Annotated in this window: 94 protein-coding genes, 10 tRNA genes and 3 rRNA genes (2 of these 107 cut by a window edge); 28 read left to right on the forward strand and 79 right to left on the reverse strand. The window is 45.0% G+C overall.

Features of this window, described 5'->3' with window-relative positions:
- The 12 genes from rlmB to tsaE form a co-directional block, all read right to left on the reverse strand.
- A protein-coding gene (rlmB, locus tag WDV74_RS15160) for a 23S rRNA (guanosine(2251)-2'-O)-methyltransferase RlmB (RefSeq protein WP_338883631.1) crosses the window boundary here: on the reverse strand, positions 1-413 show its 5' portion. It extends 325 nt beyond the left edge of the window; the window shows 413 of its 738 coding nt (coding positions 1-413); its start codon is at positions 411-413; the stop codon falls past the left edge of the window.
- A gap of 102 nt (positions 414-515) precedes the next feature.
- Positions 516-2,954 carry a ribonuclease R gene (rnr, locus tag WDV74_RS15165; protein ID WP_338883633.1) on the reverse strand — a complete coding sequence of 813 codons (2,439 nt, stop codon included), beginning with the start codon at positions 2,952-2,954 and terminating at the stop codon, positions 516-518.
- Positions 2,955-2,998: 44 nt separating this feature from the next.
- Entirely contained in the window at positions 2,999-3,418 is a 420-nt protein-coding gene (nsrR, locus tag WDV74_RS15170) for a nitric oxide-sensing transcriptional repressor NsrR (protein ID WP_273559269.1), read from the reverse strand.
- 177 nt (positions 3,419-3,595) lie between these two features.
- Positions 3,596-4,894, reverse strand: a complete 1,299-nt coding sequence (locus WDV74_RS15175) for an adenylosuccinate synthase (RefSeq protein ID WP_273559271.1) — start codon at positions 4,892-4,894, stop codon at positions 3,596-3,598.
- A 193-nt stretch (positions 4,895-5,087) separates the two neighbouring features.
- The gene (gene hflC, locus WDV74_RS15180; RefSeq protein ID WP_338883635.1) at positions 5,088-6,077 is read right to left on the reverse strand and encodes a protease modulator HflC; all 990 of its coding nucleotides are present in this window, start codon (positions 6,075-6,077) and stop codon (positions 5,088-5,090) included.
- 2 nt (positions 6,078-6,079) lie between these two features.
- The gene (gene hflK / locus WDV74_RS15185) at positions 6,080-7,291 is read right to left on the reverse strand and encodes an FtsH protease activity modulator HflK (RefSeq protein ID WP_338883636.1); all 1,212 of its coding nucleotides are present in this window, start codon (positions 7,289-7,291) and stop codon (positions 6,080-6,082) included.
- Positions 7,292-7,612: 321 nt separating this feature from the next.
- Positions 7,613-8,893, reverse strand: a complete 1,281-nt coding sequence (hflX, locus tag WDV74_RS15190) for a ribosome rescue GTPase HflX (protein WP_338883637.1) — start codon at positions 8,891-8,893, stop codon at positions 7,613-7,615.
- A gap of 95 nt (positions 8,894-8,988) precedes the next feature.
- A complete protein-coding gene (hfq, locus tag WDV74_RS15195; protein WP_193850755.1) occupies positions 8,989-9,291 on the reverse strand; it encodes an RNA chaperone Hfq in 303 nt (100 codons plus the stop codon).
- A 119-nt stretch (positions 9,292-9,410) separates the two neighbouring features.
- Entirely contained in the window at positions 9,411-10,352 is a 942-nt protein-coding gene (gene miaA / locus WDV74_RS15200; protein WP_338883638.1) for a tRNA (adenosine(37)-N6)-dimethylallyltransferase MiaA, read from the reverse strand.
- Positions 10,345-12,201: a DNA mismatch repair endonuclease MutL gene (mutL, locus tag WDV74_RS15205; RefSeq protein WP_338883639.1), complete on the reverse strand. Its 1,857-nt coding sequence runs from the start codon at positions 12,199-12,201 to the stop codon at positions 10,345-10,347. Before mutL ends, miaA begins: the two co-directional genes overlap by 8 nt.
- Positions 12,202-12,247: 46 nt before the next feature.
- Positions 12,248-13,561 carry an N-acetylmuramoyl-L-alanine amidase AmiB gene (amiB, locus tag WDV74_RS15210; RefSeq protein ID WP_338885628.1) on the reverse strand — a complete coding sequence of 438 codons (1,314 nt, stop codon included), beginning with the start codon at positions 13,559-13,561 and terminating at the stop codon, positions 12,248-12,250.
- Positions 13,562-13,578: 17 nt separating this feature from the next.
- Positions 13,579-14,043, reverse strand: a complete 465-nt coding sequence (gene tsaE / locus WDV74_RS15215) for a tRNA (adenosine(37)-N6)-threonylcarbamoyltransferase complex ATPase subunit type 1 TsaE (RefSeq protein ID WP_189758639.1) — start codon at positions 14,041-14,043, stop codon at positions 13,579-13,581.
- 206 nt (positions 14,044-14,249) lie between these two features.
- Here tsaE and queG point away from each other — a divergent pair, with 206 nt between their 5' ends.
- On the forward strand, positions 14,250-15,407 hold the full coding sequence (queG, locus tag WDV74_RS15220; protein ID WP_338883640.1) for a tRNA epoxyqueuosine(34) reductase QueG: 1,158 nt from the start codon (positions 14,250-14,252) through the stop codon (positions 15,405-15,407).
- Between the two features lie 773 nt (positions 15,408-16,180).
- Here the strand turns inward: queG and WDV74_RS15225 are convergent.
- From WDV74_RS15225 to WDV74_RS15245, 5 genes are all read right to left on the reverse strand, one after another.
- Complete coding sequence (locus tag WDV74_RS15225; RefSeq protein ID WP_338883641.1) at positions 16,181-16,585, reverse strand: nuclear transport factor 2 family protein; 405 nt, start codon at positions 16,583-16,585, stop codon at positions 16,181-16,183.
- Positions 16,586-16,621: 36 nt separating this feature from the next.
- A complete protein-coding gene (locus WDV74_RS15230; protein WP_338883642.1) occupies positions 16,622-17,635 on the reverse strand; it encodes a zinc-binding alcohol dehydrogenase family protein in 1,014 nt (337 codons plus the stop codon).
- A 95-nt stretch (positions 17,636-17,730) separates the two neighbouring features.
- On the reverse strand, positions 17,731-19,362 hold the full coding sequence (locus WDV74_RS15235) for an MFS transporter (RefSeq protein ID WP_338883643.1): 1,632 nt from the start codon (positions 19,360-19,362) through the stop codon (positions 17,731-17,733).
- Positions 19,359-20,477, reverse strand: coding sequence for an HlyD family secretion protein (locus tag WDV74_RS15240; protein ID WP_338883645.1), 1,119 nt, complete (start codon positions 20,475-20,477; stop codon positions 19,359-19,361). Before WDV74_RS15240 ends, WDV74_RS15235 begins: the two co-directional genes overlap by 4 nt.
- A 45-nt stretch (positions 20,478-20,522) precedes the next feature.
- Positions 20,523-21,233 carry an SDR family NAD(P)-dependent oxidoreductase gene (locus tag WDV74_RS15245; RefSeq protein WP_338883646.1) on the reverse strand — a complete coding sequence of 237 codons (711 nt, stop codon included), beginning with the start codon at positions 21,231-21,233 and terminating at the stop codon, positions 20,523-20,525.
- A 493-nt stretch (positions 21,234-21,726) separates the two neighbouring features.
- Here WDV74_RS15245 and WDV74_RS15250 point away from each other — a divergent pair, with 493 nt between their 5' ends.
- The 4 genes from WDV74_RS15250 to WDV74_RS15265 all read left to right on the forward strand — a co-directional run bounded on the left by WDV74_RS15250 (position 21,727) and on the right by WDV74_RS15265 (position 25,566).
- A complete protein-coding gene (locus WDV74_RS15250; RefSeq protein ID WP_338883647.1) occupies positions 21,727-22,359 on the forward strand; it encodes an NAD(P)H-dependent oxidoreductase in 633 nt (210 codons plus the stop codon).
- Positions 22,360-22,615: 256 nt separating this feature from the next.
- Positions 22,616-23,293: an AAA family ATPase gene (locus WDV74_RS15255; protein ID WP_338883648.1), complete on the forward strand. Its 678-nt coding sequence runs from the start codon at positions 22,616-22,618 to the stop codon at positions 23,291-23,293.
- Between the two features lie 36 nt (positions 23,294-23,329).
- Positions 23,330-24,232, forward strand: coding sequence for an AvrD family protein (locus WDV74_RS15260; protein WP_338883649.1), 903 nt, complete (start codon positions 23,330-23,332; stop codon positions 24,230-24,232).
- Between the two features lie 143 nt (positions 24,233-24,375).
- On the forward strand, positions 24,376-25,566 hold the full coding sequence (locus WDV74_RS15265) for an acetyl-CoA C-acetyltransferase (protein ID WP_338883650.1): 1,191 nt from the start codon (positions 24,376-24,378) through the stop codon (positions 25,564-25,566).
- Between the two features lie 379 nt (positions 25,567-25,945).
- On the opposite strand, the gene WDV74_RS15270 is transcribed toward WDV74_RS15265, so the two are convergent.
- Positions 25,946-26,021 (reverse strand) — tRNA-Gly (locus WDV74_RS15270).
- Positions 26,022-26,403: 382 nt separating this feature from the next.
- Here WDV74_RS15270 and WDV74_RS15275 point away from each other — a divergent pair.
- The gene (locus WDV74_RS15275; protein WP_338883652.1) at positions 26,404-29,766 is read left to right on the forward strand and encodes an indolepyruvate ferredoxin oxidoreductase family protein; all 3,363 of its coding nucleotides are present in this window, start codon (positions 26,404-26,406) and stop codon (positions 29,764-29,766) included.
- A 97-nt stretch (positions 29,767-29,863) separates the two neighbouring features.
- Here WDV74_RS15275 and WDV74_RS15280 read toward each other — a convergent pair.
- From WDV74_RS15280 to orn, 3 genes are all read right to left on the reverse strand, one after another.
- Positions 29,864-29,939: transfer RNA gene (locus WDV74_RS15280), tRNA-Gly, on the reverse strand.
- Positions 29,940-29,993: 54 nt separating this feature from the next.
- A tRNA-Gly gene (locus WDV74_RS15285) sits at positions 29,994-30,069 on the reverse strand.
- A gap of 217 nt (positions 30,070-30,286) precedes the next feature.
- Positions 30,287-30,832 (reverse strand): oligoribonuclease, encoded by a 546-nt coding sequence (gene orn / locus WDV74_RS15290; RefSeq protein WP_338803962.1) that lies wholly within the window; start codon positions 30,830-30,832, stop codon positions 30,287-30,289.
- Between the two features lie 123 nt (positions 30,833-30,955).
- Here orn and rsgA point away from each other — a divergent pair, with 123 nt between their 5' ends.
- From rsgA to WDV74_RS15310, 4 genes are all read left to right on the forward strand, one after another.
- Positions 30,956-32,014, forward strand: a complete 1,059-nt coding sequence (gene rsgA, locus WDV74_RS15295) for a small ribosomal subunit biogenesis GTPase RsgA (RefSeq protein ID WP_338883653.1) — start codon at positions 30,956-30,958, stop codon at positions 32,012-32,014.
- 94 nt (positions 32,015-32,108) lie between these two features.
- Positions 32,109-33,014 (forward strand): archaetidylserine decarboxylase, encoded by a 906-nt coding sequence (gene asd, locus WDV74_RS15300; protein WP_338883654.1) that lies wholly within the window; start codon positions 32,109-32,111, stop codon positions 33,012-33,014.
- A 40-nt stretch (positions 33,015-33,054) separates the two neighbouring features.
- Entirely contained in the window at positions 33,055-36,399 is a 3,345-nt protein-coding gene (gene mscM / locus WDV74_RS15305; RefSeq protein ID WP_338883655.1) for a miniconductance mechanosensitive channel MscM, read from the forward strand.
- A 14-nt stretch (positions 36,400-36,413) separates the two neighbouring features.
- Positions 36,414-37,619, forward strand: a complete 1,206-nt coding sequence (locus WDV74_RS15310; protein WP_338883656.1) for an MFS transporter — start codon at positions 36,414-36,416, stop codon at positions 37,617-37,619.
- 151 nt (positions 37,620-37,770) lie between these two features.
- Here the strand turns inward: WDV74_RS15310 and WDV74_RS15315 are convergent, their stop codons facing one another.
- From WDV74_RS15315 to recQ, 4 genes are all read right to left on the reverse strand, one after another.
- Positions 37,771-38,202 carry a carboxymuconolactone decarboxylase family protein gene (locus tag WDV74_RS15315; RefSeq protein ID WP_338883657.1) on the reverse strand — a complete coding sequence of 144 codons (432 nt, stop codon included), beginning with the start codon at positions 38,200-38,202 and terminating at the stop codon, positions 37,771-37,773.
- A gap of 863 nt (positions 38,203-39,065) precedes the next feature.
- Positions 39,066-39,866 carry a sugar/pyridoxal phosphate phosphatase YigL gene (gene yigL / locus WDV74_RS15320; RefSeq protein WP_338883658.1) on the reverse strand — a complete coding sequence of 267 codons (801 nt, stop codon included), beginning with the start codon at positions 39,864-39,866 and terminating at the stop codon, positions 39,066-39,068.
- 21 nt (positions 39,867-39,887) lie between these two features.
- Complete coding sequence (pldB, locus tag WDV74_RS15325) at positions 39,888-40,859, reverse strand: lysophospholipase L2 (RefSeq protein ID WP_338883659.1); 972 nt, start codon at positions 40,857-40,859, stop codon at positions 39,888-39,890.
- A gap of 147 nt (positions 40,860-41,006) precedes the next feature.
- The gene (recQ, locus tag WDV74_RS15330) at positions 41,007-42,833 is read right to left on the reverse strand and encodes an ATP-dependent DNA helicase RecQ (RefSeq protein WP_338883661.1); all 1,827 of its coding nucleotides are present in this window, start codon (positions 42,831-42,833) and stop codon (positions 41,007-41,009) included.
- Positions 42,834-43,117: 284 nt separating this feature from the next.
- Here recQ and WDV74_RS15335 point away from each other — a divergent pair, with 284 nt between their 5' ends.
- Complete coding sequence (locus tag WDV74_RS15335) at positions 43,118-43,603, forward strand: thioesterase family protein (protein ID WP_338883663.1); 486 nt, start codon at positions 43,118-43,120, stop codon at positions 43,601-43,603.
- Between the two features lie 325 nt (positions 43,604-43,928).
- Positions 43,929-44,819: an EamA family transporter RarD gene (gene rarD / locus WDV74_RS15340; protein ID WP_338883664.1), complete on the forward strand. Its 891-nt coding sequence runs from the start codon at positions 43,929-43,931 to the stop codon at positions 44,817-44,819.
- 205 nt (positions 44,820-45,024) lie between these two features.
- Here rarD and corA read toward each other — a convergent pair whose 3' ends face one another.
- From corA to WDV74_RS15375, 7 genes are all read right to left on the reverse strand, one after another.
- Complete coding sequence (gene corA / locus WDV74_RS15345) at positions 45,025-45,975, reverse strand: magnesium/cobalt transporter CorA (protein WP_338883666.1); 951 nt, start codon at positions 45,973-45,975, stop codon at positions 45,025-45,027.
- A gap of 88 nt (positions 45,976-46,063) precedes the next feature.
- On the reverse strand, positions 46,064-48,229 hold the full coding sequence (gene uvrD, locus WDV74_RS15350; RefSeq protein WP_338883668.1) for a DNA helicase II: 2,166 nt from the start codon (positions 48,227-48,229) through the stop codon (positions 46,064-46,066).
- Positions 48,230-48,275: 46 nt separating this feature from the next.
- Positions 48,276-48,992, reverse strand: coding sequence for a 5-amino-6-(5-phospho-D-ribitylamino)uracil phosphatase YigB (gene yigB, locus WDV74_RS15355; protein WP_338883670.1), 717 nt, complete (start codon positions 48,990-48,992; stop codon positions 48,276-48,278).
- The gene (gene xerC / locus WDV74_RS15360) at positions 48,992-49,906 is read right to left on the reverse strand and encodes a tyrosine recombinase XerC (protein WP_338883672.1); all 915 of its coding nucleotides are present in this window, start codon (positions 49,904-49,906) and stop codon (positions 48,992-48,994) included. The genes yigB and xerC overlap by 1 nt, the downstream gene beginning before the upstream one ends.
- A complete protein-coding gene (locus WDV74_RS15365; RefSeq protein ID WP_338883673.1) occupies positions 49,903-50,607 on the reverse strand; it encodes a DUF484 domain-containing protein in 705 nt (234 codons plus the stop codon). Before WDV74_RS15365 ends, xerC begins: the two co-directional genes overlap by 4 nt.
- 48 nt (positions 50,608-50,655) lie before the next feature.
- Positions 50,656-51,480, reverse strand: a complete 825-nt coding sequence (dapF, locus tag WDV74_RS15370; protein ID WP_338883675.1) for a diaminopimelate epimerase — start codon at positions 51,478-51,480, stop codon at positions 50,656-50,658.
- Positions 51,481-51,517: 37 nt separating this feature from the next.
- The gene (locus tag WDV74_RS15375) at positions 51,518-51,715 is read right to left on the reverse strand and encodes a lipoprotein (protein ID WP_338883676.1); all 198 of its coding nucleotides are present in this window, start codon (positions 51,713-51,715) and stop codon (positions 51,518-51,520) included.
- A 78-nt stretch (positions 51,716-51,793) separates the two neighbouring features.
- On the opposite strand from WDV74_RS15375, the gene cyaY reads away from it, so the two are divergent.
- Positions 51,794-52,114 carry an iron donor protein CyaY gene (cyaY, locus tag WDV74_RS15380; RefSeq protein WP_338883678.1) on the forward strand — a complete coding sequence of 107 codons (321 nt, stop codon included), beginning with the start codon at positions 51,794-51,796 and terminating at the stop codon, positions 52,112-52,114.
- Positions 52,115-52,224: 110 nt separating this feature from the next.
- Here cyaY and WDV74_RS15385 read toward each other — a convergent pair whose 3' ends face one another.
- Positions 52,225-54,843: a class I adenylate cyclase gene (locus tag WDV74_RS15385; protein ID WP_338883679.1), complete on the reverse strand. Its 2,619-nt coding sequence runs from the start codon at positions 54,841-54,843 to the stop codon at positions 52,225-52,227.
- A 745-nt stretch (positions 54,844-55,588) separates the two neighbouring features.
- Between WDV74_RS15385 and hemC the strand changes: the two genes are divergently transcribed.
- The 4 genes from hemC to hemY are packed head-to-tail and all read left to right on the forward strand — an operon-like array spanning position 55,589 to position 59,662.
- Positions 55,589-56,530 (forward strand): hydroxymethylbilane synthase, encoded by a 942-nt coding sequence (gene hemC / locus WDV74_RS15390; protein WP_338883680.1) that lies wholly within the window; start codon positions 55,589-55,591, stop codon positions 56,528-56,530.
- A complete protein-coding gene (gene hemD, locus WDV74_RS15395) occupies positions 56,527-57,267 on the forward strand; it encodes a uroporphyrinogen-III synthase (protein ID WP_338883681.1) in 741 nt (246 codons plus the stop codon). Before hemC ends, hemD begins: the two co-directional genes overlap by 4 nt.
- 20 nt (positions 57,268-57,287) lie before the next feature.
- Positions 57,288-58,454 (forward strand): uroporphyrinogen-III C-methyltransferase, encoded by a 1,167-nt coding sequence (hemX, locus tag WDV74_RS15400; RefSeq protein WP_338883682.1) that lies wholly within the window; start codon positions 57,288-57,290, stop codon positions 58,452-58,454.
- A 2-nt stretch (positions 58,455-58,456) separates the two neighbouring features.
- Positions 58,457-59,662 carry a protoheme IX biogenesis protein HemY gene (gene hemY, locus WDV74_RS15405; protein WP_338883683.1) on the forward strand — a complete coding sequence of 402 codons (1,206 nt, stop codon included), beginning with the start codon at positions 58,457-58,459 and terminating at the stop codon, positions 59,660-59,662.
- Between the two features lie 779 nt (positions 59,663-60,441).
- Here the strand turns inward: hemY and WDV74_RS15410 are convergent.
- The 19 genes from WDV74_RS15410 to trxA form a co-directional block, all read right to left on the reverse strand.
- Positions 60,442-60,518 (reverse strand) — tRNA-Pro (locus tag WDV74_RS15410).
- A 24-nt stretch (positions 60,519-60,542) separates the two neighbouring features.
- A tRNA-Leu gene (locus WDV74_RS15415) sits at positions 60,543-60,629 on the reverse strand.
- A gap of 16 nt (positions 60,630-60,645) precedes the next feature.
- Positions 60,646-60,721, reverse strand: a tRNA-His gene (locus WDV74_RS15420).
- 75 nt (positions 60,722-60,796) lie between these two features.
- Positions 60,797-60,873 (reverse strand) — tRNA-Arg (locus WDV74_RS15425).
- Positions 60,874-61,045: 172 nt separating this feature from the next.
- The gene (locus WDV74_RS15430) at positions 61,046-62,419 is read right to left on the reverse strand and encodes an amino acid permease (RefSeq protein ID WP_338883685.1); all 1,374 of its coding nucleotides are present in this window, start codon (positions 62,417-62,419) and stop codon (positions 61,046-61,048) included.
- A 270-nt stretch (positions 62,420-62,689) separates the two neighbouring features.
- Positions 62,690-63,427, reverse strand: coding sequence for a lipopolysaccharide N-acetylmannosaminouronosyltransferase (wecG, locus tag WDV74_RS15435; RefSeq protein ID WP_338883686.1), 738 nt, complete (start codon positions 63,425-63,427; stop codon positions 62,690-62,692).
- Positions 63,414-64,841, reverse strand: a complete 1,428-nt coding sequence (wzyE, locus tag WDV74_RS15440; RefSeq protein ID WP_338883688.1) for an ECA oligosaccharide polymerase — start codon at positions 64,839-64,841, stop codon at positions 63,414-63,416. The genes wecG and wzyE overlap by 14 nt, the downstream gene beginning before the upstream one ends.
- A 2-nt stretch (positions 64,842-64,843) precedes the next feature.
- Entirely contained in the window at positions 64,844-65,941 is a 1,098-nt protein-coding gene (locus WDV74_RS15445; RefSeq protein ID WP_338883689.1) for a TDP-N-acetylfucosamine:lipid II N-acetylfucosaminyltransferase, read from the reverse strand.
- Positions 65,938-67,188, reverse strand: a complete 1,251-nt coding sequence (gene wzxE / locus WDV74_RS15450) for a lipid III flippase WzxE (RefSeq protein WP_338883690.1) — start codon at positions 67,186-67,188, stop codon at positions 65,938-65,940. Before wzxE ends, WDV74_RS15445 begins: the two co-directional genes overlap by 4 nt.
- A 1-nt stretch (position 67,189) precedes the next feature.
- Positions 67,190-68,320, reverse strand: coding sequence for a dTDP-4-amino-4,6-dideoxygalactose transaminase (gene rffA / locus WDV74_RS15455; RefSeq protein WP_338883691.1), 1,131 nt, complete (start codon positions 68,318-68,320; stop codon positions 67,190-67,192).
- Positions 68,307-69,035, reverse strand: a complete 729-nt coding sequence (gene rffC, locus WDV74_RS15460; protein WP_338883693.1) for a dTDP-4-amino-4,6-dideoxy-D-galactose acyltransferase — start codon at positions 69,033-69,035, stop codon at positions 68,307-68,309. Before rffC ends, rffA begins: the two co-directional genes overlap by 14 nt.
- On the reverse strand, positions 69,013-69,894 hold the full coding sequence (gene rfbA / locus WDV74_RS15465) for a glucose-1-phosphate thymidylyltransferase RfbA (protein ID WP_338883694.1): 882 nt from the start codon (positions 69,892-69,894) through the stop codon (positions 69,013-69,015). Before rfbA ends, rffC begins: the two co-directional genes overlap by 23 nt.
- Positions 69,895-69,912: 18 nt before the next feature.
- A complete protein-coding gene (gene rffG / locus WDV74_RS15470) occupies positions 69,913-70,983 on the reverse strand; it encodes a dTDP-glucose 4,6-dehydratase (protein ID WP_338883695.1) in 1,071 nt (356 codons plus the stop codon).
- Complete coding sequence (gene wecC / locus WDV74_RS15475; protein WP_338883697.1) at positions 70,980-72,242, reverse strand: UDP-N-acetyl-D-mannosamine dehydrogenase; 1,263 nt, start codon at positions 72,240-72,242, stop codon at positions 70,980-70,982. The genes rffG and wecC overlap by 4 nt, the downstream gene beginning before the upstream one ends.
- The gene (gene wecB, locus WDV74_RS15480) at positions 72,239-73,369 is read right to left on the reverse strand and encodes a UDP-N-acetylglucosamine 2-epimerase (non-hydrolyzing) (RefSeq protein ID WP_338883698.1); all 1,131 of its coding nucleotides are present in this window, start codon (positions 73,367-73,369) and stop codon (positions 72,239-72,241) included. Before wecB ends, wecC begins: the two co-directional genes overlap by 4 nt.
- 71 nt (positions 73,370-73,440) lie before the next feature.
- Positions 73,441-74,511, reverse strand: coding sequence for an ECA polysaccharide chain length modulation protein (gene wzzE, locus WDV74_RS15485; protein WP_338883700.1), 1,071 nt, complete (start codon positions 74,509-74,511; stop codon positions 73,441-73,443).
- Positions 74,512-74,540: 29 nt separating this feature from the next.
- Positions 74,541-75,629, reverse strand: coding sequence for a UDP-N-acetylglucosamine--undecaprenyl-phosphate N-acetylglucosaminephosphotransferase (gene wecA / locus WDV74_RS15490; RefSeq protein WP_338883701.1), 1,089 nt, complete (start codon positions 75,627-75,629; stop codon positions 74,541-74,543).
- Between the two features lie 350 nt (positions 75,630-75,979).
- Entirely contained in the window at positions 75,980-77,239 is a 1,260-nt protein-coding gene (gene rho, locus WDV74_RS15495; protein WP_338883703.1) for a transcription termination factor Rho, read from the reverse strand.
- A 758-nt stretch (positions 77,240-77,997) separates the two neighbouring features.
- Positions 77,998-78,324 (reverse strand): thioredoxin TrxA, encoded by a 327-nt coding sequence (gene trxA / locus WDV74_RS15500; protein WP_338883705.1) that lies wholly within the window; start codon positions 78,322-78,324, stop codon positions 77,998-78,000.
- Between the two features lie 119 nt (positions 78,325-78,443).
- Between trxA and rhlB the strand changes: the two genes are divergently transcribed.
- Together rhlB and gppA are read left to right on the forward strand one after the other, a co-directional pair.
- Entirely contained in the window at positions 78,444-79,727 is a 1,284-nt protein-coding gene (gene rhlB, locus WDV74_RS15505) for an ATP-dependent RNA helicase RhlB (RefSeq protein WP_338883707.1), read from the forward strand.
- A 48-nt stretch (positions 79,728-79,775) separates the two neighbouring features.
- Positions 79,776-81,284, forward strand: coding sequence for a guanosine-5'-triphosphate,3'-diphosphate diphosphatase (gppA, locus tag WDV74_RS15510; RefSeq protein WP_338883709.1), 1,509 nt, complete (start codon positions 79,776-79,778; stop codon positions 81,282-81,284).
- Between the two features lie 59 nt (positions 81,285-81,343).
- On the opposite strand, the gene rep is transcribed toward gppA, so the two are convergent.
- Positions 81,344-83,371, reverse strand: a complete 2,028-nt coding sequence (rep, locus tag WDV74_RS15515; RefSeq protein WP_338883711.1) for a DNA helicase Rep — start codon at positions 83,369-83,371, stop codon at positions 81,344-81,346.
- A 171-nt stretch (positions 83,372-83,542) separates the two neighbouring features.
- On the opposite strand from rep, the gene WDV74_RS15520 reads away from it, so the two are divergent.
- The gene (locus tag WDV74_RS15520) at positions 83,543-84,658 is read left to right on the forward strand and encodes a class II histone deacetylase (RefSeq protein ID WP_338883713.1); all 1,116 of its coding nucleotides are present in this window, start codon (positions 83,543-83,545) and stop codon (positions 84,656-84,658) included.
- A gap of 53 nt (positions 84,659-84,711) precedes the next feature.
- Here WDV74_RS15520 and ilvC read toward each other — a convergent pair whose 3' ends face one another.
- Positions 84,712-86,190, reverse strand: coding sequence for a ketol-acid reductoisomerase (ilvC, locus tag WDV74_RS15525; protein WP_338883715.1), 1,479 nt, complete (start codon positions 86,188-86,190; stop codon positions 84,712-84,714).
- Between the two features lie 160 nt (positions 86,191-86,350).
- Between ilvC and ilvY the strand changes: the two genes are divergently transcribed.
- Positions 86,351-87,232, forward strand: a complete 882-nt coding sequence (ilvY, locus tag WDV74_RS15530; protein WP_338883716.1) for an HTH-type transcriptional activator IlvY — start codon at positions 86,351-86,353, stop codon at positions 87,230-87,232.
- A gap of 139 nt (positions 87,233-87,371) precedes the next feature.
- Here ilvY and ilvA read toward each other — a convergent pair whose 3' ends face one another.
- The 6 genes from ilvA to ilvL all read right to left on the reverse strand — a co-directional run bounded on the left by ilvA (position 87,372) and on the right by ilvL (position 93,937).
- Positions 87,372-88,922, reverse strand: coding sequence for a threonine ammonia-lyase, biosynthetic (gene ilvA / locus WDV74_RS15535; protein ID WP_338885629.1), 1,551 nt, complete (start codon positions 88,920-88,922; stop codon positions 87,372-87,374).
- Positions 88,922-90,772: a dihydroxy-acid dehydratase gene (gene ilvD / locus WDV74_RS15540; protein WP_189760759.1), complete on the reverse strand. Its 1,851-nt coding sequence runs from the start codon at positions 90,770-90,772 to the stop codon at positions 88,922-88,924. The genes ilvA and ilvD overlap by 1 nt, the downstream gene beginning before the upstream one ends.
- A 75-nt stretch (positions 90,773-90,847) precedes the next feature.
- Entirely contained in the window at positions 90,848-91,774 is a 927-nt protein-coding gene (locus WDV74_RS15545) for a branched-chain amino acid transaminase (protein WP_338803996.1), read from the reverse strand.
- A 24-nt stretch (positions 91,775-91,798) separates the two neighbouring features.
- A complete protein-coding gene (gene ilvM, locus WDV74_RS15550; protein ID WP_193851637.1) occupies positions 91,799-92,056 on the reverse strand; it encodes an acetolactate synthase 2 small subunit in 258 nt (85 codons plus the stop codon).
- Positions 92,053-93,699, reverse strand: coding sequence for an acetolactate synthase 2 catalytic subunit (gene ilvG, locus WDV74_RS15555; RefSeq protein WP_338883718.1), 1,647 nt, complete (start codon positions 93,697-93,699; stop codon positions 92,053-92,055). The genes ilvM and ilvG overlap by 4 nt, the downstream gene beginning before the upstream one ends.
- A 142-nt stretch (positions 93,700-93,841) precedes the next feature.
- Entirely contained in the window at positions 93,842-93,937 is a 96-nt protein-coding gene (ilvL, locus tag WDV74_RS15560; RefSeq protein ID WP_152669737.1) for an ilv operon leader peptide, read from the reverse strand.
- Between the two features lie 604 nt (positions 93,938-94,541).
- On the opposite strand from ilvL, the gene WDV74_RS15565 reads away from it, so the two are divergent.
- Positions 94,542-96,068 (forward strand): YifB family Mg chelatase-like AAA ATPase, encoded by a 1,527-nt coding sequence (locus tag WDV74_RS15565; RefSeq protein ID WP_338883720.1) that lies wholly within the window; start codon positions 94,542-94,544, stop codon positions 96,066-96,068.
- A 62-nt stretch (positions 96,069-96,130) separates the two neighbouring features.
- On the opposite strand, the gene WDV74_RS15570 is transcribed toward WDV74_RS15565, so the two are convergent.
- Entirely contained in the window at positions 96,131-96,469 is a 339-nt protein-coding gene (locus WDV74_RS15570) for a DUF413 domain-containing protein (protein ID WP_189760754.1), read from the reverse strand.
- 116 nt (positions 96,470-96,585) lie between these two features.
- On the opposite strand from WDV74_RS15570, the gene hdfR reads away from it, so the two are divergent.
- Positions 96,586-97,437: an HTH-type transcriptional regulator HdfR gene (gene hdfR, locus WDV74_RS15575; protein WP_338883722.1), complete on the forward strand. Its 852-nt coding sequence runs from the start codon at positions 96,586-96,588 to the stop codon at positions 97,435-97,437.
- Positions 97,438-97,647: 210 nt separating this feature from the next.
- Here hdfR and WDV74_RS15580 read toward each other — a convergent pair.
- From WDV74_RS15580 to WDV74_RS15605, 6 genes are all read right to left on the reverse strand, one after another.
- A tRNA-Trp gene (locus WDV74_RS15580) sits at positions 97,648-97,723 on the reverse strand.
- Positions 97,724-97,731: 8 nt separating this feature from the next.
- Positions 97,732-97,808: transfer RNA gene (locus tag WDV74_RS15585), tRNA-Asp, on the reverse strand.
- Positions 97,809-97,862: 54 nt separating this feature from the next.
- Positions 97,863-97,978, reverse strand: a 5S ribosomal RNA gene (gene rrf / locus WDV74_RS15590).
- A gap of 89 nt (positions 97,979-98,067) precedes the next feature.
- Positions 98,068-100,979 (reverse strand): 23S ribosomal RNA (locus WDV74_RS15595).
- A 188-nt stretch (positions 100,980-101,167) separates the two neighbouring features.
- Positions 101,168-101,243: transfer RNA gene (locus tag WDV74_RS15600), tRNA-Glu, on the reverse strand.
- A gap of 81 nt (positions 101,244-101,324) precedes the next feature.
- A 16S ribosomal RNA gene (locus WDV74_RS15605) occupies positions 101,325-102,866 on the reverse strand.
- The 16S, 23S and 5S rRNA genes sit together here with 3 tRNA genes alongside, the layout of an rRNA operon.
- 491 nt (positions 102,867-103,357) lie before the next feature.
- On the opposite strand from WDV74_RS15605, the gene WDV74_RS15610 reads away from it, so the two are divergent.
- A complete protein-coding gene (locus WDV74_RS15610) occupies positions 103,358-103,912 on the forward strand; it encodes a gamma carbonic anhydrase family protein (protein WP_189760136.1) in 555 nt (184 codons plus the stop codon).
- Here WDV74_RS15610 and WDV74_RS15615 read toward each other — a convergent pair.
- Genes WDV74_RS15615 through dprA form a run of 5 tightly spaced genes read right to left on the reverse strand, consistent with a single transcriptional unit; the run spans position 103,879 to position 107,247 of the window.
- Positions 103,879-104,148, reverse strand: a complete 270-nt coding sequence (locus tag WDV74_RS15615) for a DUF1488 domain-containing protein (RefSeq protein WP_338883723.1) — start codon at positions 104,146-104,148, stop codon at positions 103,879-103,881. The two genes, WDV74_RS15610 and WDV74_RS15615, sit on opposite strands and share 34 nt — an antisense overlap.
- Positions 104,145-104,969 carry a shikimate dehydrogenase gene (aroE, locus tag WDV74_RS15620; protein WP_338883724.1) on the reverse strand — a complete coding sequence of 275 codons (825 nt, stop codon included), beginning with the start codon at positions 104,967-104,969 and terminating at the stop codon, positions 104,145-104,147. The genes WDV74_RS15615 and aroE overlap by 4 nt, the downstream gene beginning before the upstream one ends.
- A 6-nt stretch (positions 104,970-104,975) precedes the next feature.
- Entirely contained in the window at positions 104,976-105,545 is a 570-nt protein-coding gene (gene tsaC / locus WDV74_RS15625; protein WP_189760133.1) for an L-threonylcarbamoyladenylate synthase type 1 TsaC, read from the reverse strand.
- A gap of 1 nt (position 105,546) precedes the next feature.
- Entirely contained in the window at positions 105,547-106,098 is a 552-nt protein-coding gene (locus WDV74_RS15630; protein ID WP_189760132.1) for a type I DNA topoisomerase, read from the reverse strand.
- 60 nt (positions 106,099-106,158) lie between these two features.
- Positions 106,159-107,247, reverse strand: coding sequence for a DNA-protecting protein DprA (gene dprA, locus WDV74_RS15635; RefSeq protein WP_338883726.1), 1,089 nt, complete (start codon positions 107,245-107,247; stop codon positions 106,159-106,161).
- Between the two features lie 132 nt (positions 107,248-107,379).
- Between dprA and def the strand changes: the two genes are divergently transcribed.
- The 4 genes from def to trkA all read left to right on the forward strand — a co-directional run bounded on the left by def (position 107,380) and on the right by trkA (position 111,701).
- Positions 107,380-107,892 (forward strand): peptide deformylase, encoded by a 513-nt coding sequence (def, locus tag WDV74_RS15640; protein ID WP_273571501.1) that lies wholly within the window; start codon positions 107,380-107,382, stop codon positions 107,890-107,892.
- A gap of 24 nt (positions 107,893-107,916) precedes the next feature.
- Positions 107,917-108,864 (forward strand): methionyl-tRNA formyltransferase, encoded by a 948-nt coding sequence (fmt, locus tag WDV74_RS15645; protein WP_338883727.1) that lies wholly within the window; start codon positions 107,917-107,919, stop codon positions 108,862-108,864.
- An 87-nt stretch (positions 108,865-108,951) separates the two neighbouring features.
- Positions 108,952-110,232 (forward strand): 16S rRNA (cytosine(967)-C(5))-methyltransferase RsmB, encoded by a 1,281-nt coding sequence (rsmB, locus tag WDV74_RS15650; protein WP_338883728.1) that lies wholly within the window; start codon positions 108,952-108,954, stop codon positions 110,230-110,232.
- 92 nt (positions 110,233-110,324) lie between these two features.
- Positions 110,325-111,701 carry a Trk system potassium transporter TrkA gene (gene trkA, locus WDV74_RS15655; RefSeq protein ID WP_189760127.1) on the forward strand — a complete coding sequence of 459 codons (1,377 nt, stop codon included), beginning with the start codon at positions 110,325-110,327 and terminating at the stop codon, positions 111,699-111,701.
- Positions 111,702-111,747: 46 nt separating this feature from the next.
- Here the strand turns inward: trkA and WDV74_RS15660 are convergent, their stop codons facing one another.
- The 7 genes from WDV74_RS15660 to rpsM form a co-directional block, all read right to left on the reverse strand.
- Positions 111,748-111,948 (reverse strand): ribosome alternative rescue factor ArfA, encoded by a 201-nt coding sequence (locus WDV74_RS15660; RefSeq protein ID WP_189760126.1) that lies wholly within the window; start codon positions 111,946-111,948, stop codon positions 111,748-111,750.
- An 86-nt stretch (positions 111,949-112,034) separates the two neighbouring features.
- Positions 112,035-112,448 carry a Zn(2+)-responsive transcriptional regulator gene (gene zntR, locus WDV74_RS15665; RefSeq protein WP_189760125.1) on the reverse strand — a complete coding sequence of 138 codons (414 nt, stop codon included), beginning with the start codon at positions 112,446-112,448 and terminating at the stop codon, positions 112,035-112,037.
- Between the two features lie 175 nt (positions 112,449-112,623).
- Entirely contained in the window at positions 112,624-113,016 is a 393-nt protein-coding gene (gene rplQ, locus WDV74_RS15670) for a 50S ribosomal protein L17 (protein WP_074021494.1), read from the reverse strand.
- A gap of 40 nt (positions 113,017-113,056) precedes the next feature.
- Entirely contained in the window at positions 113,057-114,046 is a 990-nt protein-coding gene (gene rpoA / locus WDV74_RS15675) for a DNA-directed RNA polymerase subunit alpha (protein WP_038269634.1), read from the reverse strand.
- 25 nt (positions 114,047-114,071) lie between these two features.
- A complete protein-coding gene (gene rpsD / locus WDV74_RS15680; RefSeq protein ID WP_045960135.1) occupies positions 114,072-114,692 on the reverse strand; it encodes a 30S ribosomal protein S4 in 621 nt (206 codons plus the stop codon).
- A gap of 36 nt (positions 114,693-114,728) precedes the next feature.
- Positions 114,729-115,118 (reverse strand): 30S ribosomal protein S11, encoded by a 390-nt coding sequence (gene rpsK / locus WDV74_RS15685; protein ID WP_002919257.1) that lies wholly within the window; start codon positions 115,116-115,118, stop codon positions 114,729-114,731.
- Positions 115,119-115,133: 15 nt separating this feature from the next.
- Positions 115,134-115,343 carry the 3' portion of a 30S ribosomal protein S13 gene (gene rpsM, locus WDV74_RS15690; RefSeq protein WP_038240472.1) on the reverse strand. 147 nt of this gene lie beyond the right edge of the window, so the window shows 210 of its 357 coding nt (coding positions 148-357); its start codon lies beyond the right edge, outside the window; it ends in the stop codon at positions 115,134-115,136.

Here is a 115,343-nt window from a genome sequence, read left to right on the forward strand (position 1 = left end):
GCGGTGGCATTCAATTGTGCAGAACGATCACGAGGAACAATAACGGCATCAACTCCCGCAGCATCCGCGGTACGCAAGCAAGCTCCCAGATTATGCGGATCGGTGACACCATCCAATACCAGCAGAAATGGACGCTCTAGCCGAGCTAACAATTCCGGCAGATCATTTTCCTGATACTGACGTCCTGGCTTGACTCGTGCAATGATCCCCTGATGGACGGCACCTTCTGTTTGGGAGTCTAACCATTGACGGTTGGCAATTTGTACCGCGATACCGATACTTTCCAACTCTTGCAATAATGGGGTTAAACGGCGATCTTCACGCCCTTTCAACACATAAACTTCCATGAAACGTTGTGGATCGCGCTCCAGCAAGGCTTTAACGGCATGGATACCGTAGATAATTTCACTCATGACTGACTGATACCTGACTCACTGATATCGTTAAGATACCGAAAATAGTGGGCGGCAAAACCCGCCCTGTTTGATGATTGTATGGATTCACTTTACTCGCGATTAGCTTGCGCTTTTTTTCGCACGCTTCGCTTTCAGTTTTGCCGCAATTTTTTTAGTCTTGCTTGACGGTTTTTTCTTTTTGCCTGACTTAGGCTCTGTAAACTTTTCCGCACTTTTCTTTTTACGAAAGGCGTTATCTGGCTCAAAATTGGCTGATTTTTTATGATCACGACCTTTTTTACTATTTTTACGCTCTGGCGTACCTTTTTTCGCTTTATTGCGGGCTGTCTTCCCTTGATTACGCGCTTTACGGGTTGTTGAAAGTAGGGTGAAATCAATATTACGTTCATCCATATGAACCGCTTCCACCCGAATCTCGACTTCATCACCGAGGCGATAAGTTGTTCCAGAAGACTCACCAATCAAACGCTGGCCGACGTTATCATATCGATAATAATCATTATCCAACGTTGAAACATGTACCAAGCCGTCAATAAACAGATCATTTAAGCGGACAAAGAAACCGAAGCCTGTCACGCTGGTAATCAATCCAGTGAAAACATTACCCACTTGATCTTGCATGAAATCACATTTTAACCAGTCAGCCACATCCCTTGTCGCTTCGTCAGCACGGCGCTCGGTCATGGAACAGTGGTCACCCAATTGCAGCATCTGCTCCATATCATTGTGCCAACCCCCTGTTGGCGTCCCGTTCTGCTCAATAGCACCCTTTTCTTGTGCCAATAAGTACTTAATCGCACGATGCAGAGCCAGGTCAGGGTAGCGGCGGATTGGCGAAGTGAAGTGAGAATAAGAGCGTAATGCCAGACCAAAATGCCCGCGATTCTCCGGCTCATAGATCGCTTGCTTCATAGAACGCAACAGCATCGTTTGTAATAACTCGTGATCGGGCCGATCCGCAACTTGTTTCATCAATTGCGCATAATCTTTTGGTTCTGGCGTCAGGCCACCCAACAAGCTCAATCCCAATTCATTGAAGACTGAACGCAGGTTCAGGATACTCTCTTCTTTTGGTCGATCATGGATGCGGTATAACGCAGGCTCATGGTGTTTTTCCACAAAGCGAGCAGCGGCAATGTTCGCCAAGATCATACACTCTTCGATAAGTTTATGTGCATCGTTACGTACAACGGGTTCTATACGTTCAATGCGACGCTCTGCATTAAAGATAAACTTGGCTTCTTCCGATTCAAACGAAATAGCGCCACGCTGTTCACGCGCATGTTCCAGTGCCTGATAAAGCTCATGCAGATGCTCAATATGTTGCACCAGCGGCTTGTAGTGCTCACGTAGTTCTTGATCACCCTGCAAAATCTTCCAGACTTTGGTATAGGTCAAACGAGCGTGTGAATTCATCACCGCTTCATAAAACTTGTAGGAAGAGAGCTTGCCTTGGGCGGAAACGGTCATTTCACACACCATACATAGGCGATCAACTTCTGGATTGAGGGAGCACAAGCCATTAGATAGCACTTCCGGCAGCATAGGGACAACCTGGGATGGGAAGTAAACCGAGTTACCGCGGCTGCGTGCTTCCATATCCAAAGCAGTTTGCGGACGAACATAGTAGCTGACATCAGCAATCGCTACCCACAACCGCCAACCACCACCCCGTTTTCTTTCGCAATACACCGCATCATCGAAGTCTCGTGCATCTTCACCGTCGATTGTCACTAGCGGCAAGGCCCGTAAATCTACCCGGTCTTGCTTGGCCGATTCCGGTACATGCTCAGCCAAACCCGCAATCTGTTTTTCTACCATCGGCGGCCAGCTATGGGGAATTTCATGGGTACGCAGTGCGATCTCAACCGCCATGTTCGTTCCCATCGTCTCACCCAACACTTCAACAATTTTGCCAATGGCTTTAGTCCGGCGAGTCGGGCGATTTGTCAATTCAACCACCACAACATTACCCATTCTTGCCCCGCAAGTGACTTCTTTCGGGATCAAGATATCGAAACAGAGACGGCTATCATCTGGGACGACAAATCCCATGCCAGCATCCATAAAATACCGGCCAACAATCTGGCTACTCTTGGGTTCCAAAACCCGCACGATACGCACTTCAACGCGGCCTTTTCTGTCTGGTCGCAAGGGCTGTGCCAGTACCACATCACCGTGGATCGCCATTTTCATCTGATCGGCTGGCAGGTAATAGTCTTCTTTGTGCCCTTCCGCACGCAGAAAACCATAACCATCGCGGTGTCCAATCACCGTGCCTTTCAATAAATCCAGCCGCTCTGGTAATGCATAACATTGCCGGCGGGTAAAAACCAACTGTCCGTCACGCTCCATTGCCCGCAAACGGCGGCGCAGTGCTTCCTGTGCATCTGGAGTGGTTAACTGAAGTTCCTGTGCTAATTCCTGACGGCTTACCGGCGTGGCGTGTTTAGAAATGATATCCAAGATGTATTCACGGCTTGGGATAGGAGATTCGTATTTTGCAGCCTCTCGTTCCTGAAAAGGATCTTTTGACATCATCATTCCTCTATTGTCATCAGCAAGCTGTTTATCCCCTTGCTTCACTTAACCAAAAGTAATTGATAAAGGGGACGATTGTCATTGACCATGTCGGCCACAGTATGTTTATCCAACTCTTCCAAAAAATTTTCTACCGCTTGATTCAAGACCGACTTTAAGCGACATGCAGGCGTGATTTGACAGGCACTACAGTTAACCAATGACAAAGGTTCTAATGAACGAACCACATCACCAATTTTGATCTCGTTGGCAGGTTTCCCTAAACTAATGCCGCCATTTTTTCCCCTGACAGCATTCACTAATCCTAAGTGACTCAGTTGATTGATGATTTTTACCATATGGTTACGCGAAACACCATAAACTTCAGTGACTTCTGTAATACTCGTCATTTGGCCCTCTGGTAACGAGGCCATATAAATCAAGGCACGTAATCCATAATCGGTAAAACTGGTTAACTGCACACTCACCTCTGGGAGACTGAATATAACGGAGCTTATTTGGCACCAAAAAATGTATGTTTGTTGGTTTTCGTTAGTTAATCATCATTATGTGGGTATTTTAAAAATTAAGCAAAACGGGAAAAAACAAAAACCGGGCAATAAGCCCGGCCATGTGCGCATAAAAGATGAATTTATCGATTAAGCATCAAAGGGATCACGCAGGATCATCGTTTCCGCACGATCTGGGCCTGTAGAAATAATATCAACAGGAACGCCTGTCAGCTCTTCTACACGTTTGATGTAGTTCAATGCTGCTTGTGGCAATTGGCTGTGATCTTTCACGCCAAAAGTGCTTTCATCCCAGCCAGGCAGGGTTTCATAGACGGCTTCAAGCCCTTCCCAGTTTTCGGCTGCCAGCGGCGTTGTGTCAATGACAGTGCCATCAGGCAGGCGATAACCAACGCAGATTTTCACTTCTTTCAAGCCATCCAGCACATCCAGTTTAGTCATGCAGAAGCCAGACAGAGAGTTGATTTGGATCGCGCGACGAATAGCAACGATATCCAACCAGCCAGTACGACGGCTACGACCTGTAGTCGCACCAAACTCCTGACCTTTCTGACGCAGGTATTCACCTGTTTCATCAAACAGCTCAGTTGGGAATGGGCCGGCTCCTACACGGGTAGAGTAAGCCTTGATAATACCCAGTACATAATCAACATAACGTGGACCCAGGCCAGAACCTGTTGCAACGCCACCTGCCGTGGTGTTAGAAGAAGTCACATAAGGATAAGTACCGTGGTCGATATCCAGCAAAGTTCCCTGCGCACCTTCAAACATGACCAATTCACCTTTCTGGGTTGCTTTGTACAGCAAGTCAGAAACGTCAACTACCATGCCCGTCAGGATATCGGCAACCGCCAAAATGTCATCTAAGGTTTTCTGGTAATCGACGGCAGGTTCGTTGTAATAGTTAACTAACTGGAAGTTGTGGTAGTCGATGATTTCTTTCAGTTTGACAGCGAAAGCTTCTTTATCAAACAGATCACCCACACGCAAGCCACGACGTGCAACTTTGTCTTCGTACGCAGGACCAATACCACGACCTGTTGTACCAATCGCCTTGGCTCCACGCGCTTTTTCGCGGGCGTTATCCAATGCAACATGGTAAGGCAGGATCAGCGGACAAGCTTCAGAAATAAGCAGGCGCTCACGTACAGGAACCCCACGTGATTCAAGCGCTTTCATCTCTTTCATCAAAGCATCTGGTGCTAAAACGACGCCATTTGCGATAATGCTAATGACATTTTCACGTAAGATCCCGGATGGGATTAAGTGGAGAACGGTTTTTTCACCGTTGATGACTAGTGTATGGCCCGCGTTGTGACCCCCTTGATAACGAACTACGTATTTAGCTCGTTCAGTCAGCAAGTCGACGATTTTACCCTTGCCCTCGTCACCCCATTGGGTGCCCAATACGACAACGTTCTTACCCATTTCAAAAGTTCACTCGGTTGCTTAAAAATGGATTCTACCATCTCATTTAGCACCTTTCAGTATTTTTTATTACTTCTTGTTATTTCTTTTCGTTATATAAATGGGATATAAAGCAAATAATTGGTAATTATAGTGGGTTATAAAAAAGCCACTGTCGTTTTTTTACAGTGGCTTACAGTAAGTTAAGAGGATATTACTTCGTAGGTGCTTTCATATAACGGAAGAAATCAGTATCTGGACTAAGGACCATTACATCATTACCGTTATTCTTGAAGCTCTTTTCGTAAGCACGCAAGCTACGGATAAACGCATAGAATTCAGGATCTTGATTGAATGCATCCGCGAATAGTTTAGTGGCTTCCGCATCACCTTCACCGCGTAATACCAATGCTTCGCTCTGTGCTCCAGCCCTGATTTCAGTTGCTGTTTTATCAGCAGCAGCCCGGATCTTTTCTGCTTCTTCCGAACCTTCTGAACGCAAGAGACGCGCTTCAGCTTCACGGTCAGCACGCATACGCTGGTAAATAGCTTCTGAAATTTCCTGTGGCAAGTTGATCTGTTTGATACGAACGTCAACAACTTCAATACCTAACGCAGCCATGCTGTTTGGATTAACGGCTGGTTGCTTGCCTTTTGTCTCTTTTTCTACCAAGGCCGCAGCAGAGGCAATGGCATTATCGACATCTGTTGCATCATCTTCTTCGTGGGTTCCCCGATTCAGGGCATCACGCACATCGGTAGTTAAACGACCACGGGAATCAGTCACAATACCACGCACATCAAGACGACCAATTTCAGAACGCAAACGGTCACTGAACTTACGTCTCAACATCACTTCAGCTCGGTTAATATCACCGTTACCTGTTGCCAGATAGTAACGGCTGAAATCATTAATGCGCCATTTTAAGTAAGAATCAACGATCAGGTCTTTATTTTCACGTGTTAAGAAACGATCCGCCTTGATATCCATAGTTTGGATACGGGCATCAAGTGTCTTAACCGTTTCCACAAACGGTATTTTGAAATGCAGACCCGGCTCATAAATGATCGGTTTATTCTCTGCATCACGTACGACCTTACTAAAACGCAACACAATGCCACGTTCACCTTCTTTGACAGTAAAGATTGATGAATAGAGAACAACCAATACCGCAATAATCGCAACAATAAATGAATTACGCATGATTATGGTCTCCCTATTCTGACCGTATCACCGCGCAGGTTATCGCTACCACCATAAGTGCTAGATTCCCGTTGTGGCGCAGGTTGATTCTGACGAATCACTTTCTGTACTGCTGTGTTACTCGACGTATTTTGCTGAACATGTGCCTGATCTTTCACAGCTTGATCCAATGGCAATAACAGCATGTTGTTACTCTTCTCGTTTGCAATGACTTTACGTGTATTGCTCAACACACGTTCCATCGTCTCGATATACAAACGTTCACGCGTAATTTCTGGAGCCGCCTTATATTCAGGTAAGATTTTGGCAAAACTGGCCACTTCACCCTTAGCATTCAATACCGCGCTAACTTTATAGGCTTTGGCATCCTCAATAATACGCTGAGCTTCACCTTTCGCTTTAGGTAATACTTCGTTCTCGTAAGCTTTAGCTTCACGAATGGTTTGCTGCTTCTGTTCACGCGCTGCGATCACATCATCGAATGCAGCCTTAACTTCTTCTGGTGGACGAGCAGCCTGGAAGTTTACATCGACCACAGTAATACCCATGTTGTATGGACGGATAGTCTCTTCCAGTACCTTCTGAGTATCGTTACGGACAATAGTACGCCCTTCCGTCAGATTGGTTTCCATCGAATATTTGCCAACAACACCACGAACAGCGCTGTCTGTAGCTTGGCGCAAGCTATCATCAGGATTAGTCACACTGAAGAGATAAGCCGCTGGATCGGTAACACGATATTGAACGTTCATTTCTGCCAATACCACGTTTTCATCTGAAGTCAGCATGGCACCCGTTGTTGCCAAATCGCGAACAGATTCAACGTTAACCGCCCTGACATGATCAATGAACGTCATTTTCCAATTCAAACCAGGCTGTACAACATGATTAAATTTACCAAACCGAGTTACTACGCCACGTTCTGTTTCTTTAATCGTATAGAAACCACTTACAACCCAAACAGCAATTGCAGCAGCAACGGCAAGACCAATAAGACGCCCGCCAAATTTAGGGTTCTGTCCAGAACCATTTCCACCTTTGTTTCCACCGAAACCACCGAGTTTTTCACTCAGCTTACGGAACAGATCGTCGAGATCAGTTGCCCCACGGTTACGACCACTTTTATTGTTGCCGCCGGAGTTGCCGCCATTATTATCGCTGCTTCCCCACGGGTCGCGGTCCTGTCCGTTATTACCGGGCTGATTCCACGCCATGTTTTAGCTCCACTTTCTAGTTTTTACTGGTTTTTCAGAGGTGACTGCTCTCCACCCAGATGGGTGAGGCTTCCCACTTCACAGGCCGTTGCCTGTCCCTGACAGGTTTGGCAGCGGCCTCCGTGGGCAGAAACGACAAACTTCATCGTTTTTGTAAGCAACCAATATTATTGGGTGATAATTTTTGACAGTGCTGACCTGTCACTGCAATTCTGGCACAATCATTTCATCACCGCCATTTCATCTCTGCCACTCCATAACTATAAGCACCTTGAAATGACGGATAAAATGATACCTTGTTTGTTGTCTTGCGCCAATCAATCAGACAACATAGTCGGGTAATTTTGGTTCTTGTTTACACAGACGACGCCAATCGACCATTGGCATCCTGACTTCAACACCAACCTGGCCATTTTCTTCCAACCACTCACGCTCAATGGCCTGAAGCTGATAAAAACGGCTACGCAGACGTCCTGCTTCAGGTGGAAGGTGCAATTTATAGTGCGCAATTTCACCTGAAAGACGCTCAGTCAATGCTTGCAGTAACAGAGGAATACCTGCGCCAGTTTGTGCAGATAACCAGACTCTGACCGGCCGATTTTCTTCATCACGATCAATACGGGGAATAAAATCTTCTAACATATCGATTTTATTCATCACCATCAGCGAAGGGATCTCATTGGATTCAATCTCTTCAAGAACACTGTCAACAGCAATGATGTTTTCATCGAAGCGAGGATCAGCCGCATCAACCACGTGCAGCAATAATCTCGCCTGCCGAGTTTCTTGCAAAGTCGCCTTGAACGCTGCCACCAAATCATGGGGTAAATGGCGAATAAAACCGACTGTATCAGCCAAAACAACCGTACCAACATCATCCACTTCTATTCGACGCAGTGTCGGATCCAAGGTGGCAAAAAGCTGGTCAGCCGCATAAACGTCGGCAGAAGTGATTTTATTGAATAAACTGGATTTCCCCGCATTGGTGTAACCGACAAGGGAGACGGTTGGGATATCGGCTTTATTACGTGCCTGGCGCCCCTGTTCACGCTGCTTTTCAACTTTGTTGAGGCGTCCCAAAATCTGTTTGATTTTGTCACGCAACATACGGCGGTCACTTTCCAACTGGGTTTCCCCAGGCCCACGCAGCCCGATCCCCCCTTTTTGGCGTTCAAGGTGAGTCCAGCCTCGAACCAAACGGGTGGACAGATGACGCAATTGTGCCAATTCGACTTGCAACTTGCCTTCGTGCGTCCTTGCCCGTTGGGCGAAAATATCCAGAATCACCCCCGTGCGGTCAACGACACGGCATTGGCACAAGCGTTCAAGATTACGTTCCTGAGCAGGACTGAGGGCATGGTCAAACAACACCACATCTGCACCGCTGTTTTTGACAGCTTCAGCAATTTCCTCTGCCTTGCCCTCTCCGACAAAATATTTCGGATGAGGTGCCTTCCGGCTTCCCGTTACAATCTGCACAGGAGAAACACCCGCGGAAGTTACCAATGATTCGAATTCACTGAGATTTTCCGTATCTTTTTCCTGTGAGAAGAAAACATGCACCAGAACGGCTAACTCTCCGCCTTCATAACGATCAAACAACGGTGCAACCCCTCAGGCTGAGTAAAAATCCAATAAGAAAAAACATAGGTAAAGTCTCCCTACCTATGTTTTTATTCTCAGGCACGGCTGCTGATTTATTCAGCGCCATCGCCTTCCTGTTGTACTACCGGGTTAGTGCCAGCATGATAATTTCCAACACTAGTTGGTACATTCTGGTTGTTACCATGATGAGACACAGGACGGGAAGGCACAACAGTAGAGATGGCATGTTTATAAACCATCTGGCTAACCGTGTTCTTCAGTAAAATGACAAATTGGTCAAAAGATTCAATCTGACCCTGCAACTTGATGCCGTTTACCAAATAAATAGAAACCGGGACCCTTTCACGTCGTAAAGCGTTCAGGAATGGATCTTGCAAAGATTGCCCCTTAGCCATTCTATATTTTCCTTATTTGTTGTTTTTAACTAAGAACCGATTGGTTCGAAAAGTAACTACTCAAAAATGATACTTTGTACTGATAACGGGTACTGATCAATTGTACACAATCAATGAATTTATGTACTAACAACCTGCATGACTGTGTTTAGGTTTTGTTTAGGTTGATCGCTATCCAACCAGGTCACATTGTCCCAACTTCTGAGCCAGGTAATCTGACGCTTCGCCAATTGGCGTGTCGCACAGATACCACGATAAACCATCTCATCATGGGAGATTTCGCCCGCGAGGTAGGACCACATCTGACGATAACCAACACAACGAATGGAGGGTAAATCTGTATGCAAATCACTACGAGCATAAAGTGCTTTTACCTCATCTTCAAACCCTGATTTGATCATTTGTTCAAAACGGGCTGCGATACGCTGATGCAACATTTCACGACTTGCCGGCGCAATCGCAAATTGATGAACTCGATAAGGCAATATTTCTCCAGACGTTTCAGTCAACTCAGTTAGAGTTTTACCCGAAATTCGAAAAACTTCCAGTGCACGAGTAAGACGTTGTGGATCATTAGGATGAATCCTTGCCGCAGAAACGGGATCAATTTCCTGTAATTGTCGATGTAACGCGTCCCATCCCAGCTCTGCTGCCTGCTGCTCAATCTGCTCCCTCACCACCGGATTTGCAGAAGGCAAAGGCGATAATCCTTCCAACAATGCTTTGAAATATAGCATGGTTCCACCAACCAGGAGTGGTATTCTCCCAGCCGCGGTGATTTCTGCCATTTCTTGCAATGCATCACGACGAAAATCGGCAGCAGAATAGACTGCCGAAGGATCAAGAATATCGATCAAACGATGCGGTGCCTGTGCCTGCTCTTCTGCTGAGGGTTTTGCTGTCCCAATATCCATTCCACGATAAATCAAGGCAGAATCGACACTGATTAATTCAACCGGAAGATGCTGACGTAAAGCGATCGATAACGCTGTTTTCCCTGAAGCCGTCGGCCCCATGATAAAAATAGCTGTCGGCAGATGTTGAGTTTTTAAATCACTCATGATTAAGGAATGCCACCACTGCTTGTAAATCAATTAACTGTAATAACCCATCTGGCGGCGATCTCACCAGCTGAGGGCAAAGACGTTCGACATCAGCCAAAAGCTGGACAGCTTGCGCGATGTTCCACGTTTCATGCTCGCTATCCACGTGACGGGAAAGCCAACTGGCAAGCTGCTCAACAGAAGCGGCTGACTGTTCCCCAAGATAGCCCAACAGTTCCGGCAAGAGTTTCGGCAGGTTCTGTTGACGCAGAGGCAACGATACCGCATGAATGGTTACTTTTCCATGTGCGACTGTCGATTCAATGCCAAAAGTCTTTAATAAGTCGCTATTCTGCTTTAAGACACTCATTTCTGGCTGATTGAGAGCCAGTTTCAGCGGGATCAATAACGGCTGGGATTTAAGTCCCTGTTCTCCGGGGGTGAGTTGCGCCTGTTTCAGCCAGCGTTCAGCGACGGGCAGGGAAAGCAGCCCGATTCCCAATGGGGATTCGATCAAAGCATAACAACCTGCATAGATACACAATACTTTTCCAAAGCTATGTTTCCCCTGTCCCGTTGGCACAGGCGTAGCAGAAACCGATACACTTTCCCGCGTACCCCGCTCTGGAAATAACGGGCGTTTTTCTTCCGGAGAGAATTGCATCATTTTTTGGTACAACTCCCCCTGTTTTTTCTGGTAGCTTTCCCCATGCTGTACTTGTTGCGTACTACGATCATGACGTCGTGAAGAGGATTCATCCACTTGCTCAACACGCTTACGGGTAAAATGGTTTTCTCCCGCCGAAGGGCGATTCTCCGGCACCCACCTTGTCGCACTCTCCTGACAGCCGAGCGCCAATTCATCGCCCGTGCCGCGTTGTTTCAATACCGTAGCTACCCCCTGATAAATAAAATCATGTACCAGACGAGCCTGATGGAAACGCACTTCATGTTTGGCTGGATGTACATTGACATCCACCTGACGCGGATCGATTTCGAGATACAAAACATAAGCGGGTTGTTGCTCCCCCTTAATCAAATCCTGATAAGCTTGACGAATTGCATGATTAATCAGGCGATCCCGCATCATACGCCCATTCACATAGCAATATTGGATCTCGCTTACTGCCGTATTCACGGGATCTACAACCCAACCCTTAATAGACAAAGCATCATGCTGCCATGACAACGCCAGCGCCTGTTGCACAAAAGCAGTGCCACAAATGGCGGCCAGACGCCGTTCATGCTGAGATTCATCTTTAGCGGGACGATACTGGCGCACTAATTTCCCATTGTGATTGAGGTTAATGGCGACATCCAACCGCGCCAAAGCTATCCGACGCACGACTTCATCAATATGGCCAAATTCTGTTTTTTCTGTTCTCAGAAATTTGCGGCGAGCAGGGGTGTTATAAAACAGATCCAACACTTCGACCGTTGTTCCCACAGGATGAGCAGCAGGTTTTACCGTGACATCCATATCACGGCCTTCGGCATAAGATTGCCATGCTTCTGCCTGGTTTTCAGGGCGGGAAGTTAATGTCAGCCTTGAAACAGAGCTGATACTCGCTAAGGCTTCCCCACGGAAACCCATGCTGACAATTGCTTCCAAATCGTCCAATGAAGCAATTTTACTGGTTGCATGGCGCGCCAATGCCAGCATCAAATCCTGTTTGGCTATCCCACAGCCATTATCGCGGATTCGGATAAGCTTTGCGCCACCCCGTTCAATATCAATATCAATACGGGTTGCACCGGCATCAAGGCTATTTTCCACTAACTCTTTCACTACAGAAGAAGGGCGTTCAACCACTTCACCGGCAGCGATCTGGTTTGCCAATTGTGGGGGTAATATCTTGATAGCCATAATGTGACCTTACTTACAATTCAGAGCCTTGATAGGCTATATTTGGTTACTTTGGTGCAGACTGCAATGGATTAGCCAGAAAATAGTGACGTAATCCCGCATGAATAGCCTGTGCCAGTTTTTCCTGATACTGACTGGAGCCTAATAACGTTTCTTCAGATACGTTACTGATAAAACCGGTTTCCACTAAAATGGACGGAATATCCGGCGAGCGCAAAACACCAAGGCTTGCATGTTCTGGTGTACGTTTATGCAGGGAACCAATTCTGGATAACTGATTCAATACCTGCATGGCAACGTCATAGCCAACCCGCTGTGAATGCCCAAACTGCAAATCCAGCACGGCCTTACTCAGATACGGATCTGTGCCATTGGCGAGAGCATCGCCGGCACCGCCCAGTAATTCCGATTGTTTTTCATGCTGCTCCAACCAATTCCCCAATTCACTGTTTGCACGACGGTTGGAGAGCACCCAGACAGAAGCACCTCTGGCACTGCGATTGGGAGCTGCATCGGCATGAATTGATACCAGTATATTGGCTTTATGTTTACGGGCGACTTCAGAACGTCCTGCCACAGAGATAAAATAATCGCCATTTCGCGTCAACACAGGCGTAAACATGGGATCGTTACGCAAAAGGACTTCCAATTTACGAGCAACATTAATCGTGACATTTTTTTCTTTCAACCCCCGTTGCCCAATCGCCCCAGGATCTTGCCCTCCATGCCCCGCATCAATAGCAACAACAATCGGACGAGATACGCTTCCTTGCACAGATTGGTTAGCCTGCTTTTTCACACTTTGCTCACGGTGGTTCGATACTGGCTGAGTCTCTTTTCCCGTCAGTTGAGCATTATTTGTAAGTAATCGCTTACTTTCATTTTGTAGGGCATGATGATTCGATACAGGTGAGTTTTTCGCTACTCCATGGGCTTTCAGTGTCATCACCACTTGCGATTTATTGCCGACATTTTTCACCCTAGAAGTTACTGAAGCCTTATGTGCCAATTCCAACACCACCCGCTGGTGATGTGCATCAGCGGGCTGACTGGAGCGAACCCGTTTTACCAGATTCTGGCCGGATAAAAGCATCGGTAATCCAATAACTTTACCGGGTTGGCGAATGTCTACCACCAACCGTTCAGGAGAATGCAAAGAAAAGAACCGATAATCAGGATGCCCGCCAGCGAATTCCAGCGTTACTACAGCCTCAGCGGGAGCATTCTTCACATGAATATTCGACAACGTAGCCGCCGACGCTGCCGTCATAACCAACTGGCTTAACATGAAAAACAAAACACAGGCCATTACCCAATAGGCACGCCATTTTTTTATCACATCCACGAAAAAGGCATTCATCATGGTCGGGTATTCCTTCATAAGGACTTCAAATTATCCAACAGACTTTCACCATATTCAGATAACGCAACAAAACGTGCCTGGCGCCCTTCACTGTCATAACTCAGGTGCAACTCAATATCTGCATCAGGCAAAACGCCAGCACCCTGTTGAGGCCACTCCACCAGACAAATAGAGTCCTGATGGAAATAATCCCGAATTCCCATAAATTCCAGCTCTTCAGGATCAGCCAGACGGTAAAGATCAAAATGGTAGACAGGCCGTGGTTGTAAGGCATAAGGCTCGACTAACGTATAAGTCGGACTCTTCACATGCCCCTGATGGCCGAGAGCTTGCAGAAAACCACGGCTGAATGTGGTTTTTCCCGCACCAAGATCACCATATAGATAAATAACATAGCCGCGATCGCCAACTGCCGCCACTGCATTACCCAATGCAACTGTGGCATTTTCATTTGGAAGTGATAAAACGAGTTCTTTCATTGAAAAATATCTGTTTTGATTGATTGAATGAGAAACTAATCAGGTAGACATATCAGTTAAATAGCTTAACCCGTAACCATAACATAATTCAGACATTATCATTTAGTCTCTTCTGTGCTACCGTAACAACTATATACCGCATTTTTTGTATTCAATTCCCGCTGTGTTAAGCTAAACCTCCTCTTTCAGCAGTAATTTGATATTTCATGGCAACCCTCCTCGATCTGAATCTTTTGGCAACCAACATCAAACAATGGGGCCTTTCCCTTGGCTTCCAGCAAGTCGGCATTTGTGACACCGATTTATCGGCAGAAGAACCAAAGCTACAGGAATGGCTTGATAAGCAATATCATGGCGAAATGGACTGGATGGCTCGTCACGGCATGATGCGCGCCCGTCCCCACGAGCTTCTGCCGGGAACTTTGCGGGTTATCAGTGTACGCATGAATTATCTGCCTGCTAAGGCAGCATTTGCCAGTACGCTTAACAATCCACAAATGGGTTATATTAGCCGCTATTCGTTGGGCCGAGACTATCATAAACTGCTGCGTCAGCGTCTTAAAAAACTGGGTGACAAGATCCAAGAATATTGCAGCACTCATGAATACCAGGGAACTTTGAATTTTCGACCTTTTGTCGATTCCGCTCCGATTATGGAGCGTCCCCTGGCAGAAAAAGCGGGGCTTGGCTGGGTTGGTAAACACTCACTTATATTAAATCGTGAATCTGGCTCCTGGTTTTTCCTTGGTGAATTACTGATTAATCTTCCCCTGCCCATTGATATTCCACAAGAGGAACAATGCGGACGCTGCGTAGCCTGCATGACAACTTGTCCAACCGGTGCCATTGTTGAGCCTTACACCATTGATGCCCGACGCTGCATCTCTTATCTGACCATTGAATTAGAAGGTGCTATTCCAGAAGAACTTCGCCCACTGATGGGTAACCGGATTTACGGTTGCGATGATTGCCAACTTATTTGCCCCTGGAACCGTTTTTCTCAATTAACAGATGAAGCTGACTTTAGCCCACGTGCCGCACTGCACACTCCTGACCTGCTAGAACTATTCAATTGGAGCGAGGAAAAGTTTCTGCGTATCACGGAAGGCTCGGCAATTCGCCGTATTGGATATTTGCGCTGGTTACGCAACATTTCCGTCGCCCTGGGGAATGCCCCGTATCAAGACGACATCGTGCTAGCATTGGAAAAAAGGTTCGGCTTAAGTGAGGTTTTGGATGAACATATCCACTGGGCGATAACCCAACAAATGATCCGTCGGAATGCTAACGCTATTGAGGTTCAAACCTCACAACAAAAACGATTGATACGAGCAATAACCAAAGGCTTACCTAGAGACGCCTAATAATTAACCAAGAAAATTTATGGCAAAAAAAGCCGTTCATTTTCTTGTGAATAAAATGAAAATGCTTTGCTGATCAACTAACAAACAGAGAATAAATGTTGATCATGTTATTTTTAAATTAGGTTAATTAATTTAACTAATCAATAAGTTAAGTTTGAACTGTTGTTGTAAATGGTAAGTCAAAAAAAGCAGACACAAAGATGCCTCCTGTGGATAACTCTGTGTAACAAGTAGAGTATCATCAGGTGACTAAATCGGGTGATAATGTTAAAAACTGTGGATAAAAAACAAGAATTGAGTTCTAGTCACAAATACCAGAAATCAGCAGCAAAATAATAGCCCACTCATCCATTCTAGACGCTAGTGGAGAAATTTTCCTCTGCCCACTCAAAAATGAGGCGGCATTATGGACCTGTTGGAGCAGGATAGCAAGCGCTTTATCGACAATTTATTTTGGTAAGGTTTACAATAAGTCCCAACATTCCGCGCTGGCATTTTTCCTTATCAACTCGCTCTCCATATTCCAAATTAACGCATTCTTATCTTCTTAATTAATAGCCGTGATAATCACCTGCATAGTTACCTAGATGGACACCGGGAAAGTATTGGGATGGGGATCGAAGAAATGAAAGCGTTCGGGTTAAGCTCCCTGCTAAAGTACAAATCTTTCAGGGTGAAGCTGCTTATCTTCGATTCCCACAACGGCCTGACAACAGAGGAATGGCCGGAGTTATCCTTTTCAAATACTATCAATACAACAGAAACACACCTGGCTAAGCGGGAAGCAAGGCATCCCTCAATGCTTCAGTATCCTCATAGATGTGATAGTACGTGAGCCGTCCGCCACGGATCCTGCAAATAAGCGCCCAGTCACTACGAAAATCCCTGCCGGTCTGCCGGCTTTTGTGATGTAGTGTTCCGTACATGGCCACATGCTCGCCTTCAGTAAATTTTGCTTCAACGTTGAATTCACCAGGCTCAAGTAGATCAATGAAACCACCAAAGAAACGCCTGGTGCCCTCCGGACCAATAAAAGTGTCATGCAGGGAATTATGAGGGTTGGCTTCCGGCCACATGGAAACAAAGCGGGCGTCCGGGGCCACAAGCGCCAGGGCATCTTCCATTCGTCCTGAAAAAATGTGGTCGAGAAACTCCTGAACAGTACTGAGAGTTGTCATAAAATACCTTAAGAAATTGAGATTGAAAGTTGGGGATCAGAATCCAGCCAGTACTAATTTTCCGACGGTACGCCCCCCCTCAAGCTGTCGATGCGCGGCGCGAAGATTTTCGGCATTGATTTTGCCGATGATCTGAGTTGCAGTTGAGGTTAGCTGCCCGTTGTCAATCATGGTAGCGACAGCATTGAGGATTGCGCCCTGCCGTGCTTTATCTCGAGTCGAGAACATGGAACGGGTGAACATAAATTCCCAAAGGAAGCTCGCGCTTTTGCGCATCAGCAGGTTGAGATCTGGATTTTGGTCAAATGGCACGATACAGCACAGCTTACCCTGTGGGGCGATAAGGTCAGCCAGTGCCGGATAGTGATGATCCGGATCGTTCAGCAGCAGGATCAAGTCTGGTGCGGGTAGATTCTGGTTCTGAATTTGTGCCTTCATGTCGCCGAAATGATCGATAACTGCATGAGCACCGAGTTTTTTACACCAGGCACGTGATTCGGGTCTGGACGCTGTGGCAATAATCTTTAAGCCAGGGATCAAGCGTGCAAGCTGTATTGCTATCGAGCCAACACCACCGGCACCACCAACAATAAGCAGTGTTTTTTCTCCAGCGTCATGTTTGAGGGACAATCCCATGCAGTCGATCAAAGCCTCCCATGCGGTAAGTGCTGTTAGCGGAAGTGCGGCAGCACTGGGAGCATTGATGGAACGGGGACGATGGCCCACAATGGCCGCGTCGATAACATGCAGCTCACTGTTTGCTCCAGGCCGGGTCAAGTCACCAGCGTAATACACCTCGTCACCAATAGAGAATTCCGTTACTTTCTCGCCAGTTGCAACGACTTCGCCCGCAACATCCCAACCGATCACCTCGAAACGTCCGTCATCTGGTTTGCGACGACGCTGACGGTAATCGGCCGGGTTAACAGAAATAGCCTGGACACGAACTAGCAAATCACCGGGTCCAGGCACGGGATCAGGGATGTCCCGATCCACAAGAGACTCGGGATCTTCAGCGGGTAGTGCCTTTACTACACCTACAGCTTTCATAAAAAACTCCTTTGACTTTCCAAGTTAGTGGTAATGGCCTGTAGGTCAGGGACTATATACATACCGTCCGTTTCCTTTTCAGGCCGTTTTCAATATCATCGCTTTGCCGGCGGTACCGGCGATTTCGGTGGCGGCCCCAACACCTTCAACAAAAAGAAACGGGAGATGATGAGCGTCGGCGCAGCGAAACAGAAAAAGAGAGTTACAGTTAGGAACGCGCGATTCCATGCCACCGCGGCCGCCTGTGAGGTCAGTTGCTGTCCTATCTGTCCCATGGCGGCTGCGGCGGCATCAACTGATGACAACCCGCCTCGAACAAACTGCGCGGTTAGGCTGTCAAGCCGTCCATTCAGCAGGACTTCACCGGAAGTCAGGTACGCGCTGAGCATTTGGTTGTTCAGTTCAGTCTGGCGCGTCACCACGGCCCCCAGATATCCGATCCCGGCCAGCCCACCCAACTGACGGGCTGCCGACATCAGCGCTGCGCCATGCGGGATCTGTGGCCCCGGCATCCACATCAGTGCCAATAGCGTGATCGCGAGGAATAGAAAACCCAGTCCGCTACCTCTCAGCAAAACCGGCAGAAAAAGTGCATCCACTCCCGCCCCACGAGCCTGATGACCGAGAAGCCAGGTTGCAATCATCAGAAGAACAATCCCGGCCGGAACGGTAAGGACTGCCGGGATCCTGAGCCTAGGCAACACATAAGCAGAAAGACACATTGCCAAGGCAAAGCTAGCCGCTCCAGGTAAAAGCAGCTCACCGACCTGGCGCGAATTCATCCCCAGCCCACCGATTGCATAGGCCGGGATCAGGTATGCTGTACCGAACAATGCAAAGCCGGCCACAAAACTGGCGAGAAAAGCAAACGAGAAATTCAAATGCCCATAAATTGATAAATCAAGCATCCGGGATTGCGGCATCTGCCGTATCACCCGTAAACCCGCTAACAGGACCAGGATCCCTCCGACTACCGCAGCAACAACGATCCGGGGTTCACTGAACCAGTTCCAACGTTCTCCCTGGGTTGACACATAGGTTAAACACATGGATGCAACTGCGATCATCAGTACAAGCAAACCATCAAACGGAACCTTGACCGATGTAGAACGGATACCGATACGTGTCATCCGTAGCAGCACCAGTGCCAGCACTCCGGCACTGGTTGCCCCTGCCGCAATCCAGCGCCAATCAAAACTGTCAAGTATCCAGCCTTGCATACCTGGCGCCAGTGCAGCAGCACCGGCAGAGGAACCCAGCGCATAGAGAAGCTGAAATCCTGGTTGCGAGGGACGGACAAACGTCTGGAAAAGAAGAGCCTGGGCGGAGACAAGCATCACACCACCCGCTAAGCCGAGACCGGTGAAAATAGCCAGGTGTAGAGGCCAGTATCCGGTCAGAGTCGACAGACAGAAAAACGTCACCATCAGCGACACACTTGCTGTCATCGCTTCCCGTGTACCTATCCATCCACAAAACCAGGGGGCAACCAGAAATCCCAAAATCTTTGCGGCCAGATAGACAATGGTAAGCCAGGCAAATTCATCCGGAGTTGTAGAAAGATCGCCATTGATTTCATTGCGTGCCAGGCTCAGGATAGTCGAACCCACGCCATCCGTAAGCAGGGCAATCAACACACCGATGCTCAATAGCACCTTACCACGGCGTTGCATTCTAGGCGAAGTCAGTCCCTTCTGCCCTACCAATCTGTGGACCGCGATCATCATCGTGCCATCTCCTGATCGCGGGTTTGACGGATCATGCTGAGCTTCATTGTCTCACTGCTTTCATCAACGCTCTGAACGAGCCCATTAGTGCGAATAGCGACACGTGCACTAAGTCCGGGAACCAGCCGCACCCCCTTCGGTACATCAGTTAGCCGGATTTTTACTGGTACGCGCTGGACAATCCTTACAAAGTTGCCGGTGGCATTGTCCGGTGGGATCAGGCTAAAAGCGGCTCCAGAACCCGGGGCGATACTTTCGACCACCCCGGCTATCCGCGCATCAGGAAATCCGTCAACCGAAATGCGCACCGGCTGGCCGGGAAGCACCTGCCCGACATAAGTTTCACGCGGATTTGCCTCTACCCAGAGACGATGTATGGGAACCAAATCTAGCATCCGCGTCCCAGCCGAAACGTAGCGGCCAACCTGAATATCACGGCTACCAACCACACCATCAACCGGTGCACGCACCACGGTGGAGTCCAAATCAACGCTGGACGCATCGAGCGACGCTTTAGCCAACGCGAGGGTTGCGGCAACTGCTGCACGCTGACTGTCGAGATATTCCAGTTGTCTCTGCGCTGCCAGCCGTGATGCCTGCGCGGCGCGCAGCCTTGCTTCTGCCTGCCCCAGATCAGCCCGAGCCAAGTCCACGCTTGCAACCGAAACTGCCCGGGAATCCACTAAAGTATTGGTCCGATTGAACGTTCTTCTAGCCAGATCCAAGTTTGCCTGAACCTCAGCAATAGTTGCCTCCGATTGATCAATGATAGATTCCTGAACCTTTCTCTGGGCTGCCAAAGTCCCTATTGCCGCTTCAGCCTGAGCAACAGCGGCTTCCGCGGAGGCCACCATCGCCCGATAATTGTGATCATCTATCCGGAATAATACATCTCCTTGACGCACAGGCTGGTTATCCGTCACTTGCAATTCAACCACATGACCCGAAACTCTCGGGGCGATTGCGGTAATGTCACCCCTGACATAAGCATTGTCGATCCTTAATTCGTAACGACCGGCATTAAACCAGTCCCACCCCCAGCTGGCGCCAGCAAATATCAGTGCACCAATCAACGTAAAACGAAGGACCCACTTGATCCTGACTTTTCCCAACATCAAATTTTGTCTCCCGTCAATACCCGTGTCACGCCCGAAGTCCTGTCATGAAGCTGCTCCGAATGAAAGCTTTCCACCAAAGATCATGGAATGTGTGGTACGGGCAGCATTCATCTGCCAGAACTGTTCAGCAACGTCTTCCGGATCCACCGAGGTTTCGTGCTGTACAGAACCTGCCGATTTCTTCACAAAACCGTTAACCACAACTTCACCTACATAGATGCCGTGCTGCGCAAGAGTTTGTGTCAGCACTCCGGTTGCTTTATGTTGTGCAGCCACAGAAACAGCCAATGCACCGAAATCCTTGGCAAAGCTGTCGATATCCGAACCGTAGAAGGCCATCACCCCACTGGTGGCCAGAACAGCGCCCCGGGTAACTTCAAGATCGGGCTGAACCGCCTGCACAGCGGCAATATACCCGACGACACGTACCGCAAGACTCTGGGAGAGAGCTTCCGGTGCCGTGGAGAGTAAATCTCCGTCAATATCACTGAAAGCATTCCAGTGTAGGATACCCACAGGCCCCATATCGGCACGAATATCCTCCATGACACGTGATACTGCTGCCGTATCACCAAGGTCGGCGACATAGGACTGCACCCTGATGCCGTCGGCCTGAAGCGATGCTACAGCGTCAGATAGTCGCTGTGCATTTCGGGCTATCAGAGCCACTGGATGACCTTCGGCGCCGAATCGCCGAGCAACAGCATCAGCGATGGCAGGCCCGTACCCGCAGATAACGATGGTATGTTTCATAGTTCACTCTCCTGTTCAAATTCCCCAATCCAACTACAACGTTGGAGTTTATATTAGTCTCATTTTGGTATCGCGACAACTCACTTTGAACGGGAAAGGTGCTAATAGCTTAGGGTACTAAAGGAACAAAACGCAGAATTCTTGAGGCGCCCGTGGTCGAGTTTTCACGATACGGACCCGACACCACGACCTAACGAATGACCTATTATTTCATACGGATAGAATGCTTCATGAATGTGGACTGAATGCTCCTTACAAACTTGAAATAATTTTAGATCCTAACCCAATTAATATTCTTGACTTAGCCAAAACCAATCAATAAACTTAATAAAAACGCCAACGTTTTAGTTGGCAAATTAAAAATGATATAAAAAAATATGCCCGGTTACAGATAGGTTATTCTCAGAAATTCATTTAATAACGAAATCTCGTTATTCCACTTATGGCAAGACAGCCATAAGGCTTTCTGCTGATCAATTTAAGGAAAGAGTTCATGAAGTTATTACACATCAATGCATCAACACGTGCTTCCGACAGCCAATCACTGGACGTTGCGAATACCTTTATCAACGAGTTGGGCAAAAACAGCAGCAATCTTCAAATTGATACATTTAATCTTTTTGAGGATGAGCTGCCTGAATTCGATGGCCTTGCCGTTGGCGCAAAGATGGCATTATTCTCGGCTAGTGATTTCAGCGCAGACCAAAAGCAAGCATGGGAAAACATCAAGAAAGTCTTCGATCGCTTCGCCTCAGCGGATGCTTATATCTTTAACGTACCCCTCTGGAATAACAGCATTCCCTATAAACTCAAACAGTTCATTGACGTAGTAACACAGCCAGGCTGGGCTTTTGGCTTTGATCCTGCGAAAGGTTATTCCGGTCTACTGACAGGGAAAAAAGCTATCGTCGTCCATGCCAGCGGTGTGTACTACGATGGCATTCCCGAAGCGTTTGGTTCAGATTTTGCCACTGCATATCTAGAGGACTGGCTCAAATTTATCGGTGTGGAAACAGTGGAACATCTCCATGTAGCACCTACTGTCATGAATGCTGACTATACAAAAACAAAAACCGAAGCCAAATCTAGCGCAAAAAAATTAGCAAATGAATGGACAAATGATTAATTTCACTAATTTATTTTGTATTTATTAATATGAAATACTTTTAGGCATGCCTGTCGTAATTCGACAGTTGCATGTCCCTCTACAGTGAAGTTAATTTTTATGAGTTCAGTCTGGAATAAATAACAAAAGAGCTTTGTATTTCCGGCCTGGGAATAGTGGTTGTAGTCATTTCCCGCAGATTGACTGGAAGAATAAAACCAGCCATTGCCCAGCGCTCGGTGGTGCTTTCGCTCAATTAATCTATGGAGAAGATAAAATGCGTTTAGGCATAACAGGAACTTATTCATCCGGAAAGACACTGACATCACTCGTGGTCAGTCATCTGCTGGCTCTGCCCCGTACCGAAGCCAGAACAATGCGCGAAATTCTGCCCGACGCCGCACCAGGTAAAACACTGGAGGAAGTCTCTTCCGCACAGTTGATTCAAATGATCGTGACTCGCCATACCGAACGTGTACTTCATGAGCACCTCAAGTCACCGGATTTTGTCTCTGATGGATGTTCATTGCAGGAGTGGATCTACGGTAGTGTGCGCGTGAAATATGGCATTAATCCCAATCAGTCGATTAGCTTGGCACCGGGAGAGGCCGTGACTAAAACACCGGAGCTAGCTTATTTCGAAGAAATGATGATTGAACTCGGGAAGTTATTTAAAAGACATGTAAAACAATCATTCGATCTTTTTGTCCATCTGCCAAATGAACTTCCTCTGGCAAAAGATGGTCACCGGCCAGTCAACGAACAATTCCGCTCAGCTTCCGATAGTTTATTAAAAGATACTTTTGATGAGCTCGGGATCAAATATGTGATCGTCGGCGGAACGATGGAAGAAAGGGTTGAGCGGATTGCAGAACTTGTTGGCAGAAAACCGGTTATGTCGGTGGCCGATGCTATCAAGCTGGCACAGGATGAGTATAAGACGCTTATCCTCTGATTACCTTGCACCACATAATAACAATAAGAGACGTTTATGAATCTTTCATATTACAAGGAAATAGATGAATTTCTTGGCGTCCGCAACTCCCGTTACTTCGGCGACGGATATTTGCGGACAAACCAGTCAGTTATCAACTTCAGATTACTAGAAGGGGCCGATCATCTTCGCTTTATATGCACCGGACAAGTATTCCTTCCGGATGTCTGGTCACAGAAAGGGAAGAATCACCAGACTCCGCATCTAAGTACCATTGACGTAATCGAGTTGTCTATTGAATGCTTGAGGCAGTTGCTGGCCAACACCCTACAGAACAACATAATTCGCAACGGATCCATCCGCACACTCAGCATTATCGCAGGGAATAAGCCGGTTGAAACCTCACTGGATAATATCGAGATTTCCGGTAAAGCGACGAAAGACAGCAATGGTAACTACGTGCTAGAACTGGCTATTGCAAATATGATGCTGGAGATCGTTTATGTTTCCACAACGAATGCCGGTCTTCCCGTCCTATCTCCCGGAAAGCAGCCCGTTGAAGTGTCCAGTGTGATGATCCACTCGGATGACGAAGAATCTACCGCCTCGGCAATCGTGACACCATTAGCCGTTTGTACCAACGAAACATGGTCGGTCTCAAGTTGTTTTGCGGCATCGTTACAACTTGGTCAGACACTGTTGTACAACCTAGACAAAGTGGATCGTGCCAAAAGCAACACACTGTGGATGAAGCGAACGACAATCACGTTCTCACAGGAATTATCCCGCTCCACGCAGCTATCGCAACCAATTTTTACAAAGCTAGAAAACGTGAAGAAATACACGAAAGCTGACGGTGACTGGCGCCGGGCTGACATCGTGAGCGTGATTTGCAATGCGAAAATCGTTTGTTCAGTGACGCATCGCCTGCCGACTAAACAACAGCAAGAGCTTAACTGAGCACCAGACAAATAACTCCGCAGTGCATCTTTCTGTAAATCTCGCCCTGACCTAAGTACACAAGATTTCTGCAACGGGTCAGGACGAAATTCGTTAGATAGAAAACTGTGTGCGCTCTTTCAGATCAGTAAAGAGGGTTAGATATGGGGAAATACAAAAATGTTGTTTTTGTAGCCGCCACACGTACAGCAATTGGCAGCTTTCAAGGGAGTTTATCAAGCCTGTCCGCACATCAATTGGGGGCGGAGGTGATCCGCAATATTCTGGACAACACCCACCTGGATGTGGGTCAAATTAACGAGCTTATTCTGGGACAAACGCTGACGGCTGGATGCGGTCAAAACCCGGCACGACAGACGGCAATTTTCGCAGGATTACCGTACTCTGTTCCCGCGATGACTGTGAATAAAGTGTGTGGCTCAGGCCTCAAAGCTGTGCACCTGGCCGCTCAGGCTATCGGCAATGGCGACGCCGATCTGATTCTTGCTGGTGGCCAGGAAAACATGAGCCAAGCACCCTACCTGGTGCCCATGGCACGTACAGGGCTTCGACTAGGAAACGGTGTGTTTCAGGACAGTTTGATCCAAGATGGACTCTGGGATGCCTTCAATGACTATCACATGGGGATCACCGCAGAAAACCTAGCGGAACGCTATTCCATCAGCAGAGAAGAACAGGACGCCTACGCACTGGCTTCTCAGAAGAAGGCCGCTGATGCGGTGACATCGGCACGATTCAGGGATGAGATCGCTCCTGTCAAAATTTCCCAGAAAAATAATGAAGTACAAGTATTTGATACCGATGAACAACACCGTCCAGACACAACGCCTGAAAGACTGGCTCGTCTTAAGCCGGCTTTCAAAAAAGATGGTACGGTCACAGCAGGAAATTCTTCCACCCTGAATGATGGCGCGGCAGTGTTATTGATGGCCAGTGAAGAAAAGGCTGCACAATTGGGCCTACCCGTTCTCGCAACAATCAGATCCTATGCCAGCGTTGGGGTGGATCCGGCCGTGATGGGCATTGGCCCAGTACCGGCCACACGTCTGGCACTGGCACGCGCAGGCTGGAGTATTGACGATCTTGATCTGATTGAAGCTAACGAAGCCTTTGCCGCTCAGGTCCTAGCCGTCAACAAAGAGCTAGGCTGGGACACGGACAAAGTGAACGTGAACGGCGGAGCAATCGCACTAGGTCACCCCATTGGGGCCTCCGGTGCGCGAATACTCGTTACGCTGATTCATGAGCTACGACGTCGAAACCTGAGAAAAGGCCTTGCAACACTATGTGTCGGAGGCGGCCAAGGTGTGGCAATCACTCTTGAGCGCCCTTAATTACAAAGTCACCTAACAAAGTGCTGGTGAACACGCAGGGTTCACAAGGCCTTACAACGCTACGGCGCCAGTGCGTACGAAGTTAGCCGTTGTACATAGACACCCTGCGTCGAGCATATCAGCCCCGACAAACATACGTGCAACCCAGAATCCCTCTCACCATTCGACCAATCCCAGAATCAGGAAAGACAGATGGTCTGCCTCAAAAACATGAGGCATGTTCCTACATCCTGTCCGGCAAGAGAATAGCCTACGTTTTATTGGTATAAAACTTACGCCACGACTTCTCATCAGGCACCGTTGCGTCAAGGAGTTTTAAGGAATAAAGGAAGTTTTTCAATGAATTACAGATAGAAATAGGCGTCTGAAGATCAAAAATTGGAGCGGGAAACGAGACTCGAACTCGCGACCCCAACCTTGGCAAGGTTGTGCTCTACCAACTGAGCTATTCCCGCGTCGCTGACAGCTAATATGATTAGCTTGAGATGCCTGAATACTGATTCTGAAGCCCAGTAACCTTATGAGTTACAGGAAATTTCTAAATCCTACATATCAGGAATGGGCGCCATTATGAACGCCTTCAGATAAGATGGCAAGTCCTTTGCTTTACTCCCGAATTAAACGCTCAAAAGATATTCGCCCCAGTTTGACACAAAAAATCCCTACCGTAACCCCAACAGTTATCTGGAATACCAAACAGCACAGAGTTAACATTAAATAAACAATTAACCAACATCTAATAAGATTTATGCTTGTCCTAACGATTTTGTGGAAATAGATTAACAACAATTTTCGTTGTTAATTAGATAATTATTCTCTTAAGAGAGGGTCAGGAACATGGCTCGATATTATCAATCTAAATTTGTCACGGGTAATGAGGCGCTGGTTGACCTTCTACTCGCTCAAGCTGAGTTGGATGAAATCCACAATCTCAACACAGCGGGGTTCGTTTCAGGTTATCGTGGCTCTCCTTTAGCCCGCTTAGATCAAACATTATGGCAACACAGCAAAGCACTTATCCAAGCTAACATTCGTTTTCAACCAGCCATTAATGAAGATCTCGCAGCCGATGCACTGATAGGTACACAAAAAGTCGAAACAGATCCAGACAGACAAGTTAACGGCGTTTTTGGTATGTGGTACGGCAAAGGGCCTGGTGTCGATCGTTCCGGTGATGCACTTAAACATGGCAATGCCTACGGCTCCTCACCAACCGGTGGTGTGCTGGTTATCGTCGGCGACGATCACGGTTGTGTTTCTTCTTCCATGTCCCACCAATCCGATCTCGCGATGATGGCATGGAGTATGCCTATTTTGCACCCAGCATCGGTTGCCGATTATATGAGTGTCGGTTTATGGGGCTGGGCGGCATCACGTGTCAGCGGCGCATGGTTTGGTTTTAAAGCAATCAGTGAAGTTGTGGAAAGCGGTGCTGTCAGAGAAAGCAAGCCATTCCCTGATTATAAAATTCCCCACGTTGATCCTGGCCCCGATGGGTTGCATTGGCGCTGGCCAGATCTCCCTGGCCCACAAATTGAAAAGCGCCTGGCCTATAAACTAAAAGCCGTCGAAGAGTTCGCTAAACTTAACCCTATTGATTACCTGCTCGCCCCCTGCGAACAGCCACAGGCTCTATTGGTAACGGTTGGCAAGGCCCATAAGGATGTTATGGAAGCCCTGCGTATCGGGGGCCTTACACCGGCTGATCTGGCCCAACAAGGCGTCGCTTTTCTCCATGTCCGTTTAGTTTATCCTTTATCACCACTTCTCAGCGAACTTGCTACCCAAGTCAGTCATATTTTTATTATTGAAGAAAAAGCCGCCATCGTTGAGATGCTGCTGGCTCATCAATTAGTTAAGTTACAGAAAATGGCCAATCTAATAGGTAAGCATAACCAGCTTGGTCAGAGGTTATTACCTACTGATGTTGAACTACGCCCTTCACGGGTTGCCGCCCCACTTTCTGGATGGTTACACCAATTCAATTTATTTCTCTCCGTGCCACCCGAATGGTCAACGACTACCATTCAGCACGATACAAGCTTACCTAAACGCACACCGTATTTTTGCGCCGGATGCCCTCATAGCACGTCAACTCGCTTGCCAGACGGTAGCCAAGCTCAGCCTGGTATTGGATGCCATGTTATGGCTACGTGGATGGATCGCAATACCGGAAACGGCCTCTTGCCAATGGGGGGAGAAGGCGTCGACTGGATAGGACACTCTCCATTTGTCAATCGTTCCCATGTCTTTCAAAACCTGGGCGATGGCACCTATTTCCATTCTGGTCACTTAGCCATTCGCCAATCAGTCGCCGCAGGAAGCCACATTACTTACAAATTGCTGTTCAATGATGCTGTGGCAATGACAGGTGGGCAACCGCTGGATGGGAATATCACCCTATCGCAAATTGTTTCTTTAATGATTGCTGAAGGTGTGAAAGAAGTGGTTGTCGTGACGGATGACATGGATAAATATAAAAAACACCTTCCTGCCAAGGTAAAGATCTATGAACGAGATTATCTGGAAGATGTACAGAAACGTCTTCGAGATATCGTTGGCGTAACGGTACTCATCTACGATCAAGCCTGTGCCACAGAACTCCGTCGTAAAAGGAAACGGGGGTTAGCGCCAAAAGTGACGCGGCGCGCCGTCATCAATGAATTGGTCTGTGAGGGATGTGGCGACTGTCAAATACAATCAAATTGCCTCGCCGTCATTCCAGTCAAAACGCCTTTAGGCACTAAACGCAAGATAGACCAACACGTCTGCAACACAGATCTGTCCTGTCTGAAAGGATTCTGCCCCAGCTTTATCACTGTCGAAAATGCCAACCCACGTGCAGATCTCAGTAAGATCATCACACAAGCTGAGTTAGATAAAATTATCCACAAACTACCTCAGCCAACACTGGCTTCTGCTAAAACACCTTATGAAATCCTATTAGTCGGTATCGGTGGTACAGGTATCGTCACCGCAGGGCACCTACTGGCAAATGCTGCACAATTAGATAATTGCTTTGTGAGTCTGCTCAATTTTACCGGATTTGCGCAAAAAGGCGGGGAAGCTATAACCCATGTTCGGCTATGCCATAACAAGGATACACTGCATCAAGTCAGGATTGATCGCGGACGTGCTAATCTGGTTATCGCCGCTGATTTAGTGGCTGCCACCGGGCAAAACGCACTGGAAGTGATGTCGAGGGGATCAACAAAATGCATATTGAACACTCATGAAACCCAAATCGGTACGATGCTTCGCTCTCCTATGCTGGATCTGGATCACCCTAAAATGTTAGATATCCTGAATCAGCATACACAGACATTACTCCCCATTGATGCAGAAATAATGGCGACTCATTTAGTCGGTGACAAAGACCAAACCAATATCATATTAATGGGTTATGCCTGGCAGCTCGGCAAACTGCCAATCACACTATCAGCCATCGACAATGCCATGCAAGAACTAGGAGCTTCAGCGGATAATGCCCGACGAGCTTTCTGTATAGGCCGCATCGCGGCAGCACAACCCGAAATACTGCAAAAACACCTTAATATTATGCCGCAAGAAAATATAAAAAGTCTGGACGATCTCATCATGCATCGGTATCAATTGCTGGTTGATTATCAAAATGAAAGATATGCGATGCGTTATCTCAGCCGTATTGCCCAGGTTCAAATGGTGGCTCAGCAGATCGACGCAGAAGAAATTACTCAATCCGTTGCGAAAAACTTATTCAAGTTAATGGCATATAAAGATGAATATGAAGTCGCCCGACTCTACGTTAAAACCGGTTTTTTCGATAAGCTCCGCTCGCAATTTGATAATACAGATACCATCCGTTTTCACCTTAGCCTTCCTCTCTTTAATCGCAAAGATCCCCGTACAGGCCAACGTGGAAAAAAAGAATATGGTGCGTGGATCGTTCCTGTATTGCGCTTTCTTGCCGCATGTAAATCACTACGTAGTACTGTTTTCGATATTTTTGGCTATCAGGAAGAGCGTAAACAGGAAAGAAATTTGCTGCTTGAGTATGAGCGATTAATTGATTTTTTAATCGAAAAAATGGAACGCAATAATCTGGCAACTTGCCTGCAACTCGCCGAACTGCCTGATCAAGTACGTGGTTTTGGTCATGTGAAACAAAAAGCGATGAAACGCATGTTGGAAAGTAAAGAAGCGTTGTTGAAAACGTTATAAAATAAGTTGGTAATTTATTCTCTTATAACGAAAAAAGGGCCATCAGGCCCTTTTTTCTATGACTTGCAGACTTTTATCACATCTACAGTCCTGAATTTGGAGCGGGAAACGAGACTCGAACTCGCGACCCCAACCTTGGCAAGGTTGTGCTCTACCAACTGAGCTATTCCCGCATTTTGTGTGGCTTGCATTAAGCCTGACTTGGCATACCCGAATAAATCTTAATTTGGAGCGGGAAACGAGACTCGAACTCGCGACCCCAACCTTGGCAAGGTTGTGCTCTACCAACTGAGCTATTCCCGCATATATTCTGGTATATCGTACGGTTGAAATTCTTCACCGGTACGGGGAGCGCATTATACGAGAAATTATTTCTCTGGCAAGTCCCACAACACAAAAATTTGTATTTTTCCTCTGATTGATGATTAAACCAGCAAACAATCCGCTTAACCACCAATGCAGAGATTAATTTACGTACAAATCTTATATCAAATGCCGCTCTTTACTTTTGGACCACATTTTATTTCTGGATAAAATGTTCGCGGTAATACACCAATTCAGCAATGGATTCCCGAATATCATCCAAGGCCTGGTGGGTATTTTTCTTACTAAATCCCGACAACATTTCAGGTTTCCAACGACGGGCCAATTCTTTCAGGGTACTGACATCCAAGTAACGGTAGTGAAAATACTTTTCTAACTCTGGCATATAGCGAAACAGGAAACGACGATCTTGCCCCACGCTATTGCCACAAATAGGTGATTTTCCTGCCGGCACCCATTGTTCCAGAAAAGCAATGGTTGCTTTTTCAGCTTGCGCATCACCAAACTGGCTCTGCTTTACACGTTCGACTAATCCACTCGCAGTATGCGTCCGCACATTCCATTCATCCATTAATGCCAATTGCGCATCCGGCTGATGAACCGCAATTACAGGCCCTTCTGCAAGGATATTCAATTCCGAATCGGTGACAATAGTCGCAATTTCAATTATGCGATCGCGCTCGGGATCTAGGCCCGTCATCTCTAAATCTATCCAGATAAGATTGTTCTCACTTTTTGACATGATATATCCTAGTTTCCTTCAAAAGAGGTAGTCTGTATCTGTGAGGTATCATAACGTTTTTGATCACTCACAGCGATGATCAGCAAGATAGATGAAAGATAAACAAAAAATAAGTGAGGTTCGGTGGCTAAAAGTAAACTCTCTAAAGGGCAACAGCGCCGTGTGCAAGCGAATCATCAGCGCAAGCTGAATAAGGCCAATGCCCAAAAGTCAGAAATGGATGACAGCCAGTTTGGTGAGCCACAAGAAGGGTTGGTGATCAGCCGATTCGGGCAACATGCTGATATTGAAGCAGCCGATTCTTCTATACAGCGTTGCAATATCCGCAGAACAATCCACTCATTGGTCACAGGTGATCGCGTTGTATGGCGCCCCGCGCTACAACTCCAGTCTGATGTCAAAGTAAATGGTATCGTAGAAGCGGTTCATGAGCGCACTTCCGTTCTTACTCGTCCTGACTACTATGATGGCATCAAACCCATCGCATCAAATATTAACCAAATTGTGATAGTTTCCGCTATCTTACCTGAGCTTTCGCTGAATATTATCGATCGCTATTTAGTCGCATGTGAAACACTCAATATCGAGCCGCTGATCGTACTCAATAAAATTGACCTGTTAGATGCCGAAAGCCGTGAATGGGTTAACGAAGTCATGGAGATCTATCGCCATATCGGCTATCGCGTACTGGAGGTTTCCAGCTACACCGGCGAGGGTATCCCTGAACTGACCGCACTGCTGGCTAACAAAATCAGTATCTTTGCTGGCCAATCTGGTGTCGGGAAATCCAGCTTGCTCAATACCCTGTTGCCCGACATGAACGAAGATATTCTGGTCAATAATGTCTCAGATAACTCAGGCCTCGGTCAGCATACCACGACCACAGCACGCCTTTACCATTTTCCACTGGGGGGAGATGTGATCGACTCTCCAGGTGTCCGTGAGTTTGGCTTGTGGCATCTAACGCCAGAACAGGTTACACAAGGTTTTGTCGAATTCCGCGAATATCTGGGAGGGTGCAAGTTCCGTGATTGCAAACATCTAGACGATCCTGGATGTGCCCTAAAAGAAGCATTGGAACAAGGCACCATTGCTCAGGAACGTTTCGAAAATTACCACCGGATTCTGGAAAGCATGGCACAGGTTAAACCACGCCGAAATTTCACAAGCGCTCAAAAATAAGACAATAATTAACGATACCCTGACATTAAAAATAATGGCAGGTACAATAGTCGACTTTTGTCCAATTTGCCAAGAAAAGATCCAAGAGGTTGACGTGCTGGATAATTTTAAAATTAACTTACAATATTTACTGCCAAAACAATGTATTACAAAACTGGCAGGTTGGTTTGCCAATAAAAAAGCAGGCTGGCTGACGCAGCTTGCCATCAAAGCTTTCGCGAAGGCCTATAAAGTGGATATGAATGAGGCGCAAGATCCTGCATTCACTGCTTATTCAACATTCAATGAATTTTTTGTCCGCCCCCTTAAGGAAGGCATTCGCCCTATCGCCAATGAAGCCCACCAATTGGCCCTGCCAGCAGACGGCACCGTCAGCCAGCTTGGGGCGATCCGCGAAGATCAGATTATTCAGGCCAAAGGCCACTATTACACTATAGAAGCACTGCTGGCAGGACAGTATCAACTGGCCGAACAGTTCCGTAATGGTCAATTTATCACGACTTACTTATCGCCAAGGGATTATCACCGTGTCCACATGCCATGCGATGGCGTGCTCAAGGAGATGATCTATGTCCCTGGCGATCTGTTCTCAGTAAATCCCTTGACGGCAGCCAATGTGCCAAATTTATTTGCGCGTAATGAACGCATCATCTGTTTATTTGAGACGAAATTCGGCCCCATGGTGCAAATTCTGGTTGGTGCGACCATTGTTGGCAGTATTGAAACTGTCTGGAGTGGTTGTGTCACACCTCCGCGTGAAGGCATCATCAAGCGCTGGACCTACCCTACAGAAGGTCAAGAAGGCGTCATTTCCCTCAAAAAAGGCGAGGAAATGGGACGCTTCAAGCTGGGTTCAACCGTGATCAACTTGTTTGCGGCTAATCAAATTAATTTTGCCAACAACTTATACAGTGGTTCACAAACCCGTATGGGAGCCATAATGGCGCAAACTGTCACATCAGAAGAACCCACAGTAAATAACGATGAATCAATGAATTAAAGATATCATCAGCTAATTTATAACCAAGGAGCCCCTTATTGTGCGCCTGATTATCAGTTTACTTCTCAGCCTCTTAATTGCGAGTCCGGCTTTTGCTTCTGTGCCTCAGTTGGATGAAACCCAACTAAAACAAGAACTGAAGCAGGTTGGAGGCAGTAAACGCTCACAAGATTCTGAAATCGCACATGCACTTCAAGGGGCAATAAATTGGGTTAATGATACAAAATCCGCCAATGAGCGTTCCCAGAAATATCGACAAGCAATTGATGAATTTCCTAAAATCATCAAAGAACTACGCCAAAAAATCCTTGCTGAAGACAATGCCGCTACCCCCATTCCGGCTAACCAACCTATCAGCAATTTAGAACAGCAAATTATCCAGACAAATAACGAATTACAGGAACAAGGGCGCCAATTACAGCACGAACAGGATAAGCTCCGAGAAATCAGTGATTCCATGAGTCAATTACCTCAACAGCAGGCTGAAGCAAAGCGTTTGCTAGCTGAGGCAACTTCTCGGTTCCAGTCTCTGGATTCACCTTCCACGCCACTGGCCAAAGCGCAATTGGCGCTGGCGCAAGCAGAAGTCAATGCCCGTAAGGCGATGGTTGATGAACTGGAGATGGCTCAACTTTCTGTCAATAATCGTCAGGAAATTGCGCGCATACGCGCAGAATTATACAAAAAACGTTATCAACGACTGGATGTTAAACTCCAGCGATTACGCAGCCAGTTAAATACCCAACGCCAGCAGAAAACGGAATCTGCGCTGGAATATACAGAAATGCTGGCGGAGCAGAGTGGTGAAAAACTGCCAAAGTTTTTGCAGGAAGAACTCCAGCAAAACCGCCAATTGTCGCAAATGCTCAACCAGCAAACCCAGAGAATGGAAGCCATTGGTTCAAAACAGCGCAAGGCCAACAGCGAAATTCTTTTTGTCCTCCAAACACTCAATACTATCCGTGAACAAGCACAATGGCTAAACGATTCCACTGCCCTTGGTGAAACCTTGAGGGCGAGAGTCACCCATATTCCCGATATGTCAAAATCCCAGCAAATTGACAGAGATATTGTCGAATTGCGGGTCGAAAGACTGAAATATGAGGAAATGCTGGACCAGTTGCAACGGCCTCTTGAGCAAACATTGCCCTCATATCACACTCTGACGCCAGAGCAAAAAAAGGTCTATGAGTCACTTATCCGCACCAGGAAAGAACTATTAAATTCCCTGCTATCAGGATATGACAATGAGATCCTGGAACAGACACAATTCAAGGTTATCACCAACAAATTAAATGATGCCCTGAAAGAAGTTCAGGATGCTACCCACCGCTATCTGTTCTGGGTAGCCGATGTCAATCCTATATCGCTCAATTATCCATTGAAGGTGGTGCAAAATCTGACGCGTCTGTTATCTCTGGACACATTCTCTCAGTTGGGCGCCTCTATCCACAGCATGTTAACCAAACAAGATACTCTGCTCTATTTGCTGGGTACTTTATTACTGGTTATTTTTAGTGTTAGTTCACACCGCCAGTATCATGCTTTTCTTGAGCGTTCGAGTAATCGCATCGGGAAAGTGACACAAGATCATTTCTCTTTGACTATGCGCACCGTTTTTTGGTCTGTTGTCGCGGCATTACCGTTGCCAATGCTTTGGTCAGCCATTGGTTATGGGTTACAAAATGCATGGCAGTATCCGATGGCTACCGCAATAGGTAACGGTGTCCGTGAAACCACCCCCGTTCTGTGGATCTTTATGCTCAGTGCGGCCTTTGCCCATCCCAATGGTCTATTTATCGCCCATTTTCGCTGGCCGGAAGAACGCATCAAACGAGCGATGCGTTTCTATCGCCTTTCCATTTTCCTGATCGTGCCTCTGATGATGGCATTGATCACTTTTAATCATTACAAAGACCAGGACTTTATCGCAACCCTCGGCAGGCTATGTTTCATCATGCTCTGTATCTCGCTGAGTTTGGTCACCAGTAGCTTAAAACGCGCCGGCATTCCACTCTATATGGACAAACATGGTTCAGGCGAAAATATTGTTAGCTCTGTTCTATGGTGGATACTGCTCTCTGCCCCAATCTTAGCGGCACTTGCTTCAATCCTGGGTTATCTGCAAACCTCACAGGCACTATTAGGTCGTCTGGAAACCTCTGTCGCTATCTGGTTCTTCCTGCTGGTCATTTACCACATTATACGTCGATGGATGCTAATCCAGCGCCGTAAGATCGCTTTTGAACGGGCAAAACAACGCCGCGCAGAAATATTGGCCCAACGCGCCAAAAGTGAAGAAGATTCTGGCAATATCAATAGCAGCGTAGAGGGATCAATCGAGATTGAAGAGCCAGTCATCGATTTGGATGCCATCAGTGCCCAGTCGTTAGGGTTGGTACGCTCAATTCTGACAATGACAGCACTGGTTTCACTTATTCTATTGTGGTCTGAACTGCATTCAGCCTTTTCTTTCCTTGAAAATATCCGGCTTTGGGACGTGAGTACAACCATCAATGGTGTTGATAGCATTCAACCAATTACTCTGGGTTCCGTATTAATTGCAATCTTAGTTATTGTTATTACTACGCAACTCGTCCGTAACTTACCCGCTCTGCTGGAACTCGCCCTGTTACAGCATTTAGTGCTGACACCGGGAACAGGTTATGCCATTACGACACTTACCAAATATAGCATTACCCTCATTGGTGGTTTGGTAGGTTTTTCTCTGGTGGGTATTGAATGGTCAAAAATACAATGGCTAATTGCTGCAATGGGGGTTGGGCTTGGTTTTGGCTTACAGGAAATTTTCACCAATATTATTTCTGGTCTGATCATCTTATTTGAAAAACCGATCCGCATTGGTGATACCGTGACTATCCGTGGCCTGACAGGCAGCATCACGAAGATCAATACACGGGCAACAACCCTGTCTGACTGGGACAAAAAAGAGATTATTGTTCCCAACAAGGCCTTTATTACAGAGCAATTTATCAACTGGTCATTGTCTGACACGATCACGCGTATCGTCCTGACAATCCCTGTGCCGGCTGATGTGGACTCTGCAAACGCCACCGACATATTGATGTCTGCCGCCAAAAGCTCACCCTTTATTCTCGATAACCCAATGCCGGAAGTGTATTTAGTGGATTTGCAACAAGGTATTCAGATTTATGAACTACGTGCCTATGCTGCCGAGATGGGGCATCGTATGCCTGCCCGTCATGAAGTACATCAACATATTTTGCAGGAATTCCACAAACATGATATCACCTTGCCATTCCCACCATTTCAGGCACGGGTTGATATTTTTGGACAAGAGATCCGCAGTGCTACAACTAACTTCACGGGCCGTAATCCCCCACGCAGGCCGGGAGAACTGTAAGCCTATATAACCACATGACCAAACGTATACCTTTTCAACTTAGCGGATTACTGGCATTCAATGGCGTTTCTATTCTAGGAAATGCCATTACTGAAATTGCTATCCCATGGTTGATTTTGGAAATATCGGGCAGCCCACTATTAGTTGCAGCCATAATGTCTGCAAAAATCCTTCCCCTGCTCTTTTCCATTTTCTTTAGTGCTCAATTAGTGGATAAATATGGAGCATATCGCATTTCCTTATTATCTGATTTAGTCAATTTTTTCAGTGTGTTGTTAATTCCTCTGTTTTACACCATGGACGTCCTGAATTTTTACCTGTTGGCGGTCTTACTGATATTCTCCACCATTTTGGATTCCCCTGGACGTTTAGCGAAAGACGTCATGCTGGCAAAAGAAATCAAACAGAATAAAAGCGAACATGAATTGATCAATGGTATCAACAGTACGGTTGAGAATATTTGTGATCTGATCGGTCCCATCGTTGGTTCATTGATTATTGCCACGCTCGGTACACTCAATGCCCTGTATTTCGATGCGGTAAGTTTTTTGATAACTACATTAGGACTGATTATTCTGAAAAAACATTTTGTCGCCAATATCAATGAAGTGACTGAAATTCCCTCACAACCACACCATTATTTCCTTGAAGCATTCAGATACATGATATCTGAGAAAGAACTTCTCGCCGTACTACTCATTAGTGCAATAGTAAATTTTGTGATTACACCATTTCTGATCATCTATTTACCCTATGTGAATAAACAAGAATTTAATTCTGTATTAAGCCTCGGTATCTCAATGACCAGCTTTGGCATAGGAACAACGCTCTCTTCACTACTCTATGGTGTTTATGGCAAATATTTTCCCAGCAACCGTATTATCATTACCAGCTACAGTCTATTTGTCCTATGCCTAATATCTTTGGCGCTATTTAACGGACAATATGCTTTTTTCATTCAGCTTTTCGCTATTGGTATTTGCATCGGATTTTCTGCTCCCGTTGAAATGACTCTGATTCAACGTCAAGTACCCGAAAATCTATTTGGCAGAATAATGACGCTATTCTCCTCCACACGATTTCTTGCTGTGCCTGTTGGGTATCTCTGTTTTGGTACGATACTGGAATCCAGCCTTGCCAAGCAAACGCCATTACTAATGGCTTTTGTGGTATCAGGGGGATTAATAATTTATTGGTTAATGTGCAAGAGAATTAAATAAAGCCAGGGATATGTCAGTTCGTTATGCCTAATATCTATGATTTTTGATTTGGATAATATTTCCTTTTAAAAGGAGGGAGCGTACTCCCAACTTCCAGAAGAAAAATTTCCTTTTAACTCGCTCAAAATAACTACGATGAAATCAAATAACATTAATGACGCATACCGATTGCTAATCGATTCATCCCATTCATAAGCGCAATCGCAAAGGTCAAATCAGAAATTTCCTGATCCGTAAAGTGATCTTTCAAGGGTAAATAAGCATTATCATCTGCATGTGTCGTTACAACGTGAGTAAGCGCTTCGGCCCACTCCAACGCCGCTTTTTCACGGGGAGTAAACTGACTACTCACTCGCCATCCGGCTAATTCAGCTAACCGACGTTCTGCCTCTTGATTTTCGCGCAAAACTTGAGAATGTTTATTTAAGCAGAAAGAACAACCATTGATTTGAGATACTCGCAAATAGATCAACTCAACCAATTGCAAACCTAACTGACTATTTTCCAGACCTTCTTTTACAAAACGAAAACCTTGAAGTAACTCTGGAGATAAGTTGTAGTAAGCAAGGCGTAATTTACTCATCAATAATACTCATTATATTAATATCTAAAGGAACTATATTAAAAATGATTACTTTAAGTAAAGGAAAGCATTATTTTTTATAAAAAATGTTTTATTTAAGTTAAAAAAGCATAAAAGGAGAATTGATTCAAATTTATATAATTTTCTACGATAATTATTTAATTAAATAATTAACAAAAAATTCCACAAAAGGAATAAGTGGAATTTTATATTACGTGGAAAACTAAACAATTAATTTTTTCACACTCTAATTTTAACTTACTGATTTATACAATAAATTGAAAATTCTTAGCGATATATCCGATATTAATACTTTCTTCTTGGATCAGTGCCGTACTCATTATCATCCTGAGTATCTCCCAAAAGAGTAAATACGAATAAAATAAGTCGACGTATTGTTACGGCAAGACTTGGAATAAAGGTAACAATGATATGCATTAGCAACAATGCAAAACCAGTAGTATTATTAATTTTTGAACCCAATACTGTAATGGCCAGAAATACAACAATGTTAAATAAATATAACTTTCAACATTATTTACGAAGGACACGATCAGATAATTCAAAATATACCAATATAACTTCAAGATGCATATGATTTCTCCCCATTAATAATATCACTTTAAAAAAATAACTTGCATTAACATAATAAATGCAACACCGTTATGAACGAAGTAAACGCGTGAGTATTCCTTTAAATAACTATCTCATATCCAATATTTAATAAAAAAGAGAACCACACTCAAATAAATTGGAGTTTAAATACAAGTTCCCACCAGCATGGTTGATTATTTGACTGGAAAAATCACTTATCAATAAGAAAACAGCATCACACGGATGCTGTTTTCAAACAATTAGCGTCTTTAAACCTGATACATTTTCCGTAAATAACCAGAAACAGCATCATCCGCATTGGAACCAATGACTTCCATCTCAGGTAAAATATTTTTTAAACGCTGGTGCGCTCCCTGCATAATGCAGCCTTTACCGGCCACACTTAACATTTCCTGATCGTTCATACCATCGCCAAATGCAATGCAGTCATTTAATTGATATCCAATCAATTGGCAAACTTGCTCTAATGCATGACCTTTAGAAACACCACCAGCCATTACTTCCAAACAATTTCTCAGTGAAAAACTGACATTAACCCTTTCCCCCCAACGGGCTTTAATCCTCTCTTCCAAATCCACCAAATAATCATGGTCTTCACTGGTGTAGTAAACCTTGCATACGCCATCTGTGGGAAAATTATCGCGCTGAAAAAGTTGGTAATGGAAAACAGACTCTTGGAAAAATTCTGTCTGTTCAGGGGATTCTCGATTTATTAGCCAATCATCGTTATTAAAATAATTAGTCAGGATATCAGGATTATCAAACTCCAATAAACACAAATCATGGGCAATATCAGGATCTAAGTTATGGCTAAATATCAATTCATCCTGGGTATTGTGAACCCTTGCACCGTTGGAAGTGATCATATAAGCATCAATACCCAATCCATCACGGATCTGTCCCACATCAATATGATGCCGCCCTGTTGCAAAAACAAAATGAATCCCTTGTTCCGTTAATAAGTTCAACGTTTCCTTGGTGTATGGGGTTAATTTATGGTCGGGAGATAACAAAGTGCCATCTAAATCTGAAGCAACAACATGATACATGGTTATAGTTCCTAAACTAAATCAATTCTGGTCAAAAAAATCACAAATTGCATTAAGAGCCTGCGCTCGCAATGCATCTTTTTCGAACAAAATTTCGTGATGAGCCCCCTGGATAATCAGAGGATTTTGGTGAGATGCACAAAAAGCCAATAACTCCCGATTACTTACTATCTTATCTTCACTTGCTTGTAATACGATGAGTGGAGTTTGAATTTTGCCCGCATTTTCAATCAGACTATCGCCCATCAGCATACTTTCACGCATCCAATGGTAAGTTGGCCCTCCAAGGCGCAATTCAGGATAATCAGCATAGTAGCGCAAATAACGCTGATAACGCGCATAACTGTGCGTTAATAGATTGATAAAATAGGGTAATGGCCGCCATTGCCCCGTTGATAGGGCATAAGCGTTACGTCTTTTGACATTGGGTTCTGCCTGGTTAACCAGAAAATTTGCCAACCAGCGAGGCATTGGTAAATTAATACCAAACATCGGCGCACATAACGCCACAGCACGAAAAATCGGCTCCTGGTAACGTATCAGAAAACGACTCAAAATCGCGCCACCCATCGAATGGGCCAGAGCATAACAACGATGAGACTGACGAGGCACTACTTCAAGTTCAATAAATTTCACTAAGTCATCCACATAATGATCGAACGCTTCAACATGGCCTTTTTGCCGATCATCCAACATACGCCCTGAACGGCCTTGCCCACGATGATCTATAATGAAAACATCGTAACCCAGATGATAAAAATCATAGGCCACTTCAGGGTATTTCACATAACTTTCACTACGACCAGGCAAAATAACGAGTGTTTTATCATGATGGCGGGAACAAAAGGAGACATAATGGATGGGAATATCATCAATTCCTACAAATTGCCGTTCTTCTCTTGTTTGCCAAAAATCCAATAATAGTCCATTCGTAAAGGCTGAGAACTGAGGTTCACGGTTTAACCAGCTAGCTTTCAAGATCTCAGATACCATTCTTTACCCTTAGTTCATTGTCCTTTATGCCAATCCAACTTCAAGTTGCAGCTTGCAAATCAATGTGATTGTTTATATCTCCCCGCGAAGCGGGGAGATATAAGACGCATATTGAAAGGCGATTGGATAGTTTTTCAAATCTTTCAGTTACTCAAATTCTTCAAAATGCTCTCGGATTAAGGTCATAAAGGCATCACCAAAACGCTCCAATTTCCGCTGACCAACGCCATTAATCAGCAAAAGTTCATCCGGTGTTATTGGGCACTGTTCTGCCATCTCAATTAACGTGACATCATTGAAAACAACAAAAGGTGGAATATTGTTTTCATCAGCAATGGACTTACGCAATTTTCGCAACTTAGCAAATAATTTGCGATCATAGTTGCCGCTGTACGATTTGTTTTGCTGATTACGGCTTTTTAAGTTTTGGATACGTGGTACGGCAAGTTGTAGAGACACTTCGCCACGTAATATCGGCCGAGCAGCTTCGGTCAATTGCAGAGCAGAATAGTTGGCAATGTTTTGGCTGATAAGCCCCAAGTGAATAAGCTGACGCAAGACGCTCATCCAATGTTCCTGACTCTGTTCTTTACCAATGCCATACACAGGCAGTTTGTCGTGTCCAAAATCTCTAATGCGTTGATTATTTGAACCACGTAGCACTTCTACAATATAGCCAATGCCAAAACGTTGTCCAACGCGATAGATACAAGACAGCGCTTTCTGTGCTTCTACCAGACCGTCGTAACGTTTGGGAGGATCAAGGCAAATATCACAGTTGCCACACGCTGTTTGGCGACTTTCTCCGAAATAATTCAACAATACCAAACGCCGACAGGTCTGTGCCTGTGCAAATGCGCCCATAGCATTGAGTTTATGCCGCTCAATATCCTGTTGTTCACCGGCGGGCTTTTCTTCTAAACAGCGACGCAGCCATACCATATCCGCAGGATCGTAAAACAGCACCGCTTCCGCCGGTAAACCATCTCGCCCAGCCCGGCCAGTTTCCTGATAATAAGATTCGATATTACGGGGAATATCAAAATGCACGACAAAACGCACATTAGGTTTATTAATTCCCATACCAAATGCAACCGTTGCTACAACGACCTGCAAATCATCTCGCTGGAAAGCATCTTGTACCCATGCCCGTTGGCTGTTTTCCAACCCTGCATGGTAAGGCGCAACACTTATCCCCCGCTTTTGCAGACGCTCCGCAGTTTCTTCTACTTTATTACGACTATTGCAATAGATAATGCCACTTTTTCCCTGCTGGCCACGGACAAATGACCAGAGCTGATCAAGCGGTTTGTATTTTTCAACTAAGGTATAGCGAATATTCGGACGATCAAAGCTGCTGATATGGATAATCGGCTCATGCAACTCCAATAAACGCACGATATCCTGGCGGGTCGCTTTATCTGCTGTGGCTGTTAATGCGATCACCGGAAGATCGGGGAAGCGACGACGAAGTTGCCCTAATGCTCGATATTCTGGGCGAAAATCATGCCCCCATTGAGAAATACAATGAGCTTCATCGACAGCCAATAAAACAGGCTGCCAGTCGCGAAGTTGGTCAAGAAAATTATCCGTTACTAACCGTTCAGGGGCGATATAAAGCAGTTTAACACTCCCATTACGGCAACGTTGAATGATATCAAATTGCTGTTCACGACTTTGAGTTGAGTTCAGACATTCCGCTTCAACGCCATTCGCACGTAGCTGATCAACCTGGTCTTTCATCAATGAAATGAGTGGAGATACAACCAGAGTCAGCTCATTTTTAACCAATGCAGGGATCTGGTAGCACAGTGACTTACCGCCTCCTGTCGGCATAACCACCAGACAATCTCGTCCGTCAAGAACGGCGTCAATAACTTGCTGCTGTCCCGGACGAAATTGCTGGTATCCGAATGTTTTTCGTAATGCTTGTTCAGCCAGCGATGCCGTGCTGATAAGTTCTGCGGTAGACACGACTTTCCTCGATCGTTAGAAGCTAATCCCTGAAAAAGCCTAAAAATAGGCTATAAAAATACAGCTGCGATCCAATCACCTGTATATAAAAAATTACCGCTTATTCTACACGCTATATGATTATTTTTTGTAGCCCGTTTTTTTCCCATGAATTGTTTCTCGAAGCGCTTCACAGGCTGGCAAAGTCGATCATGAAAGCATAAACTTAACAATCCATTAACTATATTAGCCCATTTAATGCCTGTTGATTTTACTTTTCATTATCAGGTTATCAGGAAAATCACATGGAAAATATTCAACCAGTAGACACCATCTTAACCTCAGAAGAAGCCCGTAAATTTATAGGTGAAATCTTTGTTTATCATATGCCATTCAATCGCCTATTGGGTCTCGAACTGCTCCGCTTCGAACAAGACTACGCAGAACTACAATTTTGTTACCAAGAGAAATTAATCGGCAATATGATCCATAAAATTTTACACGGTGGTGCAATCGCTTCCATATTAGATGTTGCTGGAGGGCTGGTTTGTGCAGGCAATACATTGACATCAATTGAAACAATTACCATCGCGGAGATCCAAAAACGCCTAACGACATTAGGGACTATTGATTTGCGAGTGGATTACCTACGCCCCGGACGTGGTGAAATATTTACTGCCAGTTGCAATCTTATCCGTGCAGGCAATAAAGTTTCTGTCGCCAGAATTGAATTGCATAATGAAAAACAAATGCATATCGCCAGTGCGGTGGGAACTTATTTGGTTGGCTAGAATTTTGGGACTTATACTTTTGGTTTTATATTTTTGATCTTACAAATTGAAGGTGCTGATGGGAAATATATAATTTCGCTTTTCTCCTCTCACACCTTCGTAATCATTATTAAATTGTATAAATATAGACATCTCAATTAGTTAAACATAAAAATTTAGCATATAGTGCTAATTGGCTGATAAGTAGAAACGTTTAATTTATTATTCATGTTATTAACTACTTGTAAATCATTTATTCAAATGACACATTGTATAGGTCCATGAGCTATCACCTTAGCAAGCTCTTCTTAATTTTCTGAACATTCTCTAAACATTCAAGGATATTATGAGTAACCAACAGACTGCCAAAGGTATCTTGTATGCCTTGGGGGCTTATCTTATCTGGGGATTGGCCCCTATATATTTCAAGACCATACAATATGTACCTCCCGATGAAATCGTGTCTCATCGTGTTATATGGTCAGTTTTTTTTATGGTACTGATGTTGACACTGACTCGTCACTGGCGCCAGGTTTGGGTTGTTGTCCGCCAGCCGAAGATACTGCTGCTGCTAGGCATCACAGCCTTCACTATTACCAGTAACTGGCTCACCTATATTTGGGCAGTCAATAATGGGCATTTACTGGAAGCAAGTCTGGGGTATTTTATTAACCCGTTGGTTAATGTCCTGTTTGGTATGATATTTCTTGGTGAACGTTTCCGCCGTATGCAGTGGGTTGCTGTAGGATTGGCCTTTACCGGTGTCTTGATCCAGCTATGGCAGTTTGGTTCTATCCCCGTGATTGGTTTATATTTAGCGACGACGTTTGCGGTCTATGGTCTGATCCGCAAAAAATTGGGCGTTGATGCACAGACAGGTATGTTGGTTGAAACAACCTGGGTATTCCCTGTCGCCTTGATTTACCTGCTGTTTTTCACCCATAGTCCAACAAGTAATATGCTGGATAATACGTACTCTTTGAACCTTATGTTGATTGCTGCCGGTATTATTACAACGGTGCCTCTGCTGCTCTTCACCGCGGCCGCTGCGCATCTGCGTTTGTCTACGCTGGGCTTCTTCCAGTATCTTGGCCCAACATTGATGTTCTTGCTGGCAACGTTAGTTTATGGTGAGGAAATAGGACCAGATCGTTTAATCACTTTTGGCTTTATTTGGGCTGCCTTGATTCTGTTTACTCTGGATGCGCTCTATACGCAACGCCGTTTACGGAAATAGCTCAATTCTTTCAACAACATTCCTAAACTGACCCAAGGTGTTATCTAAAATATCTATACCAATCTAACGTCAAGATGCGTGTGATATCTCCCCCGCTTCGCGGGGAGATATCAAGTTTCATATAGTGTTCTTGAAGTTTAGCTTTTGGGGTAGTGGAAACAGCCGACAAAGCAATTCATTAGAAAATAGATAGCGGGTGAGATGGCTATAGCCAGTTTTTGCGTTTGAAGTAAAGGTAAGGAGCCAAACCCGCTGCTATCATCAATCCAATCGCCGCAGGATAGCCGAATGTCCAATGCAACTCCGGCATAAATTCGAAGTTCATTCCATAGCTGGATGCGACCAGCGTGGGTGGCAGGAATACCACAGAGACAACGGAGAAGATCTTGATAATGCGGCTCTGTTCGATGTTAATAAAGCCCATCGCCGCCTGCATCAAGAAGTTCACTTTCTGGAACAGGGATTCATTGTGCGGCAGCAAGGATTCAATATCTCGCAGGATTTCACGAGCTTGTTCCAACTGATTGGCCGGCAAGCGGGCACGGCGCACAAGGAAGTTCAGGGCGCGCTGGCTATCCATCAAACACAAGCGGACTTTCCAGCCAATATCTTCCTGTTCAGCAAGGTTAGATAACGCAGAATCAAACTCATCGCCCTGTTTACCATTCATAATGACCCTGCTCAGGGATTCCAGCACGCTATAGATGTTTTCAATAACATCAGCCAATTGTTCGATTTTAGTTTCGAACAAATCCATCAACAGCTCATAAGCATTTCCATCAACCATCGTCTGGTTACGGGCACGCATTCGGTATAATCGAAATGCAGGGAGTTCACGCTCTCGCAATGTGTAGAGACGACCGTCACGGATAGTAAATGCGACTGTCGAGTTGCCAGCATGGTCTTCGGCATCTTCAAAGTAGAAGAATGAATGGACGTGCATACCATCTTCATCTTCAAAAAAACGGGCTGATGCCTCAATGTCATCCAACTCGGTGCGGGTCGCCAGGACTTGTCCCAGCTCATTCTGGACACGGAGGCGATCATTATCCCCCAGCCCCACTAAATCTACCCACATGGAGTCAGATAACTTATCACCTTCTTCAAATTCAAGACGGAGCAGGCGATTGTTCTCTAATTTAAATGCGTTCAGCATGTACCATAAGTCTCCTTATACTCCCTACGCTTATCGTAAGGCGCGAATGTTACGCTTAGAAGAAAAAGCCTGTCAACATTCGACCGGATTATTGGCCTGTTTCGAGTCTGGCATAAGCGGCCACCAGCCACTTAATACCTTCACCCTGAAACGCGATTTGCAAGCGGCAATGTTCCCCACTACCTTCTATATTGATAATCGTCCCTTCACCAAATTTGGGATGACGTACACGCTGTCCAAGAGCATAACCACTGTCATTGGCACTGATAGGTGTGCCCAGCCGTTTGTGGCTGACCGGGCGGGATACCGTTGCTCGCAAACGAACTTCTGCCACGCATTCTGTCGGTAATTCTCCAATAAAACGAGACGGACGGTGATGGACTTCCTTGCCATACAAACGACGGCTTTCCGCATAAGTCAGCGTCAATTTTTCCATCGCCCGAGTAACGCCTACATAGGCCAGGCGACGCTCTTCTTCCAGCCGACCGCCTTCTTCGATGGACATCTGACTCGGAAACATGCCCTCTTCCATACCGACAATAAAAACTTGCGGGAATTCCAAGCCCTTCGCTGAATGCAAGGTCATCAGTTGCACCGCATCCTGATAGGCATCCGCCTGACCTTCCCCCGATTCAAGCGCAGCATGGGAGAGGAAAGCCTGCAATGGCAGCAGATTTTCATCCTCGTCCTGATAACTAAATTGACGGGTTGCCGTAACCAATTCTTCAAGGTTTTCGATACGCGCTTGCGCCTTTTCGCCTTTTTCCTGTTGATACATCGCCCATAGGCCAGAATCACGGATAATGCGATCGGTCTGCACATGCAACGACATCTCCTGTGTTTCTGTTTCCAGCGCATCGATCAATTCGATGAAGCGTTGCAGTGCAGATGCCGCACGTCCAGCCAGCACTTTTTCCTGTATCAATACCAGACTACTTTCCCACAAAGTTTTTTGCTGATCTCGCGCAACCTGGCGCACAACATCAAGTGTTCTGTCGCCAATGCCACGTGTGGGTGTATTCACCACGCGCTCAAAAGCTGCATCATCGTGACGGTTTGCGACCAGACGCAAGTAGGATAAGGCATCTTTGATTTCCTGGCGTTCGAAGAAACGCTGTCCGCCATAAATACGATAAGGCATGGAAGCCTGCAACAAGGCTTCTTCCAGAACGCGGGATTGAGCATTGCTTCGATACAGGATCGCACACTCTTTCAGTGCACCGCCATTATCCAACCAATGCTTGATACGGCCGACAACATAACGGGACTCATCCAATTCATTGAAGGCACAATAAAGTGAAATTTGCTCTCCCTCGCTGCCTTCTGTCCACAAATTCTTACCCAAACGATCACTGTTATGAGCAATCAGGGCATTGGCCGCTTTAAGGATATTGCTGGTCGAACGGTAATTTTGTTCCAGACGGAGCGTTTCCGCTCCCTGAAAATCCTTGAGGAAACGCTGGATATTTTCTACCTGCGCACCACGCCAGCCATAAATGGACTGGTCATCATCCCCGACAATCATGACCTTACCGCTATCACCAGCCAGAAGACGGATCCAGGCATATTGAATACTGTTAGTATCCTGAAATTCATCCACCAGAATATTCGTGAAGCGTTCACGATAATGTTTCAGAATTTGTGGCTTGTTCAGCCAAAGTTCATGGGCACGTAGTAACAATTCGGCAAAATCCACCAGCCCTGCGCGGTCACACGCTTCCTGATAAGCCTGGTAAATTTTCAGCCAGGTTGCCTCTACCGGATTACCGTAAATTTCAATGTGTTGTGGACGCAATCCTTCATCTTTTTTGCCATTGATGTACCACATTCCCTGACGGGCTGGCCACTGTTTGTCATCCAGATTCATCGCTTTAATGAGGCGTTTGATGAGGCGGTGCTGATCTTCACTATCGAGGATCTGGAAATCTTGCGGCAAATTTGCATCAAGGTGATGGGCGCGCAACAAGCGATGAGCAAGGCTATGGAATGTACCGATCCACATGCCCCCCTGACTGGTGCCAATCAGGTTTTCAATTCGGTGCCGCATCTCAGCAGCCGCTTTATTGGTAAACGTGACCGCCATGATGGAAAACGGCGAGGCATTTTCAACTGACAGTAACCAGGCAATCCGATGAACCAGCACGCGCGTTTTACCACTGCCAGCACCAGCCAGTACCAACATATTACTACGGGGAGCTGCGACCGCTTCACGTTGTTTATCATTGAGGCTTTCGAGCAGATAAGAAACGTCCATAATTACCGTCAGTTGTTAATATTTTTATATAGATTTCGATTTGAAATTATATCAGTGCTACCAAAGAAGCCAAATCAGAAATCTCAATATGTGGCACCAGACGCCCCTCTGGTTCCTGCATCAAGTTTTTATTCTCAATGTTGATCCAACAGGCTTGCATACCACTGCAAAGTGCCCCTTCAACATCTGTATTCAAATTATCCCCCACATGCAAGATTTGATTTATAGGTAGGTTGAGCCGATCTGCCGCGGTCTGGTACATGTCAGGGTAAGGTTTAGAACGTCCATCTATGCCCGCTTTCAAAACAAATTCAAAGTAACGGGCAAGCCCACAGGCGGCAGGTTCAGCGTTTCCATTGGTAATCGCCACTAACGGCATTTTTTCCGCTAATAGGGACAAAACCTTATGGGTGGATTCTGGAACAGTGATTTGGTTACGCCAGTACGTAAAGCAAGACATAATTTCATTCGTCCCACGTACGGTTTCTTCATCATTGAAACCCTGGTGGGTAAACATAAGTTCTGCGGATTGCCGACGCCATGAAGTCACATCATGATAAATATCAGGTTCCCGTTCAAGAACCGCCTGGCGGTATAAATGCAGATCTTCATGCTCAAAGTGACCGAATTTGGCATCGTACTGCCTGATAAAACACAACACTTCTTTTTCGGTTTTATCGATTACAGGATGATTATCGTAAAGCGTATCATCCAGATCGAATGTCATCGCCGCAAACGGCGCGATAGGCCGATAAAAACGCATTATGATTTCCCTCGTTTGGCTCTAGGGTGAGCCACATCATAGACTTTGGTCAAGTGCTGAAAGTCCAAATGGGTATAAATCTGGGTGGTCGACAGGTTAGCGTGCCCCAGTAATTCCTGAACTGCACGCAGATCTCCACTGGACTCCAGCATATGTGTGGCAAAAGAGTGTCGCAATTTATGAGGGTTAACATGGCTACTCACACCTTGCCGAATCCCCCACTGTTCAAATCGTTTCTGTACATTACGGGCAGAGAGACGTTTTCCGCTTTTGGTGGAAATAAAAACCGCATCATCTTCTGGCTCAAGTAATTCCCGCATTTCTAGCCAACGCTGGAGCCATTCCTGCGCCATACGGCCGAACGGCACTTTACGCTCTTTGCTGCCCTTGCCATGTACCCAAACGTCCGCGCCTTCCAGATCCAAATGGTGGCAATCCAGACCTACCAGCTCAGACAAACGCAATCCCGCGCCATACATCACTTCCAGCATAGTTCTGTCACGCACTGACAACGGATCGTTCAAATTAATATTGAGCAGTTGGTTAACTTCATCCACATCCATGTTTTTAGGTAAGTGACGTTTTTTACGCGGAGTACTGACTGTTTTAGCTGGGTTAGCTACCAACTTATTTTGCATTACCATCCAGTCAAGAAAACTACGCAAAGAAGAAAAGCGCAAAGCAAGGCTGGCAGACTGCAAGCCTGCCCGCCGACTGCGAGAGGCAAACATTTTGACTTTAGCCGGATCTAACTCTTGCCACTCACGTATCCCCATCTCCAGTGACATTTCCGCCAAAATTACCAAATGACGTCGATAGTGAGTGATCGTCACGGGGCTTAAACGTCGTTCAACACGCAAATAGTGCAAGAAATCTTCTACGGGAGCTAACAGTAAATCAATCGGCTGAGTCATGCGCGTTCAATCCAACGGGACAACAAACCCGGCAACAGCTTCGCCAAATGGTCGAGAATATCCGTTCCCATGCCTTCGTGATAGTGCTGTTTATCATGGCTATTGAAGATTACCATGCCCAAATCCCCTCGTGTTCCTAAAAGGGAAATCGCCACTGAACCCACATGGCGTGCCTGTGGCATTAACAATAAAATCTCTGGGCCGTGCAGTCGGCCAAGGTAGTGATTTTTTTCCCAAAATCTCTTAATGCGGACAGATTCAAAGGCCTGACGAGAAATAGCCAGCTCCGGCACATTCAATGGTGCTCCCAGATGCCATTTATCACTGAACAATCGAATATAACTGTTACTTAACCCCAGTGTTTTTGACCATGAACTTAAACAGGAAAGAAAGTCCTGCAAACTCTTGGCACCAGAGAGATCCGAAAGTAATTGCAATAGGCTACTGAACAGCACTTCATTCTGTTTCGCCTGCGCTATCAAATAGTTCAGATCGTCTTCCAAATAACAGATACGTTTTCTCTGACGGTTCATATGCCATTCCATCAAAGAGACACACTCTCGTACCGGATGGGGAACTCTTATCTGATCGACCATATTGGCATTACGGATAAAAAAATCCGGATTATTCAACAAATAATCCACGACAGTCTGATCATCCAGTCTGTTTTCAATGTGCAATGGATCGTTTTTTTCACCCATTTTCCAATGCCCCATATTTCAAGAGAGACTCAACAAATACAGAATCAATCACAAATGAATCGTACCATCATAAACATGAGTTGCAGGCCCAGTCATAAAAAGGGGTTTTCCCGACCCATCCCAGCGAATTTGCAGTGTCCCTCCTGGAAGATCAACCCGAACCTGGTTATCCAACAGATCTTGCTGAATACCGATTGCTACTGCTGCACACGCGCCACTGCCACATGCCCGTGTCTCACCGGCTCCTCGCTCAAAGACACGCAATCGAATATGACCTCGATTGATTACCTGCATGAAACCAATATTGGCGCGTTCAGGAAAACGCTCATGGCTTTCCAACACCGGTCCCAATATTTCCACTTCGGCAGTGTCCACATCCTCAACCTGTATGACGCAATGAGGGTTACCCATCGACACAACGCCACAAAGCACTGTCCGTTCAATAGCACGGATAATATAGGTTTTTTCAGCCTTATTGGCACGAAATGGAATACGCTGCGGCTCAAAGTCCGGCTCGCCCATGTTGACACAAACTTGCTCATCATTTGTGATGCTTAATATCATTCGGCCGGCCTGTGTACTGACCTTGATATCACGCTTATTAGTCAACCCTTTGAGACGGACAAAACGAGCAAAGCAACGTGCCCCGTTACCACACTGGGAAACTTCACTGCCGTCAGCATTAAAAATGCGGTAATGAAAGTCTAAGTCAGGATCATAGGGTGCTTCAACAATCAAAAGTTGATCAAAACCCACCCCAGTATTCCGATTAGCCAAACGGCAAATTAACTCTGGAGAAAAATAAACATTTTGGGTCACTGCATCAACGACCATAAAATCATTACCAAGACCATGCATTTTGGAGAACTGCATATACGACTCCAGGAGAAATCACATTACCCAATCACTATCATGCATTCATCGATATATTGTCTTTTAATAAATTGTTTTCTAACAATTTTTCCGACTGTACCTTATCTGTTTTGTGCATAGGTAGCTGTGTTGCAGATGTTTCCGCAGGAGGAAAATAGAGAGGCCCTTTCAAGCCACAACCAGCCAGAGAAAGTAATGTTATGATAGCCAGTGACCAACGAAGTTGTTTTTTCATTATATTAATGCCTGTGATTCATGCGCCAATACTCTCTATAATCGCAGCTAGGCTCTGAAAAGCAAATAGGAAATAAACATGAACGATAGCGAATTTCATCAATTGGCCGATCAATTGATGTTTCATCTCGAAGAGCAACTGGATAATTACGATGGTGATACGGATATCGACTATGAAACAAACGGCGGTGTGATGACGCTGAGTTTTGAAAACGACAGCAAAATCATTATTAACCGTCAAGAACCTTTTCATCAGATATGGCTAGCAACCAAAAATGGTGGTTACCATTTTAATTATCAGGATAACCAGTGGATTTGTGACCGCAGTGGGCATGATTTTATTTCCATGCTGGCACAAGCCATTACTGAGCAAAGTGGTGAGCCATTCCAATTTTCGTGACCATGTTTCATTAAAATCCAATTTCATCAAAACCAAATAAAAACAATGAGTCAACGAAAGAGATCTAATAAAAGCGCCTGATAAAACAGGCGCTTAACTAATTGACTATATTAATAGTGATACAACGAACGATAAGGATCTTGTGCATGTGCCCCACAGGTTTTATCAAGGCGCTCGTCAATATGAAGCCTGGTATCATTCGCTTCTACATCATCCACTGGGTACACTCCCTCTATAAATGGAGTGACATGGGTACGCTCACCTTTCTTAACGATTTGATAAAACTGCGGCAAGTTGAAATTGACAAAACTAGAGCCATAAGTAAAACGATCATGTGATGATGAATAAAATCGGCTGATATCTCGCACCAACTCTTCTTTACTGCCTTCACAATGGGAATAAATTTCCACTCGATTTGATTCATCAAGAATATAAATATTGAATCCTTGTTTGTTTTCAATATCTTCGAAAAAGAACTGGATGATGCCTTCGCAGGCGAAACCATCTATTACAGGCGGTAAGTGTTTTTCTTTGGTGTCAATTTTGACTGGCAGTCCATGCAATTTGGTGTTGGAAATGGCACCATAAAATTCCACTGCATTTTCCAATTTTTGTACCGAAACGTTTAACCGTTCGAAGAATAATCCCCATGTTTGCCCTGAGATGCGTAATGCCTTGAAACGGTTTGGATCTTGTCGGTTGCTAGACAGGCGTAACTCTATACACTCCGAAACTAATTGCTGGATACGCGTGCGGATCAATCCACGTAAGTGTTTGCTATAACAGAAAACTTCAACATCAGATGGTGGCGCTGCATCTTGATGCATTTTTCCCAATATGGTTTTCAATGCTTCCAATACCGATTGTTCGCCATTGAAATGCAAGGTTCTCACTTCATTCCATGAATTACGGTAAAGCAAATCAATGCTACCTACCAAACATTGCTGCAACTCACCAAAACTGAAAACATTCAAGTTCCTTAAGTCAAAACGAACGATTTGATCAGAAAATGCAGCTGTTGGATCTTGTTCTAAATTGACAATGATCGCCAAGTGGCGAATTTCACACGGGCTGTATAGTGCTTTTGGTGTAGGAGCTGGTAAACGGATTGGGAAATGAGCGGCAATGTCATCCACCAAATCATATAATTTCTGCCTGTCACACTGAGATCTGCCGTGATGAATATGGAGCCGAGTTTCTTTAGACAACAGGCCATTGAAATAGGTCCAGGAAACTAATTTATTCAGATAGCGATTGTATTCCAATGGTTGATGACCAGTGATCGATTCAATCGTGGGGGCATGATTGTAAAGATACCAACCACTGCGGTTTACTCGCCCCGGAGGGACATAGATGAAAGTCAGATCCTTTTCCGACAGATCGGGTGATATCTGAGGATTCACCAAAGTCACTTTACCGGGCAATGCTTCAAAAGCCGCATACAATTTACGGGTCAATACACCAATATCTTGTGGGCTGGCACTCACACTTAAATTATTACGGCGGGCAAAGCGGATTAAGTTGCGATAACTCTGCATCATGGTATCAAGCAATTCATTATGGGCATCACGCACCTGCTCAATTTTCCATGCATTACGGTTATCCAGCATAGCCAGTTTATTCTCATCCCAACCCCATTCGCGCACCAACTGGGACATAACCTGACGACGCCATCCTGTACAACCTTTATCATTCTGGCCTGCCAATAATTTCTCGCATACCTTCAGATAAAAACAACGACGCGCCAAATCAAGGCGCGCAAGGTCGTTCGTGGCAGTCAGGTAGCGGGTTACACGTTCCAGCATCATGCTATAAGCATCGAGGCCAAAAGAAACAATCGCGCCGTCATGAAAATATTGCTTCATTTCCATCGCCAGAAGCTTTCCATTGGGATATTCCCATGAATAAGCTTCCAACAGCAGGCTTTTCAAGACAGCCTTATAAGGAGAGTCCACACTCTTGTAAAGTTGCCAGAGGCTCGCCCCAAAATATTCTTCTGCGGACAATTCCCCCAAGCCCCCCAGATCCAACCATTCATTTGGCGTCAACACACCCTGTGCATAGAGAGAAAGGACGTACTCATCATAATGAGTCTCCTCTTCCACGGGAACCATTGCCCATAACAAGCGCTTGCCAGCCAGACAAACCGCTGTGCGATAAAATTCATCAAGCAGAAGGATATGTTGGGTGGAACCGCAATCTTCACCGTTCAAACTACCACAGGCATTATGCCGAAAACGGTTTTCATCAATCAGAAAAAAAGTAACTTCAGTCCCCAGTGACGCCGCCCACTGTTCTATCAAGGTACATTTTTGTTCCAGCAAAGTTTTCTCGTCACTATCTAACCAAGATTGATGACAAACCCAAATATCTAAATCAGAAGAACAACTTTGCCCAATAGAAGAAGTACTGCCCATGGAATAAATTCCCGTAATCGGCAATTCACCATTAGACGTAGGTGACGATACATCTGGCAGGACACCAGTAAGCTGGCTATCCAGATCATTAATCCAAAACTGCTGTGCTTCATCAGGTATAAAAAAGCAAACGCCATGAGGAACATCGCCTTTGATATAACCTGGCATCATTGGATGATGATAATGTAATAATACTGGAATTAAACTATAAACTTGCTTGAAAGCGTCACTCATTAAGCTCGTAGCGCGCTCTAATCTAAGTTGGTTAATTGCATCCAGTCGCTGCTTCAGCGTTTCAATATAGAGATACAAGAGTTTCGCCTGATATCAGTTCCAGTGCCTAAAGTAGTCCCCTGTTTCCGATAACACATGGTATTACAAGATTATTTAAAATTATTTTTACAAAATTATTGTCGGAAACGTGATCAATTTAACACCTTGCAATCAAAGCGTAAAGTACGCAATACCATCTTTTCTCTTCACCTGCAATAGCCGAAACACAATTAACTCCTTGTAAAATATTAAGTTAATCACGAAACAGACACAATAATATACTTTTTTAGCATAACGATTATCGTTGATTATTTTTCATATCGCGGTTGTAAAGCATTGTAAATACATCACTCTTTCATCAATATTTAACTGAATAATATTTTTCTTATTGTTAAATATTCTCACCGCTTTTTATCATTAAGATAATCACAAATTTCAATTTGCTTTTAAATCAATCTCTTTGTTTATTTTATCTATTTAAATAAAATATTATTTTAATATTTAAAATTATTTTTATTTCATAAACTGTATATCTATATACTATTTTGATTTTTTCTGGCTTTTTCGTAACTGGAAAAAAAATCATTGAGATGTTAAAACTGGCACTATTTTCTCACTAATTGGTGACTAACCGGTGGCTAAAAACCCTTATTTTCCATCAAGTCAAGTTGCGTAATCGTTAATACAGCGGTCAATAAAGCGACAAAAAATTGCAAGATGAAGAATATAGAAACCATTAGTTAATACAGTTACCCAACATACTTATTACCTAATAGATTTATCCATGACAATGAAAACCATTCGCATCGCTACCCGCCAAAGCCCATTAGCTATGTGGCAAGCGCAATATGTTCAAAAACAACTGAAACACTTTCATCCAGAACTGCAAGTAGAGCTGGTTCCAATGGTGACACGCGGCGATATTATCCTCGATACCCCATTGGCAAAGGTGGGAGGCAAGGGGCTGTTTGTGAAGGAATTGGAATTAGCTCTGCTCGAAAAGCGAGCTGATATTGCCGTCCATTCCATGAAAGATGTCCCTGTCGAATTTCCTGATGGTTTGGGATTGGTCACAATCTGCGAACGGGATGATCCACGGGATGCTTTTGTTTCAGTAGAATACGCCTCGCTCGATGACTTACCAACTGGCAGTGTTGTGGGTACGTCCAGTTTACGACGCCAGTGCCAAATCCGTCAGCGACGTCCTGATCTTGTCGTACGTGACTTACGCGGTAATGTCGGAACCCGTCTGAACAAGCTCGATAACGGTGATTATGATGCCATTATTCTTGCAACAGCGGGCCTGAAACGGCTGGGGCTGGAAGAACGCATTCGTATGCCATTAGAGCCTGAGTTATTGCTGCCAGCCGTCGGCCAAGGGGCGGTAGGTATTGAGTGTCGGCTCGATGATCAGCAAACCCGTGAACTGCTGTCGCCCTTGAACCATGCAAGAACAGAAGTTTGCGTTCTCGCTGAAAGAGCGATGAACACCCACCTTGAAGGGGGCTGTCAGGTACCGATTGGCAGTTATGCTATCTGGCAGGGAGAGAAGATTTGGCTACGCGCGCTCGTGGGTTCCCCGGATGGCACGGTGATCGTACGCGGTGAAAGAGTGGTTTCACCCAAAGAGGCTCGTCAAGCGGGTATCGCATTGGCGGAAGAGTTATTGGAGAAGGGCGCACGCCAGATCCTGGCTAGCGTATACCAGAGGAACCTACCGAAATGAGCATTTTGATCACCCGCCCTGTCCCCGCAGGAGAGGAATTGGTCACGCGACTGCGGTCTATTGGAAAATCAGCCTTCAGCGCCCCCCTCATCGAAATTCAGCCGGGGGCAGATTTGCCATTACTGCCACAAAAACTGCAATGGTTATCTGCGGGAGATCGGGTTTTTCTATTATCAAAAAATGCTGTTCATTATGCCAATGAACAGCTTATTCAATCAGGCCAGTCATGGCCTGAACAGCTATCCTATTATGGGATCGGCAAATCAACTTCCCTGATGTTTCATCAATTAACTGGATTGGAAATCTTCTATTCTAAGCAAGGTGAAACCAGTGAAGATCTACTGCAACTCTCCACTTTACAATCAGTGGACAATAAAAAGATTTTATTGCTCCGAGGTAATGGCGGCCGTGAAGTGATCGCCTCTACATTAAGGCTCCGTGGAGGTGTCGTCGATTACTGTGAATGTTATTCACGCCAGCCAGTTAAATACGATACAGCCGATTTCAGTCGTCACTGGCAGCAATGTGGTATAAAAACCATCGTTGTCACAAGTGGCGAAATGCTACAACTGTTATATAACTTAGTCACTGATAGCGACGGAAAAGCATGGTTATTAAATTGCAAGCTGATTGTGGTCAGCGAACGTCTTGCTCATATCGCCCAAACTTTGGGCTGGCAAACAATACAAGTCGCCAAGAGTGCAGATAATGATGCCTTAATCCAGGCACTGGAATAAATTAATATGGGATGTCTATTATGACGGAACAAAAAAAGACGGAACAAAAGCAACCTACCGATGCGGTTAAAAGTTATGGATGGTTAGGTAATACGCTCTCAATTGCCATTTCTTTGGCGATAGGTGTTGGTGGTCTTTATATTTATTATCATGGTCAACAACAGAATGCTGCATTAAAAGCCGAAAATGTTGCTCTTCAACAAGAGATAGCGTCTCTGACACAACGGCAGTCTGCCGATAAGCAAAACTTTGACGCCAAATTCCAAGAGCTGGAAACTTCTTTACAACAAACCAACTCACAAAGCCAACGGCTAGATAGTAGTATTGCAGAGCTTCAAGACCGTGTTTCGGCATTTTCAAATACGGATATCGAAAACTGGCGCCTGGCGCAGGCAAGCTCCCTCGTTAAGATGGCGGGCCGAAAAGTATGGAGCGAACAGGATATTACCACTGCCATCGCTTTGCTGAAAGATGCCGACCAGAACCTGGCTGAAATGGATGATCCCAGCCTGCTCTATGCCCGTAAAGCTATCATGGCAGATATCGATTCCCTGTCTAAAATCAAACAAATTGATTTAGATGGTATTATCCTGATGCTAAATCAGCTATCAAACCAAGTCGATAACCTACACCTTGCCAATAAAATAGAACAAGCCGCTTCGGAGAAGGCAAATGATCATGGGATCACGGCTTCCCTCTCTGATTGGCGCCAGAACCTGAGCAATAGCTGGCACAGCTTTATGGATAATTTCATTACCATTACTCCACGTGATAACAGCAAAGAGCCGTTGCTGGCACCTAACCAAGGCGTTTACCTGCGCGAGAACATTCGTTCCAAACTTCTGATTGCTGCGCAGGCAATTCCTCGCCATCAAGTTAAAATTTATCAGGGCGCATTGGAAGACGTTCAATCTTGGGTGAAAGCCTATTTTGATACCTCTTACCCAGAGGCAGAAAACTTTTTAAATAATGTTGTTTCACTACAAAAGAGACCGTTATCCATCGATGTTCCTGAACAATTGAACAGCCAGCCAATATTGGCAGAGCTGGTTCGTAAGCGTATTTATAATTTACCGAATTCCAAGCAATCCCAAATAGGTTCCCAATCTGAAATTCAGCCTGAGGCACAATCACAGCCATCAACAGGAACCACCGATCAGGCAAAAATATCTGTTGGGGAGAGCTGAGCATGTTAAAAATATTCTTACTGTTCATTATCCTTATCGTGGGGATCGTAGTAGGCCCCTTGATGTCAGGTCATCAAGGATATGTTTTGATCCAGACGGACAAGTCCAATATTACTACCAGTATCACCGGGCTAGTGATTATCTTCCTTCTGCTACAATTCCTGCTGATTTTCATCGGCTGGTGTTATCGGCGCTTAAAACGTACCAGCACGTTTACCCATAGCTGGATCTTTGGTGGATATAAACGTAATCGTGCTCGTTCACAAACCAAACAGGCACTGCTGAAATTCGTCGAAGGGGACTTCAAGCAAGTTGAACGCCTGATGGCGCGTAATGCTGACCATGCGGAACTTCCTGTCGTGAATTATCTCCTGGCGGCAGAGGCAGCCCAACGACGCGGCGATTATTTCCGCACCAACAAATATATTGAACAAGCAGCAGAAGTTGCTGATAAAGACCAACTCCCTGTTGATATTACCCGCATCCGTGTTCAATTAGCACAAGGTGAAACTCATGCCGCGCGCGTTGGTGTGGACAAACTGTTGGATCATGCCCCTCGTCATCCTGAAGCGTTGCGATTGGCGGAACAGGCTTACACTCTTGCAGGTGCTTACCAATCCTTGATTGATATCTTGCCTTCTATGCTGAAAGCTAACCTGCACAGTGAAGAAGAACTCTTTAAATTGCGTCAGCAAGCCTATAGTGGATTGATGAATCAGGTTATGGCAGAGAAAGGCAGTACGGGGCTAAAAATATGGTGGAAAGATCAAAGCCGCAAAATTCGCCATGACATTGTGCTGCAGGTTGCCATGGCCGAGCATTTGATTGAATGCAATGATCACGAAACTGCCCAACAAATCATTTTAGACGGATTAAAACAACAGTATGACGAACGTTTGCTGCTATTAATTCCGCATCTTAAGGCAAGTCATTCTGACGCCATACAAAAGGCTCTCTCTCACCTGTTAAAGCAACATGGCGCAACCCCACTGCTCAATAGTACGCTGGGACAAGTTGCCTTGCACCATGGGCAATGGGCGAATGCTGAATCGGCATTTAAAGCCGCCCTTGCTCAGCGACCAGATGCTCATGATTACGCATGGCTTGCTGATGCACTGGACAGATTGCAAAAGCATGAAGAAGCTACCCAAACCCGCAATAAAGGCTTTATGCTGACCTTGAAGCGTGATAGCGACGTCGAAGTATAACAGCACAGAGACACACCTCAGTTAACGATGCAATATATGGAATGTCATTGAATCGTTAACTGAGGTGCATTCATCATTACAGCTCATGGCAAACCGCCTGAAGCCTATCCTCATTTTTCTACAGACAAAAAAAACACCTATCAAAAAAGACAGGTGTATAAATACAATCAGGTCTACAGACGGATAGTGCCTCACTCAACGTTGTGTCCGGTTTGCGATGAAAAAATGCTTACTCATCTATAACATGGACCATAGGCACCGACAATCAGCTCTACATCATCCCTAGGTTTATGAAGCCATATGCTGTCATAAGGAGTGAGATGAGTATCTACGATTTTAACCTAGCATTTTACGTGCCAACTTTTTCAATCAGGATAAACTTTCCTTACCCACGGTTTGAATAGCTTTCCATAATAGATAACCTGACTTTCATCAAATATCGTTAAAAATACCGTCTCTCATTTGAGACGCCATTTAAGTAATTTATATATATAATATATAAATCATATAGTTGAACGTCTCCTATTTGAGACATCAAGTAGTGTGGTTTGTCGTTGAAATACAACATCAATAAAAAAATATATTTAAAAACATAATGTTAATACATTAAAAAAACAATAATACTCAATCTATTGAGTAAAAATAAAACAGAAATTATGGGGAAATAAAAAGGGGGGGAAACTTTTTATCAACAGAAAAAACAAGAGGAGAAAAAAGAAATCACTAAGCAGTTGTTAGAAAGATAAAACCCTCGCAATAGCGAGGGTTTTCTCAGAATCTGGTCGGCGAGAGAGGATTCGAACCTCCGACCCACTGGTCCCAAACCAGTTGCGCTACCAAGCTGCGCTACTCGCCGAAATATATTTTTTTATCTTTCTTATGGTGCGAAGGGGGGGACTTGAACCCCCACGTCCGTAAGGACACTAACACCTGAAGCTAGCGCGTCTACCAATTCCGCCACCCTCGCGTTTCATAAAAAAAGATGGGGTGGCTAACGAGACTCGAACTCGCGACAACTGGAATCACAATCCAGGGCTCTACCAACTGAGCTATAGCCACCATAACAGCTATCTTTTTACATACAACGATGCTCGACCACGATAACTCATTACCACTGCTCTTGCACGCTTTAAATGGCGCGCCCGACAGGATTCGAACCTGAGACCTCTGCCTCCGGAGGGCAGCGCTCTATCCAGCTGAGCTACGGGCGCTTAACGCCGTTGCGGTGGAGGATAGTACGGATTTAATGTCGTACTGTCCAGTGCTTTTTTAAAAGAAATGATGCGTTTGATTATGCTTTGCTCATTTGGATGATAAAGGCAGCACTTTTTCCACCGGAGTATTAGCAAAAACAGTTTTACGTTCAAAAACCAACCAATAAAGCTATGTCGATTTTTTAGGTGAATACCATTTCATTAACCAATAAATTAGTGACACGATCAGCAAAAATACGCCCCCGACTATCAAGGAAAAACGGGTATCCGTGTTAATTGCCATCCCCACTAATACACAGCTCAGGAAAATCAGTGTCAGATAATTGACATAAGGGAACAGAATTGATTTAAACTGATGCTGTTTTATGGCTTCCTCATGATGCTGGCGGAAACGCAATTGACTGACCAGAATCACAAACCATGGCACCATACCAGGCAATACACTGGCGCTATAAACATAAACAAATACTGACTGCGGATTTGGTATTAGGTAATTCAGGCTGGAACCTGCAATCAAGCAAGCAATGGTAATTGCAATACATCTTACCGGCACACCATTTTTCGACAATTTCAGCAATGAAGCAGGCAATTGACGGTTCTGCGCCAAGGCATACAACATTCTGCCACCGCTGTACATCCCGCTGTTACAACCTGACAATGCAGCAGTCAACACAACAAAGTTAATTACCGCAGCCGCAGAAGTGATACCGACTTTAGAAAAAGTCATCACAAACGGGCTGCCATGCGCACCTACTTCTGTCCACGGGAACAATGTAACAACAATAAAAATGGCACCAACATAAAAAATCAGGATACGCCACAAGATATTGTTGATCGCTTTTCTAAGCGTCACTTGTGGTTTTTTCGCTTCACCGGCAGTAATACCAACCAGCTCTACCCCTTGATAGGAAGCAACCACAATACAAAGGGCAAATAAAAAGCCTTTCCACCCACCGGAGAAGAAACCACCATGTGTGGTCAAGTTATCCAAACCAATGGGTTGCCAGTCATTACCCAACCCGAAGAAAATCAAACCAATGCCAATCAGGATCATCACAATAATCGTTGTGACTTTGATCATGGCAAACCAAAACTCCAGCTCGCCATACAGCCTGACTGCCGCCAAGTTTGCCAAAGCAACCAATCCAACCGCTACCAGTGCCGAAACCCATTGAGGCAACTCCGGAAACCAAAATTCAGCATAGACGCCAACCGCAGTAATCTCTGAAATCCCGACAGAAACCCACATGAACCAGTAACCCCATGCGGTCAAGCAGCCCCAATAAGGACTTAAATACTTATGCCCAAAAGCAGCAAATGAACCCGTTACAGGTTCAAGAAACAACATTTCTCCCATGGAACGCATAATGAAAAAGACAAAAAGCCCAGCAATAATGTAAGCCAGCAAAACAGAAGGGCCGGCCCATTTCAAGGTACTGGCTGATCCCATGAACAGCCCTACACCGATTGTGCCACCTAGCGCAATCAGCTCAATATGACGTGCCTCAAGTCCCCTTTGCAGGCTCTGTTTTGAATCACTCATAAAACTCCCTATCCACTTTTATGATGTCTATACTTACAAACAGAAAAAATACAGGAATTGATAATCAATCGTTGTAAAAAAGGCTGGGATCAAAACACGTTTTGCCTGTTAGTGAAATAAAAAAATGCTAAAACTAGGGATTGCAGACATGGGGATTTAAAAACAAGCAGTCAAACAACAAGCCATTGGTCAACCCAAAGACAGTAATACAATAAGGCAAAACCTGCTGCATATGCGCAATACAGCAGGCAAAACAGAGAAATTTCGGGATTAGAGCTTGCCACCGTAATAATAACCAAGGAATTTCAATAGCTTTATCTGTCTACGAATTCTGCTTGGCTGAGAGAGTAAGCGATACAACCATTCCAAGCCCAGATCCTGCCAGACTTTTGGTGCACGTTTAACGTGACCAGTAAAGGCATCATAGGTTCCTCCAACCCCCATATACAGTGCATCTGGATGTACCTTGCGGCAGTCACGCATAAAGATTTCCTGTTTGGGTGATCCCATAGCAACAGTAATGATCGCAGCACCACTGGCACAAATCCGCTCAAATACTTCATCACGCATATCGGGTGTAAAATACCCATCCTGGCTGCCCACAATATTGACATTCCATTGGGTACGCAGTTTGTTCTCGGTCTGTGCCAGGATATCGGGTTTTCCACCAACCAGAAAGACCGGTGTACCTTCACGTCCTGCCCGTTCCATCAGGGCTTCCCATAAATCAGCACCCGCAATACGCGATACATTCGCATCAGGGTATTTACGACGAATGGCTCGTACGATGCTAATACCATCTGCGTATAAATATTCAGCTTCATCCAGCAATATATTCAGCGCATTGTCTTTCTCCGCCGTGAGTACTTTTTCTGCGTTAATCGCAACCAATGTACCTGTTTTTACCTGTCCATCCAGAAAAAGATGGTCGAGGAAATGCGACATACCGCGGAATCCCCAGATGCTGAGACCACGAATGCGGTATTTGGGAATATTATTCAACGCCATTTTTTTTCCTTACATCCAAAACAACAGATGCTTTTCGCGAGGCTGCCAAATTATTAACCATAAATTTTCGAATCAGCCCAGCACTTTCAAACAGCCAATACAGCAACTTCGCCGCAACCAGACATAGGCCAAAAACAACACAAAAGAACACCACCCGAGAAACAAAAGAATCTACACCTTCACGGGCCAACACAATCATGTTAAAGATGGCACCAAAGCAGAAAGCCTGCAAAATTGCTGCCTTATAGCGATTACTTTCCTGTTTTCCTGCTTCATAAATCCAGTCAAACCATTTAATAATAAAACCGACTGCGATCGCTCCCAGAGGGATAAAGAATACCCCCCCCATCACCACAAGAGAGCCAATCAGTGTTGGGGATATCGCAAGACCAGAGTGGTTATCTAATACATCCCACGTAAAATAGTTAGCGGTGTTCCAGACCAAATTGGGCCTGTCCGGCCATACCCAGCTAGGAATAAAGACATAAAAATCACGGATAATCGGTGCCAACCCTTGAAAATCGATTTTGCTGTAATTATCCAATAACAAGGCCAAATTTTCCCACGGCGAGAAAGTATCTCGCGTGAGATACAGGAAAGTATAAAATGCCTCTGCCCCGCTTACATCCAAGCTGTAGCGCTTCAACGCCAGCCAGAACATACCGACAATTCCCATCGCACCCGCAGTAAACAACATCCACAGCGTGATCCAACCGCGAACAATCCCGATAAACAGGAACAATGCAAATGCGATAATGATGTTAGCCCGCGTTCCACCAACGATCACATATGTCAGGATGCCAAATCCCACCGTTCCTACTAAAAAACACAGCCATCGTACTTTGGTCGGTTTCAGAAAAAAGACCACTAGCATGGCAGGAATAAAGAAATAAAAGAATCGCTTGAGCGCCACGCCGGAAACCTGGCTGGAAAATATCTGGCTATAGGACTGTAACTTAAACAACAAAAAACCATTTTGCATAAAGAACGAACCTACCGTAACGATAGCAACGCCAGCAAGTAGTAACCACGTCAAATTAGTTTCTACCCGATTCATCGTAAATAGGGGATTACGCGGTACAGTCACCGCTAAGTTTTCAGGTCTGATATTATCGTTTGGCCGTATCTTATAAGTGAGGCGTGTTTTATAAGCAACATAGTAAATGGCATAAAAACAACCAGACGCCAACATCGCATGTAATAATGAATCTACCGGCACTACTTCCACATTAAACTGAAATACCAACAAGCTAGTCAGTGGAAAGCCAAAATAGAATGTCAGCAGATATAACAATGAGAAAAAAACATTAAAGTTAAAACGGACACGCTGAAACTCCTGATACGTCAAGGTCAGGATAAAGGCCACCGAAATCACGTAAACAACAAAAAGCCCACCGAATTGTGTCAAAGTCATTGCTACTCTCCAGATGCTGCCGACAGGGCGGTTTTCCACCCCTCAATGAAATGGGGATCAAAAAAAGCAATCGCCTTTTTATCGAGGGATAGCATCTGGCGCTGTGCTTCCTGCACCCAGTGTTTATTGAGTTCATCACCGTCAAACAGAACAGGGATCTGCTGTTCCGTTAAATCATGCCAGAATGGATTTTGACGGCTCAAAACAAATGGAATACCAAATTGAATCAGCAAACAGAGTGTTCCAATTCCTTGCTGACGTTTGAAAATGAAATAACCTAAGTCGCATTGGCGTAACAATGACAAATATTCATCAAAGGCTATTTGATCTTTTAAGATACGGACATTTTGCGCTGGAAATAACGACAACGCAGTTTGCTCCACGCTCTGGATATAGGCTTGGTTATTATCAGGATAGCCCATTGGGATTAGCACCCTAGCCTCATTACCAAATTGGTGGTGGATCTTCTGTAAGGCTTCAATATGACGGTTGGACTGATCCCCTGAATTGCCCAATAAGATGGTAATTCCTTGCGGTGAGCACGTTTTCTCTGTCACTGTCAATGCAGGCTCCATCCGAGTTGGGAAATAGAGCAATGATGATGGCACATCAGGTTTGACCCGACTTGAACACGAATTATCCTGAAAAAAGTGCCGCAGATCACCGCGCGTAGCGAAAATATGCCCCACCCGCTTTTGTGCCAAACGACGAATCAGATAGAACAAACGGAATTTCAGTTGGCGGGACTCTTCATAGAGATCAGCGCCCCAAACATGCCAGAAGAATTGGTGTCGCTGAATTTTGCCAATTAATAATGCCAACCACAAAGCAGCATTAAATTGCCCGTGGAAAAAGAAGCGGACGGTTCTATTTGCTTGCGCTTTCTCTATCACCGCCTGCGACAAAGTGGATTTGCTGTTATAAAGAGAAATAGCCAAGTTAGGGTAATTCGATAGCCATGTGTGGTCTTTAGACACCACCATAAAACACGGTTTGGCGGAAAAATGTATTTCCTGTGCCAAGACGTCATTAAAGAAACGTAGTAACGTTTGATTGTGATGTGGGATATCCGATCCCAAAACGTGAATTAGGGTTGTCATGCTCGCCTGCGATAAATAATAAATACGCTACAACAAAGAATGAAATAAACAATATAAGTTACCATATATGACTGGGCAGCACCCAATGCCCCATTTGCCGGTATCAGCCAATGAGAAAAACCTGTCAGTAAGAGGAACTGGCTCACTTCAGTCAATATATAAAAACGCAGTGCAGCTTTCGCTATCACCAGATATCCAAAAACATAAGCGCCAACTTTCAACACATCGCCCACTAATTGCCACGCAAACAGTTCCCGCATGGCGATGAATTTGTCTGAAAATAACAGCCAAATCACAAAATCACGCAACAACCAAACAGAGAAACTGGCAGCAACCACAGCAGGCAAGACAAATTTCAGCGCTTTCACAATCTCACTGGTAATTGCTTGCTTACTCTCCAGACGCGAAAGGGTCGGCAATAGATAGACAGTGAAGGAGGCGGTAATAAATTGTAAATAAGCATCCGAAATACTGCTTACCCCCTGCCAAATCCCGACCTCTTCCCAGCTATAACGCGCTGCCAGCAAATTTCGCATCATGACATATGCAACGGGCAATGTAATGGAAGTTAGCAACGCCATAAGGGTAAATTTTCCCAGATGGCTGGCAATCGCACGATCCCACATAGGTTTCAAGGCAGAAAATGTAATCACCTTGCGATGCAGTATCATCATGCCGGCAGGTAAAACCACCAATGCAGGCACCAATGCCAAGCCTGCCAATGCCCCTTCGTAGCCTCCCAGCCAATAACAGAGGCTATAAGCCAACACGCCTGTCAGACTGCCTAAAATAATGGCTAACGCATTTCCTTTAGCATCTCTGAACCCTTTCAGGATTGCCAGAAAATAGTTGGCGTAAGCGATACCCATTTGAATAAATGCGAGCGCCTGCACAACAGTTTTGTAATGGGTGTGACCAAATAGGCCAATACTGATAATTTCACTGAACAAAAGGAAGATCACTGCCAGTAAGGTCGAAAAACCCAAAATTATCAAGGACGATGTGCCTAATACTGCCCTGAGCCTTTCCGGTTGCGGATGATGTTCCGCCACATATTTGGTAACACCATTAAAAATCCCTGCCCCAGAGAGCACACCTAATACAGTAATGAGCTGGCGAAAATTACCTGCTTGCCCAACACCTGTTGGACCAAAAGATACCGCCAGAAGTTTAATGACCAGCAACCCCACACCGATCTTGATCAATGTGGAGCCCGCTGTCCAAATAGAAGCTTTAGCAAGTGACATATCAGGCGAAAAATTCCTTGATACGATCGATAACGATTTGCTGTTCTGTATCAGTGATGTTGTAGAACATCGGTAAGCGAACTAAGCGGTCACTTTCGCGGGTGGTAAAGCGATCTTCGCCGTGGAAACGGCCACATTTCTCCCCCGCTGGGCTGGTATGCAATGCCACGTAGTGGAATACGCTCAGGATACCATTCTCTTTCATGTAACTATTAAATGCACTACGCTCTTCTACATCTTTGAGCTTGATATAGAACATATGGGCATTGTGTTCCAAGCCTTCCGGGACAATTGGCAAAGCTAAATGCCCCGCGTCTGCTAATGGTTTCAGGGATTGATAGTAGTTATCCCACAAGGTCAGACGACGCTGGTTAATTTTTCCAGCAAGTTCCAGTTGTGCCCACAGGTAAGCCGCTTGCAAATCAGACAACAGATAGCTGGAACCGATATCACGCCATGTGTATTTGTCGACCTGTCCGCGGAAGAATTGACTGCGGTTAGTGCCTTTCTCCCGAATGATTTCGGCGCGGGCAATCATGGAACTATCATTGATTAATGTTGCCCCACCTTCACCACCGGCTGAATAATTTTTGGTTTCATGAAAGCTAAAACAGCCAATATGTCCAATTGTGCCTAATGCACGGCCTTTATAGGTAGACATGACGCCCTGTGCGGCATCTTCTACTACATACAGGTTATATTTTTTTGCCAGTGCCATGATGGCATCCATTTCACAGGCTACACCCGCATAATGCACAGGTACGATAACACGGGTTTTTTCTGTAATGGCTGCTTCAATTTTGTTCTCATCAATGTTCATGGTATCAGGACGAATATCCACGAACACAATAGTTGCACCACGCAGAACAAAAGCATTGGAAGTCGAAACAAAGGTGTAGCTCGGCATGATGACTTCATCACCCGGTTGGATATCCAACAATATTGCCGCCATTTCCAGTGAAGCTGTACAAGAGGGTGTCAGTAATACCTTCGGGCAATTAAAACGCTGTTCCATCCACGCTTCACAACGTTTGGTAAATTCTCCATCACCACACAACTTACCGCTAGCCATCGCCTGTTGCATGTATTCAAGTTCAGTGCCGACCACCGGTGGTTTATTAAATGGAATCATTTCGTCCTCTGTATAACCAATATGCGGTGCTTTCAATGATGGCACCACGACGTGTATAAAGACGCAACGCAGCGATATTACTTATTTGCGTAGCCACTCTCAGCCATTGTATCTGATGGTTATGACACCACTGTTGCGCCGCCGACATTAATGTTTTGCCAATCCCTTGATGATGATTGCCCGGTACAGCAGCCAGTAAGCCAATGCGTGCTTCGCTGTTACCTATGTCCCTTAAGGTGACAAAGCCCGCTATTTGACCTCGTTCATCATGGATAAGCAGGCATTCATGATCAAATGTGCCTAAAACAGCTTTTTCAACCCAAGCAGCGTAGAACCTCCCACTATCATCCTGTTGATACCAGGGTGCACGGAAGCGGCTGGAGGTGAATACACGCGCTGCAACAGCCTTCAATACGGGGATATTTTCTTGTTTTGCCGAAATGGCTGCTCTTCCCGTATAAATGCCAGGAATATCTCTCGCCTCAATCGATAACCGTAAATCAACCTCACCTTCAACCAGTGAAAATCCGAAGGCAGAAAGCCCATCGATAATGTCCGTTTGCTGGGCCGCCACTTTGGCTTGTACCAATGTATATTGGTCCAAATCAGCAACCGTCAACACTGCCGCTTCCGACGAAAAATTCAGGCGAGCTGTAGATAAATCAAAAAACTGGCTTTCCCAGGCCAAAGGTTCAAGGTTGGCGTGAATAGACATTGAGCAAATCCATCAGATAGTTGCCGTAACCTGTTTTCGCCAAGTCCGTGGCCGCTATTTTCAATTGCTCCTCACTGAGCCAACCATTACGCCATGCGATCTCTTCCAGACACGCAATCTTAAAACCTTGCCGTTTTTCGACGGTCTGAACAAAAGTACTGGCTTCAATCAGGCTGTCATGCGTCCCTGTATCCAACCAAGCGAAACCACGCCCCAATAATTCAACGTTCAATTCACCACATTCCAGATACATCTGGTTAATACTGGTGATTTCCAGTTCCCCACGCGTAGAAGGTTTTACTTGTCTGGCGAAATCCACGACTTTGTTGTCGTAAAAATAGAGGCCAGTCACCGCCCAATTAGATTTAGGCTGTACAGGTTTTTCTTCTATGGAAAGTACCCGATATTGCCCGTCAAATTCGACTACGCCAAATCGTTCAGGATCCATCACTTGGTAACCGAATATTGTCGCTCCTGTTCTTCGGCCGGCGACATGTTGTAGTTTCGGGCTAAACGCTTGACCAAAAAAGATATTATCACCCAATACCAGACAGCAAGCATCATTGCCGATAAATTCTTCGCCAATCAGGAATGCCTGCGCCAGACCATCAGGTGAAGGCTGTTCGGCATAACTAAGGTGAATACCAAATTGTTCGCCACTGCCTAATAATCGCTTAAAAGCGGGTAAATCTTCCGGTGTCGAGATGATCAGAATATCGCGTATGCCCGACAGCATTAAAACTGACAGCGGATAATAAATCATCGGCTTGTCATAAATTGGTAATAACTGCTTTGATATACCACGTGTTATTGGATACAAACGGGTGCCAGAACCCCCAGCCAGTATAATTCCTTTCATCTGCTCCCCCTGACGGGTTTATTCATTTCCTAGTCCAAGTCGTTCCCCTGCATAAGAGCCATCCTGGACTCTTCTCCACCAACTCTCATTTTCCAGATACCATTGTACAGTTTTGCGAATGCCGGATTCGAACGTTTCTTCAGGAGTCCACCCTAATTCACGCTCAATTTTCGCCGCATCAATCGCATAACGCATATCATGTCCTGGGCGATCCGTTACGTGGGTAATAAGATCGCGATAATGCTCTACCCCAACAGGTTTTTCAGGACGTAACTCCTCCAACAATTCACAAATCGTTTCCACAACCTCAATATTTCGGCGCTCATTATGTCCACCGATATTATAGGTTTTGCCAGGTTCCGCCTTGGTGGCCACCAGATACAATGCCCGCGCATGATCTTCCACATAGAGCCAGTCACGGATTTGCTCTCCCTTGCCATAAACCGGCAAAGGCTTGCCTGCCAGCCCATTTAGGATCATCAATGGGATCAATTTTTCAGGGAAATGATAAGGACCATAGTTATTAGAACAATTGGTGATCACGGTCGGTAAGCCATAAGTACGGCGCCATGCCCTAACCAGATGATCGCTGGACGCTTTTGACGCAGAATAAGGGCTGCTTGGCGCATAAGGTGTGGTTTCCGTAAAGAAACCATCTTCACCATGCAAATCGCCATATACTTCGTCTGTTGAAATATGGTGGAAGCGGAATTGGGTTTGTTTTTCCTGATCCAACTGTTGCCAAAATGCACGAGCCGCTTCCAACAAAGTATAAGTGCCGATGATATTGGTTTCGATAAAAGCGGCCGGCCCATCAATGGAACGGTCGACATGGCTTTCTGCGGCCAAATGCATGACAGCATCCGGTTGATATTGCTGGAATACACGATCTAAAGCATCACGCTGGCGGATATCAACCTGCTCAAACGCATAGCGGGGATGGTTGGCAACAGGAGCCAGTGATTCAAGATTACCGGCATAAGTCAGGCTATCAACGACAACGACACTATCTTCAGTTTGATTAATAATGTGGCGCACAACCGCAGAACCGATAAAACCTGCTCCACCTGTAATAAGAATACGTTTCAACGCCAAACTCCTTTTGTATCAACAACCCATTTTTGTTTTATGGCAGAACCATGAATGGCTTTAAACTGGCTATGATCCACCAGCATCAAGACAACATCAGCCTGCTTTAATGCCTGGTTGACATCCATCAATTCAACCCTATCTTTCAGTGAATTAGGCAGTTCATGCACATTGGGTTCAACCACGATAGTTTGCCCTACATGCCACTGTGCAACCATTTTTGTAATATAAACAGCCGGACTTTCCCGCAAATCATCAATGTTTGGCTTGAAGGCCAAGCCAAAACAGGCAATTTTAATTTCATTTGCCCGTTTACCACTCTCAGCCAAACAGTCAGCGACTGTGGCTTTCACTTGATCTACAACCCATAGCGGCTTGCCATCATTCACCAAACGCGCAGTATGAATTAAACGGGACTGCTCAGGGTTCTGGGATACGATGAACCACGGATCGACAGCAATGCAATGTCCCCCTACACCAGGGCCAGGTTGCAAAATATTTACTCGTGGATGGCGGTTTGCCAGACTAATCAACTCCCACACATTGATTCCCTGTTCGGCACAGATCAAGGAAAGTTCGTTGGCAAAAGCGATATTAACATCTCGGAAACTGTTCTCTGTCAGCTTGCACATTTCCGCTGTTCTGGCATTGCTGATAACACATTCACCTTCAAGGAAAATATTGTACAACTCACTCGCCCTGCGGGAAGACTTGGCTGTCATGCCCCCGACGACACGATCATTTTTGATCAACTCCACCATCACTTGCCCCGGCAAAACACGCTCAGGGCAATAGGCGATATCGATATCTGAGTTTTCACCCGCTTGTTGAGGGAATGAAAGATCTGGACGTACCGCGGCTAACCATTCAGCCATCTGCTCTGTCGCACCAACAGGAGAAGTGGATTCCAAAATAACCAAATCGCCTTTTTTCAAGACGGGTGCTATTGATTCCGCTGCAGAACGCACATAGGCCATATCGGGTTCATGCTCCCCTTTGAAGGGCGTCGGAACAGCAATCAAAAAAGCATCCGCAGCTTGTGGAACCGTCACGGCTTTCAAAAAGCCTTCTTCTACCGCAATTTTTACTATCTTATCTAAATCAGGTTCAACGATATGAATCGAACCACGGTTAATCGTCTCTACCGCATGTTGATTAACATCCACGCCAATCACCCTCTTTTGTCGGGAGGCGAATGCCGCTGCGGTAGGTAAACCGATATAACCCAGACCGATAACAGAAATTGTTTCAAAACTCATAATGTCACCTGATTTTTTCTCAATGCTTCAAGAATTCGCTGGCAAGCCCGGCCATCACCATAAGGATTATGGGCATGGCTCATTTGTTGGTAGGCGTTAACATCCGTCAATAGACGCGTAACTTCCGCAACAATGGTTTGTGTTCCTGTTCCCACCAGTCGTACTGTCCCCGCATCAACCGCTTCAGGTCGCTCAGTGGTATCACGCATCACTAAAACCGGTTTTCCCAGAGAAGGCGCTTCTTCCTGAATCCCCCCTGAATCGGTCAAGATTAAATAGGCATGATTCATCAAATAGACGAAGGGCAGATAATCCTGTGGTTTGATAAGGACAACGTTATCAATGTCATGCAAAATGCGCTTAACGGGTTCACTGACATTCGGATTCAAATGAACCGGATAAACTATCTGGACATCAGGATGCGTTCTGGCAATCTGTGCCAATGCTTCACAAATACGCTCAAACCCTTTACCAAAATTTTCCCGGCGATGACCTGTTACCAAGATCATTTTTTTATTTAGGTTAAGGAAAGGATAAAGCTCGCTAAACTGCCCATACATGGCTTCATCATTCATGATGCGATCACGCACTGATAACAGGGTATCAATTACCGTATTGCCTGTAACAAAAATACGGTTTTCCGCAATGGATTCTTTTAAGAGATTATTCCGGGAGTTTTCCGTCGGTGCAAAATGGTACATGGCCAAGTGCCCAGCAATCTTACGGTTGGCTTCTTCCGGCCATGGAGAATAAAGATCCCCTGTTCTTAAGCCAGCTTCAACATGACCTACTGGAATATGCTGATAGAAAGCGGCCAGACTCGTTGCCATGGTGGTTGTTGTGTCACCATGCACCAATACCACATCGGGTTTGAATTCTTCTAATACAGGCTTTATACCTTGCAAGATACGACATGTGATATCCGTCAGATCCTGCCCTTTTTGCATGATATTCAGATCAAAATCCGGCGTTATCCCAAACAGATGCAATACCTGATCCAGCATTTCCCGATGCTGAGCTGTGACACACACTTTTGCTTCAAAGGCAGCATCCATAGCCAACGCATGTACCAACGGAGCCATTTTAATGGCCTCCGGCCGAGTACCAAACACAGTCAACACTTTCACAGTGACTCTCTTATTTTGTCAATCATTGCAGATACTTCCAAGAATGGGAATCAAAAACCTATCGTTTATAGTTACTTATATGAACTATCGGGACGAGGACGTCTTACCAACGCGACACCTGCGCCAATCAACATGCCTACAGCTCCCCATAAAATCATCATGAAAACACGGCGAGGACTGTCTCGGTTAACCGGTTCTTCCGGTGTTCTAAGATAGCGGTAAGTTAGGAAAGCGTCCTGCAAAGTCGGACCAACATTTAATGTAGCCAGCATCGCGATATTTTGATCATAATCGATGCTGTAATCAGGACCTGTGGCTTCCAAAGTTTCAATTTGGGCTTGCAATAATGATGTACCCAACATAAACATTTTGGATTCAGGCAGTTCTTCGATAGGAATGTTTGTCTGATTACGGTGAATACCTTGCTTATCAGCTACTTTCAGTGACTGCTGCAAGACATTCAATTCACGATTATATATCGCCTTTGCCACCATCTCCTGACGTTTCACTAACGCTTTCATTGACTGAGTCCGCGTCGCCCACGCCCCTTTGATTTCGTTGTTCAAGTGAGTGCTCGCCCGTTGGTTGGCAAACGCAATATACTGACGCAGAAGTTGATTGGCATCAATGGCAGTTTCTGCTGTCAATTTGATACTGTCATTTGATGATGTTCTATCATCACTGCGCATGATTTTAATATCGTTGATTAATTCATCCAACAATACAGCATCCGCTTTGGCATTCCCTTCCTTACGTTGTTTGTAATACTCAGAATGAAGCCAAAATTCACGACGGGTATCATACGCAGAAACCTGCGTCATGAATTCTTTGTATGCACCGTCTGGAATGGTCGGTAATTGCGCTTCTGGCGAAGCATTGATATGGGTATCTAAATTACGCAAAAATTGTTGTTGCGAATAATAGCTACCCAAATTATTTGTTGTTGGTAAATCCACAATAGCGGTTGCGCTCCATTTTTGTTGCATCAAATAAGATGCCCCCAGAGCGACGGCAGCGAAAATGATTGCCAGTGCGATAATCCATATCTTTCCATGCCACAAAGCATAACACAAAGCCTGAATATCCAGTTCATGCTCTATAGCAGGTTGATCCTGTTTAGATTTCGTTTCTGAGATTATCACTGCACAAAACCCCTTTGATTGTCGATTTTTTAATGATGGCTTGCTGCCCGATTCATACGGCGTTTACACCGCTTAATAAAGCGAGCTACTTTCCACGCTCTTTTGATGCAATAGCCATACAAAATAAATGCAAGCAAAAATAATGCCAACATTATCCACTCAGGAACAAAACTGAGCTTCTCTCCAATGATTCCAATTGATGCTAATAGAGCCGCAGACAAAGTAATCAAAATAAATGACTGACGGGAAGTAAATCCAGAACGCATAATTAAATGATGAATGTGCTGACGATCTGGAGAAAATGGGCTCATTCCCTTACGCAACCGACGGTACATAATAGCAACCATATCCATCAGTGGGATCGCTATGACCCATAATGCTGTCACAGGACTAATAGAAGCATTTGCACCTTGCGTCGCTTCAGTCAATAGCCAAATAATGGTAAAACCGATCAAAGTACTTCCTGCATCCCCCATAAATACCCTGAAACGTTTTCCTAATATGCCAAGATTAAGGAGGATATAAGGCAATATCCCTGCTATAAATGCAAAACACCAAAACGCTAATGCCGTATTGCCACTTTCGTACAACAAAATACCCAATGCACCGAAAGAGACACAAGATAAACCACCCAGCAACCCATCAATACCATCCACCATATTGAAAGCATTGATAGCGGCCCAAACAGCAAATAGTGTCACAACGTAGCTGAATGGCCCGAGTGTCATTTCCCATGGTCCGAATGTATGCCCCAAGCTATTAAGCTTCAGGCCAGCAAAATACATCATACTGATACCAACCAAAGCCTGGATAGTAGCCCGAATCTTCACGCTAATATCAAAACGGTCATCTAAGGCACCGATAAACACTAATATTCCCGCACAAGCCAAATACAACCACTTATGAGGTATAAACTCTTTTGTAATAACAAATGCGAAACAAACACCAAAAAAAACAGATATCCCCCCTACCAAAGGAACTAAACCATGATGACGTTTACGATAATTAGGTTTATCAACCAAACCGATTTCTTTTGCTGCTTTACGAGCTACAAATAAAAATACAAATGAGAATATAAATACGTAGAAAATTTCGATACTCATACTGGGAATATTCACAATAACAACTCTCTATCAAAATTAATGATGGGGCATCTATTATTCATATACTTATGGATGTCCCACTTGACACCAAATCCATAAGTTTCCTGTTAACAAAACAAGACATCCTGACTTATAAAATTACTCAAAATGGACCATACGACCTGTCATGCATGACTCATAATTATAAAATGGTTAGTTAAGAAAAACGCATCTAACCACCCCAAAACCATGCAAAAAATAGACCATTTTGGGGAAACAGAGTAGAATAAGTAATCGATAAAAAAAAACGCCACTTTTTTGTGGCGTCTTAGGTAGTAAATATTATTTATTTACGGATCACTACGGAATTATCTATTTTACAAACACTATGAGCGTTTCATAAAGTCGAAGAACTCTTCATTTGTTTTTGTCATAGCCAGTTTGTTGATAAGAAATTCCATCGCATCAATTTCACCCATCGGATGAATGATCTTACGCAAGATCCACATTTTCTGTAGCTCATCCTGCGCAGTGAGCAGCTCTTCTTTACGTGTCCCAGAACGGTTGTAATCAATGGCTGGAAAGACGCGTTTTTCAGCAATCTTACGGGACAGGTGCAATTCCATGTTACCTGTACCTTTAAATTCTTCGTAAATAACTTCATCCATCTTGGAGCCAGTATCAACCAACGCAGTCGCAATGATGGTCAGACTACCGCCTTCTTCTACGTTACGTGCGGCACCAAAGAAACGTTTTGGTCGATGCAGAGCATTCGCGTCCACACCACCCGTCAAGACCTTACCGGAAGCAGGAACTACAGTGTTATATGCACGAGCCAGACGGGTGATAGAATCCAACAGGATAATAACGTCTTTCTTGTGTTCAACCAGACGTTTTGCTTTTTCGATCACCATTTCAGCCACTTGAACATGGCGAGAGGCGGGTTCATCAAAGGTTGAAGCAATCACTTCACCTTTTACCAGACGCTGCATTTCGGTGACTTCTTCTGGACGCTCATCAATCAGCAACACCATCAAAACGCAATCTGGATAATTATAAGCGATGTTAGCCGCAATATTTTGCAGTAGCATGGTCTTACCCGCTTTTGGTGGGGCAACAATCAGGCCACGCTGACCACGGCCAATCGGTGCGGCCAGATCCAAAACACGGGCTGTCAAATCTTCAGTTGATCCATTACCGCGTTCCATTCGCAAACGGTTGTTAGCATGAAGTGGAGTCAGGTTTTCAAACAGGATCTTACTGCGGGCATTTTCAGGTTTGTCAAAGTTGACTTCATTAACTTTCAACAGAGCAAAATAGCGTTCACCCTCTTTTGGTGGGCGGATTTTCCCTGAAATGGTGTCACCGGTACGGAGGTTAAAGCGGCGGATTTGACTAGGAGAAACGTAGATATCATCAGGACCTGCAAGGTAAGAGCTGTCTGCGGAGCGGAGGAAACCAAATCCATCCTGCAATATCTCCAGCACACCATCTCCGAAAATATCCTCTCCGCTTTTCGCATGCTGTTTGAGAATAGAGAAAATGATGTCCTGCTTACGCATACGAGCCAGGTTTTCCAGCCCCATATTTTCGCCGAGAGTAATCAACTCAGATACCGGCGTATTCTTTAATTCGGTAAGATTCATAATGGTGGGTTCTTTAACTCGGGGTATATCTCGAACTATGAACGTGAATGGTATGGCAGCATTATCGATGCCTGTTTATTTGTACCAGAAACGAATAACACCTACTAACATATTAAATTACATTACAAGGCAATAAGTTTGAAGTACTCAGATTGATTTCAAAATAAGGCTGACAAACTGTCAAAACTATCTTCTAATTATCTATGTACCATATGTTATAACTATCTATAATATAGATACAATTTTACAGTGCAAACACTATTAAAGTTTAACAGTGGACACTATTTCAGCATACACATCTTTCAGCATAAACGTCTTTTTAACATAAGCACTGTTAGCAAATTCTAGACCTAACACCTAGCACAAGAAGGAGAAGGTTCGACATAAAAATGCCTAGGATAAAAACACCCTGCTTAAAGATAATTAGCATTAGGACGCTATGAGTGTACTAAGCTATATACTGGGTTAATCGTATATAGACTCAGAAATTTTACCAAATGCGATATGTCATCAGATACTTCAGGTGACCCAGAGATAACAGATTTATCAGACACTACAAATTATTTAGTATGTAACATGCTTAATGTCAACTCTTTATATCAATAAGCCTTTATACCGAATAAAGAATTTATTCAAACTAAGCATCATACAAGCATATGGCCGCTAACTTACCATGCTTCGTAGCGGACGTCTAGCGGTCAATGAGATAAATCATCTCATACGCCAAACGTCCGTAATTACTGTGACCTGATTCTAAATTAGAGGTGTGGTTCCAAAAACTCTTTCAATTGAGTTTTTGACAAAGCACCTACTTTTACTGCAACCTTTTCACCACCTTTAAACAGAATCAGTGTTGGAATACCACGAATACCGTATTCTGGTGCTGTTGCTGGATTATCATCAATGTTCAGCTTGCCAACTGTCAGCTTTCCTTCGTATTCTGTAGCAATTTCATCCAGAATAGGGGCTATCATTTTACAAGGACCGCACCATTCAGCCCAAAATTCAACGAGAATAGGACCTTGTGCTTTCAAAACATCGTTTCCAAAGCCAGCATCAGTCAGAGAAATAATATTCGCACTCATTTTTTGCTCCAAAAGTAATATCTTTTACAGTGTCAGTGTACATTAACCAACATAAGGGTGTCTTTATTTCAACGGATACACTTTCTTAAAGCAATAGTTAACTGATATTCTACCTTACTATGAGCAAAACACATTTGACAGAAAAGAAGTTTTCCGACTTCGCATTGCACCCCAAGGTCTTAGAAGCCCTTGAGAAAAAGGGGTTTTCCAACTGCACGCCGATACAGGCGCTAACATTGCCTTTAACTGTCGAAGGCCGAGATGTTGCGGGGCAAGCACAAACCGGAACGGGCAAGACGCTGGCATTTTTGGCGTCTACTTTTAATTACTTGTTGACTCATCCTGCAAAGAAAGAGCGTAAAACTAATCAGCCAAGAGCGTTGATTATGGCACCTACCCGTGAATTGGCGGTGCAAATCTACTCTGACGCAGAAGAATTGGCACAAGCCACTGGGTTGAGAATGGGTCTTGCCTACGGCGGCGATGGCTATGATAAACAGCTTAAGGTTTTGGAAGCTGGCGTCGATATCGTCATTGGCACAACAGGGCGTTTGATCGATTACGCAAAACAGGGCCATATCCATCTTGGTGCCATTCAAGTTGTGGTACTTGATGAAGCAGATCGCATGTATGATCTAGGCTTTATCAAAGATATTCGTTGGTTGTTCCGCCGACTCCCTGCGGCCTCAGAAAGAATGAATTTGCTGTTTTCCGCAACTCTCTCTTATCGAGTGCGTGAACTGGCTTTTGAGCAGATGAATAATCCTGAGTATGTGGAAGTGGAACCGCTGCAAAAGACAGGACACCGCATTCAGGAAGAGCTATTTTATCCTTCCAACGAAGAAAAAATGCGCCTGCTACAGACTCTGCTGGAAGAAGAATGGCCTGATCGCTGCATCATTTTTGCCAATACCAAACACCGTTGCGAAGATATCTGGGCCCATCTGGCTGCTGATGGTCATCGAGTTGGTTTGCTGACTGGTGATGTTGCACAAAAAAAACGTCTGCGTATTCTTGAAGAATTCAGCCTGGGTAATTTGGACATTCTGGTTGCCACAGATGTTGCCGCCCGTGGTCTGCATATCCCATCGGTGACACATGTATTTAATTATGATCTACCGGATGATTGTGAAGATTATGTTCACCGGATTGGCCGGACAGGCCGTGCTGGAGAAAGCGGCCATTCCATCAGCCTGGCGTGTGAAGAATACGCGCTGAACTTAACGGCCATTGAAGAATATATTCAGCACCAGATACCTGTTAGCAAATATAACAGTGATGCATTACTAAAAGATCTGCCAGTACCTAAGCGCCGTAATCGCACACGCTCAGGGGGACATCCTCGGCGTACCGGCATACCACGCCGTGGCAATGCAACACGTAACAGTAAACGCCCAAGCTAAAAATTGAAATAACACGATGCTGAAACAACACAGGCCGGAATAAATACTATGCTGAGTACTTCTTCTCTTTATGCGGCTATTGATTTAGGCTCAAACAGTTTTCATATGCTGGTCATCCGTGAAGTATCCGGCAGCATTCAAGTCGTTACTCGCATAAAACGCAAAGTCAGGCTGGCTGCCGGATTAGATAAAAATAATCATTTATCACAACAGGCAATGGAACGGGGATGGCAGTGCTTGCACCTCTTTTCCGAATATTTGCAAAATATTCCTGCCTCACAAATCCGTGTTGTTGCTACCGCAACCTTGAGGCTGGCAGAAAATTCAGATGAGTTTGTCAAAAAGGCCTCAGAAATATTAGGCAAGCCCGTTCATGTGATCAGCGGCGAAGAAGAAGCTCAGCTAATTTATCAAGGTGTTGCTCACACAACTGGTGGGTCTGAAAATCGGCTTGTCGTAGATATTGGTGGTGCCAGTACCGAGTTGGTCACTGGTGTTGGAGCCAAAACCAATCAGCTTTTCAGCCTTGAAATGGGCTGTGTTACCTGGCTGGAACGTTATTTCAATGATCGCCGCCTGACAGCAGAAAACTTTGCCAGCGCAGAAGCTGCTGCGCACGATATTCTCAGCCCAGTTACTGCTAAGCTGCTTAAGCAAGGCTGGAACATTTGCGTAGGAGCTTCCGGCACAGTACAAGCCTTGCAGGAAATCATGATTGCCCAAGGTATGGATGAATTGATCACCCTACCCAAACTCCAGCAACTTAAACATCAGGCAATTGAATGCGGCAAGCTGGAAGAGTTGGAAATTGATGGGCTGACACTGGAACGGGCGTTGGTTTTTCCAAGTGGATTGGCCATCTTGATCGCTATTTTTCAGGCATTGGATATCGAAAATATGATACTGGCAGGCGGCGCGCTACGTGAAGGCCTGGTTTACGGGATGCTGGATGCGCCGATTGAACAGGATATTCGCGCAAGAACCCTGTGCAATATTCAGCATCGCTTTCAATTGGATATTGAGCAGGCACAACGTGTCAAACAGTTAGCCGAAAATTTTTTCCAACAAGTTGCCAAGTCATGGAAATTGGACAAACGTTGTCGCGAATTATTAGGTGGTGCCTGTTTGCTCCATGAAATAGGCCTGTTTATTGATTTCCGTCAGGGGCCTGCACATTCCGCTTATTTGATAAGCCACCTGGATCTGCCCGGCTATACCCCTGCCCAAAAACGACTGTTGGCTACGCTATTGAGAAATCAAAGCGGCCCGGTGGATCTAGCATCGCTCAGTCAGCAAAATGCTGTGCCATTGATACAGGCACAACGGTTATGTCGCTTATTGCGTCTGGCAATTATTTTCGCTAACCGTCGGCGGGATGACACTTTGCCTGCATTACGATTACAGGCGGAAAATGAAACGCTCATTATCACTTTGCCTTATCAATGGCAGATAAAACATCCACTCAGAACTGAAGCATTACAGCAAGAAATGAAATGGCAGAGTTATGTCCAATGGTTGTTGTTGCTAGAGGAACAAAATAACTCTCGTTTAGGCTGAAATTTTTACTTTATTCCCCTGTACTTATCCGTAAATGCAGGGGATTATTATCGAGCTATCTATTTGCCGTTTCTCAGTCCGAGCCCCAGACGGGATTTAATGTCGGCAAGGCGCGATTGCCCCTGTTTCATTCTTTCCTCTGCGCTCATCACTCGCTTACCTTGTGGCCAAGCCAAGTCATCCTGGGGCAATTCAAGCAAGAATCGGCTCGGTTCTGGACGGATAAGTTCACCAAACTGGCGGCGCTCTTTGCTGAGGCTGAAAAAAAGTTCTCTCCGTGCCCGTGTGATGCCGACATAAGCCAAACGACGCTCTTCCTCAATGTTGTCCTCATCAATGCTGCTTTGGTGTGGTAATAAACCTTCTTCCATACCAACCAAAAAAACATAGGGAAACTCCAGTCCCTTGGAAGCATGTAACGTCATTAACTGAACTTGATCCAACTCTGTATCTTCCTCGCCTTTCTCCAGCATATCCCGCAACGTAAAACGCGCCACAACTTGGGAAAGAGACATTGGCTCATTCAAGTCATCTCCTTCAAGCATTTCACTCATCCAAGTGAAAAGTTGGTTGACGTTTTTCATTCTCATTTCAGCCGCTTTTGGGCTGGGGGAGGTTTCATATAACCAGCTTTCGTAATCCATGCCACGCAGTAAGTCTCTCACAGCCAGCAGTGGCTCCCGCTCCGCCTGACGAGCTATTTCGTTCATCCAGTGGGTAAAACGCTGTAATGCCGCCAAACCACGTCCGGTTAAATACTGTTCCAGCCCAAGATCAAAACTGGCTTGATATAAGCTCTTACTGCGACTATTCGCCCATTCGCCCAATTTCTGGATCGTCACTGCACCGATTTCTCGCCGTGGTGTATTGACGATACGTAGAAACGCACTGTCATCCTCAGGGTTGGTCAAAACACGCAAATAAGAAAGCAAGTCTTTAATTTCAGGCCGAGAAAAGAACGATGTTCCCCCTGAAATTCGGTAAGGAATGCGGTTTTGCATCAACATTTTTTCGAAGATACGGGATTGATGATTACCGCGATATAAAATAGCGTAATCTTTATAGTCCGTTTTATTGATGAAGTGATGAGCGATCAACTCCCCCACTACACGCTCAGCTTCATGATCTTCATTGTTCGCTTCGATCACCCTGAGTGGATCACCATATCCCAATTCCGAAAAGAGTTTTTTTTCAAAAACATGGGGATTGTTAGCTATCAGAATATTCGCTGCTTTCAATATCCGCCCTGATGAACGGTAATTTTGTTCCAGCTTAATCACATTCAACTGCGGGAAATCGTCCTTCAATAAAATCAAATTCTGTGGACGAGCACCACGCCATGAATAAATGGATTGATCATCATCCCCGACCACAGTAAAACGTGCGCGATTACCCACTAATAATTTCACCAGTTGATATTGACTGGTATTCGTATCCTGATATTCATCCACCAGCAAGTAGCGAATTTTATTCTGCCAACGCTCCCTAACTTCTTCATCATGCATTAACAGCAAAGTTGGTTTGGTAATCAGATCATCAAAATCGAGGACATTACAACTAGTTAAGTGTAAGTCATAGCGACGGTAACATTCTGCAAACTGGTGTTCTTGCGCTGAGCGTGCCATTCTCATCACTTGTTCCGGCGACATTAAGTCACTCTTCCAGTTAGAAATGTTCGAAGTCAGTTTTTGTAGCAGATCTTTGTCTTCTTGCAGCAAATCCGCAGTAAGATCTTTTAGCAAAGCCATCTGATCTTGATCATCAAATAATGAGAAGTTACTTTTCATTCCCAACGCTTTGTGTTCACGCTTAACAATCTCCAACCCCAAAGTATGGAAAGTCGAGATCATCAGCCCCCGTGTCTCCTTACGACCCAAGGTTTGGGCAACACGTTCTTTCATTTCACGTGCCGCTTTATTAGTAAAAGTGACTGCCGCAATATGGCGAGCCTGATAACCACAGGTGCGGATCAGGTGGGCAATTTTATTGGTGATCACTCGTGTCTTGCCAGAGCCTGCACCAGCCAGAACCAGGCAAGGCCCTGTTACAAATTCAACCGCTTGTTGTTGGTTTGGATTTAATCGCATATTGTTTCGAAAACTATATCAATTTTGATGCTACTGTCATTGAAATACATAGGATCTATTTAACTACATTAATGTTATAACAGCTAATTACGCTTGCTGACATACAATCAATATACCCAATAGATTTCAAGCTATAGTTTGAAAGATAAAGAAAATCAAAGAGGATGTAATATGTTACGTAAAACGGGCTTTTTCTTTGATGAACTCTGTTTCTGGCACAATTCTGGATTATCACACGTTATGACATTTCCTGTTGGAGGATGGGTACAACCTCCCAATGGTGCAGGACATGCAGAATCACCGGAAACAAAACGCAGAATGAAAAACTTAATGGATGTTTCGGGATTAAGTCATTCGTTGCAACTGCGTGGTGCTGAACCTCTTGATGATGCAACGCTGAGACTGGTGCATACCGAAGAGTATTTACAGCGCTTTAAGTCCGTGAGTGATAATGGCGGAGGAATATTAGGTTCAGAAGCACCAATAGGACAAGGCAGCTATGAAATCGCTAAACTATCCGCCGGACTCACTTATGCCGCAGTAAAAACGGTGTTACAAGGCGAGTTGGATAATGCCTACAGCCTTTCCCGTCCCCCCGGACACCACTGCCTGCCAGATCAAGCAATGGGATTTTGTTTCCTTGCCAATATTGCCCTCGCCATTGAGCACGCAAAAGAGCAGCTTGGAGTTGGCCGAGTCGCAGTCATTGACTGGGATGTTCACCACGGCAATGGAACCCAACATATCTTCTGGGAACGTGATGATGTTTTGACTATTTCACTGCATCAAGATGGCTGCTATCCCGAAGGCTACAGTGGCGAGGAAGATATTGGCGCCGGCAAAGGAGAAGGTTTCAATCTCAATATCCCATTGATGGCGGGAGCTGGGCACAATAGTTATCTTTATGCTATGGATCACATTGTGCTCCCGGCATTGCGACGTTACCAACCAGAATTGATCATCATTGCCTGCGGTTATGATGCCAATGCCTTTGATCCTCTGGCACGAATGCAATTGCATAGTGACAGCTTCCGTGAAATGACCCGCAGGGTACAGCAAGCAGCCGATGAACTATGCCATGGAAAATTAGTTATCGTGCACGAAGGGGGGTATTCCGAAGCCTATGTACCTTTCTGTGGATTAGCTGTCATGGAGGAATTAAGCGGTGTGCGCACTAAAGTTAACGATCCGGCCCTGAACATGATCCAAGCACAACAACCGAAAGAACGATTTGAAGCATGTCAGCGACAAGCCATCGATGAATTAAAACTGAAATTCAATTTGTAAGAATGAAAGAGCTACCTGCCCGATAAAGTCACTTCGGGCAGGATAACATTGTATTAACCACCAACCGCAATGCGTTTCATATCCGTCATATAACCACGCAAAGTACGGCCGATAACTTCAATCGGGTGGTTACGGATCGCCTCATTCACATCACGCAACTGCGCATTATCAATGCTACGATCTGCAACTGCTTTTCCTAAATCTCCGGCTTGCAGGGTTGCCATGAATTTCTCTTTCAGCAACGGAACAGCGACGTATGAGAACAGATAGTTACCATATTCCGCAGTATCAGAAATTACCACGTTCATTTCATACAGACGCTTGCGAGCAATGGTATTCGCAATCAATGGCAGTTCATGCAAAGATTCATAATAAGCAGACTCTTCAACGATGCCAGTATCTACCATCGTTTCAAATGCCAGTTCTACCCCTGCTTTGACCATGGCAATCATCAGGACACCATGATCAAAGTATTCTTGCTCACTGATCTGCCCTGTATAGTCCGGATAATTTTCGAATGACGTTTTACCCGTTTCTTCACGCCAAGCCAGCAAGTTTTTATCCCCATTTGCCCAATCTGCCATCATTGTGGAAGAGAATTCACCAGAAATGATGTCATCCATATGTTTCTGGAACAGCGGAGTTAACATGTTTTTCAGTTGTTCAGACAAAGCATAAGCACGCAATTTCGCTGGGTTGGAAAGACGATCCATCATTAATGTAATGCCGCCTTGTTTCAGCGCTTCAGTGATAGTTTCCCAACCAAACTGGATTAATTTTCCGGCATAACCGGAATCAACACCATCAGCAACCAGTTGGTCATAGCACAACAAAGAACCTGCCTGTAACATGCCACACAAGATGGTTTGTTCTCCCATCAAGTCTGATTTAACTTCTGCTACGAAGGAAGATTCCAGTACGCCAGCGCGGTGCCCTCCTGTTGCGGCTGCCCATGCTTTCGCAATCGCCATCCCTTCGCCTTTTGCATCATTTTCTGGATGTACAGCAATCAGAGTGGGTACACCGAATCCACGCTTATACTCTTCACGCACTTCCGTACCCGGACATTTAGGTGCAACCATCACAACGGTAATATCTTTGCGTATTTGCTCACCCACTTCGACGATGTTGAAGCCGTGAGAATAGCCCAGCGCTGCCCCTTCTTTCATCAAGGGTTGCACTGCTTGAACCACCGCGGAATGCTGTTTGTCTGGCGTCAGGTTGATAACCAAATCAGCCTGTGGAACTAACTCTTCATAAGTGCCAACTTTGAAACCATTTTCGGTTGCTTTACGCCATGATGGTCGCTTTTCATCAATCGCTTCTTTACGCAAGGCATAAGCAATATCTAAACCAGAATCACGCATATTCAGTCCCTGGTTTAGCCCTTGCGCACCACAACCGATGATCACCACTTTCTTGCCTTTCAAATACCCTGCTTCGTCAGCAAATTCTTCCCGCGCCATAAACCGACATTTGCCTAACTGCGCCAATTGTTGGCGTAAGTTCAACGTATCAAAATAATTAGCCATGGTGACTCCGATATAATAATTAGGTGTGAGGTCGTTTGCATAGAAACAATATATGACATGCGAGCCATTGCTGAAATTGATATATTAACAAGACTACATTGCAGTTTATGCAACAAACTTTTTCACGACAAACAACCTCTCAATAAAGGGCCTAAAAACGATGGATCTACGTGATTTAAAACTGTTTTTACACCTTGCGGAAAGTTGTCATTTTGGCCGCTCAGCCAAAGCCATGCACGTCAGCCCATCCACACTTTCACGCCAGATCCAGCGCCTTGAGGAGTTATTGGGGCATCCGCTTTTTCTGCGGGATAACCGAACAGTAAAATTGACCGCCGCCGGTGAACAATTCAAACAATTTGCCCAGCAAACTCTCCTGCAATATAAACAGTTACAGCATTCATTAAACCACCAAAGCCCATCACTGACAGGAGAGTTACGTCTATTCTGTTCAGTCACGGCTGCGTATAGCCATCTTCCACAAGTATTGGATAAATTTCGGGCAGAACATCCGTTGGTGGAAATTAAACTGACAACAGGAGATGCTGCTGATGCCGTTGATAAAATTCAATCCGATGCTGTAGATTTAGGAATTGCAGGCAAGCCAGAGAAACTGGCTGATAATGTCAGCTTTACCAAAATAGGCGAAGTACCATTGGTATTGATTGCCCCTGCTCTGCCTTGTATCGTGAGAAATCTCGCTATACAAGAACATCCCGACTGGAATAACATCCCTTTTATCCTGCCTGAGCATGGGCCTTCCCGCAGGCGCATTGAACTGTGGTTTCGGCGGCATAAGATCCTGCACCCCGTCATTTACGCAACAGTTTCCGGCCATGAAGCGATTGTTTCTATGGTAGCACTAGGTTGCGGGATTGCACTGATCCCTACGGTTGTGGTCGAAAATAGCCCTGAACCTGTACGTAACCGAATTTCACTGCTGGAAAATATTGCACTGGTCGAACCGTTTGAATTGGGTGTCTGTGCGTTGAATAAACGCTTAAACGAACCGTTGATTAAGGCATTTTGGGAACTATTGTAGTCTGACTATCGTTATTATTTGGCTAGCTTGCAATTGCTAATATCTCCCCCTCTACGCGGGGAGATATTAGACGCATCTTGAAAGGCAATTGGTATTTTTAGAAGATATTTTGCTGTTTATTTCTTTAACTGATTGATGATTAAGTCAGAAATAATTTAAATGAAGGATTATCGGTTTCATCATGATATTCATAGCCCAGCACATCCAAATGGCGATCAAAACAGACTTCTGGTCCTGAAAGTTCAAAGGCAGCTAATACACGCCCATAATCCGTGCCATGACTGCGGTAATGGAACAGTGTGATATTCCAATGCGTCCCTAATGTTTGCAAAAATTTCAGCAAAGCTCCCGGAGATTCAGGAAAGGCAAAACTAAACAATCGCTCCTGCAACGGCTTGGATGGCCTGCCACCGATCATATAACGAACATGCAGCTTCGCCATTTCATCATCCGTAAAATCAGCAACTTGATACCCCGATGTTTTTAATTCTTCAATGATTTCACGACGCTCAGTATTTCCCCGACTCAATCTGATACCAACAAAGATACAGGCTTGGTTTGGATCTGTTGCATCCGAATAACGATAGCTAAATTCAGTGACGACACGAGTACCCAATATCTGGCAAAACTGTAAGAAACTCCCCTTTTGTTCAGGGATAGTCACCGCCAACAAAGCTTCGCGTTGCTCTCCAAGTTCGCAGCGCTCTGAAACGTAACGCAATCCATGAAAATTCACATTAGCCCCAGAAAGAATATGTGCCAGCCGTTCTCCCTGAATCTGGTGTTGCTGGACATATTTCTTCAAGCCTGCCAGCGCCAGAGCACCAGAAGGTTCAGCCACAGCCCTGACATCTTCAAAGATATCTTTCATGGCAGCACAGATAGCATCACTGTCTACTGTAATGACATCATCGACATATTGCTGGCATAAGCGAAACGTTTCGTCGCCAATGCGTTTAACCGCCACACCTTCCGCGAATAATCCAACTCTCGGCAAATCGACCGGATGCCCAGCTTCCAGTGCGGCTTTCAAACAGGCAGAATCCTCGGCTTCCACACCAATGATCTTCATTTCAGGTACAAGCTGTTTAATGAGAACAGCAACCCCTGCAATCAATCCGCCACCACCAACCGGAACAAAGATACGATCAAGATGAACATCCTGCTGTAACAACTCCATTGCCAGTGTCGCCTGGCCTGCAATCACGACAGGATGGTCAAAAGGTGGAACGAAGGTGTAACCGTGCTCTTTTGCCATCTCAATGGCTTTTGCTTTCGCTTCATCAAAGTTCGTACCATGCAACAGCACCTCGCCACCAAAACTACGGACTGCATCGACTTTAATATCCGCTGTCGCTATCGGCATGACAATAGTGGCTTTTATGCCAACCTTACTGGCCGATAATGCAACGCCTTGCGCATGGTTGCCCGCGGAAGCCGTGATGACACCTTTACTTTTTTGTTCTTCCGTCAAACCTGCGATCATCGCGTACGCACCGCGCAATTTGAAACTATGTACCAGCTGGCGATCTTCCCGTTTAACCAAAATCGTATTGCCTAAACGCGCAGAGATTTTTTTCATTTCCTGTAAGGGAGTGACTTGAGCAATATCATAAACTGGCGCACTCAGTGCCGCCTTGAGATATTCCGCTCCCTTGGGTTCAGTATTAAGAGGATAAACCGCCACAATCAACTCCCCAGTTTGGTTTTATCGCGCACAGCGCCTTTGTCAGCACTGGTCGCCAATGAAGCATAAGCACGTAATGCCAAAGAAACCTGACGTTCACGGGACTTAGGTGTCCATGCTTTATCTCCGCGAGATAATTCAGCCTGTGTACGTTCTGCCAGTTCTGTTTCCGTCACATCCAACTGAATTTTACGGTTTGGAATATCAATATTGATGATATCACCGTCATAAATCAGACCAATCAAGCCACCATTTGCCGCTTCTGGAGAGACGTGACCAATAGATAAACCCGATGTTCCGCCTGAGAAACGTCCATCCGTAATCAATGCACAACTTTTTCCCAATCCCATCGATTTCAGATAGGTGGTGGGATAGAGCATTTCTTGCATACCTGGACCACCTTTCGGCCCTTCATAACGAATAACAACTACGTCGCCCGCCACGACTTTTCCACCGAGAATGGCTTCTACTGCCTCCTCCTGGCTCTCGTAAACTTTGGCTGGGCCACGGAAAGTCAGGATTTCTTTATCAACGCCTGCTGTTTTTACAATGCAGCCATCTTTTGCAATGTTGCCGAACAAAACAGCCAATCCACCATCCTGACTGTAAGCATGGTTACGTTCACGAATACATCCTGTCTCACGATCGGCATCCAACGACGGCCAACGACAATCTTGTGAGAAAGCTTGTGTGGTACGAATGCCTGCTGGCCCCGCGGCATACATCCTTTTAACGCTTTCATCTTTTGTCAGCATGATGTCGTATTGGGCCAACGTTTGTGGCAAATCCAAACCCAAAACATTTTTCACATCACGGCGCAAAAGCCCCGCCCGATCAAGCTCACCAAGTATCCCAATCACTCCACCAGCACGATGGACATCTTCCATGTGGTATTTCTGGGTACTCGGAGCAACTTTACATAAATGCGGCACCTGACGAGACAGACGATCAATATCCGCCATCGTGAAGTCAACTTCAGCTTCCTGTGCTGCGGCCAACAAATGCAAAACGGTGTTAGTCGATCCCCCCATCGCAATATCCAATATCATGGCATTTTCAAATGCCGCTTTGGTCGCGATACTACGCGGGAGAGCGCTGGCATCATCTTGTTCATAATAGCGTTTAGTCAGTTCAACAATGCGTTTACCGGCATTGATAAACAGGGTCTTACGATCAGCATGAGTAGCGAGCAGTGACCCATTACCTGGCTGTGAAAGTCCAAGTGCTTCGGTCAAACAATTCATCGAATTCGCCGTAAACATCCCTGAGCAAGAGCCACACGTCGGACAGGCAGAACGTTCGATTTGTTCGCTCTGTTCGTCACTGACATTGGGATTGGCACCCTGAATCATGGCATCAACCAAATCCAGTTTGATCAGCTGATCGGATAATCGCGTCTTACCCGCTTCCATTGGGCCACCAGAAACGAAAATAACCGGAATATTTAAGCGCAAAGATGCCATCAACATGCCTGGCGTGATTTTGTCACAGTTGGAAATACATACCATAGCATCAGCACAGTGGGCATTGACCATGTATTCCACTGAGTCAGCAATCAACTCCCGCGAAGGTAACGAATAGAGCATTCCACCATGCCCCATTGCGATACCATCATCAACAGCAATGGTATTGAACTCTTTCGCAACCCCTCCTGATGCCTGAATCTGTTCTGCCACCAGCTTACCGAGATCACGCAGATGTACATGTCCTGGTACAAACTGGGTGAATGAGTTAACAACCGCAATGATAGGTTTTCCAAAATCTGCATCTGTCATACCTGTGGCTCGCCATAAGGCGCGGGCTCCCGCCATATTGCGGCCATGAGTCGTCGTGGCAGAACGGTATTTAGGCATTGTCTTCACTCCCAAGTCTTATCAATTAACTAAAACAGGCGGGGAACGACCGCCCGTTGGGTTTTATATTTTTTATTACGGATTAATCGGATCCAACCAACCCCATTTATCTTCTGTCGTACCATCAAATAAGCCAAAGAACGCACTTTGGATTTTTTTAGTAATTGGGCCGCATTTACCAATACCCACCTGAATACCATCTACACTACGAACCGGAGTGATCTCCGCAGCCGTTCCTGTCATAAAAACTTCATCCGCTAAATAAAGCGATTCGCGAGAAAGTACCTGTTCACGAACTTCCAGGCCAAGATCCCGTGCTAACTTGATGATGGCATCACGGGTGATCCCTGGCAGGGCAGATGAAGTAAATGGCGGTGTAAATAGAATTCCATCCTTCACTTCAAATAGGTTTTCACCCGCACCTTCTGAAATATAACCATGCACATCCAGTGCAATACCTTCCTGATAACCATGGCGTCGTGCTTCACTTCCCACCAGTAAAGAAGAGAGATAATTACCTCCCGCTTTTGCGCTTGTAGGGATCGTATTTGCTGCCATGCGATTCCATGAAGAAACCATCGCATCAATACCCTGCTCTAAGGCTTCCTCACCGAGATAAGCGCCCCACGGGAAAGCAGCAATGATAACGTCTGTTTGATAACCAGCAGGTGGGTTTACTCCCATGCCAACATTCCCCACAAATACCAATGGGCGAATATAAGCACTGACCAATTTATTTTTACGCAGCGTTTCACGGCAAGCGTCCATCAATTCGTCCACACTTTGACTGACGGGAAAACGGTAAATCTTGGCTGAGTCACGCAAGCGCTGCATATGTTCACGATGACGAAAAACAACAGGCCCTTTGTGAGAGTCATAGCAACGAATCCCTTCAAATACCGAAGTACCATAATGTAATGCATGGGACATAACATGAACTTTAGCCTCTGCCCACGGCACCATTTCCCCATTGAACCAAATATAATCAGCTTGCTTTGTCATTCTCAGTTTTCCTTCAAGGGCGCATTATGCGCTTATTAATCGTGATTCTTTATGTTTGATCTCAACACCCGCAACGTCCACCAATTTCAGCAGTTGGGAAAAAAGTAAATTAACTGGACGTTGGCTAGACACGGTGAGTTCAATATTTACATTATCACTATCTGTTATATGATCCATATTCAATGCGCATATCTGAAATCCGCGGTGGCGGGTAACTCTCAAAATTCGTTCCAAAATCTCAGGACAGAACCGCGCCTTAATAGCAAGTTGATGCTGTATCATAATGATTTCTCCAACATGGTTTCGTTGCTTGCACCCGGTGGAACCAATGGCCAGACATTCTCTAATTCATCAATAGACACATGTAATAAATACGCGCCCTCGCTGTTGAACAAAGCATCCAATGCTTCATCCACTTGTGCTTTGTGAGTTACTCTCTGTCCCGGAATACCAAACGCCTGCGCCAACGTAAGAAAATCAGGATTATCAGTTAAGATCGTTTCGCTATAACGTTTGTCAAAAAACAGCTCTTGCCACTGGCGAACCATACCCAATCTTTGGTTATCCAATAAGATCAATTTGACCGGCAATTGCTTGCGTTTAATCGTGCCCAATTCCTGAACATTCATCATGAAGGAACCGTCACCAGATATGCAGATAACCATATCTTCAGGACGAGCCATCTGGGCGCCAATCGCCGCCGGAATACCAAATCCCATCGTGCCTAATCCACTTGATGTGATGAAGTTTTCTGGCTGACTAAAAGTCATGTGCTGAGCCGCCCACATCTGATGCTGACCAACATCGGTTGTGATAACCGTACTGGACGAAGCACGTTCAGAAACCTGCTTTAACAGTAACGGAGCATAAATACTTTCACCCTGATAGTCATAACGCCATGCATGTTCGTTTTTTAATTGTTTGATTTCTTGCTGCCAGGCTTGGATAGATAAAGGTTGTTGTAAATGAGGCAATAGCGTTTTTAAATCGCCCAGTAATGACACATGGGTTTGACGTAATTTATTGAATTCAACAGGATCAATATCCAAATGAATAACGTTGGCATGAGGTGCAAAGGTATTCAGCTTCCCTGTAACACGGTCATCAAAACGCGCGCCAGCAGCAATTAACAAATCACAGGATTGAACAGCAAGATTAGCCGCTTTAGTACCATGCATCCCTAACATGCCCAAATAACATTCATGTTCAAAATCTGCCGCTCCCAATCCTTTCAATGTGGAAACAACAGGAATACCCGTTTCAGAGACAAAATGACGTAATTCAGGAACAGCGCCAGACATGCCAATCCCACCACCCACATACAAAATAGGTTTTCGAGATGAAGCTAACAATTGACGGGCTAATTCAATCTCTTGTTTTGGAAGAGAAAACTGGGGAGATGCTGGTATTAAATAGGGGGCAAAATCACCTTGAGCTAACTGAATATCTTTTGGTAAATCAATCAGAACAGGGCCTGGGCGACCACTCATGGCAATGGAGAAGGCATCGGCCATGATTTGAGGTAATTTTTCCAGTGAATCAACAAGAAAGCTGTGTTTTGTACAAGAAAGAGACATTCCCAGTATATCAATTTCCTGAAAAGCATCCGTCCCGATAAATTCAGAGCTCACCTGTCCGGTAATCGCGACAACAGGCACAGAATCCAATAATGCATCAGCCAACCCCGTGATTAGGTTTGTCGCTCCAGGCCCTGATGTCGCGATGCAAACACCCGGCTTGCCACTTGCCCTTGCATAGCCAATTGCTGCCATAACAGCGCCTTGTTCATGGCGGCACAAAATATGCTCAACACCGCCATCATACAGCGCATCATAAACTGGCATGATGGCTCCACCTGGATAACCAAAAACTTTTTCAATTCCCTGTTTTCGTAATGCCTCTACAACCGATTGTGCCCCGTTCATTGCCGTCTCCCCTGTTATGTTTACCTTGTCATTGGCTGTTGTGATGTTTTATGACTTCTGCTTATCGAACCCAGTATCAGACCTAAAAAAAACCCCCGCGCCTTTCGGTGCGGGGGTTTTTGGAATCTGGCTATTCTTCTGTCTAAGCCGTTCTTCGTCCAAGTGCCGCCCCGCACGGTGGGATAATCACCACCACGCTCACAATAATTAGGCTAATCACTAGGACAAATGCGTTCATAATTTACTTTATTCGTTTTTCATTCGTATGCTTGACGTATATTTAAGAGTTATCACTTTCTATGATTGTTGACAACGATTATTTTTATTTTTTTATAATTAAATTATTTTATTTATATTTTTCATTTAGATAACTAAGAAACAGTTAAATCCACTGGAATTCATTCATTTTTAGCTCAGAAAAAATTACTATCTGTTTGTTTAATAAAATTATTAAACAATAAAATAATAAAAAAATGTGTTAATCGTCTAAGTCTCGATAACATGACAAAAATGTGATCGAAATTAATTCTTATGGTTAATGATTACCATGATAAACAGTATATAGAACTAAAAATTATTAAATTAATATTATGTATTTTATATGATTATAATTATCAACGAATACCTCTTATTGTCGTTATATTTTTTTATCATAAAAGTTCCAGATTGCTAGAATATTCATATATAACACTATGTTATTATTAAAATTCAAACGACTGAATAGTGTCAGCATTCTCATAATAATAAATATATTTACGAACCTTTTCACAAAACAATGAAAGGCAACTTTTCATTATTTTTTATCAATCCATGATAACAGCTTTCTTGCTAAGGAGAGCATCATGGCACTGGCCGTTATTCATACACGGGCAACAATTGGTATTGATTCCCCTATCGTCACGATAGAAGCACATATCAGTAATGGTTTACCCGGTCTCACCCTTGTTGGTTTACCTGAAACTACCGTAAAAGAAGCCAGAGATCGTGTCCGAAGCGCTCTGATCAATAGTGGTTTTACTTATCCTCCCAAAAGGATCACTGTCAATTTGGCACCAGCAGATCTCCCCAAAGAAGGGGGAAGATACGATTTACCCATCGCGATTGCAATTTTAGCCGCATCAGAGCAAATCACGACAGATAAGCTACATAATTACGAGTTTTTAGGTGAGTTAGCACTCTCTGGTGAAATACGGAAAATTACGGGAGCAATTCCCGCCGCATTGAGTGCAAAAAGAGCAGGAAGACAGCTAATCCTCTCCTCAGAAAATCAAGCTGAACTGGCAATTTTGTCTCAGAACGAAACATTAATGGCAAATCATTTGCTACAAGTTTGCCACTTCTTACAGGGAGAAACAGCGGCTTTATCCTCTCCTCCTCTTGGCGAACTACAGACTGAAGCATTTATTCTGGATATACAGGATATTATTGGGCAGGAACAAGCTAAACGCGCATTGGAGATCACCGCGGCTGGCGGTCATAATCTTCTGCTACTCGGCCCTCCAGGCACTGGCAAAACTATGCTTGCCAGCCGATTATGTGGCTTATTACCACCATTAACGCATCAGGAAGCGCTAGACGTCGCTGCAATCAATAGCTTAGCTGGATGTCCAGTTAATCCTCAAAAATGGCATATACGCCCATTTAGAGCCCCTCATCATAGTTCTTCAATGGCAGCTCTTGTCGGAGGAGGTTCAATACCTAAGCCGGGAGAAATTTCTCTCGCCCATAATGGGGTGTTATTTCTGGATGAATTACCTGAATTTAATCGTAGTGTCCTTGATGCCCTGCGGGAACCGCTAGAATCTGGCGAAATAGTAATATCCCGTGCCAGAGCAAAAGTCCGTTTTCCTGCCCAAGTTCAATTGATTGCAGCTATGAATCCTAGCCCAACCGGTTATCATCAAGGAATGCATAACCGAAGTAGCCCACACCAAGTATTACGTTACCTCTCTAAACTATCAGGCCCTTTTTTAGATCGTTTTGATCTCTCTATTGAAGTTCCTCTGCTCCCTCCAGGAACTTTAAGTCAATCATCAACAAAATATGGAGAAAGTAGTCAAGAAATCAAAAAACGCGTAGCAAGGGCAAGAAAAATACAAGTAGAACGCTGTGGGCACATCAATGCCCATCTCAGTAGCAAACAAACCGAAGATATTTGCAAAATTAGTATGGAAAATGCCGTTTTTCTGGAAAATACTTTATTGAAATTAGGACTATCTATACGTGCTTGGCACAGAATACTTAGGGTTTCTCGCACAATTGCAGACTTAAAAGAACAAGCAAGAATAGAAAAACCAGATATTATGGAAGCACTCAGCTATCGAAGTATGGATAGGTTACTTATTCAATTACAGAAGCAGGCTGGATAAGTTATTGGCTAAAAGAGAGGCAATCGCCCCTCTTGCGTAGGTGATTAATAACAATGATGGTATTAATCATCAGTATCGGTATAGTCCTCTGAAGAATCAATCTGCGGTTTTCCGCCGGAAAGAGTATGAAAACGTTTTGGACGGCTAATTTTTTCCAAATACTTAGTCCATACCTTTTCCTCTGTTGTTGCAGGTGCACGTTCACCACGGCAAACTGCAACAAACAGTTTTTCTTCTTCTGTTTGAGGTTCACGTTTACCAAGGTCCAATTCATTGAACGCATGACCATAACGTTCTAGCAATTGAGCCTCTTTGATGGTGAAATCACCATGACGGGAAAATCCACGTGGATAATTTTTATTATCAAAAAAACGATTAGTCGTGATGAAGCTTTCAGCCATCTGACACACTCCTAACTCTAAGTCATACTAATTTATGGCGCGGAGTATTAGGGAGGCTTGACATTCTGTAAAACAAAATATTTAAATCTTAACGACAAAAACTATTGGAGATACATGTGGACACTGAATTACTGAAAACCTTTTTGGAAGTCAGTAAGACTCGTCACTTTGGTCGGGCAGCTGAATCGCTCTATTTAACACAATCCGCTGTTAGTTTTCGTATCCGCCAACTAGAAAATCAATTGGGTACCAATCTATTCACACGACATCGTAATAATATCCGCCTAACTGCAGCCGGAGAACGTCTGGTACCTTATGCAGAATCACTAATGAATACCTGGCAATTAGCGAAGAAAGAAATCAATTATGTCGCCCAGCATTCAAAACTCTCTATCGGCGCTACAGCATCCCTATGGGACAGCTATCTAACATCCTGGATAAATACATTTTATCAACTCCATCGGGAAACAAGAATCGAGTCTCTAGTTTCGACACGCCAGTCGCTAGTCAAACAATTACATTCTCGTGAATTGGATCTCTTAATTACTACTGAACCCCCCAAAATGGATGAGTTTCAAAGTCAGTTGATAGGTAATATCCAGCTTATTTTATTAACAACCCAGCATAATCTTGATAAGGGCGTAGAAAATTATATTAAATTAGAGTGGGGAGCTGATTTTCACCAACAAGAACAACAAATCTTAAAGAACGATCATCCCCCTATCATTACAACCACATCAGCACATATTGCCAAAGAGTTATTGGATAGTGTTAATGCTGCTACCTTCCTTCCTGTACATTGGCAAGAACAATATCCAAAACTCATTGCCTTACCTAATAATCAGTTAATAGAGCGACCATTGTACGCTGTATGGCTACAAAACAGTGACCAACAAGCGCTTATCCAACAATTATTAAAAATTCCTGTTGAGAAAGCACCTGTAACTACCCAAAAACAACTTTTATAGAAAAAATAAGGATTGATGTACGGTTATAGAGCACTATAAGGTAGCGCCCACAAAGACATTAGAATGACACGAGACTAGAAGTTAAAACCCTATGTCAGAACGATAATACGTTAGAACTGAGCAAGAAAATGATAAATAAGAAAAAACCCAGCTAAAATTAGCTGGGCTATTAATTTGAATAGCTATATCAATTATTACTTATTTGTTAACTGGCAGGGGCGGAGAGGCTCGAACTCCCAACACCCGGTTTTGGAGACCGGTGCTCTACCAATTGAACTACGCCCCTAAATACGGTGGCGGTGCGGACGGGACTCGAACCCGCGACCCCCGGCGTGACAGGCCGGTATTCTAACCAACTGAACTACCGCACCACCGAATTTCTTTTTTCTTGCTGCCTTTTGTGCCGGCAACACTTATAAATTGATGTCTGGCAGTGCCCTACTCTCACATGGGGAGACCCCACACTACCATCGGCGCTACGGCGTTTCACTGCTGAGTTCGGCATGGGGTCAGGTGGGACCACCGCGCTATTGCCGCCAGACAAATCCTGTTTTCAATCCCGAACAAGCTGTTTTTCTACGCTGAAACCCTTCTCTCTCTTTCCACTCCCGAAAACCCCTTCGGTGTTGTCAGGTTAAGCCGCACGGTTCATTAGTACCGGTTAGCTCAACGTCTCGCAACGCTTACACACCCGGCCTATCCACGTCCTCGTCTCGAACGTTCCTTCAGTACCCTCTAGGGGTAAGGGAAGACTCATCTTAAGGCAAGTTTCCCGCTTAGATGCTTTCAGCGGTTATCTCTTCCGCACTTAGCTACCGGGCAGTGCCATTGGCATGACAACCCGAACACCAGTGGTGCGTCCACTCCGGTCCTCTCGTACTAGGAGCAGCCCCTTGCAATCTTCCAACGCCCACGGCAGATAGGGACCGAACTGTCTCACGACGTTCTAAACCCAGCTCGCGTACCACTTTAAATGGCGAACAGCCATACCCTTGGGACCTACTTCAGCCCCAGGATGTGATGAGCCGACATCGAGGTGCCAAACACCGCCGTCGATATGAACTCTTGGGCGGTATCAGCCTGTTATCCCCGGAGTACCTTTTATCCGTTGAGCGATGGCCCTTCCATGCAGAACCACCGGATCACTAAGACCTACTTTCGTACCTGCTCGAGCCGTCACTCTCGCAGTCAAGCTAGCTTATGCCTTTGCACTAACCTCACGATGTCCGACCGTGATTAGCTAACCTTCGTGCTCCTCCGTTACACTTTGGGAGGAGACCGCCCCAGTCAAACTACCCACCAGACACTGTCCGCAACCCGGATAACGGGCCGGCGTTAGAACATCAAACATTCAAGGGTGGTATTTCAAGGATGGCTCCATGCAGACTGGCGTCCACACTTCCAAGCCTCCCACCTATCCTACACATCAAGGCTCCATGTTCAGTGTCAAGCTATAGTAAAGGTTCACGGGGTCTTTCCGTCTTGCCGCGGGTACACTGCATCTTCACAGCGAGTTCAATTTCACTGAGTCTCGGGTGGAGACAGCCTGGCCATCATTACGCCATTCGTGCAGGTCGGAACTTACCCGACAAGGAATTTCGCTACCTTAGGACCGTTATAGTTACGGCCGCCGTTTACTGGGGCTTCGATCAAGAGCTTCTCGCCGAGGCGATAACCCCATCAATTAACCTTCCAGCACCGGGCAGGCGTCACACCGTATACGTCCACTTTCGTGTTTGCACAGTGCTGTGTTTTTATTAAACAGTTGCAGCCAGCTGGTATCTGCGACTGGCCTCGGCTCCGGAAGCAGGTTCCTTCACCTAACGCCAGCGTGCCTTCTCCCGAAGTTACGGCACCATTTTGCCTAGTTCCTTCACCCGAGTTCTCTCAAGCGCCTGAGTATTCTCTACCTGACCACCTGTGTCGGTTTGGGGTACGATGGACCCGAATCTGGAGCTTAGGGGCTTTTCCTGGAAGCGGGGCATCAGCAACTTCAGCACCGTGGTGCCTCGTCATCGTGCCTCAGTGTTGTGGCTAACCGGATTTGCCAAGTTAGCCCACCTACACACTTAAACCGGGACGACCGTCGCCCGGCTTGCCTAGCCTTCTCCGTCCCCCCATCGCAATTCGGGCCCGTACAGGAATATTAACCTGTTTCCCATCGACTACGCTTTTCAGCCTCGCCTTAGGGGTCGACTCACCCTGCCCCGATTAACGTTGGACAGGAACCCTTGGTCTTCCGGCGAGCGGGTTTTTCACCCGCTTTATCGTTACTTATGTCAGCATTCGCACTTCTGATACCTCCAGCCCACCTCACAGTGGACCTTCAACGGCTTACAGAACGCTCCCCTACCCAACGACACTTACATGTCGCTGCCGCAGCTTCGGTGCATGGTTTAGCCCCGTTACATCTTCCGCGCAGGCCGACTCGACCAGTGAGCTATTACGCTTTCTTTAAATGATGGCTGCTTCTAAGCCAACATCCTGGCTGTCTGAGCCTTCCCACTTCGTTTCCCACTTAACCATGACTTGGGGACCTTAGCTGGCGGTCTGGGTTGTTTCCCTCTTCACGACGGACGTTAGCACCCGCCGTGTGTCTCCCGTGATAACATTCTTCGGTATTCGCAGTTTGCATCGGGTTGGTAAGTCGGGATGACCCCCTAGCCGAAACAGTGCTCTACCCCCGAAGATGAATTCACGAGGCGCTACCTAAATAGCTTTCGGGGAGAACCAGCTATCTCCCGGTTTGATTGGCCTTTCACCCCCAGCCACAAGTCATCCGCTAATTTTTCAACATTAGTCGGTTCGGTCCTCCAGTTAGTGTTACCCAACCTTCAACCTGCCCATGGCTAGATCACCGGGTTTCGGGTCTATACCCTGCAACTTAACGCCCCGTTAAGACTCGGTTTCCCTGCGGCTCCCCTATGCGGTTAACCTTGCTACAGAATATAAGTCGCTGACCCATTATACAAAAGGTACGCAGTCACCCTGATAAATCAAGGCTCCCACTGCTTGTACGTACACGGTTTCAGGTTCTTTTTCACTCCCCTCGCCGGGGTTCTTTTCGCCTTTCCCTCACGGTACTGGTTCACTATCGGTCAGTCAGGAGTATTTAGCCTTGGAGGATGGTCCCCCCATATTCAGACAGGATAACACGTGTCCCGCCCTACTCATCGAACTCACAGCCTGTGTCTCTTCGTGTACGGGACTATCACCCTTTACTGTGCGCCTTTCCAGGCGCTTCCACTGACACACACACTGATGCTGGTTCTGGGCTCCTCCCCGTTCGCTCGCCGCTACTGGGGGAATCTCGGTTGATTTCTTTTCCTCGGGGTACTGAGATGTTTCAGTTCCCCCGGTTCGCCTCATTAACCTATGGATTCAGTTAATGATGGTGCAACGGATTGCACCGGGTTTCCCCATTCGGACATCGCCGGCTGATAGCGCTTCATATCAGCTCACCGGCGCTTTTCGCAGATTAGCACGTCCTTCATCGCCTCTGACTGCCTAGGCATCCACCGTGTACGCTTAGTCGCTTAACCTCACAACCCGAAGAAGTCTTCCGGTCGGAGTGTTGAGAGTTTCACCAATGTTATCATTCCATAACATTGACGGTTTCAAATTTTCAGCTTGTTCCAGATTGTTAAAGAGCGAATATTGCTAAACCGACGCGCACGTCCGCTTAACAATATTTCAGTGGTACCGCCTTTCACCCGCTACCTGAGCAAGATGGCGTCCCCTAGGGGATTCGAACCCCTGTTACCGCCGTGAAAGGGCGGTGTCCTAGGCCTCTAGACGAAGGGGACGTAAAGTCTTCTTCGCAGACGCTTGCTCTGCTTTTTTCATCAGACAATCTGTGTGGGCACTGCACAATCACTATCGTTTGGTAAGGAGGTGATCCAACCGCAGGTTCCCCTACGGTTACCTTGTTACGACTTCACCCCAGTCATGAATCACAAAGTGGCAAGCGCCCTCCAAAAGGTTAAGCTACCTGCTTCTTTTGCAACCCACTCCCATGGTGTGACGGGCGGTGTGTACAAGGCCCGGGAACGTATTCACCGCAGCATGCTGATCTGCGATTACTAGCGATTCCGACTTCATGGAGTCGAGTTGCAGACTCCAATCCGGACTACGACAGACTTTATGAGGTCCGCTTGCTCTCGCGAGGTCGCTTCTCTTTGTATCTGCCATTGTAGCACGTGTGTAGCCCTACTCGTAAGGGCCATGATGACTTGACGTCATCCCCACCTTCCTCCGGTTTATCACCGGCAGTCTCCCTTGAGTTCCCACCCGAAGTGCTGGCAACAAAGGATAAGGGTTGCGCTCGTTGCGGGACTTAACCCAACATTTCACAACACGAGCTGACGACAGCCATGCAGCACCTGTCTCACGGTGCCCGAAGGCACTCCCGCATCTCTGCAGAATTCCGTGGATGTCAAGAGTAGGTAAGGTTCTTCGCGTTGCATCGAATTAAACCACATGCTCCACCGCTTGTGCGGGCCCCCGTCAATTCATTTGAGTTTTAATCTTGCGACCGTACTCCCCAGGCGGTCGATTTAACGCGTTAGCTCCGGAAGCCACAGCTCAAGGCCACAACCTCCAAATCGACATCGTTTACAGCGTGGACTACCAGGGTATCTAATCCTGTTTGCTCCCCACGCTTTCGCACCTGAGCGTCAGTCTTCGTCCAGGGGGCCGCCTTCGCCACCGGTATTCCTCCACATCTCTACGCATTTCACCGCTACACGTGGAATTCTACCCCCCTCTACGAGACTCTAGCCAACCAGTCTTAGATGCCATTCCCAGGTTAAGCCCGGGGATTTCACATCTAACTTAATTGGCCGCCTGCGTGCGCTTTACGCCCAGTAATTCCGATTAACGCTTGCACCCTCCGTATTACCGCGGCTGCTGGCACGGAGTTAGCCGGTGCTTCTTCTGTGGGTAACGTCAATCACAAGGTGTATTCGACCCTGTGCCTTCCTCCCCACTGAAAGTACTTTACAACCCGAAGGCCTTCTTCATACACGCGGCATGGCTGCATCAGGCTTGCGCCCATTGTGCAATATTCCCCACTGCTGCCTCCCGTAGGAGTCTGGGCCGTGTCTCAGTCCCAGTGTGGCTGGTCATCCTCTCAGACCAGCTAGGGATCGTCGCCTAGGTGGGCCATTACCCCACCTACTAGCTAATCCCATCTGGGTTCATCCGAAGGCGTGAGGCCCGAAGGTCCCCCACTTTGCTCCTTAGAGATTATGCGGTATTAGCCACCGTTTCCAGTGGTTATCCCCCGCCCTCGGGCAGATCCCCAGACATTACTCACCCGTCCGCCGCTCGCCGGCAGGAAAGCAAGCTCTCCCCCGCTGCCGCTCGACTTGCATGTGTTAGGCCTGCCGCCAGCGTTCAATCTGAGCCATGATCAAACTCTTCAATTAAAAGTTTGATGCTCAAAGAATTTCACTGTTAGTTCATAATGAATTAACTGCTTAGTCACTCTTTAAGACTTGAATCTTTTTTGCCTTGCGGCAATTCGATAGTCTCTTGCGAGTGCCCACACAGATTGTCTGATTAACTTGTTAAAGAGCGTTGGCAACCGGAAGCGTCTTCCGGGTTGCGAGGCTGCGTATCTTACGCTTTTCGCCTTGAGAGTCAAGCGATTATTTTCACTTTTCTCTTACCACCGTCGCCGCGTGTTTCAGCTTAGCGCCGGTCAGTGGTGGCGCATTATAGGGAGTTTTTTGATACTGGCAATAGTTTTTTGCAATTTTATTTTCAAATGAGTATTTTTTGCCCTTTTAAATATAAAAATCACTCAAATAGGCTAATATTAATACATCCCACTCCATTGCATGGCGTTTTTTTCCTCAATAACATTCCTATATAATTGCCTATATGTTTGCGATCCACTCTAACTATTGAGGTTTTTATGCCTACTGTTTTACGTCAATATCTAAATTTCTATCCTCAAATCGGTCAAAAAGTTCTTTTAGATCCTTCTTCTGTTGTAATTGGAGATGTCAGATTAGCAGACAATGTCAGCATTTGGCCCCTTGTAGTTATCAGGGGAGATGTAAATTATGTCTCAATTGGTTCACGTACAAATATTCAAGATGGCTCTGTTTTGCATGTGACGCATAAATCTCCTGATAATCCAAATGGCTTCCCACTAATCATTGGCGAAGATGTCACCGTAGGTCATAAGTCAATGCTGCATGGATGTAAAATTGGAAATCGAGTCTTAGTTGGCATGGGTTCCATTTTACTTGATGGGGTAACTATTGAAGACGATGTTGTGATTGGAGCTGGTAGTCTAGTTCCTCCAGGTAAAAAATTAGAAAGCGGTTATCTGTACGTCGGTAGCCCTGCCAAACAAGTACGAAAACTCAAACCTGAAGAATTGGAAGGGCTGCTTTATTCCGCTAATAATTACGTTAGTTGGAAAAATGACTACCTATCAACACAATCAGAAAGTAAAGAGTAGCGTCCAAATTGATCATCATGCCCACTCAAGATGGCTGTTTCAAACTCTTCTTCCAAATCCCAGCGATGTTGGCGAAACAAATCGAGTGGGTGATGATCCTTACCATAACGCTCGCTTATTTCATCAGAACTCATCATACATTCCACCAGCAAACCATCCACCATTGCTGGAAATATCACCTTATTTTCTGCCTCATCCCACTCTTCACGATCAGGAAATTGAATTGATTGGTTCATACATGTAACTCCTGTCTTAAGGCCGTTAAAGCAGGTTCTATTTCGGGCAATACTCCATGCCACAATTCAAAAGAATACGCAGCCTGCCCTACCAGCATTCCTAGGCCATCAGCCAAACGTGAAACACCATTTTGATGAGCAAACGTAAGGAAAGGCGTTAATCCATGCTGGTAATACATGTCGTAACACACACTATTATTTTGAAAAATCAACGGAGAGATGGCAGGAATTTGCCCATCAAGGCCAGAAGCTGTTGCATTAATGATAATATCAAAATCTGGAGTAATAAGGCCAAGAGCACTCATTTCAATGGCCTGGATATCACCTAATAGAGAAAATGTATTTGCGATTATTTGAGCTCGTTCAAATGTTCGGTTAGTAATAGTGACTGAACAGCCCAGTGACAACAAAGGAGACAATACACCTTTCGCTGCCCCACCAGCACCTATAATCAGGATCTTCTGTCCTTGAGAGAGGAATCTGAGTCGCTGCAAGTCTACTAATAATCCCATCCCGTCAGTATTGTCACCGAGCAATCGGTTTCCCTCAATTCGTTTTAATGTATTAACTGCACCGCAGAGACTCGCTCGTTCAGTTAATTCATCAGAGCATTTATAGGCTCTCTCTTTAAAAGGAACGGTGATATTCGCTCCTAATCCCCCCTGCTCGAAAAAATGAGTGAGGGTTTGTTCAAAATTTTCTACTGGAGCAAGTATTCTCCCATACTGATGTTCGATACCTGTTTGTTCAGCAAACAATCGATGAATATAAGGAGATTTACTATGTGCGATTGGATTCCCAAAAACAGCAAATTTATCCATAATTATCTATCCTTGCCGATATAATTTACCTGTTAACGCATCCCTGATTTCTGATGGATTCTTACGCCCACCAACTTCTCCTTCTAATATTGGGACACGATTGCCAAATTGCTGTCGTACTTCTTCTACACTACGACATGGTTCTAACCCACTTAGATTCGCACTGGTCGAAACAAGTGGTTTTTCATATATAGCGCACAGCTGCTGAACCAAAGGGTGATCCGTAATTCGAACGGCCAACGTTGAAAATTTGCCAGTCAACCATTTTGGTGTGGCTGCTTTCGCAGGGATTACCCATGTAACAGGGCCAGGCCAAGATGAGAATATGGTTTCTTTCTGTGCATCATTTAGCTGTTCATCATCAATATAAGGACATAATCTTTCATACTTATCAGCAATAAGAATTAGTCCTTTCTCCCATGGCCTATTTTTCAACGCTAATAGCTCTTGCACTGCATTTTCACTATCAGGATCACACCCTAATCCAAAAACGGCTTCAGTTGGATAGGCAATAACTTTTTCTTCTTTTAAGGCCGTGATAACTTCATCAAATACTGGTGAGATTACGTAACTCATTTCATTTCTCAATTTCGTTAACTTGCTGCTTACTACACAATTTACTGGCACAAAATAATTTTACGCCTTGGGAAGTGCGCTTTTCTATTAACAATGGATAGTGACAAAACATACATTCACCTGAAGTTGGCTTATTATTAAGTGCAAACTGACACTCTGGATAGCGACTACAGGAATAAAATGTCTTACCAAAGCGAGATTTACGCTGGAGTAATTTTCCTTGCTGACATTGAGGACAATTAATTGAGGTTTCATCTGGTTTATCAATTAATTCTGTATATCCACATTCAGGATAATGACTACAGCCAATGAACATACCATAACGCCCTTGACGCAAGGCTAAAGTGAAACCGCATTTGGGACAGAGTTGACCATCCAATTCTTTAACAATATGTCCATCTACTTGTGCTTTCAAAGGACGGAGATAATGGCAAGATGGATAACTGGAACACGCATAAAATGGGCCATGAGCGCCATTGCGGATCACTAACTCAGCATTACACTCAGGGCAATGCTCTCTTTCTTTTATAGTAAAAGGCACTTTCTTAGACATATCTCACTCGCTGAATATCGGCAGCCGCCATAACATTAGAAAAAGCACAAATTAAATCGCTTAATTAGTTCGGACATACCCACCAGCAACAACAGCAACTTTTCCCATGAGTTCCAACTCCAGTAATTTGGTCATAACTTCGGTAACAGGCAGGGAAGAGCTCTGGGCAATCACATCAATAGGTGTAACTTCACTACTTACGTTAACCAGCACATCCACAAATGGCAACTCTGTTTGTTCAAATTGTTTATTTTCTTCCTCCTGACCTTTTTCTTCTATATTAACCCATTGAAAAGACGAACTAATATGTTCCATGATATCCATTACATTTGTTGCTAAATAAGCCCCTTGTTTAATCAACCAATGATTGCCTTCATTCGTAGGAGTGCCTAATGGGCCAGGTAATGCAAAGATGTCTCGCCCTTGTTCAAGAGCACAACGTGCTGTAATTAATGAACCACTATTCTTATGAGCTTCCACAATAAGAAGAGCCAAACTTAACCCACTAATAATCCGATTTCGTCTTGGAAAATGCTTGGCCTTAGGTGGCACATCAGGAAAAAATTCGGAAACTAATGCGCCATTTTCTTTAATATGATCGGCTAAGGACTTATGTCTACTGGGGTAAATATTTTTAAGCCCACTACCAAGTACGGCGATTGTTCTGCCTCCCGAATCCAATGCTGCCTGATGGCAGATACCGTCAATACCAATCGCCAATCCACTCGTTATTACCAGATTATTTTTAGCCAAACCACTAGCAAATATCTTTCCCCATTTTTCGCCATAAAAAGTCGCAGCCCTGCTACCCACTATTGAAATTTGCTTTTGAGATAAAACCGATACATCACCAACAACAAAAAGAACAAGAGGTGGAGAGTGTATTTGTTTTAATAAAGGCGGATATGCGGGATGAGAGAAAGTCAACAAATGATGATCTGGATGTTCTAACCAATTGAGAGCCGAAATCAGCGCGGAAGTGTTAGCTTTCATAAATTGCAAGCATTGTGCAGATGACAGACCACATGCTTTAAGGGAGGATATACTGCAATTTTTCGTTTGTAACAGACGATCCATAATAAGCATGGCCTTCGCTGCTGAAAGATGAGAGACCATTTTCATTCTTAACCACATTTCCATCGCGTCCATATCGTCATCCTGACCTGAGGTTGAGAGCACCCTCTCATGATTAATTTATGCTCAATACTGTCAATCTAAATGGGAAATGTCTAGAATAGGCATCAATTATCACTCACTTTTTGGATGCAGTTCTAAACATATATGTCAGTTTTACAAGTATTACATTATCCAGACGAGCGACTTCGCACAGTTGCCAAGCCAGTAGAAAAAGTCGATGCAGAAATTCAGCGTATCGTTGATGATATGTTTGAAACGATGTATGCAGAGGAAGGTATTGGTTTAGCGGCAACACAAGTCGATATACATCAGAGAATTATTGTCATTGACGTCTCTGAGGATCGTGATCAACGTCTTGTTCTGATTAACCCGGAATTGATTAATAAAGCCGGTGAAACAGGAATAGAAGAAGGTTGTTTATCTGTTCCTGAACAGCGTGGATTTGTGCCTCGCTCTGAGCAAGTAAAAATTAAGGCCTTAGACTATAACGGCCAACCATTTGAATTAGAAGCTGATGGATTACTGGCAATCTGTATTCAACATGAAATGGATCATTTAGTCGGTAAACTCTTTGTTGATTATTTATCACCATTGAAACGTCAACGCATCCGTCAGAAAGTTGAAAAAATTGACCGACTGAGAGCCAAAAACAAATAACTTTTATTATCGCAGGAAATAACAGTGTCTGATTCTTTACGTATTATTTTTGCCGGAACGCCTGATTTCGCGGCTCGCCATTTGGCTGCTTTATTAAACTCTCAACACCAAGTTGTCGGAGTGCTCGCTCCACCAGACAAGCCGGCAGGAAGAGGTAAGAAACTGACACCAAGTCCTGTAAAGGTATTGGCTGAAGAACATGATATTCCTGTTTTCCAGCCAAAAACCTTACGTACAGAAGAAAGCCAACAATGGGTCATGGCGCAGCAAGCTGATATTATGATCGTTGTTGCCTATGGCTTAATCCTTCCCCAAGCCATTTTAGATATACCACGTTTAGGCTGCTTAAATGTCCACGGTTCTTTGCTACCTCGCTGGCGTGGTGCAGCTCCCATTCAGCGCTCCATTTGGGCCGGCGACCAAGAAACTGGCATAACTATCATGCAGATGAATGCAGGACTTGATACTGGTGATATGCTATTGAAAGCCATTTGCCCAATTACAAACGAAGATACCAGTGCTAGCTTATACGAAAAACTTGCCGATATTGGGCCAAAAGCCTTACTCAATACCCTAGATTTAATCACATCGGAAACACACCAGCCTGAAATTCAGGATGACACACTTGCAACCTATGCCGAAAAACTGAGTAAAGATGAAGCAAAAATAGATTGGAATTTATCGGCAAGCCAAATTGAGCGTTGTATTCGTGCCTTCAACCCTTGGCCTATGAGCTTCTTCTCAGTTGATGATCAACCAATTAAAATCTGGCAGGCAGAAGTCATTGCAGAGCAAACCACCCAACCTCCTGGAACAATTATCAACGCAGATAAAAGAGGTATTCAAATTGCAACTGCGGATGGGATATTAAATATTGTTCAATTACAACCACCGGGCAAGAAAGCAATGTCGGCTGCAGATCTCTTAAACTCCAAACGTGAGTGGTTTACACCTGGTAGCAAAATCAACTGATACTAACCTGACTTTGCCTGAATATTTTAGCATTCAGGCTTCTTCCTATTTTACCATGCTGACGAAAGTCAGCTTTTTGACCATAGCATGAAAAATACATATAACCTGAGAAGCATCGCTGCAAAAGCAATCACTCAAGTGCTTGAGCAAGGGCAATCCCTCAGCACCGTTATACCCGAACTCCAACAAAAAGTTTCTGATAAAGATAAGGCATTGTTACAAGAGATCTGTTTTGGTGTGATGAGGGTATTACCTCAGCTTGAGTGGTTTATCAGTCAACTCATGGCAAAGCCATTGAAAGGAAAACAACGTATTTTCCACTACCTAATCATGGTGGGTATATATCAGCTGATATATACACGTATACCTGCACACGCTGTACTTGCCGAAACCGTCAATGGCGCAACTAATTTAAAACGACCACAGCTGAAAGGTGTCATTAATGGTGTCCTTCGCCAGTTTCAGCGCCAACAACAAGAATTAATCGAACGGACAAATAATAAACACCTACACCCCAAATGGCTGCTAGAACGCATTCAAAAAGCATATCCACAAAATTGGCAAACTATAGTGGATGCCAACAACCAAAAGCCCCCTATGTGGCTACGAGTTAACCAATTCCATCACACGGCGAAAGAATATCTTGCACTATTAGAAGAAGCTAATATAGAAGCAGAATTAGATACCAACCATCTTAGTGCTATTCGTCTTCTGAATCCCTGTCCTGTCAGTACACTACCCGGATTTAGCCAAGGCTGGGTAACCATTCAGGATCGCTCCGCACAGGGATGTGCAGAACTTTTAGAACCACGTGACGGTGAATCCATACTGGATCTTTGTGCTGCACCTGGCGGAAAAACCACTCATATCCTCGAAATAGCACCAAAATCTAAGGTTCTCGCTATCGATATTGATGAGCAACGAATTAAGCGAGTAAAAGAGAATTTACAACGGCTTAACTTACATGCTGTCGTTAAAACAGGTGATGGACGCCTTCCACACGAGTGGGCTGCTGATGAACGATTTGATCGTATTCTTCTTGACGCACCGTGCTCTGCCACAGGGGTTATTCGCCGTCATCCTGACATAAAATGGCTACGCAGGAACGAAGATATAAATCAATTAGTTACATTGCAATCTGAAATCCTTGAAGCTATTTGGCCATATTTGAAGCGTAATGGCACACTGGTTTATGCCACCTGTTCAATTTTACCTCAGGAAAATAGTGAGCAAATAAAGGCATTTTTGGCCCGTCATCCCGATGCTGTATTATCAAAAACAGGTAATTCGGATACTCCTGGAACACAAATTATTCCAGAAGCTACGGGTGGTGATGGTTTCTTTTATGCCCGACTAACTAAGCAATAATAATGCTCTCTCGTTCCAATTGAACGAGAGAATTTTATGGTTTTGCTAAAATATCAAGATAGAAGATGGCTTCCAATTGAGAAGAGAATGCTATGAAGATAATCATTCTGGGTGCTGGCCAGGTTGGTGGAACATTAGCTGAAAATTTAGTTGATGAAAACAATGATATTACTGTCGTTGATACCGATACAGATCGTCTACGCCAGTTACAGGATAAATTCGATCTCCGAGTTGTCAATGGCCATGGCTCCCATCCCAGAGTATTGAAGGAAGCTGGTGCTGAAGATGCTGATATGTTAATAGCTGTCACAAATTCAGATGAAACCAATATGGTTGCATGCCAAATTGCTTACTCTCTATTTAACACACCTAATAAAGTCGCCAGGATACGCTCATCAGAATATATCCGAGAGTCAGAAAAGTTATTTCAACCTGATGATATTCCTATTGATTATCTAATATCACCTGAACAACTGGTTATTGATTACATCTATAAATTAATCCAATACCCAGGAGCATTACAAGTTGTTAATTTTGCTGAAGGGCGTGTCAGTATTGTCGCGGTTAAAGCCTATTATGGTGGTTCACTGGTAGGTAACGCCTTATCCTCACTCCGAGAACATATGCCACATATTGATAGCAAAGTTGCTGCAATATTTCGTCAAGATCGTCCCATTAGACCACAAGGCTCAACAATTATTGAAGCTGGAGATGAAGTCTTTTTCGTTGCAGCATCACAACATATCAGGGCAGTAATGAGTGAATTACAACGCCTTGAAAAACCGTATAAACGCATCATGATTGTTGGTGGCGGTAATGTTGGTGCGGGCTTAGCCTTGCGACTTGAAAAAGATTACAGCGTCAAGCTAATTGAGCATAACCAAAAAAGAGCCATTGAATTAGCTGAACTATTGCACGATACCATCGTGTTTTATGGTGATGCTTCAGACCAAGAATTGCTAGCTGAAGAACATATTGAACAAGTTGACGTTTTTATAGCACTAACAAATGATGATGAAGCCAATATTATGTCAGCCATGCTTGCAAAACGAATGGGGGCTAAAAAGGCGATGGTTCTTATTCAACGCAGTGCATATGTTGATTTAGTACAAGGTGGAGTCATTGATATTGCAATTTCGCCTCAACAAGCAACAGTATCGGCGCTACTTGGCCATGTCCGTAAAGCAGATATTGTCAGTGTATTCTCATTAAGAAGAGGAGTTGCTGAAGCTATTGAGGCCATAGCACATGGCGATGAACATACTTCAAAAGTTGTTGGGCGTAAGATAGGTGATATCAAATTACCACCAGGAACAACAATAGGTGCCATTGTCCGCGATGAAGAAGTCATCATTGCTAATGATTACAGTATCATCCAACAAGGTGATCATGTAATCATGTTTATTACTGATAAAAAATTCGTGCCTGAAGTAGAAAAACTTTTCCAGCCAAGCCCTTTCTTCCTGTAGAAACATCAATTCGAACTTATTCGATTAATAGAATCTACTTAAAAAACTAGAAGGCCAATGATAACAACTTGAAAAAATTATTATCATTGGCCTCCCAGCCATGGTTTTTACCATGTTTTTCTTTACGATTATAACTTCCCTTACCTTTTTTATTTTTCTCTACTCTCTGTCGAAACAAAGGATCATGTAGTAAGGCTTCTATAGCATTATCTTTGATAACACCTTTTTTATGGCGATATGTTGTCATAATAACCTCTAAATTAATTAATAAAATCGTTTTACGATTAAAAACAGTGCGATTGTACTCTTAGCACTCAGAACAATAAAGAAAAATTATCTGTTTGTCGCACCTTCTTCTAAAATTTCCAATATAGAACAATATGTACTGACGTGAGTGCTACCACAACAAGCATCACTCAACATTTTCAAAGAATCGCGCATTTTTTGCATTTCTAATAATTTTTCTTCCACTTCTCGCAATCTAGAATCAACAATATATTTTGACTCCTTGCATGTATGGTGCTCAGGATCAACCCGAATAGATAGTAGTTCTACAATTGCTTCGAGTGTAAAACCTAATTGTTTTGCATAACGGATAAAACGTAATCGCTGTAGATCTTGTTCAGTATATAGTCTATAACCACCTTCTGTTCTCTCTCCATGAAGCATCAGCCCCTGTTTTTCATAAAAGCGGATAGTATCAGGTGTTACACCTGCTAATTTTGCCAACTGACCGATACGATACATAAGATTTTCCTATCAAGTAGAAAGTAATCACAATACTACCAGAATAGGCTAAGAGATCATCTGAACAGGAAAAATTTACAGATTAGCTGGTGAATATAAAACGAAGAGTGAGAGGATCAAAATTAAAAAGCAATAAAAAACCGGGATAATACCCGGCTTTTTACGCTCCTACAGATTACTCTGCAGATGCTACTTCTGTCTGAGACTCTGCTGCACGGTCAACAAGCTCGATGTATGCCATCGGTGCATTGTCACCAGCACGGAAGCCACACTTCAGAATACGAGTGTAACCACCTGCACGGCTCGCAAAACGCGGGCCCAGTTCATTAAACAGTTTTGCCACGATCTCGTTATCACGAGTACGGGCGAATGCCAGACGACGATTAGCTACGCTGTCGGTCTTGGCAAGAGTAATCAGCGGCTCAACGACGCGACGCAGTTCTTTCGCTTTAGGCAGAGTCGTCTTGATGATTTCATGACGAACTAAAGAACCTGCCATGTTGCGGAACATAGCTTGGCGATGGCTGCTGTTGCGGTTCAATTGACGACCACTCTTACGATGGCGCATGACCTTATCCTTCTCAGTAAAACCTTAACCTGTGATCTAGTTACTCATCAGCAATACTTGCTGGTGGCCAGTTTTCCAGACGCATGCCCAGAGAAAGTCCACGTGAAGCCAGTACGTCTTTAATCTCAGTAAGAGATTTTTTACCCAAGTTAGGTGTTTTAAGTAACTCAACTTCAGTACGCTGTACCAGATCACCGATGTAGTGGATAGCTTCTGCTTTAAGGCAGTTAGCAGAGCGGACAGTCAATTCCAGATCGTCAACAGGGCGCAGCAGGATCGGATCAAACTCTGGCTTCTCTTCTTTTACTTCTGGTTGACGTACATCACGTAAATCAACGAAAGCTTCTAGTTGTTCAGCCAGAATGGTAGCTGCACGGCGGATCGCCTCTTCAGGATCGATTGTACCGTTAGTTTCCATCTCGATAACCAGCTTGTCCAGGTCAGTACGCTGTTCTACGCGAGCTGCTTCAACATTGTAGGCGATACGCTCTACTGGGCTATAGCAAGCATCTACTAACAAACGACCGATAGGGCGCTCATCTTCTTCCGAATGAATTCGGGCAGAAGCCGGCACATATCCACGACCACGCTGAACTTTAATACGCATGCTAATGGAAGCGCTTTCGTCAGTCAGATGGCAGATTACGTGCTGCGGCTTGACGATTTCGACATCACCGTCATGGATGATATCGGCTGCAGTCACAGGGCCAATGCCAGATTTATTCAAAGTAAGGATAACTTCATCTTTACCCTGAACTTTCACCGCCAGCCCTTTCAGATTGAGGAGAATCTCCAGGATATCTTCCTGTACACCTTCTTTGGTGCTGTACTCATGCAGTACACCATCAATCTCAACCTCAGTCACCGCACAACCCGGCATAGACGAAAGCAGAATACGGCGCAGTGCGTTGCCAAGAGTATGGCCAAAGCCACGCTCTAATGGCTCAAGGGTCACCTTGGCGTGCGTCGAACTGACTTGCTCGATATCTACCAGGCGCGGTTTTAGAAACTCTGTCACAGAACCCTGCATTGTGTCCTCTCTTTGGTGCTAAGCTTTACTTAGAGTAAAGCTCGACGATCAGGTGTTCGTTAATGTCAGCGGATAGATCAGTACGTTCAGGAATACGCTTGAACACACCTTCCATCTTCGCAGCATCAACTTCCAACCAAGTTGGTTTCTCACGCTGCTCAGCCAGCTCTAAAGCTGCTTTAATGCGAGCCTGCTTCTTCGCTTTTTCACGAACGCTGACTACGTCATTCGGGGATACCTGATAAGAAGCGATGTTAACAACGCGACCATTTACCATGATAGCCTTGTGGCTTACCATCTGGCGTGATTCGGCACGAGTCGCGCCAAAACCCATACGATAAACGACGTTATCCAGGCGACTTTCCAGCAAGTTCAGCAGGTTTTCACCTGTGTTGCCTTTCAGACGAGTCGCTTCTTTATAGTAGTTACGGAATTGACGCTCCAGAACACCGTAAATACGACGAACTTTTTGTTTTTCACGTAACTGTACACCATAGTCAGACAGACGCGGTTTACGTGCGCCGTGCTGGCCTGGTGCCTGTTCTAATTTACACTTGGTGTCAATCGCGCGAACGCCAGACTTCAGGAAAAGGTCTGTACCCTCGCGACGGCTCAGCTTGAGCTTAGGACCCAAATATCTTGCCATTTTCTTTCTCCAACAATCCTAAAAAACGAAGACGTACTAAACGCGACGTTTTTTCGGTGGACGACAACCGTTATGAGGGATCGGAGTCACATCAGTAATATTAGTGATGCGGAAACCAGCCGCGTTTAATGCGCGGATAGTTGACTCACGGCCAGGACCAGGTCCTTTAACCATAACTTCCAGGTTCTTAATTCCGTACTCTTTTACTGCTTCAGCGCAGCGCTCTGCCGCAACCTGAGCTGCAAACGGAGTAGATTTACGAGAACCACGGAAACCGGAACCACCGGCAGTTGCCCAACCCAAAGCGTTACCCTGACGATCAGTAATAGTAACGATGGTATTGTTGAAAGAAGCATGGATATGAGCCACACCGTCAGAGACTTGTTTTCTTACACGCTTACGTGCACGAATAGGTGCTTTTGCCATTATTCAATACCCCGATTATTTCTTGATCGGTTTACGCGGACCCTTACGGGTACGTGCATTGGTCTTAGTACGCTGACCGCGAACTGGCAGACCACGACGATGACGCAAACCACGATAGCAACCAAGATCCATCAGACGTTTGATACTCAGGGTTACTTCACGACGCAGATCACCTTCTACAACGTATTTGGCAACTTCGTCACGCAGCTTGTCAATTTGCTCTTC

Source organism: Xenorhabdus sp. TH1 (genome assembly GCF_037260955.1).
Classification (GTDB): domain Bacteria; phylum Pseudomonadota; class Gammaproteobacteria; order Enterobacterales; family Enterobacteriaceae; genus Xenorhabdus; species Xenorhabdus griffiniae.

What these genes read in the sequence shown, in the direction of transcription:
- rarD (WP_338883664.1), top strand. Translation starts at nt 43,929, where the DNA reads ATGAGTAACCAACAGACTGCCAAAGGTATCTTGTATGCCTTGGGGGCT.
- zntR (WP_189760125.1), bottom strand. Translation starts at nt 112,448, where the DNA reads ATGTATCGTATCGGTCAGTTGGCAAAATTAGCAGGTGTAACACCTGAT.
- WDV74_RS15310 (WP_338883656.1), top strand. Translation starts at nt 36,414, where the DNA reads ATGACCAAACGTATACCTTTTCAACTTAGCGGATTACTGGCATTCAAT.
- ilvC (WP_338883715.1), bottom strand. Translation starts at nt 86,190, where the DNA reads ATGGCTAATTATTTTGATACGTTGAACTTACGCCAACAATTGGCGCAG.
- WDV74_RS15250 (WP_338883647.1), top strand. Translation starts at nt 21,727, where the DNA reads ATGAAGTTATTACACATCAATGCATCAACACGTGCTTCCGACAGCCAA.
- WDV74_RS15230 (WP_338883642.1), bottom strand. Translation starts at nt 17,635, where the DNA reads ATGAAAGCTGTAGGTGTAGTAAAGGCACTACCCGCTGAAGATCCCGAG.
- uvrD (WP_338883668.1), bottom strand. Translation starts at nt 48,229, where the DNA reads ATGGACGTTTCTTATCTGCTCGAAAGCCTCAATGATAAACAACGTGAA.
- def (WP_273571501.1), top strand. Translation starts at nt 107,380, where the DNA reads ATGTCAGTTTTACAAGTATTACATTATCCAGACGAGCGACTTCGCACA.
- cyaY (WP_338883678.1), top strand. Translation starts at nt 51,794, where the DNA reads ATGAACGATAGCGAATTTCATCAATTGGCCGATCAATTGATGTTTCAT.
- WDV74_RS15365 (WP_338883673.1), bottom strand. Translation starts at nt 50,607, where the DNA reads ATGGGTGAAAAAAACGATCCATTGCACATTGAAAACAGACTGGATGAT.
- ilvD (WP_189760759.1), bottom strand. Translation starts at nt 90,772, where the DNA reads ATGCCTAAATACCGTTCTGCCACGACGACTCATGGCCGCAATATGGCG.
- gppA (WP_338883709.1), top strand. Translation starts at nt 79,776, where the DNA reads ATGCTGAGTACTTCTTCTCTTTATGCGGCTATTGATTTAGGCTCAAAC.
- rplQ (WP_074021494.1), bottom strand. Translation starts at nt 113,016, where the DNA reads ATGCGCCATCGTAAGAGTGGTCGTCAATTGAACCGCAACAGCAGCCAT.
- mutL (WP_338883639.1), bottom strand. Translation starts at nt 12,201, where the DNA reads ATGGCTATCAAGATATTACCCCCACAATTGGCAAACCAGATCGCTGCC.
- hemY (WP_338883683.1), top strand. Translation starts at nt 58,457, where the DNA reads ATGTTAAAAATATTCTTACTGTTCATTATCCTTATCGTGGGGATCGTA.
- rnr (WP_338883633.1), bottom strand. Translation starts at nt 2,954, where the DNA reads ATGTCAAAAGATCCTTTTCAGGAACGAGAGGCTGCAAAATACGAATCT.
- WDV74_RS15520 (WP_338883713.1), top strand. Translation starts at nt 83,543, where the DNA reads ATGTTACGTAAAACGGGCTTTTTCTTTGATGAACTCTGTTTCTGGCAC.
- WDV74_RS15175 (WP_273559271.1), bottom strand. Translation starts at nt 4,894, where the DNA reads ATGGGTAAGAACGTTGTCGTATTGGGCACCCAATGGGGTGACGAGGGC.
- tsaC (WP_189760133.1), bottom strand. Translation starts at nt 105,545, where the DNA reads ATGAGTTACGTAATCTCACCAGTATTTGATGAAGTTATCACGGCCTTA.
- WDV74_RS15275 (WP_338883652.1), top strand. Translation starts at nt 26,404, where the DNA reads ATGGCTCGATATTATCAATCTAAATTTGTCACGGGTAATGAGGCGCTG.
- yigB (WP_338883670.1), bottom strand. Translation starts at nt 48,992, where the DNA reads ATGCGTTTTTATCGGCCTATCGCGCCGTTTGCGGCGATGACATTCGAT.
- rffA (WP_338883691.1), bottom strand. Translation starts at nt 68,320, where the DNA reads ATGATTCCATTTAATAAACCACCGGTGGTCGGCACTGAACTTGAATAC.
- aroE (WP_338883724.1), bottom strand. Translation starts at nt 104,969, where the DNA reads ATGGATAAATTTGCTGTTTTTGGGAATCCAATCGCACATAGTAAATCT.
- ilvL (WP_152669737.1), bottom strand. Translation starts at nt 93,937, where the DNA reads ATGAACGCATTTGTCCTAGTGATTAGCCTAATTATTGTGAGCGTGGTG.
- tsaE (WP_189758639.1), bottom strand. Translation starts at nt 14,043, where the DNA reads ATGAAAGAACTCGTTTTATCACTTCCAAATGAAAATGCCACAGTTGCA.
- hflK (WP_338883636.1), bottom strand. Translation starts at nt 7,291, where the DNA reads ATGGCGTGGAATCAGCCCGGTAATAACGGACAGGACCGCGACCCGTGG.
- WDV74_RS15255 (WP_338883648.1), top strand. Translation starts at nt 22,616, where the DNA reads ATGCGTTTAGGCATAACAGGAACTTATTCATCCGGAAAGACACTGACA.
- WDV74_RS15225 (WP_338883641.1), bottom strand. Translation starts at nt 16,585, where the DNA reads ATGACAACTCTCAGTACTGTTCAGGAGTTTCTCGACCACATTTTTTCA.
- WDV74_RS15630 (WP_189760132.1), bottom strand. Translation starts at nt 106,098, where the DNA reads ATGTCTAAGAAAGTGCCTTTTACTATAAAAGAAAGAGAGCATTGCCCT.
- WDV74_RS15565 (WP_338883720.1), top strand. Translation starts at nt 94,542, where the DNA reads ATGGCACTGGCCGTTATTCATACACGGGCAACAATTGGTATTGATTCC.
- hflC (WP_338883635.1), bottom strand. Translation starts at nt 6,077, where the DNA reads ATGCGTAATTCATTTATTGTTGCGATTATTGCGGTATTGGTTGTTCTC.
- WDV74_RS15265 (WP_338883650.1), top strand. Translation starts at nt 24,376, where the DNA reads ATGGGGAAATACAAAAATGTTGTTTTTGTAGCCGCCACACGTACAGCA.
- amiB (WP_338885628.1), bottom strand. Translation starts at nt 13,561, where the DNA reads ATGAATGCCTTTTTCGTGGATGTGATAAAAAAATGGCGTGCCTATTGG.
- WDV74_RS15245 (WP_338883646.1), bottom strand. Translation starts at nt 21,233, where the DNA reads ATGAAACATACCATCGTTATCTGCGGGTACGGGCCTGCCATCGCTGAT.
- WDV74_RS15545 (WP_338803996.1), bottom strand. Translation starts at nt 91,774, where the DNA reads ATGACAAAGCAAGCTGATTATATTTGGTTCAATGGGGAAATGGTGCCG.
- hemC (WP_338883680.1), top strand. Translation starts at nt 55,589, where the DNA reads ATGACAATGAAAACCATTCGCATCGCTACCCGCCAAAGCCCATTAGCT.
- xerC (WP_338883672.1), bottom strand. Translation starts at nt 49,906, where the DNA reads ATGACTCAGCCGATTGATTTACTGTTAGCTCCCGTAGAAGATTTCTTG.
- WDV74_RS15260 (WP_338883649.1), top strand. Translation starts at nt 23,330, where the DNA reads ATGAATCTTTCATATTACAAGGAAATAGATGAATTTCTTGGCGTCCGC.
- wecC (WP_338883697.1), bottom strand. Translation starts at nt 72,242, where the DNA reads ATGAGTTTTGAAACAATTTCTGTTATCGGTCTGGGTTATATCGGTTTA.
- ilvY (WP_338883716.1), top strand. Translation starts at nt 86,351, where the DNA reads ATGGATCTACGTGATTTAAAACTGTTTTTACACCTTGCGGAAAGTTGT.
- ilvG (WP_338883718.1), bottom strand. Translation starts at nt 93,699, where the DNA reads ATGAACGGGGCACAATCGGTTGTAGAGGCATTACGAAAACAGGGAATT.
- rho (WP_338883703.1), bottom strand. Translation starts at nt 77,239, where the DNA reads ATGAATCTTACCGAATTAAAGAATACGCCGGTATCTGAGTTGATTACT.
- pldB (WP_338883659.1), bottom strand. Translation starts at nt 40,859, where the DNA reads ATGGTATCTGAGATCTTGAAAGCTAGCTGGTTAAACCGTGAACCTCAG.
- WDV74_RS15660 (WP_189760126.1), bottom strand. Translation starts at nt 111,948, where the DNA reads ATGACAACATATCGCCATAAAAAAGGTGTTATCAAAGATAATGCTATA.
- WDV74_RS15315 (WP_338883657.1), bottom strand. Translation starts at nt 38,202, where the DNA reads ATGAGTAAATTACGCCTTGCTTACTACAACTTATCTCCAGAGTTACTT.
- WDV74_RS15235 (WP_338883643.1), bottom strand. Translation starts at nt 19,362, where the DNA reads ATGATGATCGCGGTCCACAGATTGGTAGGGCAGAAGGGACTGACTTCG.
- ilvM (WP_193851637.1), bottom strand. Translation starts at nt 92,056, where the DNA reads ATGATACAGCATCAACTTGCTATTAAGGCGCGGTTCTGTCCTGAGATT.
- WDV74_RS15445 (WP_338883689.1), bottom strand. Translation starts at nt 65,941, where the DNA reads ATGACAACCCTAATTCACGTTTTGGGATCGGATATCCCACATCACAAT.
- yigL (WP_338883658.1), bottom strand. Translation starts at nt 39,866, where the DNA reads ATGTATCATGTTGTTGCTTCAGATTTAGATGGCACTTTGTTATCTCCC.
- rfbA (WP_338883694.1), bottom strand. Translation starts at nt 69,894, where the DNA reads ATGAAAGGAATTATACTGGCTGGGGGTTCTGGCACCCGTTTGTATCCA.
- orn (WP_338803962.1), bottom strand. Translation starts at nt 30,832, where the DNA reads ATGTCAAAAAGTGAGAACAATCTTATCTGGATAGATTTAGAGATGACG.
- hemD (WP_338883681.1), top strand. Translation starts at nt 56,527, where the DNA reads ATGAGCATTTTGATCACCCGCCCTGTCCCCGCAGGAGAGGAATTGGTC.
- WDV74_RS15375 (WP_338883676.1), bottom strand. Translation starts at nt 51,715, where the DNA reads ATGAAAAAACAACTTCGTTGGTCACTGGCTATCATAACATTACTTTCT.
- queG (WP_338883640.1), top strand. Translation starts at nt 14,250, where the DNA reads ATGGCAACCCTCCTCGATCTGAATCTTTTGGCAACCAACATCAAACAA.
- corA (WP_338883666.1), bottom strand. Translation starts at nt 45,975, where the DNA reads ATGCTGAACGCATTTAAATTAGAGAACAATCGCCTGCTCCGTCTTGAA.
- WDV74_RS15615 (WP_338883723.1), bottom strand. Translation starts at nt 104,148, where the DNA reads ATGAACCAATCAATTCAATTTCCTGATCGTGAAGAGTGGGATGAGGCA.
- trkA (WP_189760127.1), top strand. Translation starts at nt 110,325, where the DNA reads ATGAAGATAATCATTCTGGGTGCTGGCCAGGTTGGTGGAACATTAGCT.
- rhlB (WP_338883707.1), top strand. Translation starts at nt 78,444, where the DNA reads ATGAGCAAAACACATTTGACAGAAAAGAAGTTTTCCGACTTCGCATTG.
- rep (WP_338883711.1), bottom strand. Translation starts at nt 83,371, where the DNA reads ATGCGATTAAATCCAAACCAACAACAAGCGGTTGAATTTGTAACAGGG.
- hemX (WP_338883682.1), top strand. Translation starts at nt 57,288, where the DNA reads ATGACGGAACAAAAAAAGACGGAACAAAAGCAACCTACCGATGCGGTT.
- WDV74_RS15240 (WP_338883645.1), bottom strand. Translation starts at nt 20,477, where the DNA reads ATGTTGGGAAAAGTCAGGATCAAGTGGGTCCTTCGTTTTACGTTGATT.
- WDV74_RS15610 (WP_189760136.1), top strand. Translation starts at nt 103,358, where the DNA reads ATGCCTACTGTTTTACGTCAATATCTAAATTTCTATCCTCAAATCGGT.
- miaA (WP_338883638.1), bottom strand. Translation starts at nt 10,352, where the DNA reads ATGAGTGATTTAAAAACTCAACATCTGCCGACAGCTATTTTTATCATG.
- wecG (WP_338883686.1), bottom strand. Translation starts at nt 63,427, where the DNA reads ATGGCGTTGAATAATATTCCCAAATACCGCATTCGTGGTCTCAGCATC.
- WDV74_RS15335 (WP_338883663.1), top strand. Translation starts at nt 43,118, where the DNA reads ATGGAAAATATTCAACCAGTAGACACCATCTTAACCTCAGAAGAAGCC.
- rpsD (WP_045960135.1), bottom strand. Translation starts at nt 114,692, where the DNA reads ATGGCAAGATATTTGGGTCCTAAGCTCAAGCTGAGCCGTCGCGAGGGT.
- hfq (WP_193850755.1), bottom strand. Translation starts at nt 9,291, where the DNA reads ATGGCTAAGGGGCAATCTTTGCAAGATCCATTCCTGAACGCTTTACGA.
- rffC (WP_338883693.1), bottom strand. Translation starts at nt 69,035, where the DNA reads ATGTCTATTCACGCCAACCTTGAACCTTTGGCCTGGGAAAGCCAGTTT.
- dprA (WP_338883726.1), bottom strand. Translation starts at nt 107,247, where the DNA reads ATGGACGCGATGGAAATGTGGTTAAGAATGAAAATGGTCTCTCATCTT.
- trxA (WP_338883705.1), bottom strand. Translation starts at nt 78,324, where the DNA reads ATGAGTGCGAATATTATTTCTCTGACTGATGCTGGCTTTGGAAACGAT.
- wzyE (WP_338883688.1), bottom strand. Translation starts at nt 64,841, where the DNA reads ATGACTTTGACACAATTCGGTGGGCTTTTTGTTGTTTACGTGATTTCG.
- rsmB (WP_338883728.1), top strand. Translation starts at nt 108,952, where the DNA reads ATGAAAAATACATATAACCTGAGAAGCATCGCTGCAAAAGCAATCACT.
- dapF (WP_338883675.1), bottom strand. Translation starts at nt 51,480, where the DNA reads ATGCAGTTCTCCAAAATGCATGGTCTTGGTAATGATTTTATGGTCGTT.
- rpsK (WP_002919257.1), bottom strand. Translation starts at nt 115,118, where the DNA reads ATGGCAAAAGCACCTATTCGTGCACGTAAGCGTGTAAGAAAACAAGTC.
- WDV74_RS15430 (WP_338883685.1), bottom strand. Translation starts at nt 62,419, where the DNA reads ATGAGTGATTCAAAACAGAGCCTGCAAAGGGGACTTGAGGCACGTCAT.
- wzxE (WP_338883690.1), bottom strand. Translation starts at nt 67,188, where the DNA reads ATGTCACTTGCTAAAGCTTCTATTTGGACAGCGGGCTCCACATTGATC.
- rpoA (WP_038269634.1), bottom strand. Translation starts at nt 114,046, where the DNA reads ATGCAGGGTTCTGTGACAGAGTTTCTAAAACCGCGCCTGGTAGATATC.
- WDV74_RS15570 (WP_189760754.1), bottom strand. Translation starts at nt 96,469, where the DNA reads ATGGCTGAAAGCTTCATCACGACTAATCGTTTTTTTGATAATAAAAAT.